The organism is Merdimmobilis hominis, assembly GCF_900104615.1.
GTDB lineage: Bacteria > Bacillota > Clostridia > Oscillospirales > Ruminococcaceae > Merdimmobilis > Merdimmobilis hominis.
In genome coordinates this window covers 2,438,928-2,521,193 of the sequence record NZ_LT629939.1, presented here as the reverse complement: position 1 = coordinate 2,521,193, position 82,266 = coordinate 2,438,928, and the positions used below count along the sequence as shown (strand labels likewise).

Here is an 82,266-nt window from a genome sequence, read left to right as displayed (position 1 = left end):
CCCATAGGGGAAAGGGAGCAGATCCATGTCAAACAGCGGGGGCAGAGGGGTGGATTTTACCCCGTTTTTATCTGTAAAGGTAAATCCCTTTACATTTGAAAAATCGGCATTCTGAGACCATTTAGAGACCAAATCAGCAAAGGAAGCCTCCCCTTCCCCCATCAGCACCCCATCCAAAAAGGGATGGGCTTCCAACAGTTCTTTGGCGTCAAAAGAGACCTCCGGCCCGCCCAGCACGATGGTGGTAGAGGGGGAAACCTTCTTGAAATTCTCCGCGATCTCCAGCACCAGGTCCACGTTCCACAAGTAGGTGGAAAAGCACAGGAGATCCGGTTTTTGGCGGAACAGCTCCTCCAAAATCAGCTCTGGGCGGTGGTTGATGGTAAATTCGGCGATTTGAGTCTTCTGCTGGTTCACTTGGTTGGAATACCCCGCCAGGTACCGCACCGACAAACTTGTGTGAATATATTTGGCGTTGATCGCCACCAAAAGGCAGTTCATATCCACCCTCCCATTTTTGTTTGCGGGCAATCTTCCCAGCCCACATTCTCGAACTATTGTACTATTGTAACATAAAAACCAGCGGATTTCCACTCTCCCCTCGTTGCCATCCCCCTCATTCTGCGGTATAATAGCCACAGCAAAGCTGTGGCATTCGAAGAATTGCTTGCAGGGCGAGGCCCTTTGCGGCAACAGCCGCACCGCAATTCTTACAGTCTGTGCAGACTTTGCGGTACAATAGCCACAGGCAAAGCTGTGGCATTCGAAGAATTGCTTGCAGGGCGAGGCCCTTTGCGGCAACAGCCGCACCGCAATTCTTTCCGTTTGTGCAGACATTGAGGTACAATAGCCACAGGCAAAGCTGTGGCATTCGAAGAATTGCTTGTAGGGCGAAGCCCTTTGCGGCAACAGCCGCATCGCAATTCTTGCCGTTTGTGCAGACTTTGTGGTATAATGAACCACAGAAAAAGTCGAACGGAGGCCGCCCTATGGACATTCGCCGCAAAAACAAAAAACACCAGCAGCTTTCCATTTTGCTGATGCTGGCCATTGTCGCCGTGGCAGCCGGATGCCTGGCGCTGTTTTTGAGAAGCCCTTCTTCTCCAGAGGCGGCTGTCACCGCCCAGCCAGTTACCGACCCCCAGGCCCTCGACCCCAACCAGGTGGAGATGCAAGATCCGGACTCCTTCTCCCCCAACCAGGAGGGGGAATTCGTCTACACCCTCAACGCCACCCCCTACTTTGCCGCTGGGGACAAGGCGGGGAACCTCCTTCTCCTCAACCACGGCTCCAACGAATACGACATGCAGGTGGATATTGTGCTACCTGGCGAGACGGTGTACCAATCCGGGGTGATCCCAGCAGGGTGCCAGGTGAGCGAGGGGCTATTGAACCGGCCTCTCCCCAAGGGGAAATACCCAGCCACCGCTTTGTTGCACATCCTCGACCCCATGGACGGCGAAATCCTGGGGGAACTGGAACAGCCGGTAACCCTTTACATCGCTACAAATGGATAAAAAAAGCATCCTCCGGGGCATTTCCCGAAGGATGCTTTTTCTGTGCGCGCTTCTAATCGACCACCACATACTGGGTGCTGGCAGTCTCTTTGGTGGCGTATTCGCTGACCTCCAGCACCTTTACCTTGAGGGGCTTGGAGCCCAGGTTGATCTCCAGCACATCCCCGACCTTGACATCATAGGAGGCGCGGGCAGGTTTGCCATTGACCGAGATCCGGCCGGCGTCGCAGGCCTCGTTGGCAATGGTGCGCCGCTTGATCAGCCGGGTCACCTTCAAATATTTATCCAAACGCATATTGTTCCTTCTTTCTATTGGAGATAGGGAATGGTGCCTAAAAGGGCGCCCTCCCCGTTGCGGACCAGCAGGTTTCCCTGGCCGTCCAGCTGGATATCCGGGCTGTAGGGGTAGTTTTTGGAAACATAAGGCGTCCGGATATCGGTGGGGATGTCCCGGATCACCTGGCCGGAAAGGTCATACACCACCAATGAGACCGGGACGGTCTCCTCCGGGAAGTCGTAGCCTGCCTCCCGGCAGAGGGCCAGTGCCAATTGGTGTTTGGCATCCCCTATGCAGGCGATTGCCCACCGGGCCTTGCCGCTTTGATCTGACGGGATGGGGATGTTCTTCTCAATGGGTTGTGCGGTGGCGGCATCATACAGGGACAGAGACCCCAGGTTGTTGACAAAAACCCGCTCCTCCCCGGCAAAAAAGGCAGAAGAAGCTCCCAGAGAGGGTGCCAGATACTCCACTGTTCCCTTTGCGCTGTCATAGAGGGCGTAATTGCCCCACATGGCATCTCCCATGCCGCCCGTTGAGGGGAGATATACCGCCCTTGCACCGCTGGGGGAAGAGCAGACCGGGCCGATCCCTTGCAGGTCAGCGGGGGTGTAAGAGTATTCCACCTGGGCGGTTTGGGCTTCGAAGTCAAAGGCCATGGCCATCCGAAGCTCCCCGGCTTCCAGGCGGAGACGGGGGACGGAAAGTTCCGCCGCATAGCCGGTGATCCATTCTTTACCCCCCTCATAAGCCCCCAAGCTGGGGTCGATGGCCGAGCCATCAAAGAAGAAGCCCAACGTCTTTTCCCCGGGCCTCTCCAAAAGGGCGAGAGCTTCCCCTCCCACCTCCCCCCGGCAGAGGCGAAGATGGCACTCCTCCCCTTCCCAGCGGAAGAAGGTTCCAAAGTTTTCCCGCAATTCTTTGGTGGAGGGATCCCACAGGGCTCTATCCTCCAAAAGCCAGGCCGGCTCCTCCATGGAGATATACTGCATCTGCCCTAGGGGGAGGTATTGGCAGTCGTTTGTCCGGGTCATCCGTTCATATGGGCCAAACAGGGCGCTTTGGGAGCTCTCCGGGTTGGGGATGTGGGTTCTGCCTGTCTCTTTGCCGGAAAGATCCAGGTGGATCAGGGTGTTGGAGTTGTCCTCTCCATCCACCGTCAGCACCAGGTACCCTCCCTGGGGATCATAGGCGGCATCCACCACGGAGCCCTCCTCCGGCGGGATGGAATACAGTATCTGGGGCTCTCCCTCCAGATGGTTTGTGGAGATCAGCTTCACCTGGAAGGCATCTGCCAGCAACAGCTTATCCTCCCCTGCCGGCAGAAAGCCGCAGATGGAAATATACAGATTCTCCCCTGGGTCGCCGGGGATGTCCCCCGCCCTATAGATGCCGGAGGTGAGGAGGGTCGCCTTCTCCCCTTCGGCATTTTGAATGGTCACTGGGCAACGGTATTCCCTTTGGTTTACAAACTCCCCCCGGCCAGCCTGGGCTGTGATGCCCAGGGCGGAAAGGGTTTCCCAATCGCTGCCAGTGGGAAGGGCTGAAGCGATGTTCTCATCCAGCGCTGTCTCCAAAGGGGTGCGGGGCCCCTCGGACGCAGAGCTGGAATTTTCTGCCTCAGAAGATGAGGATGATGCAGGGCCGCTTCGATCCTGGCACCCCGCCAGCAGCAGCGCAGCCAACAAAAGGGCCAACAGCCGGTATTTCATACAGATTCCCTCCTTATACTGGATCTTGTTAGAACCAGCATAACAAAAAACCGGGAATGCGTCAACGCACTCCCGATTTTACAGGGTTTTCTCAAATACTATTTGGAAACAGAATCTTTCAGCGCTTTGCCAGCTTTGAAGCAGGGCAGCTTGGAAGCGGCAATGGTGATCTCCTCTTTGGTGCGGGGATTGATGCCTTTTCTCTCACCGCGCTCTTTAACCTCAAAGGTACCAAAGCCAACCAGAGATACTTTATCGCCAGAAGCCAGGGCTTCGGTGATGGCGTCTACAACAGCGGAAACAGCTTTTTCGCTGTCTTTTTTGGAAAGCTCGGTCTTCTGGGCTACAACATTAATCAATTCTGCTTTTGTCATTTTGGATAAACCTCCGTACTTTTTAAATCGATGGATTTGGGGACTTATGCTGTCTCTTGGCTTCCTCCCACAAGGCGATTATCTCTTGGGGGGATGCCTTTTTCATGTCAACCTTGCGGGAGGCGGCTAGCTCTTCCAGCCTCTCAAACCGGGAAATGAATTTGTCGCAGGAGGTGCCGAGGCACTCTTCCGCATCCACATCCAGATACCGGGACAAATTGGCCGCTGAAAGCAACAGGTCGCCCAATTCCTCACTGGCAGCGGATAGGTCGTTCTGCCGCAGCGCCTCCCGAAGTTCCTCCACCTCGCTGGAAAGGGCCTCCATGGCCCAATTCCCGTCGGGGTAAGCAAAGCCGGATTTTGCCGCGCGCTTCTGCACCTTGGCCGCGCGCATGAGAGAAGGGAACACCTTTGGAACACTCTTGAGAGTATCGGTATAGGTCGTCTGCCCTTTGGTTTTCTTTTTGATTTCATCCCAGTTGTCCAGCACCTCGTCTGTGGTGCCGGCGACAACGTCGCCAAAAATATGGGGATGGCGCTGGATCAGCTTCTGGCAGATGCCGTCGGCCACATCCTCAAAGGAAAATCTGCCGGCTTCCCGCTCCATTTCCGCATGGTAGACCACCTGCAACAGCACGTCGCCCAGTTCCTCTTCCAGAAGGACCGGGTCGCTGTTGTCGATGGCCTCCACCGCTTCGTAGGTCTCCTCGATAAAATTGTTGCGGATGGACTGATGGGTCTGTTCCCGATCCCAGGGGCAGCCATTTTCCCCCCGCAGGATGCGCATGATGGCGAGAAGATCTTCGATGGAATATGTTTCTTTAAACGCGAAATCAACAGACAAAGCGGACACCCCAAGTTTTCCAATTATTCCGGGCAAGCACTAATTATATTACCCCAAAAGAGAGTATTTTTCAAGTATTTTCGAAACTTTTTCTCCCCCTGGCAGCATTAAAACGTCTTCTTTGACAAATCCCTTGGAAAACAGCAAAAACATTAGGTAAAATCCCCCTCCAACCGCCACGGCGGCCAGGGTGGAAAGGCGGCTGGAGAACACCCCGCGGGAGAAAAACCCATAGGCGGCCCAGGCGCAGAGGGCGCAGCCAATCCCGGCGAGGAAGGGCTTGCCAAACGTTTTTCCCCACTCCAAAGCGATGCCGGTTTCCCGGCAGAGGATTCTAAGGCTGACCGAAAGGATCAGCCCATAGCACAAAATAGTCCCCACCGGCGCGCCCTTGATGTTGATTTCCGGCACGGCGATGAGCAGGTAGTTGCAGCCCAGCTTCACAAGGCCCCCGGCCAGGATCATCTTCACCGGCACATCGGCCCGGCCCACCGCCTGGAGCATGCTGTTGACCGGGCTGGCCATGGCCACCAAAATCACCGCCAAGCCCATCCACCGCAGCACTGGGGCGGCGATGGCCGCCTCCGCCGCCCGGGAGGAAAACAAAAGGTTTAAAATCGGCCCGGAAAGGGCGAAAATCCCCAGGCCCGCCGGGATGGCCACCAAGGCGGTGATCCGCAAAATGGACTGGATATTCCGTTTGGTGGCCTGGTAGTTCTTCACCGCCCAAGAGGAGGAGACCGCCGGCAGGGCACTGGTGCCGAAGGTGACGGTCAGTGCCGGCACCAGGTTGAACACCGTCACCGCCAAACCGGTGTAAGAACCATACAGGTAGTTGGGGATCTCAGAAAGGGTCATCCCCTCAGGCAGTAGCCCCCCATACATATTCAAAATTGCCTGGGGGTTTTCTTCTAAGGCAGTGGAAAGCCGGTTCATGATGGAACCCAGGTCAATGAGAGAGGTCAGATTGACCGCCGCGGAGGCCAGACAAACCGGCAATGCCACCGTGAGGAGCATCCGCCCCAGCTCCCTCCGGGAACGGGCCCTGGGGGAAGAGGCCAGCTGCTCCCGAGTGATGCCATCCCGGCAGAAGAACTGCCGCAGCAGCAAAAAGAGACTCCCGCAGGCGGTGCTCACCGAGATGCCTGCCACCGCCCCTGCCGAAGCCACCGGCAGCACCAACCGCTGGGCGTCCTCCAGGGAAGCTGCCGCCTGGCCGTACACTGTGCCATAGGAGGCATATTCCGCCATGCCGTGATGCAGCAGATAGGTGGCAAAGGCAATGCCGAACACCAGCCGGGCCACCGCTTCCACCACCTGGGAAAGGGCGGTTGGGGTCATGTTGCGAAGGCCCTCATTGTATCCCCGGAAAGCGGAGGTGAAGCACCCGAAGAAGACCGCCGGGCCCATCACCGCCACCGCCAAGGCAGCACCAGGGTTGCCCACCGCCTGGGAGAAGGACCTTGCCCCCAGCACCATGGCGATGCAGCCCAAGGTACCCGTAGCTAGGAAGAGACACAGGGAAAGCCGGAACACCCGTTTGGCGTCCTGGCAGCGGCCCCGTGCCACGCTCTCCGACACCAGTTTGGACACTGCCACCGGCAGGCCCGCCGTAGCTAGGGCATACAGTGGGTTGAACAGGCTGTATGCCGTCATAAAGTACCCCATTCCCCCGCCGCCTAAAATATTGGCCAAGGGGATTTTAAACAGCGCGCCAATCACCTTGACCACCACAGTGGCGGCCATCAAAATCAGCGCTCCCTCCAAGACCGACTGCCGGTTTTGTTTTTTCAGGGCTTTCTCCCCCTTTGTTCCATTCTTCATCCTATCCTATTGGAAAAGCCGCTGGGATAGTACCGTTTTCCCCGGTGAGGGAGCGCATACCGCTCCCTTTCCCCAGCCGAGAAATTCCATAGAATTTAGTATAAAGGAAAAGGTGGCCTATATGCCACCTTTTCCCAAATAATTCATGGAATTTTTACCAGATGCCCGATTTCTCCCCTAGACGTTGAAGAGGATTTCGCTGTAGGTGGGGATGGGCCAGAACCGGCTGTCTACCATCGACTCCAGGCGGTCGGTGACCACCCGCAGGTCGTTCATGGCGGGCAAGATCTCCCCGGCGCAGAAGGCGGCACAGGCTTCGTGGTCCTTCTTCATACCATCCGCCCGTCCGATCTTGTCGGTGAGCAGGACGATGTCCTCATCCATCGAATCCAGGAGGGAGATGAGGCAGTCCAGCTTATCCTGCTGGGAGCGGGAGGCCTTGCCGATATCCCCCAGGGCCTTCACCGCCTGGGCGGCCTCGGTCAGGTACCGGCTGATGGCTGGGTACAGCTGGGTGCGGGCCATCTCCGCCATGGTGCGGGCCTCAATGAGGATGCGGCGGGTGTAGATGTCCAGCATGATGTCATAACGGGCGGCCATCTCCTGGCGGTCATAGACATCGTATTTGTCAAATAACTCTACCACTTCGGGGCGGATCAGCTCCTTGGCGGCCTCCACAGTGTTTTTCAGGTTGGGCAGGCCCCGGCGGGCCGCCTCCTCCATCCACTCCTGGGAGTAGCCGTTGCCGTTGAAGATTACCCGGCTGTGGTTCTCATATACGTCGGCAATGATCCGCTGAATCTCCCCGTCAAAGTCCTCCGCCCCCTCCAGGCGGGTGGCGAACTCATCCAGGGTCTCGGCCACAATGGTGTTGAGGATGGTGTTGGCCCAGGAGATGGTCTGGGAGGAACCCAGCATCCGGAATTCAAACTTATTGCCGGTGAAGGCAAAGGGGCTGGTGCGGTTGCGGTCGCAGGAGTCGGCGTACATCTGGGGCATGGTGGGAACGCCAAAGTCCAGCATCCGCTTGGATTCCTCCCCGTGTTCCGCCTGGCAGGCGATGTTTTTCAGGATGTCAGACAGCGGCTCGCCCAGGCAGATAGAGATCACCGCAGGAGGGGCCTCGTACCCACCCAGCCGGTGGTCGTTGCTGGCACTGGCAGCGGACACCCGCAGCAGGCCGGCGTGCTTGTCGATGGCCTGGATCACCGCGCAGAGGAACACCACAAATTTAGCGTTGTCATAGGGGTTGTCACCGGGCTCTAACAGGTTTTGGCCGTTGTCGGTGGTGATGGACCAGTTGTTGTGCTTACCCGAGCCGTTGATGTATTCAAAAGGTTTTTCATGGAGAAGGCAGGCCAAGTTGTGTTTGAGGGCCACCCGCTGCAGGGTCTCCATAATTAGCTGGTTCTGGTCAGCGGAGATGTTTTCCACCGAGAAAATGGGGGCCAGCTCATGCTGGCAGGGGGCGGCTTCGTTGTGCTTTGTCTTGGCAGAGACGCCCATCTTCCACAGGGCCTCGTCGATCTCCTTCATAAAGCCGGCCACCTGCTCATTTAAGCCGGCGTAGTAGTGGTCGCTCATCTCCTGGGTCTTGCTGGGCTTGGCGCCGAACAAGGTGCGCCCGGTTAGGACCAAATCCTTGCGCTGGCGGTAGTGGTCCAGGTCGATGAGGAAATACTCCTGCTCCGCGCCCACGGAAGTATGTACCTGTTTGACATCGTGGTCGCCAAACAGCCGGCAGAGGCGCAGCGCATGCTTATTGAGGGCCTTGACCGACCGCAGCAGCGGGGTCTTCTCGTCCAGGGCCTCGCCGCTCCAGGCGCAGAAGGCGGTGGGGATGCACAGGGTTACCCCGGCCCGGTCCTCCTTCAAAAAGGCGGGAGAGGTGGGGTCCCACATGGTATAGCCCCGGGCTTCAAACACCGCCCGCAATCCGCCGGAGGGGAAGCTGGAGGCGTCCGACTCGCCTTTGATCAGCATTTTGCCGGAGAACTCCATAATAGCGCCGCCGTTGTCGATGGGCGAGATAAAGGATTCGTGCTTCTCCGCGGTGAACCCGTTGAGAGGCTGGAACCAATGGGTGTAATGGGTCGCCCCTTTGGAGATGGCCCAATCCTTCATGGCGTTGGCCACCACTTCAGCGATTTTGGCAGTGAGGGGCAGGCCCTCCCCTACGCACTGTTTCAAGGCGCGGTAGGTCTCCTTGGGCAGGCGCTCCCGCATCACCCGGTCGTCAAACACATTTTCGCCGAAATACTCCACAGGGTTTCTGGTTTTTGTCTCAAGACTCATGCTATGCACCTCACAAAAATAGAAAAAAGGGGGCTTTTGCACCCCCTTTTTTTAAAATTACTGGTTGTCCTCCTGGGTACCGGACAGCTCCTCCTCGGTCGCCTTTGCCGGGGAAGCAGACTCTTTTGCAGCTTCCTCCACAGGTGCCTGCACCGTCACCGGCGAGGTGTACTCCACCTGGTTCAGGGCGCTGCCGCATCTGGCGCAGTAGAGTGACCCCTCCGGGTTCTCCGCGCCGCAGCTCATGCATTTGACGGTGTTTTTGGCCTCGTTGATCTTGACGTTAAGGTCGGAAAGCTCGACCAGCAGGCCGTCAATCTCCGAGACGCACAGGGCGATGAGGTCGTTGTTGTCCGCACCGGTTTTCTCCTGTTCATATACCACGCTGCCCAGGCGCTCATAGGCCTTCTGGATGTCGGAATTGATCTGAACAGCTTCCAGTTTCAGCTTGGACACTTCCACCAGCTCGCCGGTTTTTTTGCCAGCCGCGTTGGCGACTGTCTTTGCCTTGAGTAACAGGTCGTCGAATCTGCTCATGGGATGCTCCTTTCCGCCGGTCAGGCCGGCGCGGCCTTATTGTATCCGCGGCCACCGCGGGTGCATTGCTTTAGCCCCCTAGGGGAGCGGGTCGTGCAGCGGGGATTTCTTCTCCAATCATCGCTCTGCGATTATGATACCCCAAAGTCTGCATAAATGGGAAAAATCCTGATGCCGCTTTGCGGCGGGAGGGCCTATGGCCCGAGAAGGATTTCTTCCCCAATAATCGCTCTGCGATTATTGTAGCACGTTTTCCCTCATTTGTAATGGTGGCATTTTGTCAGAAATTCTTAGCCCGCAAACTCGCGGAATAGTGAATCCTGTGGAATCAGGTCGGTATCCAGCTGGGGAAACTGCTCCAACGCCTCACACAGCTCGCTGATGGGCTCGTAGAAGGGGCTGTCGCACCCCACTTCCCGCAAAATGGGAAGCAGGTAGTGGCGGAAAGCAGCAGGTTCATACTCCAGTGCGCTGTCCACAAACCCATCGGCAAACTCCCGATAAGGCTCCAGGCTTTCCCGCTCCTCCGAAAGGACATGGTCCCAGCGGCCCAATGTGTTGAAGATGGAATAGTTGCGGAAGTTCCGGTCCCGCAGCATCCGGCGCATCAGGCGGATGTTCTTTGGAGTCAACAGGGTCTGCCCTTTGTCATCCACAAACTGGGAATCCACATGGACATACAGCCGGAAAAGATTCTCCGATGGCAAGTTGATGGACACCCGGGGATTCATTGTGTGGATGCCCTCCACCACCACGACCCCACCTTCCGGCAAGATGGATTCTTCCTTATTCATTGAGCGGGTTACAGTGACAAAATCGAACTTGGGCAGGCGGGTTTTCCCTTCCCCCAGCAGCTGGGCCATACAATGGTCAAATAGTTCGATATCCAGGGCTTCAAAGGATTCAAAATTCTCGGTTCCGTCGGGGAGCAGCGGGTAATGGCCCAGGTAAAAATCATCCATGGAGACGGTCAGGGCCGGGGTGCCCAGCTCGGTGATCATCTGGGAGAGATCCCGGGCGACAGTAGTCTTGCCAGAGGCCGAGGGACCGGCCAGCAACACTACCCGGCGCTGGGCAGGACGCTGTAAAATGGCCTGGGCCACTGTGCGCAGCTGGTCCTGGTACCGCTGGTGGGTGCGCTCCACCAACTGCTGGGGAGCGGTTTGTGCCAGCTGGTTTACCGAGGCGATGGAGAGGGCTGCCGGTTGATTAGAATGGGTATGTTTCATAGAATTTGGTCACCTCGTCCTTTCTTGCAATGACTTGATCAAAGCGGCTGAGATATTCGTATGGGAATTTAAAATTGAATACCCGCTGGATTTTGGAGCCTCCGGGTTCCCGCAGTTTGGTCACCCCGCCGGCCCCCACCGCAAGGATGGAATGGGTCTCATCCATGATGTAAACGTTGTACAGCCCCTCCTGCCCCGGGCGGCAGTAGCCCACGTTTTCCAGATTGTCCATCGTGTTCTTCTGCCGGTAGAGGTAGTAGGGATGGTAGTCGTGCTGGGCCAGTACCCGCTGGGAGTAGTCCACCATATCGCTGACCAGGCTGCCATGGCGCAAGAACTCGGGGTCCACTTTGGCCAGGTCCGCCGCCCGCTTCACCGAAAGGCTGTGGACGGTGATGTTTTCCGGCCCAAGGGCGATGAGGCCGTCTACACTGCGCCGGAAGCTGTCCAGGGTGTCCCCAGGCAGGCCGGCGATCAAATCCATGTTGATGCAGTCGATGCCCACTTCCCGGGCCATGTGGAATTTGTCGATGACGTCCTTCGCCGTGTGGCGGCGGCCCACTGCCTCCAGCACCTGGTCGTTGAGGGTCTGGGGGTTGATGCTGATGCGGGTGACATCGGAATTCTTGATCACCTGGAGCTTTTCCAGGGTGATGGTGTCCGGCCGGCCCGCTTCGATGGTGTATTCCTCCAGGTGGGAGAAATCGAACTCCTCTTTGATCACGTCGATGAGCAGCTGTAGCTGTTCCGCCGTCAGGGTGGTGGGGGTACCCCCACCGAAATACACCGTCTTGAGCTTGATCCCGATTTGATCCACCAGCTTGGCGGTGTACCGCAGCTCCTCCACCAGGCGGGAGACATATTCGGGCATCAGCTTTTTGGCCCGGTCGATGGAATGGGAGACAAAGGAACAGTAATGGCACCGGCTGGGGCAGAACGGGATGGATATGTACAGGCTGAAGCTGTCCCTGGTGGAGCGGGACAGCACCTTCTGCTCGTTTTTCTGGGTCTGTATGGCAAGGTCCAGCTTGCCGGGGCTCAGGAGCATCTCCTGGGTGAACAGCCGGCGGATCTCCTCCTCGGTCATGCCGTCGGCCACGCACTGGTGGAACAGCTTGATGGGCCGGATCCCGGTTAGGATCCCCCATTTGGGCGCCCGGCCGGTGGCGGCAGACAGGAGGCGGTATACCATCCGCCCAAAGTCCCGTTCGCACTGGCGGTCATAATCCGGGGCATCCAAGGGGATCTCCATCCCTTCCTCCGCCGAGGTCCCCCCCACCGAGGCGCGGACAAACAGCTGCCCTATTCCCTCCCCTTCCCGCAGGCGGGTGTACAGATAATCCCCGTCCTGCTGGGAAAGGTCGGTTGTGGTGGTGATTTTCTCCCCTGGGAAGAACATCATGGTCAGGCACTCCATCTCATAATGGTGCTTGTGCCCATCTACTAGTACGATCAAGGTAAGACCCCCCGTTGATTGATTCAAAAGGCTATTTGCCGATGTAGGGATTGGTTTGGCGCTCCTCTTCCAGAGTGGTCAGCTTGCTGTGGCCAGGAAAGACCGAGTAATCCCCAGGGAGGGAGGCCAGCCGGTTGACCGAATCCACAATAGCTTCGTAACTGCCACCGTACAGGTCGGTGCGGCCCACGGTGCCACAGAAGAGGGTGTCCCCGGTGAAGAGAGCGTCGCCGCACACGAGGGAGATGCCGCCTTTGGTGTGGCCGGGGGTGGCGATCACCTGGAAGGTGAGCTCGTCCAGGGTGATAGTGTCCCCGTCCTTGAGGAGGACATCCGCCGCCAGGCCGTCGTAATTGCCGGACTTGGCATAGCTGGGCGGGGCCATGCACTTTTTAAAGTCGTGGAACATCTCCTCGTCTTCCCCGCTGATGCAGACCTTGGCCTGGGGGAATTTCTCCTTCACCGCCTTGACGGCGCCAGTGTGGTCGTAATGCCCATGGGTGAGGACGATGTACTGGGGGGTGAGGCCGTATTCCTCAATCTCGCCCAAAATCTTCTCCCCGTTTGCGCCGGGGTCGATGACTGCGCAGTTCTTCTTCTCCGATGCGGCTAGGTAACAGTTGGTTTCAATGGTTCCAACGACGACGACATAAACATCCATTGGCTTTCTCTCCATTTCTGCTGTTTTCCAATCTCCCGATGATTTTGTCCCGGGGGAGGGTTACTTTTTCGGCATGATTTCGGCGGTGTCCAGAATCAAGGTGACCGGCCCGTCGTTGACGAGGGCCACCTTCATATCCGCCCCAAACTGGCCGGTGGCCACCTTGGGCACTCCGGCGTCCTGGATGCAACGGACAAAATACTGATACAGCGGGTCGGCGATCTCCGGCCGGGCGGCGTCGGTGTAGGAGGGGCGCCGCCCTTTTTTGCAGTCCCCATATAAGGTGAACTGAGAGACCACCAGCATCTCCCCGCCCACGTCCATGAGGGAGAGGTTCATCTTGTCCTCGTTGTCGGTAAAGATCCGCAGGTTGACCACCTTGTCGGCCAGCCAGGCGGCCTCTTTCTCCCCATCCTGGGGGCAGACCCCCAAAAGGAGCAGGATGCCGTGGCCAATCTCGCCCACAACCTGCCCGTCGATGGTCACCGAGGCCTCGGTGACCCGCTGAATCACTGCTTTCATTGCGTACCTCCTGCTGTTATTGATAGGACCGCTGCACCGAAACTACCCCGTTGATCTTGCACAGGTTCGCCACGATGGTGCGAAGCTGGTCCAGATCGCTGATGCCCAGGGTAATTTGGATGCTGGTCTGGTTGTCTTTCAATTCCTTGGCCATCAAAGCGTGGATGGGCACATGCATGTTGCTCAGAGTGATGCTCACGTCCGCCAAAAGGCTGTTGCGGTCACTGGCCAAGATGTCGATAGTGGACTTAAAGCTCTCCTTGGTGGCGTTCTGGGCCCATTCTGCGCTGACCCAACGCTCCCGCTGGGAGGTGTCCTCCAAGGCCTTCTCCACGTTGATGCAATCCCGCTTGTGGATGGAAACCCCATAGCCCCGGGTGACAAAGCCGATGATCTCGTCCCCGGGCAGAGGGTTGCAGCACTTGGCAAACTTGACCAAGCAGCCGTCCAGCCCCTCCACGATGACCCCGCTGGAAGCCTTCTGCTTTTTGGGCTTCTGAAGGATCTTCTCCGGGCTGACCGGTTCCTGGGGCCGGTACTGCCGGTTGTAATCATCCTTGATGCGGGGCATGATCCGGGAAAGAGAGATCCCCCCATACCCCACCGCCGCCATAAAGTCGTCCAAGGTGTAGAAGTGCTGACGCTTGGCAATGTCAGTGAGGAACTCCTGCATCTTGTCGTCGGGGAGGCTGATGAAATTGCGCTTGAATTCCCGCTCAATCTCCTCACGGCCTTCCAGGATGTTCTCCTCACGCCGCTCTTTTTTAAACCAGCTGCGGATCTTGGTCTTGGCTTCGCTGGTCTTGACCATCTTAAGCCAGTCCCGGCTGGGGCCGTTGCCCTTGGCATTGGAGGTGATGACCTCCACAATCATGCCGGTTTTCACCTCAAAATCCAGGGAGACCATCCGGCCATCCACCTTGGCGCCCACCATCCGGTTGCCCACCTCGCTGTGGATAGCGTAGGCGAAATCGATGACGGTGGAGCCGGTTGGAAGGCGGATGACATCCCCTTTGGGGGTGAAGACAAACACCTCTTCAGGGGCGATGTCGGTCTTGATGGACCGGACAATCTCCTCCACGTCCTCGCTCTCCTTCTGGGCTTCCAGCAGCTGCCGCACCCAGGAGAGGCGCTCCTCCAGCTTATCCTTGCCACTCAGGCCCGCCTTGTACTTCCAGTGGGCTGCGATGCCGTATTCCGCGGTGTGGTGCATATCCCAGGTGCGGATCTGGATTTCAAAGGGGATGCCCTCTTTGTCCAGCACGGTGGTGTGCAACGACTGGTACATGTTGTTTTTAGGGGTGGAGATGTAGTCCTTAAACCGGTTGGGGATGGGCCGGAACATATCGTGCATGATGCCCAAGAGGTTGTAGCACTCAATGACCGTGTCCACAATGAGCCGCACCGCGTAGATGTCGTAGATCTCGTCAAAGGCCCGGCCCTGCATATACACCTTGCGGTAGATGCCGTAGATGCTCTTGACCCGGCCTTCCAAGTGGATGCCCTCCAGCCCTTCCTCCTGTAGGCGCCTGGTGATCTTTTCCTGGATGTGTTCCAAGAACTTCTGCCGCTCATCTTTGCGCAGCTCCAGTTGGTTTTCAATCTCATTGTAAGCCACTGGGTCCAGGAATTTCAGCGCCCGATCCTCCAGCTCCTCCTTGACCGCCTTGATGCCCAGACGGTGGGCCAAGGGAGCGTACACCTCCATGGTCTCCAGGGCCTTATCCCGCTGTTTTTGGGGGCGCATGGCCGAAAGGGTCCGCATATTGTGGAGCCGGTCGGCCAATTTTATGATGATGACCCGCACATCCTGGGCCATAGCCAGCAGCATTTTGCGGACGTTCTCCGCCTGCTGTTCCTCCCGGGAGGAGAAGGGGATCTTGCCCAGCTTGGTGACCCCACCCACCAAAAGGCCGACATCTTTCCCAAACTGCTTTTCAATCTGCTCCATAGGCACCTGGGTGTCCTCCACCACGTCGTGGAGCAGGGCGGCCACGATGCTGTCGGTATCCATGCCCAATTCTACAAGGATGATGGCCACCGCCAGCGGGTGGGTGATGTACGGTTCCCCAGAGACCCGCTTTTGATCGGCGTGGGCTGTATCGGCCAGTTCAAAGGCCGCCGTGATCTTGGGCACATCGTAAGCTTTACCGCTTTCTTTAATTTTTGCGAGCAGATCATCCATGGTATAGATCGTCATGTTATCACCAGCTATCCTTGTAGGTTCTTGAGAATTGCCGAGGAACCAAGGTCCACCTTCCCGCTGGCAGGCGCCAGGGAGAGGGTGCCGTCTCCCCGCCGGTCGACGAGGCCCAGTTCCTCCAATATATCCAAAATAATCCGCATTTTACAGTAGTTGATCTCCTTGGAGACCAACCGGCTGTACAGCAGGTCATAATCCAAAATCAAGTTCCGCTGTCCCCGCACATAGCGGTAGACTACCGCCACATCCTCCCGGGATGGGGTGACATGGCGCTTCTCAATGGGCAGTTCCTCCCCCCGGCGGTAGGCGTCATAAAAGGCCCTGCCGTTGCAGAGTTTCTTCTGGTTGAGGGAGGAGAGCCGGATATCCTTGATCTTCACCGACAAACGGCACTCTCCATTATAGTAGTTTCTGTCAATGGTTGCAACAAAATCCAACACATCCCCCACTTGGTAGGGGAATTTTTCCGGCGCCATGCCAAAGTACACCGCAAACACCCCATTCCCATCCTTGGAGAGCCGCAGGCGCAGGTGTTTGCCGCCCCCCATGGGGATGACCTGCTCCAGCCGCAGACGGGAAAGGGCGAACAGGGGGTACTCGTTGCCCGAACCGAAGGGCTCCAGGCAGGAGAGGCCGGCGAACTCCCCCACTGTTAGACGGGAGGGGTCCAGTACCCGGTCCACATGGAGGGCGTAGGGGGGCATCAAGGGGCACATCTCCCTTGCCTGCTCCTCGATGGCCGCGGCAAAGGCGGGGATGTCCTTTGCCGCCAGGGAAAGGCCCGCCGCCATGGTGTGGCCGCCGTACCGCAATAGGTGTTCCTTACACCCGGCGATGGCGCCGATGAGGGAGAACCCCTCCACGCTGCGGCCGGAGCCCCGTGCCTCCTCCCCTTCCTCAGCGATGAGGATGCAGGGCTTGCCGTGCTTTTCCACCAGCCGGGCGCAGACGATGCCGATCACCCCGTGGTGCCAGCCTTTGCCGCTCAGCACCAGCACCCGTCGGTAGAGAAGCTGGGGATTGCGGGCGAGGAGGCTTTCCGCCTCCCGCAAAATGCCCTGCTCAATTTCCTTGCGGGTGCGGTTGTCTTCCTCCAGCTGCTGGGCCAGGGCCGCTGCCTCTTCCGGGTCGTCAGTGAGCAAAAGGCGCAGAGCCGCTTCGGTCTCCCCCAACCGTCCCGCCGCATTGATGCGGGGCACCAAGCCAAAGGCCACCGAGGTTGCGGTGATGGTCCGGGGGGCGATGCCCGCCACCTCCAGCAGCGCCTGAATCCCGGGGCGCTCGCTCTCCCCCAGCCGGGAAAGCCCTCGTTTTACCAGGGCGCGGCATTGGCCGGTCAGCTCCATCACGTCGCCGATGAGGCCGATGGTCACCAGGTCGCCGTAATAGTCCAGCATCTCGCCGCCGTCGTCCCCTTCCAGGGCGCAGATCAGCTGGAAGGCCACTCCCACCCCGGACAGGTTGTGGGCTCCGCTGGGGCAGTCCGCCCGGTGGGGGTCCACAACGGCAACGGCGGGGGGAAGCTCCTCTGGGGGCTGGTGGTGATCGGTGACCACCACGTCAATGCCCAAAGAGGCGGCGTAGGCGATCTCCTCTTTTGCGGAGATGCCGTTGTCCACCGTGATGATCAGCGAGACATCTTGTTCTGCCAAGCGGTCCACCGCCCCGCAGTTCATGCCGTAGCCCTCCCCTTCCCGGTCGGGGATGTAATAGAGGACATCCGCCCCCACCGTCTCCAAATAGCTGTAGAGAAGGGCGGTGGAGGTGACCCCGTCGCAGTCGTAGTCCCCGTAGACGGCGATCCGCTCAAAGTTTTCGATAGCGGCCGAGACCCGCTCCACCGCTTTGTCCATATCCCGGAAGGAAAAAGGGTCGCCAAAGGCGGCGTCCTCCTGCAAAAATGCCTGGGCTTTTTCCGGGGTGTCATATCCCCGGGCACAGAGCACCTCCCCCGCCAGGGCAGGCAGGCCCAGCTCCTCACACAGCCGCTGGGGAGCCGCCGGATCGATGGTTCGAATGTCCCAGTACTTGATTGCCACAGTTTCCTCCCACGCCCTTGGGGGCGGTTTCTTCTAAATTCGCTCAATCCCAAGTAAAACTTGGTGTTTATCTATTTATTTTACCATTTTTGCCGAAAAAACACAATCTTTCCTAATAGGAAAGATGCAGGGCCTGGAACAGCCAAGGCAAAGCCCCCATTCCCAGGAAGCTCAATAAGAAATACCGCAGCCCCACCACGGCGGCCACATCGGGCAGAAGGAACTTCATGCCAAATTCCACCGCGCCGAGGATGGCCAGGCCCAAAAGGTACCGCGCCCACTTGATGACGGGCCGCCCCTCAGTGGAAAAGCTCACCAGCCGGTCTTCCAGCAGAGAGCCGAAAGCAAACCCGCAGAAAAGGGCCATCCCCTTGATGTAGTCCCGGGAATCCCCCACCAGCACGGTTGGCAGCAAAAGGGCAAAGGTCAAAAGGATAAGCAGCTGTTTATCCCGGGTTTTCAGGTAGATCCGGTGGAGCGCCAGGGGGATGCACACCCCTAAGAGGGCGCCCGCTAGGACATCCTTGGGGTAATGGACCCCCAGATACAGCCGGGAAAGCCCCACCAACAGGATGGCAAAGGGGGTCAGCACCGCCAGTACCCGGCTGGAAAAAGCCAGGGCCAAACTGGTAAACACTGCGGCGGTGTTCTGGGTGTGGCCGCTGGGGAAGGAGTGGCCGGTGGCTGTCTCCACCCGCTGGCTCACAATCCCCTCCTGGCCGATGGGCCGGGGCAGTTTGAAGAAGTCCTTGACCGCGTTGTTGATCACCAGGGAAGTGAATACCCCATAGGCGATAAAACGTCCCCTCCCCTTGTCCACATTCCAATAAATCCAGGTGAGGACGGCCGCTGCAAAGTAGGGCTCCCCCACCATGGTGACCGCAGTGAAAATAGCATCCAGCACTGGGCTCCTGAACTGCTGGATGAATCGGATGAGTTCCAGTTCCATAGCCGCCTCCTTACTCCCACATAGGTTTGTAGACTGCAATGATCTGCTGGGCGACCCGCAGGCCGTCCACCGCTGCCGAGACGATCCCCCCGGCGTAGCCCGCCCCCTCCCCGCAGGGATACAGGCCCAAGATCCCTTCCGCTTCCAAGGATTCCCCTCGGGGAATCCGCACCGGGGAGGAGGTCCGGGTCTCCGGGCCGGTGAGCACCACATCCGCCGCCCCAAAACCGGGGAGTTTGCGCTGGAAGAGGGCGAGCCCTTCCCGCAGCATGGCGGTCACCACCGGGGGGAACAGACGGTCGAAATCTGCCCCCTCCACCCCGATGGCGTAGGAGGGTTCCACCGCCCCCAGTTCCAAACCCGGCTTCCCCGCCAGGAACCGGCCAGCAGTCTGGGCGGGGGCCCGGTAACTGCCGGTTATGGCATAGGCTTTTTGCTCCAGCTCCCGCTGGAACCGGATGCCCGCGTCCCACTCCCGGCCAAAATCCGCCCCGTCCACCGATACAACCAGCGCCGCATTGGCGTTCTGCCGGTCCCGGGCGTATTCGCTCATCCCGTTGGTGACGATACCCCCTTCCTCGGAAGAGGAGGGCACCACCAGGCCGCCGGGGCACATGCAGAAAGTGTACACCCCCCGTTCCCCCCTGCGGTGGGAGAGCTGGTATTCCCCCACCGGCAAAGCGGGATGGCCGGCCAGGTCGCCGTACAGCCCCTGGTCGATCACCGACTGGAGCTGCTCTGCCCGCACCCCCACCGAAAAGGCCTTGGGGATCAGCGTCACCCCTTTTTGATGGAGGGATGCAAAGGTATCCCTGGCGCTGTGACCCAAGGCCAGCACCACAGCCTGGGTCGGGATGGTTTCCCGGGAGGTGACCACCCCTTTGAGGGCACCCTTTTCTAAAATAAAGTCGGTGGCCTGCTCCCGGAAGCGGATCTCCCCGCCCAGCCGGAGGATCTCCTCCCGGATGGACCGGACCACCAGCCGCAGCTTGTCGGTGCCGATGTGGGGCTTGGCCTGTTTTAAAATCTCCTCCGGCGCGCCATGGGCAGCCAGTTCCCGGAGGATAAACTCGCACCGGGGGTCGCCGATGCGGGTGGTCAATTTGCCGTCGGAGAAGGTGCCGGCACCCCCTTCTCCAAACTGGACGTTGCTCACCGGGTCCAAAAGGCCGCCTGCCCAGAATCCCTCCACTGCTGGAACCCGTTCCTCCACGCTGCCGCCCCGCTCCAAGACGATGGGGCGAAAGCCCTCCCGGGCCAGGAGAAGGGCGGCGAACATCCCCGCTGGGCCGAAGCCCACCACCACCGGCCGGGAGAAGAGGGGTTTGTCCCCATGGTGGACCTCCAGCCGGAAGCTCTCCCGGTAGGTGACCTGGGGGTTGTGAAGCCGCTCCACCAGGGATTTTTCCCGGCCTGGATCATAAAGGTCCACCAATACCGAGGAGACAAAGTGGATCTCCCCCCGCTTGCGGGCGTCCACCGACACTTTGTGGATATGGGCTTCGGCCTCCCCCCTGCCCAGCTTCAGTCGGCGCAGGGCCTCCTGTAGGGCGGCGTCCTTGGGGTCGCCGATGCCTGTTTTGATTCCTGTGACAACAATGGCCATACCAATCATCCATTCCGCCGCTCCGCGCCGGCACATATTGAGGTAAGGGTAGGGATCTTATCACGCGAAGCCGAGAAATGATAAGATGATTCCGCCCGTTTAAGGGCTGGGCAAAGCGGGCGGAGCCGCCATCCCCCCACATACAAGGACGAGCCTGCCAAAATTGTTCTGACAGGCTCGCGGATGTTTATTTTTCTTTGATGGTGATGATCGCCTCGTAGCTTCCGCTGGCCCAGACAAGCCCTTTGGTGGGGGCGTAGATGCGCACTGGGACTTTGATCTGCCCGCTGGTGATCTCCCGGTCGGAGACGTCGATCTCCGCCACAATGTCCTGGGCGGACATGGAGCCGAGGACGCTCTTGCGGCCCACCATCTTCACCCCGCTGATGCTGCGGGTGGCGACGGTGATATCGTAGTTGACCGGTTCGTTGATCACGGTGATGTTGCGGATGATAAAGTTCTTGGTGGTCAGGTTGTGGTCCTCAAACTCCACCACCACCGTCTCGATGTTCTCCACATTGATGAACCCGGAGGGCAGCTCCACATCAAAGGGATACGCCCCCGATTCCCCCAGCTCCTTCATATCGATGTACCCCAGGTGGATTTCCGACAGATTGTCGATGTCCTCCTCGGGCCCGGCGATCTCAATGGTCTCCTGGGAATAGGTGTATTGCAGTTCATCCAAGGGGAACTCCGGCGGGACGTTGAGGAATTCCACCTTCACCGGCACTTCCTTCTTTTTCAGCACCGGGATGGTGACCTCCGCCGTGGAGGTGTCCAGGTTGATGTACTTGGATTCCACCACCTTGCCATCCTGGTCCTGGAGCTCGATTTTCGTCCGGATGGTCTCGGTTTTGCTCAGTTCCCGATTTACCTCGGCCTTGACTACGCACCGGTACACCCGGAGCATATCCGCTTCCGGCCCGGTGACGGTGACCTCCCTGGGGTTGACCGATTCGCTTTCCAGCAGGTATCCGTCGGGGATGGATACCCCGGTGAGTTCCACCTGCACCGGCAGTTTTTTAGTGACCAGCCGGTCAAACTGCATCTTGACAGTGTTCGGCTCCACCGATTTGATGGTGAACCCCATGCCGTTGCGGTCCCGGGCCTCTAGGCGGATATCGTAGTTGCCTGGGCCCGATAGGTTGGAGAGGACTGCGTACACCTGGATGTCCTCCGGCTCCACCCCGCCGATGACGTTGCGCTCGCCCCGGATGGTGACATTGGCCTTGTAATCCCGGCCATTGATGGTGTCAAGCCCCATGCTTCCCAGGGCGCTCTCCTCCACATTAACCTCCACTGGGACATTGTGGACCGTCAAGGTAGAGTCAGAATCCACCGCGTTGACGGTGAACATCCACAGAAAAACTGCCACCACCAGGGATAAAATGCGGACAAACTGGTCGTTATCAAACAATTTTTTTAAATTGATGTTTTTGAAGTTGAATTTCATGATTTTTTCACCTTCCAGAAGATGGGCTTGCGGGGAGAGGAATCCTCAGAAGAATCGCGGAGTATCCCATCGCAGAGCACCTTTTCCAGACGGTCAATGGTGAAGTTGCGCTCCAGCCTGCCGTTCTGGGCCACGGTGATGACGCCGGTCTCCTCCGAGACCACAACTACCATTGCATCGGAATTCTCGCTCATGCCAAGGGCCGCCCGGTGGCGGGTGCCCATCTCCCGGCTGATCTCATAATTTTGGGAGAGGGGCAAGAAGCACCCGGCCGCATACACCCTGCCGCCCCGCATCACCACCGCTCCATCGTGGAGGGGGGAATTGGTGAAAAACAGGTTCCCAAAGAGTTCCGCCGATGGGGCGGCATCCACGATGGTGCCGGTTTTGATGATCTCCCCCAAGCGGGTCTCCCGCTCCAGGACGATCAGAGCACCCACCTTCTGGCGGGAAAGGGAGGCACACCCTTCGCAGATGGCCATGATGGCAGTCTTCCACCGGGACTGTTCATCCTCCTGGTCCGACGGGCCGCCGAAGAGGCTCAGGCCGTGGATTTTGGTGCGGCCCACCTGTTCCAGCGCCCGCCGGAGTTCCGGCTGAAACACCACCAAAAGGGCAACCGCACCGATCTGCAGCACGTTGCCCATCAAAAAGCTGAGGGTTTTCAGTTTCAGCTGGCTGGCCACAAAGTACAAAAGGAGCAGCGCCCCCAAACCTTTGATCAACTGGTTGGCCCGGGTCTCCCGCACTAGTTTGATGCCCTGGTATACAAGGAAGGCCACCACCAAAATATCCACCAAGTCCATGGGGGTGGACGCTTTGATAAAATTCGGAACATATTCCCAAAGATTCATTGATCTACTTCCTCTATTGTCCATCCTGCCCCGATTTACGGGCACGGGATGCAGTTTTGTTTTGGATCCGCCGGGAACCCCCTCTAAAAACGCACACAGTCCCCCCACTTCCCGGCGGGCGCGATGGGAGGCTGCTTTTTTACCATGGGCCGGAGGCTTCTTCCCCAATCATCGCCCTGCAAGCAATTCTTCGAATGGCACAGCTTCGCTGTGGCCGGTATACCATAGCTTCTGCACAAACTGGAAAAATCCCGGTGCGGCCCTGCCGCAAAGGGCTTCGCCCTGCAAGCAATTCTTCGAATGCTACAGCTCCGCTGTAGCTATTGTACCATAACTGCGGTTGATTGCAACCGGGAAACGGTAAACTTTTTCTTTCGGTTTCCCATTTCCCGGGTGCAGTACCCATCCCGCTACAGCTTTTTGATCTCACTTGCCAGGCCAGCGGCCTGGGCCAGGTTGTTGAACGCCCCAATGCTGATCCGGGCGGCGCCGGTATCCAGGGTGCCGAACTTCTTGTGGGCCAAGGGAGCGCAGTGGTAGCCGCCCCGCAGGCAGTACCCTTTTTCATCCAGGAGCTGGGCGGTCTCCTCCCCTGCCCGGCCGATGATGTTGAAAGAGATCACCGGCAGGTGGACCCCATCCACTGGGTAAGGGGTGTAGAGCTGTACGTTCTTTTCACAGGCGATGCGGGAGTAAATCTCCCGGGCGATTTTCATCTCATGGTTGTAGATGGCCGGGATGCCCATGGATTTGACAAAGTTGATCCCCGCCTTGAGGCCCACAATGCCGATGGCGTTGAGGGTGCCGCTCTCCAGCTTATCGGGCATAAAGTCCGGCTGGTTGTAGTCCAGGGAGGCGCTGCCGGATCCGCCTTCTATAATGGTGCACAAATCCTCCCCTTTTGCTGCGATCAGGATGCCGGTTCCCATAGGGCCGTAGAGGCTCTTGTGGCCGGCTGCACATAGAAAGTCAATGCCGGTCTTCTCCATGTCGATCTCCACCACGCCGGCGGTCTGGGCGGCGTCCACCAAAAAGTAGCAGCCGTTTTCATGGGCCAGTTTGGCCAGCTTCTCGATGGGGGAGCGGATGCCAAACACATTGCTTCCGTGGGAGACGGCGATCAGCTTGGTGTTCGGCTTGATCAAGCGGCGGAAGTTTTCCACCGTTACGTCGTCGCTTAAATCGATAGGGGCGATGTCGTAGGCGATGGCTCCCCGTTCCTTTAAGGTGTGTATGGGCCGCAGCACCGAGTTGTGCTCAATGTCCGAGATGATGGCGTGGTCCCCCACCCGAAGTATCCCCTTGATGGCCAGGTTGAGGGCGTGGGTGCAGTTCTGGGTGAAAACCACCTGTTCCGGGTTTTTGCAGCCGAAGAAATCCGCCACCAGCTCCCGGCATTCGTAGACCTGGCGGGCGGTGTCCACCGAGAGCTTATGGCCGCTGCGGCCAGGGTTGGCCCCATAATGTACAAAAGCGTTGTTCACCGCCTTGATGACCTCATTGGGTTTGGGGTAGGTGGTGGCGGCGTTATCAAAGTAAACCATGAAATCCCTCCTGTTTGTGTTTGGTGTTGTATGTCTTGGCAGCTGCTTTTGAGGACGGGCAGCCCGGCGGAAAGAATAAAAGAAGGACGTATCAATTTCAAAAAACTGATACGTCCCTTATGACTAAAAGGAGCCTTTCGGCAGTTAATCAATGACAGCCAATACCCTGATGCCGCCTTTGGTCAAAATATCCTTGGCCGTTTGATCGCTTCCGACGCTGACCCGGAGGCCATAGCCGCAGCCATATTTGGCCAGCGCTTTGATATCCCGTTCAATGCTGGATGGAATTCCGTGATTTTCCAAGATTTTTTGACCTCTCATGGCATAGGTAATGGAGCTCACCACTAACATCGGCTTGCCCATATTATTCACCCTTCCTGTTTTTTACCATCCTATGCGGGAAGGGGGCTGTTTGACAGCAACCAGCCTATCCGCCTATTCCAGGAGGCAGACCGCGTGGGCGCTGATTCCCTCCAAAGATCCGGTAAACCCCAGCCCTTCTTCGGTGGTCGCTTTGACATTGACCTGATTTGCAGAAATGTTGCAGGCTGCGGCAAGCCTCTCCGCCATCTGGGGTAGATGGGGGGAGAGCTTGGGCTTTTGGGCGATAAGGGTGGCGTCGATGTTCCCCACCCGGTATCCTTTCCCCTCCAGCAGGCGGATCACTTCCCGGAGGAGGGCCATGCTGTCCGCCCCCAGATAAGCGGGGTCGGTGTCGGGGAAATGCTGGCCAATATCCCCCAAGGCTGCCGCCCCCAGGAGGGCGTCCATCACCGCATGGGTGAGGACGTCAGCATCGGAGTGGCCGTCCAGCCCCCATCCATAGGGGATCTCCACCCCGCCCAAAATCAATTTCCGGCCTTGTTTGAGCCGGTGTACGTCATATCCGTGTCCTATTCTCATGCTATGCGCTTCCTTTCAAAGGGTTACTCCCCAGCGTATTCCAAAAGGGCTTCGGCAACGATCTGGTCCTCCGGCGTGGTCAGTTTGATGTTGGCATAATCCCCTCCCGCCAGGTAGACCCGCCGGCCGATGGCCTCCACCAATTGGCAGTCGTCGGTGTACTCCTTTCCGGCGGCGAGGGCGGCCTCCATGGCCTCCCGGTACAGGGAGGCTTCAAACACCTGAGGGGTTTGTGTCAGGTAAAGGCTGTCCCGGTCTGGGGTGGAAAGGATGAACCCATCGGGCCCCGCGATCTTGATGGTGTCTTTCGCCTTGACGGCGGCAGTGGCGGCCCCTTCCCGCTGGGCGGCTTCCAAAACCCCGGCGATCACCTGGCGGGAGGCCAGCGGCCGCGCCCCGTCGTGGATGCAATAGTAAGCCGCGTCTTCACTGGCGGCCCGAACCCCTGCAAACACCGACTGTTGGCGGGTCTTCCCCCCTACGGCGATAGTCTTGATCTTCTGGATGGAATAATCTTCGGTGAGGGCCAGGTAATCCCCCATGTCCTCCTCCCGGCAGACCAGGATGATTTCATCAATCTCCCGGCAGCCGTCCAAGGTCAAAAGGGTGCGGGCCAGCACCGGGATGCCGTAAAGCTCCATCAGGAGCTTGTTCTCCCCCATCCGCTGGGAGCTCCCTCCCGCCGCCACAATGGCGCTGACCATTCCCCGTTGTTTTTTCCTTTGAAAGAGCATAAACCGATACCTCCGATTGTTTTATTTCACGGGGGTTGTCCCCCCTTTCTCCAGGGAGTTCCCATGGAATCTTGACTTCTCGGGGCTTCCAGACCCCGCACTCCCAGTTCAGGGCAAGATTCCATCTTTCGTTGGCTATGTAGGGCGCTCTCGCCCCTACGACCTCGAGCAAGGCTTTTTCTTCGAAATAAAGCCCTAGCCCAACTCCGTTGGGCTTCAGAGAATTGCTTTGCAATTCTCACGCTGGAAAGCTTTGCTTTCCTTGCGGCCACAAAGCGCATTTAAGGAGGAATGCAACCCTAGCGACACAGGAAAATCCCGAACGGCCAACGCCAGTTGGCTGTGCCCCTTTAAAAATCCCCCTCGGCCTAGGTGAGGTTATTTCGAAAAGTGGGCTTCTTGCAGCCCCGCGAGGGAATCCGCGGCAGCGGAAAAATCTTTTGCTCGAGGTGGGGAAACCTTTAAGAAAGATTTTCCGAGCGCACCCATTGTGGCGCACAAATAGGGGGACCGGGGTCTCCCCGGCGAGCTTTGGTTCCTTTCTCTCGTCAGAAAGGGACCACGGGGGTTTGGGGGTGTGCAGCGCCCCATAAAACCTGCTGTAAAATGCAATCTTGATAAACCGCCTAGCCGGGTGCGGGGGAGCTGGACTTCCCCGCAAGAATGGCTTCTGCCAGTATTGTAGCACAGATTCCCCTGGTGTGGCAGACTTTTCCTGTCGCAGTTGTCCAAAAATCCGGCAGAAAGGAAATTCCAGTTGAATTCGTGAGCCCCCTTCCGTATACTGAGAATTGGTTTCCCCCTTCCATCTCAAAGTGGAATAGACAGTAAAAAAGGAGCGCACTTTCATGAATAAAAAAATCCTATTGATCACCACCGGCGGCACCATTGCCTCCAAACAGACGGAAAACGGCCTCTCCCCGGGTACCAACTGCCAGGAGCTTTTGGAATACATCCCCGGCGTGGCAGCCATCTGCCAGGTGGATGCGGTACAGATTTTGAGTATTGACAGCACCAATATCCAGCCGGAATACTGGCTGTTAATGGCTAAAACCATCCGGGAAAACTACGACCAGTACGATGGGTTTGTCCTCTCCCATGGGACCGACACCATGGCTTATACGGCAGCTGCCCTCTCCTACCTCATCCAGGATGCGGACAAGCCCATCATCCTCACCGGCGCCCAGAAGCCCATCAGCGACCCCATCACCGACGCAGCCAAAAACCTGCTGGACAGCTTCCGTTTTGCCTGTGAAGAAGGGGTGCGGGGGGTGTACCTGGTGTTCTCCGGCCTAGCTATTGTGGGAACCCGGGCCAAAAAGACCAAATCCAAAAGCTACGGTGCTTTTGAGAGCATCAACTTCCCCTCTGCAGCCTTTATCGACGACCGGCGGATTGTCCGCTATGTCCGCCCGGAGGAACAAAAGGGTCCCGTGCGATTTTACGACGCCATCAATCCCCGCGTGTTCCTGCTCAAACTCATCCCCGGCATGGAGCCGGATATTCTGGATTACATCGGTGACCACTACGATGCGGTGGTCATCGAGAGCTATGGAGTAGGCGGCCTCCCCTTTGCCGATCAGCGAAATTTTCTTTCCAAACTGGAGACCTTGACCCAGAAGGGCAGGATTGTGGTGGTGGCAACCCAGGTGGTCTCCGAGGGGAGCGACATGAGCATCTACGAGGTGGGCTTTAAAGCGCTGAACCAGTATAATGTGCTCCAGGCGTATGACATGACAGTGGAGGCAGCAGTGACCAAGTTGATGTGGATTTTGGCCAAGACCAAGGACTATGCCCAGGTCAAGGAGCTTTTGTACACCCGCATCAACGACGATCTTCTACTGTAACCCATTTGGGTATACGGCCATGAAATGCAGGGTGAAATGGCGAAAACCGCTGAAAATCTGGATGCCATCTTTTCAGAAATTATCCAAACAAAAAGAAAGCTGCACCGCCCTAAATTTTATAAAAATGCATCCGATAGCTCTGAAAAAGTGTGGTGCAACCCGTGGTGCAAACCACTCTACAAAAAGAAAAACCCGCATTCTAATGCGGGTTTAAGTGGTGGAGCGTCTGCAACCAACGATGAACTCAAATTGTGGTTGGCCAGGTCCTCGTCCAGCCCCTCCTCAATCTCATCCAGCAGGATGTTATCAATGGAAATCGGCTTGTCACTGCCGTTCAGGATCAGGTTGAATGTCCCGTCGTACAGATAGACCGCCCGGAGGAAAACATTGATGATGCCCCGCTTGACATTCTCATCGTTCTTGTCGCCATGCTTGAGGGCATAGAGATACGCCCTGACATCAGGTGCGCTGAGCATGACCTGTTTGCCCATCTCAATGGCCAGCTGCGCTTGCAGCTCCTCTTTATCTTTCTGGCGTTTCTCGATTCGCTGGGTAATCATGTCAGCCGCCTGTCCTGCCTCCAGTGCTTTCCAGAGGTTTTCGATGGCCGTATCCGCTTCCCGGATGGCGGTCTTGATGCGCTTGATGGCGGCGGTGTCCCGGTCGGCTTCGCAGGCTTCCGATACCGAAGCGGCAATCCGCTCAATGTTGCTGTCAGTCAGCAGCTTCCGGCACTCCAGCACAACCCGGTCCTCGATCTTTTCTTTGCTGACCACTTTCTTCTTGCACTTGCGGCGCTTGAAATTATTGCAGGCATAGTAGTGATATACCTTGCCGGACTTCCCGGTGCCGCCGTAGCCGGTCATCATCTCCCGGCAGTAGCCGCAGAACAGCTTGGTGGTGAGCAGATATTCGTCCCGCCCTCTGGTGCGGGCAGGCGCTTTCTTGTTGCGGTCCAGGATATGCTGTACCCGCTCAAACAGCTCGTCCTCCAAAATCCGGGGCATCCCGTTGGGGGTCTTCACCCCTTTGTAGATATAGTAACCGATATAGCGCCGGTTCCGCAGCAGGCGGTGCAGACTGTTCTTGTTGAACGCTTTTCCCTGAGAGGTTTTGATTTGTCTGGCGTTGAGGGACTGGATGATTTCTGTCACAGTCTTTCCGCTGGCATATTGTTCAAAAATCTCCCGGACGACCGCAGCCCCCTCGGGGTCAACATGGAACCGCCGCTCCTCATCCACCCGGTAGCCCAATCCCGGATTGCTGCCGTTGCTCAGGCACTTCTCGGCATTGATGTCCATACCCCGGCGGATCTTTTGGGACAGTTCCGCCGAGTAGTATTCGGCCATGCTCTCCAGCACACCTTCCACCAGAATACCGCTGGCGTCATCGCTGATATTCTCCCGAGCGGAGATGACCCGGACACCGTTCTTTTTCAGCTTCGCCTTGTTGATGGCGCTGTCATAGCGGTTGCGGGCAAAGCGGTCAAGCTGATAAACCAGAACACCCTCAAAGGTGTGCTTGTCACTGTCGGAGATCATCCGCTGGAACTCAAGGCGGCTGTCGCTGATGCCGCTCTGGGCGCGGTCGATGTATTCCCCAATGACGATGTAGCCGTTGTTTCTGGCGTACTCATAGCAGGTCTGGAGCTGCCCCTCGATGGACTGCTCCGTCTGGCTGTGGCTGGAGTAACGGGCGTAGATGACAACATTCATTTTTTCACCTCCCCGAGCATTTGCAGCAGGGTCTCCTTGAGCCGCGCGTTCATGGGGGATGCGGGGTCAAAGCACATATCCACGAACTTCTTCATCTGGGGATCGCTCTGCTCGATTTTGGGCTTGTACTCGTACAGCTTTCCCTGGGGATGGTCGGTGCGCCCAAAGATATAGTCCATGGAGACATCGAAGTAATCCGCATACCGGGTAAGCGTCTCGAATGTGGGCGAAGCCTGGTTCAGCTCATAGCGGTTCAGACTGGACTGTTTGACGCCGACAATCTCAGCCATCTTTACCTGGGACAGCTTGACGCTTTCCCGCAGATACCGCAATCTTTCAGCTACTTCTTTCAAGAGATACACCCCCTATCTGTCAATCTCATTATATCAGATAAAAGGATAACATTCAACCCTATATAAACATAATATCATGGGGTCAGACCAGAAAGAAACGCAGGTCTATGCGATACTGTCCCAGAAGTCAAACATATAGGCGCAAGCAATGCGTGTGGATAGCCACACACAAGACGGGCAAGCAATGCGAGTGTTAATACACACTCACATTTCCTGCCGTCTGCTTGTTGGGGGCAGCGCCCCCAAGCCCCTTTGAACGCAGAATTTTCATTCTGCGGCTGCGCGTTCTGCGAACGCTTTTTGTGCCCTTGCGCTCTGTCTGAGATCATGTGGGAACCATCAGTTACCAAGCGACTTTTTCTTTATTTTCTTCGTAAAACCGTCCCGGCAACTTACGCAAGTAGGCGTTCAATGCACCAATGGCTCTTTCCATGTAGACTTGAGAAATTAAGTCATATTCGACCGAGCAATAACCACACGCATCCAGCACTTTCTGTGCCTCTGCCATTTGCTCAGTATGCTCTTTCCGTATCTGTGCTGAGATGCTGTCCTGAGACAAGCGATACATATAATAGGTGAACATACTCTGCTTGATTTTCTCCATCACAATTTCAAACTCCATGCTGGTGAGAAAGTCGTTCAACACAGCAGTATCTTTCGTAAAATACATCTGCGGTTCTTGCTCATTACTGGAGTTCTCCTTACACTGGATCAACTCTTTAATTGCTCCGTCGCATAGGCCCAACTGCTCAGAAATGTCATGGTATTCCCGCTTGCGGGAGTCGGACAAGCCCAGCAGATACTCCACTGACACATCATAAAAATCTGCAAAAGCCACCAGATATTCGATGCTCATGCTCCGGGTACGGCCATACAGGGGGTGTAGTGGATCGTTGATCTCATAATTCTTCAAGTTGGTGTGGCTGATGCTGACGCCGCGCTCCGCAAGCTGTTTGGAAAGCTGTTCAAAGGACAGCTTTTTTTCTTTGCGCAAATCTTCCAGCCGCTCTTTGGTCAGCGTCATCCTGCTTTCGTCATATAGCATGAGAAAATCCCTCCGCCGAGGTTAAACTATAATTTATATATATCAAATATTATAAACTAAAATAATTTCTGGTTGATATACCGTTTACAGTCAGTATCTGCGGTATAATTCAATTAGAGTTTATGACACAAGATAATTATAAACTAAAAGACCTGGAAAAGCAATTCAAAGATAAAACAGGGGGAGGCCATGGAGGAAAGATTGTCCCAACCACCGATGTAACCGTGAGAGGAGGTGCAGCTTGTATCTATCACCCCGACAAAGAAGAAAGGTCAACGCGCTGATCCGAACCAGCTGCTGCAATTATGACCGTGGCAACTGCATCGCGCTGGATGACGGCGAGCCTTGCGTGTGCGTTCAGAGCATCTCCTACACACTCTGCTGCACCTGGTTCCGGGATTGGGTGCTGCCGGGAACCCCAATTCTATATTCAGAAATCATGGAGGTGAAGGGAGTCAAGCGGTGTGTGGAATGCGGCGCTCTATTTCAGGCCAAGTCCAATCGAGCCAAATATTGCGCAGAATGTGCCTGTCAGGTTCACCGCCGACAGAAAACAGCAAGTGACAGGAAACGGAGGTCGAGAAACGACAAATAGAGTGCTCCCATGCGGATATATACCCCATTTGAAAACTGGCACCTATGGAGGTGAATACGCGGTATCCTTGACCCCTCAAAATCAGGTTCTAATTGTCCGCAAGGAGGTAAATACACCATGCCAACAAAACCCTTTTACATTCGCCAGAAGCCACCAGCCCAGAGCTTTATCCAGCTGCCCAGCTTTCTGTTCGAGGCTCCAAGTTTTTGCGCTCTGTCCAACGAAGCGAAAATTTTGTATGCGATGATCCTGCGCCGGACAGAGTTATCCCGGAAAAGTGGATGGGCAGATGATTATGGGAAAATTTATCTGTACTACCCCATCAATGAGGTGTGCGGGCTGCTGCACTGTGGCCGCCAGAAGGCGGTAGATACCCTGCGGGAGCTGCAATATGCCGATCTGGTGTCCATCAAAAAACAGGGGTGTGGAAAACCCAACCGGATATACCCAAAACGCTACGAGGCGGTTTCACACACCGACTTCAAGGAATCCGGTTGAAGCACGCCAGAGGTGCGGAAAGTAGGCCCTGTAAGTACGGAAACCAATCCTCTTGAAGTACGGAAATCGGACGGTAGATAAAAAGAAGAAGATAAAATTATTCAGGTAAATTCGATTCATTCCATTCCTATCCGAGATATTTTGTGCGGGATTTTCCGGTGAAACTCCCGGATGGGAAGGGATGGGAAAGGAGTTCTATGAGAAAGTCTGTAAATCCACGAATGGTTTGTCTCCCTGCTGAGCAGCAGGCTGGAGGTCTGTATCTGTGCATGGCTGGAAAGGAGTGTGGACAGAGCTGAGTTGAGCCAGGAAGGTCTTGCCGTGGGAGTAAGTCACCATGGTCGGCCAGAAAAAGCACCGGGAGCAGTATGACATCGAGCTACCACAGTCCATCATTGATTCTTTTGCCCGATTCCTCGTACCCGAGATCCGAAAGCTATATACGAGTGAAGAGGGACAAAAGGAGTTGGAGGAATGGAAAAAGAAGTATCCGGATAAAAGCGAGGAGTGAAGTGAACTTCAAAGATAATATGCAAAGGGATGCCCTGTTTCGGGGCATCCCTTTGTTTGGTGCAGTAATGGGGGAGGAATGGTTTGCTCCATGGGGGTACGTCGCATTTCGCGACATACCAGTTGGGATTGAGGGTGCAGTTATCCTGACGAAGTAAAGGGGTGCGAAATTTGAGCACCCCTTTGGACCCCCTTTTTGGGGAAATTATATCGCCGGATGGGGTGGTATATTGCCACCCCATCTTCCAAGATGAGTCCTTTTCAATGCGCACCACACATGCATAGCCTTCATGATGTAAAATAGGCAAGAGATGCTAATTATACTACTATTTCTATGCTTGGTACAAGCTAACTTGAATATTGAGATATTCAATTATAAATTGAAATTCTTCTTATGTTGTGATAAAATGGTAGATAACAAAATGGTAAAACAAGGAGGAAGATTATGCCTGTTTGTTACAATAAGCTATGGAAAATTCTCATCGACGAAGGGATGAGCAAGACAGATTTAATCAGAGCCTCAAAAATCACTACCAATGCTATGGCAAAGTTGGGAAAAAACGAAGATGTGCGCGTAGAAGTACTGGTTAAAATCTGCCAGGCACTGAACTGTACATTGGATGATATTGTAGATATTTTACCAGATGATTCCGCAAAGTGAAGGGAGGAATGAACTTGAGTCCGATTTTACCCAAGCATCAGATGAGCGAAGAAGATATTAAACTTCAATATATTACCCCGTCCATCACTTCCAAGTGGAGCCGGGAGAAAATCACCATGGAAACCCGGATTACAGACGGAAAGATCAACCTGAAAGGCAATTTTGTATTCCGTGAAAAGCCAAAACGGGCGGACTATATCCTCTACCTCAGCGTAAATAATCCCATTGCCGTTGTGGAAGCCAAAGATAACACCCACAGCGTTTCTCACGGCTTGCAGCAGGCCATGACCTATGCCAAAATGCTGGATGTGCCGTTTGCGTACAGCTCCAACGGGGATGGGTTTGTGGAACATGATTTTTTGACCGGACAGGAGCGGGAATTTGGTCTGGATGAGTTCCCCACAGAGCAGGAACTGGTCGCCCGGTATAAGCAGGAATCCGGCCTGACGCCTCAGCAAGAGACCGTACTGGAGCAGCCCTACTATACCAGCCAGAACACCTACCCGCCCCGATATTATCAGCGTAATGCCATCAACCGTACCGTGGACGCCATTGCACGGGGACAGCAGCGGATTCTGCTGGTTATGGCCACCGGCACCGGCAAGACCTATACTGCCTTCCAGATCGTCTATCGGATGCTGCAAAGCGGTATGAAACGAAAAATCCTTTATCTTGCTGACCGTAATATTCTGGTGGATCAGTCTATCCAGCAGGATTTTGCCCCGCTGGAAAAAGTGACTCATAAAATCAATGTGGCGAAAGACGATAAAAGCACCATTACCTCTCATGAGGTGTACTTCTCCTTGTATCAGCAGTTGGTGGGTGACGATGACCAGGAGCATTTCAGCGAACTGTTTTCCCCCGACTTCTTCGACCTGATTATCGTAGACGAGTGCCATAGAGGTTCTGCGAAAGAAGAAAGCCGCTGGCGCAGAATTCTGGAATATTTCCAGTCTGCCACCCAGATCGGCATGACGGCCACGCCGAAGGAAACCAAGTATATTTCCAACCTCAGTTACTTTGGGGAACCGATTTATACATACAGCCTGAAAGAAGGCATCGAGGATGGCTTCCTGGCCCCCTTCAAGGTCATCAATATTATGACGGATATTGGGGAAGGCTGGCGTCCTCGCAAAGGCCAAAAAGACATCAACGGCATAGAAATCCCGGACCGGATTTACACCAACAGTGATTACGACTACAACATCATCATAGAAGATCGTATCCAGCAGGTAGCCGAGGAAATCACCAAATACCTGAAAAGCACCGACCGCATGGCAAAGACTATCGTGTTCTGTGCCACGGAGGATGCCGCTCTGCGGATGCGGGACGCCTTGGCAAAACTCAACGCCGATATGATGAAGGAAAATCCCGACTATGTGGTGCGCATCACCGGTGGGGATGACTACGGCAAAGGAAAGCTGAAATATTTTATCTCGGTTTCATCGCCCTATCCGGTCATCGCCACGACTTCCAAACTTCTTTCCACCGGTGCAGACTGCAAAATGACCAAGTTGATCGTGCTGGATGAGATGATCGGCTCCATGACCGAGTTCAAGCAGATCATTGGCCGTGGAACCCGTCTGCGGGAAAAAGAGGGCAAGACCCATTTTGTGGTTATGGATTTCCGCAATGTCACCCGCCTGTTTGCTGACCCGGATTGGGATGGCCCCATTGAAATGGATGAGGGCTTTACGCCGGGCGGAAAGCAGGCTGATCCCAAAGACACGCCGGACGGTGATGGAAAAGAAGACCGGGAAACTCCGCCAGAACCGAAACAAAAGCCCATTGTGGACAAGCACGGCTGCAAGGTGCAGATCACTCACAAAACCGTGTCAGTATATGATGCAAACGGCAAGCTGCTGCGCCAGGAGAGTATCGTGGACTACACCAAGGAAAACATCCGGGGCGAATACGCTTCTCTGGACAATTTCATCCGCCAGTGGTCAGCCCAAGAGAAGAAAGAGCAGATCCGCGACCTGCTCCATGACCGTGGGATTGACCTGGAGCTGCTGAAAGCAGACCAGAAGATGACCGATGTGGATGATTTTGATTTCATCTGTCATGTGGCCTTTGATAAAAAGCCGCTGACCCGGAAAGAGCGGGCCAACAATGTGAAAAAGCGAGACTTTTTCAGCAAATACAGCGGCGTTGCCCGGGAAGTGCTGGAGGCTTTGCTGGACAAGTACATGAACACGGGCATTTACGAAATCGAGAAAACCGAGATTTTGAAGCTCGACCCGTTCCTGAAGCTGGGAAAACCAGCTAAAATCGCCGGATATTTCGGCGGAAAAGCCGGGTATCTGAAAGCGGTGCAGGAACTGGAACAGGCGATTTATATGGACGAGGTAATTTAATATGAGCAACTTAACAGGATTTGTAAAACGGCTGCGGGACATCATGCGCAATGACGCTGGCATCAACGGCGACGCCCAGCGCATCGAGCAGATCGCCTGGATGCTGTTTTTGAAAGTATATGACGCCAAGGAGCAGGACTGGGAATGGGATGACGAGGACTATACCTCCATCATTCCGGAAGAATGCCGCTGGCAGAATTGGGCGCACGATGATAAATCCGGCATTGCCATGACCGGCGACAAGCTGCTGGATTTTGTCAACAATACGCTGTTTCCAACCTTGAAAAATCTGCCGGTAGACGCTTCTACCCCCATCAAAAAGGCCATTGTGCAGACCACCTTCGCCGATGCCAACAACTACATGAAAGACGGCGTTCTGCTCCGTCAGGTCATCAACGTCATTGACGAGCTGGATTTCAGCGATTATGAGGAAAGTCACGCCTTTGGCGAAATCTACGAAACGATTTTGAAAGAGCTGCAAAGCGCTGGTTCTGCTGGTGAGTTTTACACGCCCCGGGCTGTCACTGACTTTATGGCGCAGGTCATTCAGCCCCAAATCGGCGAAACCATGGCGGACTTTGCCTGCGGTACCGGCGGCTTTATCGTCAGCTGGCTGAAAGAGCTGAAAAAGCTGGTGAACACCACCGAGGATGAAGAAGCGTACAGCAATTCCATCTACGGCATTGAGAAAAAGCAGTTCCCCTATATGCTCTGCGTGACCAACCTTTTGCTGCATGGGCTGGATGTGCCGCAGGTGTACCACGCCAACACCCTGCTTCACGATGTGCTGGACTATACCGAGGGCGACAAGGTGGACGTGATTCTGATGAATCCCCCCTACGGCGGCAGCGAAAAGGCCGATGTGAAAAATCACTTTCCCACCGATTTGGCCAGCAGCGAAACCGCCGACCTGTTCATGTCGGTGATTATGTACCGACTCAAAAAGAATGGCCGGGCGGCGGTGATTCTGCCCGATGGCTTTCTGTTTGGCACCGACAACGCCAAGGTGAACATTAAAAAGAAGCTGCTGCGGGAGTTCAACCTGCATACCATCGTCCGCCTACCAGGCAGCGTGTTCTCCCCCTATACCTCCATCACCACCAATATCCTGTTCTTTGACAACACCCACCCCACCGAGGAAACCTGGTTTTACCGTCTGGATATGCCGGAGGGCTACAAGCACTTCTCAAAAACCAGGCCCATGAAGCCGGAGCATTTCCAGCCGGTGCTGGACTGGTGGAACGACCGGCAGGAGATTACCGAGGACGGCTTTGATAAGTCCAAAACGTTCACCGTCCAGCAGCTTACCGAGGAGCTGGGCTACAATCTGGACCAGTGCGGCTATCCTCATGAGGAAGAAGAAATCCTGGCCCCCATGGACTTGATTCAGCGATACGAGGAACAGCGGGCCTCCCTCAATGCGGAGATTGACCGGGTGCTGGAACAGATCACCAACTTGCTGGGAGGGAATGCCGAATGACCCCACAGGAACTGAAAAACAGCATTTTGCAGCTGGCCATTCAGGGCAAGCTGGTGGAACAGCGGCCGGAGGAAGGCACAGCCGAGGAACTTTTCCAAAAAATTCAGGAGGAAAAACAGCGGCTGATTGCTGAAAAGAAAATCAAAAAGGAAAAGCCGCTGCCCGAAATTACCGAGGACGAAAAGCCGTTTGATATTCCGGAGAGTTGGAAGTGGGTGAGGCTTGGAAATTGTGGTTCTTGGGGATCAGGTGCAACACCATCCAGAACAAATTCGGAATATTATGGTGGAACAATTCCTTGGTTAAAAACTGGTGATTTGAACGACGGTACTATAACCGAAATTCCAGAGTATATCACGGAACTGGCGCTTGAGAAAACTTCGGTACGATTAAACCCTATAGGTTCTGTGTTAATGGCAATGTATGGAGCAACCATTGGAAAACTTGGAATTTTGGGCATAGAAGCTACCACAAATCAGGCTTGTTGTGCCTGTATCCCCTATGAAGGCATTTATAACAAATTTTTATTTTATTTTTTGATGGCTTCTCGAACAGCTTTTATTAAACTGGGTGAAGGCGGTGCACAGCCTAATATTTCAAAAGAAAAAATTGTAAACGCTTTAATCTCTCTCCCACCTCTTGCCGAGCAAAAGCGGATTGTTGCCAAAATCGAGGAGCTGCTGCCCTATATTGACCGCTACGAACAGGCGTGGAGCAAACTGGAGCAGTTCAACAGCCGATTCCCGGAGGATATGAAAAAATCTCTCTTGCAGTACGCCATCCAGGGCAAACTGGTGGAACAGCGCCCGGAAGAAGGTACCGCAGAGGAACTCTTCCAAAAAATTCAGGCGGAAAAACAGCGGCTGATTGCCGAGAAGAAGATCAAGAAAGAAAAAGGTGAGTATGGAGAATTCAAAGAGGATGAGATTCTCTTTGATATTCCAACGACTTGGAAATGGGTTCGCTTTGGAAGCATTATGATCAACAGAGATTCCGAAAGAATTCCTTTGTCTGTTGCAGAGAGAAGTAAACTCGAAAAAAATTTTGATTACTATGGCGCATCAGGGGTCATTGATAAAGTAGATCGGTATCTGTTTGATAAAACACTTCTGCTTATTGGTGAAGATGGAGCTAATTTATTAACCAGAAGTACGCCTATTGCATTCTTGGCTCAAGGGCAGTATTGGGTAAATAATCACGCACATGTTTTGGACTGTGTTGAAGGTACATTGTCATTAGAGTATATGATGTATTTTGTAAATGCTATCAGTTTGGCAAAATATGTAACAGGGACAGCGCAGCCTAAAATGAACCAAGAAAAAATGAATTCTATTCCAGTTCCCCTCCCACCCCTTGCCGAACAAAAACGCATCGTCGAAAAACTGGAAGAGCTGCTGCCGCTGTGTGAGCAGTTGAAGTGAGGTGAAAATCTTGAGAGGCAAAAAATACTCTTGCCCGAATCAATGTAATCTTCCGCCAAGACGCAAAGAACTTAAAGAGTTTGAAAATGGAACTTACGGATTTGGCTATAGGGATTTCAAATTTTGCCCGTGTTGTGGAAGTTTAATGCCAGAATCTTTGGATAAACTAAAAGGTTTTTTTGACATTTACGATACGCATCCTGCACTTGAGAAAGCAATAAACCTTATGTACAAATCTGAGTTTGAAGCATCCGCACGAGAAGCCTTCGTAGTTTTAGAAAACTATCTTAAGAAAAAATCTGGTTTAGATTCACACGGATTTGATTTGGCAACAAGAGCATTGTCATTTGAGGTAGATAAGAAAACGGGAGAAACAAAAAAAGTTCCTTTAATTGCAATAAATGAACTAAAAACAGAGTCAGATCGAAATGAACAAGATGGCATCAGGTATATGCTTATGGGCCTTTTTCAAGGCCCAAGAAATCTTTATCAACACAATCACATTGGGTCAGGGGTTAGCAATACTATTTCCATAATTATTGAAGTTTCTTTCTTCCTAAATTTATTGGATGGTCATAGTATTACAAAAAATGGGCGGTGGATTCAGTCAAAAGTTGATTATCAAAAAATATACAATAATATGCCCAAACGAATCGATCGCTGGAAACTAATCTGTTTTCTCAAGAAGAACATACGATATTCCAAAAAACAAAAGAAAAGAGATGGTGAAAGTATATGTGGGAAAAAATAGGAGAATTTGTTGGCTCTAATTGGCTTAATATTTTACTTGTTTTAGTAGGTGCATCTGCATTCTTTATCTACTGGGCGCAGGAACGTCGGAAGGTTTCAGAAGCAGCTTCATTGATCATTCTGCAAATTGAGGATTTACAGAAACGCATTAGAGAAATAGGTTCCTATATTACCGAAGGAGTTCTGAATGACTCTGCCTTTTATGAGTCACAAATTCTTTTTAAGACAGACTACTGGGATCAATACAAACACTATTTTATCCGCAAGCTGGATTCATTTAGCTTCAATACCTTTGATGAATTTTATAATTGTGCTACAGAGATTCTTGAACAGCAGGAATTGATGAAAAATTTGCAGAAGAACTTTTTCTTTTATACGCAGCAAACACTTATGCAAATGGAAGGAAATGCTGTCTTGCAATCCTTAAATTTGTGCAGCCAAAATCCGGTCGATGTTAATGAGGCAGTTAAGGGATTAGTTGCAACCATTCCAGATGGTATGAATGGCGAACAAAAGCGGTCGGTAGAAAATATGCTGAAACACTTCAGCACTACAAATCAAAACAGAAATTATGATCAGTTCTGGAGTATTTACAATAAAGAAAAGCAAGATATAATTATGGCGGTCAACCGGGGCGCTCTTGATAGATATACTCCCATGCAAATTAGAATCAGCATAGAAAATGCATTGAAAAAACTAAATTCCATTTCTGTTATTGGATGTGAAGGGTACACAAAGATGAAAAAAATCGCAAGAAGAAAAATTTGATTGATAAATATTCTGCTGCTTATCTTCTGCTCAATAACCACTGTAGAGATACAAAAAACCGAGGGTCAAGGCACATCCGTACCTTGACCCTCAGTTTCTGTTTCGACATCACAGCCACACCCTGACGGCAAAGCCGCCTTTGAAAAAGTAGGTGTTCATGTAATGTCCATTTGGTGGAGGCGGGGGGAATTGAACCCCCGTCCGAAAACCGATTCATGCAAGCATCTCCGAGTGCAGTTTGTCTTTTAAGTTTCCCGCAGCCAATCGCCGGCAAACAGGCTAAAGGCTTTGGTATCCCCTAATACAATCCTGTCTTACGAGGAGCTCAGACGGATCGTTCACCACTCATCGACGCCTTGTTCCCAGCCGTGGTACTCCGGGGCAAGACGGCTGCTTAATTAAGCAGCAAATGCAACGTTATCGTTAGCGTTTATTTTTAAAAAGTCACGTTTTATAGAGGTCGTGCGCCTCTACTCGCTTCTCACACTGCACAATCCTCGTCGAAACCTTTACGCCCCCAAATATGAGGGGAAACCCTTGTCTCCCCGGAATTGAATGTTTGGTCAGCGCCGCTGTTTCAGAGCCCGGTCAATATCCCGTTTGGCATCCCGCTTGGCGGCGTCTTCCCGTTTGTCGTAGAGTTTTTTACCCTTGCACAAGCCCAGCTGCAATTTCACCCGGGAGCCTTTGAAATACAAGGAGAGGGGGATCAAGGTATACCCCTCCTGTTTGAGCAGCCCCAGGAGCCGGTGGATTTCCCGCCGGTGCATCAGCAGTTTGCGGGTGCGCATAGGATCTTTATTGAAAATATTCCCTTTTTCATAAGGGCTGATGTGCATCTGTTTGACAAAGATCTCGCCATTTTCGATATCGCACCAGCTGTCTTTCAGGTTGACCGTGCCGGCCCGCAGGGATTTCACCTCGGTGCCAGCTAAGACAATCCCGGTTTCAAAGCTCTCCTCGACGAAATAGTCGTGGCGGGCTTTTTTGTTGACGGCAATGGTTTTGGTTTCCAATTTGGCCATGAAGCCAGCCACTCCTTTCCAAAGATCGCCTCAAATATGGGGTGGCAATCCCTTTTGTGAGTATACCACAAAGCCCCTTCCCCATGCAAGGGGCCTTTTCAGAGCTTGGGTTTATTTCCCACTGCGGAAGACCCACAGCTTGCTCAAGAGGAAATTGACCACCAAAACAAGGCCGGTGGTCAACAGCTTGGCGGCCATCCCAGAAAGGCCCCAGCCGGTGAACAGGTAAAGCAAGCCGGTGCTCAAAGCGAGCATCAACCCGCCCAAGGCCAAAAACCGGACCATTTGGGCGCTAAAGAACTTCTCCTTGGAGCGGAAGGTCCAGCTGCGGTTGACCACGTAGCTGTTGAGCATCCCCGCCGAATAGCTGCACACCTGGGAGAGATAGATGTTCACCCCCAAATAGGTATAGAGCACCCGAAAAAGGATCAAATCCACTAAGGTGTTTCCCACGCCGGTGAGGGCAAACTTCAAAAACTTTTTCAGATTGTCCCCCTGGAGGAGGGCCTTGATCTGTTCCATGCTGGTATCGCCTCGCCTTCGCCCTTCCCCTGCCCAAAAGCCGAAGGAGAAAGGGCTTTTTTCTTGTAAGAGGCTCTCCTGCCGACCTCAAGATTGCATCTTGGAATTGATTTGTGGGGGCCCGCGCCCCCACACCCGCGCTCCCTTTTTTATGTGAAAGAAAGCCCAGCCCAACAAAGTTGGGCTACCAAAAAGCACATTTAAGAGGGGCCGAACAGCACGCGGCACAGTTGAAGTCAGTACGGTCAGCGTTAGCTGACTGTGCCCCCTTAAAAATCTCCCTGTTCCTGGGTGGGCTACCAAGAAAAATAGACCTTTTGCAGCCCCGCGAGGGAATCCGCGCCAGCGGAAAAATCTTTCGCCCGAGGTGGGGAAACCTCTAAGAAAGATTTTCCGAGCGTTCCCATTGTGGCGCACAAATAGGGGGACCAGGGTCTCCCCGGCGAGCTTTGGTTCCTTTCTCTCGCTAGATAGGGACCACGGGGGTTTGGGGGCGGGCAGCGCCCCATAAAACCTGCCACAAGATGGAATCTTGAATGGGGGGGTTAGGGTCTGAAAGCCTCAGGAAGCCCCTTTTAAATTTCGCTTCTGCCCTCCAAGGCGCGGTACAGGGTCACCTCATCGGCATATTCCAGGTTGCCGCCCACTGGGATGCCATAGGCCAGGCGGGTCACCTTGATACCCAGGGGCTTGAGGAGCCGGGCCACATACATGGCGGTGGCTTCCCCTTCCACCGTGGGGTTGGTGGCCATGACCACCTCCTGCACCTCTCCGGATTGGAGGCGGGCCAGCAGTTCCTTAATGGTCAGCTGTTCAGGGCCGATGCCGTCCATGGGGGAGATGAGCCCGTGGAGCACATGGTACAGGCCGTGATACTCCTTGGTGCGCTCAAAGGCAATGACGTCCCGGGGGTCCTCCACCACGCAGAGGATGGAGCGGTCCCGGTCAGCGCTGCGGCAGATGGGGCAAAGCTCCTCGTCGGTCAGGTTCTGGCAGACCGCGCACCGCTTGATCTTCTCCTTGGCGTCCAGGATGGCGTTGGCGAACTCCTGGGCCTTTTCCTGGGGCAATCCCAGCACATAAAAGGCCAGCCGCTGGGCCGTCTTTTTGCCGATGCCCGGCAGCCGTTCAAACTGTTCGATCAGCCGGGTCAAGGGCAGGACATTGTATGCCATGGGAAGGTTACATCAAGCCGGGGATGTTCAGTCCGCCGGTGATTTTGTCCATCTCCTGGGCTGTTTTTTCCTCGATGGTGCGCAGCGCCTCATTGGTGGCGGCCATAATCAGGTCCTGGAGCATCTCGATGTCGTCGGCGTTGACGATCTCGGGTTTGATGGTCAGGGATTTCATCTCTTTTTTGCCGTTCATCACCACGGTGACAACGCCGCCGCCTGCAGTGGTGGAAAACTCCATCTCATCCAGCTCGGCCTGTTTTTTGGCCAGTTCTTCCTGCATTTTCTGAGCTTGTTTGATCATGCTGTTCATGTTGTTGGCCGGCGCTTTGCCATAGCCCTGGGGCAGTCTTGCTTTCATATCGATAGTCCTCCAATGTTTTACAATATTTCAACCGACTCCTGGGGCAGGGACAGATTGTTTAAAAAGTCCTCCAAAGGATCGGGTTGTGACGGTTTTGTCTGATACTGTTCCGGCTTGTAAGGCCCCAAGCGGAGCTTTCGGCCGGTGACTTCCATCACCGCCTGCCGGATGCTTTTGCGGGAGTAGTCGTTGTCCCGGATGAGGGAGAGGAACATGGGGTTTTTGCAGTCGATGAGCAATACCCCTTCGCACTCATAGGCATTGGAGCCGCAAAGGGCTCCATACAAAGCCCCGTTGAGCTGTTCCAGCCGTTCCAGCACCTGCTGCCAAGGGCCGAATGGGACGGCCACCTTCTCCTCTTTTGGGGTTGGGGGCGGCGGGATTTCCGCCGTCGGGGATGGCAGGTCCTCTCCCCCGCAGCCGGCGGGTTCCTTGGCAAGAGGGGCGGGCGCTTGTCCGGCTTGGGGGAATGCCCCGGCGGTGAGGGCCCGCTCCAACCGCTCCAGCCGGGCGAGAATTCCCTCCGGCAAGGTGGAGAGCTGGGGGCTGCACAGCCGGATGGCCGCCATCTCCAGCTCGGTTTTGCGCAGGGTGGTCTTGGCCATTCGGCCCAGGCAGTCCTGAAGCACGGTGAGGATATACAGGATTTCCCCCATGGGGAAAGCTTTGGCGTGGGTTTTCAGCTGTTCCTGCTCGCTGGGCATACAGGTGAGGAGGGGCCCCGGATCGGCCACGGAAGAGGCTATCATCAAATCCCGGAAGTGGCCGATCAGCTGTTCGCAGAGCCGTTCCGGGTCCACCGACCGCTCCCCCAAGGCCTCGATTTGGGCCAGAGCCTGAGCCGGGTCCCGGGAGGCGATGGCCTCATCCAGGGAGAAGAGATGGTCCTGCCCCACCACACCGGCGGCGTCCGCCACGGTGGAGAGGGTGATGTCGTGGCTGTAGGAGGAGCACAAGTCCAAAAGGGAGATGGCGTCCCGCATGCCCCCATCCGACAGCCGGGCGATGAGCAGCGCCGCGTCCTCTGCCAGGGCAAACCCCTCCTGCTGGGCCACATATTGCAGCCGGCCGGAGAGCTCGTCCCCGCTGATCCGCTTGAAGTCAAACCGCTGGCACCGGGAGAGCACCGTGGCTGGAATCTTGTGGACCTCGGTGGTGGCCAGGATGAAGATGACATGCTCCGGCGGCTCCTCCATGATCTTCAAAAGGGCGTTGAACGCCCCGGTGGAGAGCATGTGGGCCTCGTCGATGATATACACCCGGTACTTTGCCACCGCCGGGGTGAAGTTGGCCTCGTCCCGCAGGTCGCGGATGTTGTCCACCCCGTTGTTGCTGGCGGCGTCAATCTCCACCACATCCAGGATAGAGCCGTCCTCAATCCCCCGGCAGATGTCGCACACCCCACAGGGGTTCCCCCCCGCTTGGTTGGGGCAGTTGACCGCTTTGGCCAGGATTTTGGAACAGGTGGTTTTGCCGGTTCCCCGGCTGCCGGTGAACAGATAGGCATGGGAAGGCTTACCCCCCGCGATCTCGTTTTTGAGGGTGGTGGTGATATGCTCCTGCCCGACGACATCTTCAAAGGTTTTGGGGCGGTATTTTCGATATAACGCTTGATACATGGCCTTCCCCCCTTGCTGTCCACAAAAAAAGAAGGCAGGAACATCCCCCATTAGGGGTATATGCTCGGTCATACGGATACACAGATTTGCCTGGGGCACACACTGCTGACCGCTTAATGCTGCTCGGTTCCCCGCCTGACATGGTTCACGGTGCACTGTCGCACAGGACCCGCATATCCGCATGACCGAGCATACACTCTGTCCTGCCGCCTGTTTTCAACTAGCACGATTTATTATACTATAGGAAAGAAAAAAACTCAACTCTTTTTTTGCAGTTTACAAAAGATTCAAACTTCCCCAGGGCTTCCGGCGCCCAAACCCCGGCTATGCAGGCGCTCCGCCCTGCACCCGGCCCTTATAGATTCCATCTTGGGATTGGGATTTATGGGGCGCTGCACGCCCCCAAACCCCCAGAACAGGGTAAGATTCCATCTTACAATTCGTTATGCAGGGCGTTGCGCCCTGTATCCGATCCCTATTCAAGATTCCATCTTGGGGTGGGGCATTATGGGGCGTTGCACACCCCCAAACCCCCGTGGTTCCTTTCTGGCGAGAGAAAGGAACCAAAGCTCGCCGGGGAGACCCCGGCCCCCCTATCTGTGCGCCACAATAGGCACGCTCGGAAAATCTTTCTTAGAGGCTCTCCACACCTCGAGCGAAAGATTTTTCCGCTGCGCGGATTCCCTCGCGGCGCTGTAAGAAGCCTATTTTTCTTGGTGACTACCCTTGGCACAGGGGGAGTTTTGAGGGGGAATAGGCTTGCACTGTGTCGCGAGCTTTGCCTATTCCCCCTTAAACACGCTTTTGGGTCCAGGGCCTTTTTCGTGCAAAAAGGCCCTGGCCGGGGGTGCGGGGGCTGGAAGCCCCAGGAAACCAGAGTTACAGGGAAACTTCCCTATAGAAAATGGGGCTGGGTGCAGCCCCTGCATAACCTGGGGGTTGGGGGCCAGCAGCGAGGCCCTCCTATTTATTCTGCAAGGAGCACTGTATACCCCAGCCCCTCTACCCGGTCGGAGAGCTCCATGGGGTCCAAATCCCCGCCGGAGACTACAATTTTCCCAGTCTCGGTGAACATCTGCACCAGTTCCACCCCTGGCAGGCTGGATAGTGTATCCACCACTTTGTCCCGGGCCTCCTTGGTGGCTGCACCGGCGACCATCATGACAACGCCGCTTTCCAAAAAACAATCCCTCCATTTCATCAAATCTATGGGATTAGTCTTTCCCAGCAAAAGAGACGCCATACAAAAAAGGGCGAAGACCGCACAAGTCTCCGCCCTTTGGGCTTATTTGGGATTTCCTAAAAACACCAAGCCAATGACGCCGGGGCCAGTGTGAGCTCCAATGGTGGCCCCGATGGAGGTGACCATCACCTGGCCGACGCCGGTTTTTTGATGGACCAGATCCGCCAGGAGGTTGGCGTCCTCCTCGCAATCCCCATGGCAGATATAGGCGATGGGGTTTTGGTAGCCGCCAGTGCGTTTTGCCATCTCCTGGGCCATGGATTGGAGGGCTTTGCGCCGTCCCCGCTCTTTTGCATAGGTGTTCAGCTTCCCTTCCAAATCCATGTGGAGGAGGGGTTTAATCCCCAAGGCGCCGCCTACCACCGCAGTGGCTTTGTTGATCCGGCCGCCCCGGTATAGATGATCCAGGTCGTCCACTAAAATCAGATGGACCACTTGATTTTTATTCTGCTCCAGCCACTGGCGGATTTCCTCCCGGGATTTTCCCTCTTCCTTCATGGCAAAGGCCCGCTGGATGAGGAGGGCCTCCCCCACCGAAGCGCACAGAGAATCCACCACGATCACACTGTCCTCCCCATAGAGCTCATTGAGGATGCCCGCGGCTATCTGGACACTGCCGGCAGTGCCAGAAAGCCCTGAGGAAAAGGAAATATGTAGGATTTGTTTGCCCTCTTTCAAAATGGGTTCAAACAATTCCTGGGCCTGCTGAGGGGTCGCCTGGCTGGTTGTGGCCATTTCCCCCGCCCGAAGCCGGTCAAAAAACCGCTTGAGCACCTGGGGATCGCCTGAGGTAAAATCTTCTCCGCCGATGGTACAGCACACCGGCAGAAGCCGCAGTTCCAACTCTTCCACCACCCGCTGGGGCAGGTCGCAGGTGGTATCCGCTGTGATGACAAAATTTTTATATTCCATAAATCAGTTCCACCTTCCGGTTTGAATCGCACTCTCAAAAGATGTAACAATGATAACATTTTTTTGTCAGCTATTCAATACAAACAAAAAAACTTTTTGTGGAATCTACCTGCAACTCTTTCAAAATCACCATTTTTAACCCCTTTCCTCTGTTAGGTTGCTCTAATGCAACCCTATGGGTTCCGATGCCCTCCATAGCCGACGGGAACGGGGCACAGGCTGGGGGCAATCCCTCCTCATGATTCCCCTTCTTCCGAGGCCGGCGGCTGGGGGAAATCCATCCCCTTGTAATCGGCGATGCCGTCGGCGATCTCCTGGAACACAGGGGCGGCGTAATCCCCGCCGGATTCCATCCCCTCAGCCAACACTACGATGGTGTACCGCGGTTCCTCGGCCGGATAAAAACCGGCAAACCAGGCGTGGACAATCTCTACTCCATCCTCATAGATGCCCGTCTGGGCAGAGGCGGTTTTGCCGCCGGCTCCACCGGCTTTGGGCTTGGCTTTTTGGCCGCTTCCATACTCCACGGTATCCACCATAAATTGAGCGACCCGCTTGGCCGCCGCTGAGGAAATCACTTGGTTTTGGGCGTAGCCCTCCTCCTGATTCTGGATCGAGAGCCCGTCTTCGGTGGTCCCGTAGACCAGCCTGGGATGGACGCTCTTGCCCCCATTGGCCACTGTGGATACCAATTGGGCAATCTGCACCGGGGTGGCGGTCAGTTTGCCCTGCCCAAAGGACAGGTTTGCCACCTCAGCGGGGCTTTCCATCGCCTCCAAGGCGGGGAGGCTCCCGGAGGCTGTGGCGATGCCGGGGGCCAATTGGCTAGGGCTGCCAAACCCGATGGCTTGGGCCTTTTTGAGGATGTTTTCCCCGCCGGCCATTTGACCCAACGTGATGAAATAAGGGTTACAGGACCACTCCATCGCCCCCTGCATATCCAAGACCCCGTGGCCAGAGAGCTTGTGGCAGTGGAAGGTCACGTCCTCCACCTCCACAGCACCGGTGCAGTCGAAGGTGCGAAACCGGCTGATCCCCTGTTCCAAGGCGGTGGATGCAGTGACCAGCTTAAAGGTGGAACCAACGTTGTATTCCCCGTGGAAAGCACGGTTGAAGAAAGGGGAATCCTTTTGGGTCATGCTTTTGGAGAGGTTGTTTGGGTCGAAATCCGGCAGGCTCACCACCGCCAGCAGGTCCCCGGAACGGACGTCCATCACCACCACCGCCCCTTTGTCTATCCAGCGTTTGGCCGCGCTTTGGGCGATGGACTGGATCTCTTTGTCCAAGGTGAGAACCACCCCGCCGGGGCGGCCATAACCCTCCTGCACCTCTTGGGGGAGCTCCCCGCCAATGGGGCTTCCCGCTGCATTGATCTGATACCGCAGGCAAAGGCTCCCGCCGAATTGCTTCAAAAGGGAATCGTAAGCTTTTTCGATGCCAGCCGCCCCGTTTTCCCCATCCAAATACCCGATGACATGGGGGGCCAACTGGCCGCTTTTCCGGTAGCGGAGAATCCGCTCCATAGGGGTGACCCCGGCGGGAAAGGAGCGCAGTTCACCGGGGAGCCGGGTTAAAAACGGCAGCCGCTGGGCCAGTTTTTGGGTGAAGGCCTCCCTCTCCTCCCCGGAGAGTTTGCCCGCTAACGCCGCCGACTCCTCCCCAGGGAGCACCGCTGCCACTGCCTCCACCGTTTCCCCCACCAAAGGCTGGAAATTCCGGTCGTAGATCATCCCCCTAGTGCTGCCCACCTCCAAAAGGTAGCTGCTCTGCCGCAGGGCCGCCTGGGAGAGGCCGTCCCCCTGGATAATCGCCCCCAGGCGAAAGAGAAGCAAGGTCATGGCCAGCACCATAGCGCTGAAGATCCCCACTGTCCGTCTGTGCATCCGCATGGATTCATCCCCCTTTTTCTCTTTAGGAAGTATGGACGGCTTGGGGGGATTCATGCAGCATGGGAAAGACTGTCCCCAAACCCTCACTCCGAGGGCTTTGCCCTTGCACATCTCAGTTTATGGGGCACTGCACACCCCCACGCCCCGCAAGAATGAGGGGCCCTCATGCCGGCCCCTTGTACCCCCGGCACTTCCTTTTATGCGGATAAAAGGAAGCAAAACCCGCCGGGGAGACCCCGGTCCCCCCTATCCGTGCGCCACAATGGGAACGCTCGGAAAATCTTTAGTAGGTGTGCTTGCACACCTGAGGCTCATCCACACCTCGAGCGAAAGATTTTTCCGCTAATGCGGATGCCCTCGCGGCGCTGCAAAGAGCCTATTTTTCTAGGTAGTTGCCCTAAGCAGAGGGGAGTTTTGAGGGGGCACAGCCAACAAGTTGGCCGTTCGGGCTTTTCCTGTGCCGCGTGTAGTTCGGCCCCCCTTAAATGTGCTTTTTGAGAGCACAACGCAGTTGGGCAAGGGTTTCTTTCACACAAAAACCCTTGCGCGAGCGTGTGGGCGCGCGCCCCCACAAGCCCACCCCAAGATGGAATCTTGAATAAGGGCCGGTGCAGGGCGGGACGCTTGCATAACCGGAGGCCTTGGGGCCAGGGAACCATTCCCCCCAAAAATTCTTCCCCGGATGACGGCTATCCAGAAAAAAACTGCAATTTTTTTGAATTAAGGGTTGTAAAACCGGTCAAAGAGGGATATAATAAAGAAAATCTTTCAAATACACGGATAGATACAGCGAGGAAAAAAGCAAAGGGTTCCCAAACCTTGCAGAGAGCCGGTGGCAGGTGCAAACCGGTGGGAATGGGCCTGGTCCACTTTTGGAGCTGCCGGTGAACAGCCGGAGGGTGCGCCCGTTACAGCGCAAACGAGTGGCCGCGGGGTTGATGGACCTCCGGCAATTTGGGTGGCAACGCGGATTCTTCCGTCCCATGCAGTGCGCGTGGGATGGCAGGGTCCTTTTTTTGTACCCGGAACTCCCCCAAACAAAAGGCGCCAAGCCGTCATCTGTCCGATGAAACCAAAAGGAGATAGTTGCTATGCTGGATATCAAACTGGTTCGAGCCAACCCCGACCTTGTAAAGGAGAATATCAAAAAGAAATTCCAGGACGAGAAGCTCCCCCTGGTGGATGAGGTGCTGGAATTTGACGCCAAGCTGCGGGAAGCCAAAACACGGGCCGATTCCCTGCGGGGCCAGCGGAACGCCATCAGCAAAGAGATCGGCGGCTATATGGCCAAGGGGATGAAGGCGGAAGCAGAGGAAGCCAAAGCCAAAGTCTCCGCCATGGCCAAGGAGATGGAAGAGCTGGAGGCTATGGAAGACGACCTCTCCGCCAAGATCCGGGAGCGGATGCTGGTGATCCCCAACATCATCGACCCCTCGGTTCCCATCGGCAAGGATGACAGCGAAAATGTGGAGATTGAAAAGTTCGGCGAGCCGGTGGTCCCGGATTTTGAAGTCCCCTACCACATCGACATTATGGAGCGGCTGAACGGCATCGACCTGGACAGCGCCCGGCGCACCAGCGGCAACGGCTTCTACTACCTGAAAGGGGACATTGCCCGGCTCCATTCGGCCATCCTCTCCTACGCCCGGGATTTCATGATCGACCGGGGCTTCACTTATTATGTGCCCCCCTTCATGATCCGCAGCAACGTGGTCACCGGCGTCATGAGTTTTGCAGAGATGGAAAACATGATGTATAAGATCGAGGGCGAGGACCTCTATCTCATCGGCACCAGCGAGCACTCGATGATCGGCAAATTCATCGACACCATCTTGGAGGAGAGCGAGCTGCCCCAGACCCTGACCAGCTATTCTCCCTGTTTCCGCAAAGAGGTGGGCGCCCACGGCATCGAGGAGCGGGGCGTTTACCGCATCCATCAGTTTGAAAAACAGGAGATGGTGGTGGTCTGCCATCCCGACGAGAGCGCCCAGTGGTTTGTCAAGCTGTGGCAGAACACGGTGGACTTCTTCCGCAGCCTGGACATCCCGGTCCGCACCCTGGAGTGCTGCTCCGGCGACCTGGCTGACCTGAAGGTCAAGAGCCTGGATGTGGAGGCCTGGTCCCCCCGCCAGAAGAAATACTTCGAGGTGGGTTCCTGCTCCAACCTGGGCGACGCCCAGGCCCGCCGTCTGGGTATCCGGGTCCGGAACAAGGAAAAAGGCAACTACTTTGCCCACACCCTCAACAACACGGTGGTGGCTCCGCCCCGTATGCTCATCGCCTTCTTGGAGAACAACCTCCAGGCCGACGGCAGCATCCGCATCCCCGAACCCCTTCGGATGTATATGGGCGGCAAAGAGTTTATCAAATAGCATATCCAAAAGAGGAAGCCTCTCCCCACGGGGAAAGGCTTCCTCTCTTTCTTTTGTCGGCCACTTCATAACAACACCCCCTGGAAGGAGCCTTCGCTCCCCCAAGGGGTGTTGTTGTATCCTAGGACAGCGCCTTGGCGCCGATGTCGGTGCGGAACTGCTTTTTGGGGAAGTCGATCTTCCCCGCCGCGGCATAGGCGGCATCCAAGGCCTCCCGCAGGGTGGGCGCCACCGCCGTGACCCCCAGCACCCGGCCTCCGGCAGTCTTGTATCCCCCGTCCGCCAGGGCGGTGCCCGCGTGGTAGATGGTCACCCCATCCGCCTGGCCATGGGCGTCCAGGCCGGAGATGGGCAGCCCTTTTTCATAGCTCTGGGGATAGCCGCCGCTGGCCAGGATGACACAGGCTGCGGCTGCATCCTCCCACTGGATGTCCAGCTGGGAGAGGGTCCCCTTTTCCACCGCCTCGATGATCTCCACCAGATCGGTTTTCAGGAGGGGAAGGATCACCTGGGTCTCCGGGTCTCCAAAACGGCAGTTGTACTCGATGACATAGGGGCCTTTTTCGGTGAGCATCAGGCCGAAGTACAGCACCCCCCGGAAGGGACGGCCCTCCTTTGCCATGGCGGCAATGGTGGGCTCAAAAATCTCCTTTTGGCAGCGCTGGGCGATCGCAGGCGTATACAGGGGGTTGGGGCAGATGGTGCCCATCCCCCCGGTGTTCAGGCCCTGGTCGCCGTCAAAAGCCCGCTTGTGGTCCATGGAGGAAGGCATGGGGCAGACCGTCTTGGAATCGGTAAAGGCCAGGACCGAAACCTCCACCCCTTCCAAAAACTCCTCCACCACAATGTGGTTGCCGCTTTGGCCAAAGGCTTTATCCTCCATAATGGATTTGACTGCCTCTCTGGCCTCCCCAAAGCTCCCGGCGATGAGCACCCCTTTGCCCAACGCCAGCCCATCCGCCTTGATGACGATGGGATAGCGGTTAAAGTTCTCAATGTAGGCGATGGCCTTCTGGGGGTCGTCAAAGGTTTCGTAGGCGGCGGTGGGGATGCCGTATTTCTTCATCAGGTTTTTGGAAAAGACCTTGCTCCCCTCCAGGATGGCGGCGTTTTTCCGCGGCCCAAAGGCCCGGATTCCCGCCTCCTCCAGGGCGTCCACCATCCCCATCACCAGCGGGTCGTCGGGGGTGACAAACACCAGGTCGATGGCCTTTTCCTTGGCAAAAGCCACCACTCCCTCTATATCCGTTGCCTTGATGGGGATGCAGGTGGCGTCGGCGGCGATGCCACCGTTGCCGGGGCAGCAGTAGAGGGCGTCCACCTTGGGGCTCTTTTTCAGGGCTTTGATGACGGCGTGTTCCCGGCCGCCGGAACCAATTACCAAAATTTGCAAGGGTCACAGCTCCTTCCCTATGTCAGCATATCCGCCCCCATCATCCATCGGACAGGGGCGGATATTGTTGTTGATCTTAGTGTTTGAAATGGCGCATGCCGGTGAACACCATGGCGATGCCAGCCTCATCGCAGGCTTTGATGCTGTCCTCATCCCGCACCGAGCCGCCGGGCTGGATGATGGCGGTGATACCAGCTGCCTGGGCGGCCTTGACGCAGTCGTCAAAGGGGAAGAATGCGTCGGAGGCCATCACCGAGCCTTTGACCTTCTCCCCACCGTATTTGATGGCCAGCTCCAGGGCGGTGATCCGGTTGGTCTGGCCAGGGCCCACCCCAACGGTGGCGTTGTCCTTGGCCAGCACAATGGCGTTGGATTTGGTGTGCTTCACCACCCGCATGGCGAATTTCAGCTGGCGCATCTCCTCTTCGGTGGGGGCCCGCTTGGTGACCACCTTCAGGTTGTCAGCGTCAAAGAGCTGGGTGTCCAGTTCCTGGACCAGCAGACCGCCGGCCACCTTTTTCATATCCAGCATGTCGCCGCCGTTGGCTTTGTACAGGCCGGGCAGCTCCAAGAGGCGGATGTTCTTTTTCTTTTCCAGGATGGCCAGGGCCTCGGCGCTGAAGCTGGGGGCCAGGATAATCTCCAGGAAGATCTTGGAGAGCTCCTCTGCAGTCTCCTTGTCCACCTCCCGGTTGAGGGCGACAATGCCGCCGAAGATGGAGACCGGGTCTGCCTCATAGGCTTTGAGGTACGCCTCGTGGAGGGTCGCCCCTACCCCGACGCCGCAGGGGTTGGCGTGTTTTACCGCCACTGCGCAGGGCAGCTCGTAGCCGAACTCCTTGAGGGTGTCCAGAGCGCCGTTGGCGTCGTTGATGTTGTTGTAGGAGAGCTCCTTGCCATGGAGCTGGCGGGCGTTTGCCAGGACGTTGTCCCCCCGGCCGATCTCTTTGTAGAAAGCCGCGGCCTGGTGGGGGTTCTCGCCGTAGCGCATATCCTGAACCTTCTCATAGGTCACGGTGAACTTCTCCGGGAAGGGATCGGCGCCCATCTGTTTGCGCAGGTAACCCGAGATGAGGGCGTCGTAAGCCGCGGTGGTCTCGAACACCTTGGCCGCCAGGCGGAATTTTGTCTCCCGGGAGACAGCGCCGGTTTTCAGCTCCTCAATGACGGCGCCGTAGTCTGCGGGATCCACGATGACCGCCACATCCTGCCAGTTTTTCGCCGCAGCCCGGATCATGGTGGGGCCGCCGATATCGATGTTCTCAATGGCGTCCTCCAAAGTGACATCCGGCTTCAGGATGGTCTGCTTGAAAGGGTACAGGTTGATGGCCACCACATCGATGAGGGTGACCCCCAGCTCCTCCACCTGGCGCATGTGGTCGGGGTTGCCCCGCATGGCCAAAATGCCCGCATGGACCATGGGATGAAGGGTTTTCACCCGGCCGTCCAAGCACTCCGGGAAGCCGGTGATCTCGCTGATTCCAGTGACCGCCACCCCGTTCTCCTGGAGGGTGCGGGCGGTGCCGCCGGTGGAGACCACCTCATACCCCAGCTCTTCCAGGGCTTTGGCAAACTCCACGATGCCTGTTTTATCGGAAACGCTTAAAATCGCTCTTCTTTTTTTCTCCATGTCGATCTCCTCCGTTTTGCCCTTCTACCGGGCATAGTAAGTAAGACTCCATTTTAAGACTGCCATCTTGCAAGTGGTCTAGCAGGGCGTTGCACACCCTGCACCCCGTGCTCTCTTTTTTGTGTGAAAAAAGAGAGGGAAAAAGCACATTTAAGAGGGGCCGAACTATTCGCGGCACAGTTGAAGTCAGTACGGTCAGAGCCAGCTGACTGTGCCCCCTTAAAAATCCCCCTGCTCCTGAGTAGGGTTACTTTGAAAAGTGGGCCTCTTGCAACCCCGCGAGGGCATCCGCGCCAGCGGAAAGATTTCCCGCTCGAGGCGTTTGGAGCCTCTAAGGGGAATCTTCCGAGCGTTCCCTTTGTGGCGAAGTGGGGGACCGGGGTCTCCCCGACGGGTTTTGCTTCCTTTTATCCGCATAAAAGGAAGTGCCGGGGGTGCAAGGGGCCGGCATGAGGGCCCCTCATTCCTGCGGGGTGCAGGGGGCGTGCAGCGCCCCATATAACCAATTCCAAGATGGAATCTTGCCTAGGCCAGGAGCTTGAGGGCGTGCACCCCCTCTATATCTCCCCTTGGCAGAACATCGCCACCGCCTGGGGCAGCAGCTGCCATTCAGCCTCTTCCATCACCCGGCGCTGAAGGGTTTCCGGGGTGTCCCCCTCCCGGACCTCCACCGCCTTTTGCAGGATGATTTTGCCTGCATCGGGGATTTCGTTGACAAAATGGACGGTGGCCCCGGTGATCTTCACCCCATAGGCGAGGGCCGCCTCATGGACCTTGAGCCCATAGTATCCCGCCCCGCAGAAGGAAGGGATCAGGGATGGGTGAACGTTGATGATCTTCCGGTCATAGGCCCGGACTACCCGCTCGCTCAAAATGCTCAGGTACCCGGCCAGAACGATAAGGCCGATATCATGGGTTTTCAGCACATCCAGCAAGGCGCCGTCCAGCTCCTCCTGGGAAGGGTAATCCCGGCGGCGGAGGATGGCGGTCTCAATGCCGTTTTGCCGGGCCCGCTCCAGGGCGTAAGCGTTCTTGGAGGAGGAGACGCACAGGGTGATCTCCCCCCCGGGGAACTTCCCCGCCCTCTGGGCGTCGATGAGGGCCTGGAAATTGGTCCCCCCGCCGGAGACAAACACTGCGATGTTTAGCATATGACAACCCCTTGGTCGCCGTCCTCCACACGGCCGATGACCTTGGCTTTCTCGCCGCAGGCGGTGAGGACTTCCACCGCTTTGGCGGCATCCTCCTTCTTGACCACTACGCACATGCCGACGCCCATGTTGAAGGTGTTGAACATATCCCGCTCGCTGATGCCGCCTTTTTTGGCGATCAGCTGGAAGATGGGCAGCACATCCACACTGGCCCGGTCGATGACCGCCTGCTTGCCGTCGGGCAGGCAGCGGGGGATGTTCTCATAGAAACCGCCGCCGGTGATGTGGGAGATGGATTTCACCTGCACCGCATCCAGCAGGGCGAGGATGGATTTTACATAGATCCGGGTGGGGGTCAAGAGGCATTCCCCCAGGGTGGAGCCCAGCTCGTCATAGTACTCGCCCAGGTCGGCATTTTCCACATCGAACACCTTGCGCACCAGCGAGAAGCCGTTGGAATGGACGCCGGAGGAGGCAAGGCCGATGATCACATCCCCGGCTTCCACCTTGGCGGGGTCCAGGATCTTATCCTTGTCCACAACGCCCACGGTAAAGCCGGCCAGGTCATATTCATCCTCCGGATAGAAGCCGGGCATCTCCGCAGTCTCGCCGCCGATGAGGGCGCAGCCCGACTGGACGCAGCCTTCCGCCACGCCGGAGACAATGTTGGCCACCTTTTCAGGGATGTTTTTGCCCACCGCCACATAGTCCAGGAAGAAGAGGGGCTTGGCGCCGCAGCAAACCACGTCGTTGACGCACATGGCCACGCAGTCAATGCCCACTGTATCGTGCTTGTCCTGGAGGATGGCCAATTTCAGTTTGGTGCCCACACCGTCGGTGCCGGAGACCAGGACCGGTTTCTGGATCCCCTGGAGGTCCAGTTCAAACAGGCCGCCAAAGCCGCCCAGCCCGCTGACCACGCCGGATGTCATGGTTTTGGCCACATGGGCCTTCATCAACTCCACGGCCTTGTAGCCGGCAGTTACATCTACACCTGCTGCTTTGTAGCTGTCGCTGAAGCTCTTGCTCATATTCATCTTCCATTCCGCCGCTTCGCCCCGGCTGTTTTATTTTTAGAAAGGCTCCTCCCCGCGAAGTTTTGTTGGAAGGAGCCTGAAAAGCAAATCCGTTCCCGTCTGTGTTAGATCTTAAGATCGTATTTGCAGACCGGTTTTTCATAAGGGGTCTCAATGGGGTATTCCCCGGTGAAGCAGCCCACGCAGAAGTCGCAGCCGGTGGTCACCTGGGCGATCTTCTTCATGTCCTCCACCTTCATGTAGGCGAGGCTGTCCACCCCGATCTCCTTGGCGATCTCCTCCACCGAATTGAGGCGGCAGGCGATCAGCTTATCCCGGCTGGCAACATCGGTGCCGAAGAAGCAGGGGTGCATAAAGGGCGGGGAGCTGATCCGCATGTGGACTTCGGTGGCGCCGGCCTCCCGCAGCAGCTTGACAATCCGGGCGCTGGTGGTGCCCCGGACGATGGAATCGTCCACCAAAACCACCCGTTTGCCCTTGACAGTTGCGGAGAGGGCGTTGAGCTTGATCCGCACCGCGTTTTCCCGCATAGCCTGGGTGGGCTGGATGAAAGTACGGCCCACATACCGGTTTTTGATAAAGCCCACGCCGTAGGGGATGCCGGACTGTTTGGAGAAGCCCAAGGCGGCATCCAGGCCGGAATCCGGCACACCGATGACCACGTCCGCCTGGACGGGGCTCTCCAAAGCCAGGAAAGCGCCGGCCCGCTGGCGGGCTTCATGGACGCTGGCCCCCTCGACCACCGAGTCGGGCCGGGCGAAGTACACATATTCAAAGACGCAGACATGGCCTTTCCCCTTGCAGTGGGTGCGGATGGAGCGCATACCGGCCTTATCCACCACCACAATCTCGCCGGGGTCCACTTCCCGCAGGTATTTGGCCCCCAAGCTGTCCAGGGCGCAGGTCTCGGAGGCGAAGATGATGGCGCCCTCCTTCTCGCCGATGCACAGGGGCCGGAACCCTTCGGGATCCCGGACGGCAATCAGCTTGGTGGCGCTCATCATCACCATGGAATAGGCGCCTTTGAGCCGGTCCATGGCCAGCTCGATCCCCTTTTCAATGGAGTCGGTGGCCAAGCGGCCCTCAGTGACCACATGGGCGATAATCTCCGCATCGGAATTGGTGTGGAAGATAGCTCCCTTGAGCTCCAGCTCCTCTTTCAGCTCTTCTGCATTGACCAGGTTGCCGTTGTGGGCCACCACCATGGGGCCCTTGACATGGCGGATCACCAAGGGCTGGGAATCCTCCCGGGTGGGGATGCCGATGGTGGAATACCGCACATGGCCCACGGCGATCTGGCCGGAGCCCACCTTTTCCAGGTGATCCCGGGTGAACACATCCGGCACCAGGCCCACGTCCTTATAGGAGGAGATGACCCCGCAGTCGTTGACCGCGATGCCGCAGCTCTCCTGGCCCCGGTGCTGTAAGGCGTATAGCGCAAAATAGGTGCTGGCCGCCACATCGCCGCCGGTGGTGTCATAGATGCCGAACACGCCGCATTCTTCGTGAAGCTTCTCGATCATTGGATTTGTTCCTGCCTTTCCTGTTTAAAAAAGGGTGGGCCGGCGCACCATCCTGCAGCCGGCTTGGGGGTTCCCCCTGCATCGTCACACAATTGGGAATTAGAATTCTGCGCTTTGGATGGCGGCGTCTTTGGCCAGTACATCCTGGGTCATTTTTTCTTTCATGGCGTCCAGCTGGGCGGCGATCTCCTCGTCAGAGAGGGCCAGCATCTGGGCGGCCAGGATGCCCGCATTGTCCGCGCCGTCGATGGCAACAGTTGCAACCGGGATGCCCTTGGGCATCTGCACCGTGGCGAGCAGGGCATCCAACCCATCCAGGGTGGAGGATTTGATGGGGATACCGATCACCGGCAAGGCGGTGTGGGCCGCCAAAACACCGGCCAGATGGGCTGCCTTCCCCGCGGCCGCAATGATGGCGCCAAAACCGTTTTTCCGGGCATCCCGGGCAAAGGCGCAAGCCTGTTCTGGGGTGCGGTGGGCGCTCATCACATGGACTTCCACCGGAATCCCAAAGGATTTTAAGGTGCCAATGGCCCCCTTGACCACCGGCAGGTCGCTGTCGCTCCCCATGATAACCGCTACTTTTTTCTTCATGATTTTTCCCTCCATGCAACAAATAAAAGAAGCTGCGACACAATTAGGCCACAGCTTATGATTGGTTTACCCGATTCTGTTTTGATGCAGTTCGACCGCGCGCACTGCGGCCCCGAAAGAAATTTTGACGCAATTCGGCTGGTTGCTTTGACCTGCTTCAACATAAACTGAGAAAGTCATTGGCCAGCCCTCCATCCGCGTTCTATCCTCATTTTACCTTATTCCACCACAAAATTCAATCGCCCTTGACAGGCGCTGGCAAAAATTGGTGACTTCCCATAGATACTGGGGAAAAACCGGTCAAGATTTAGATAATTCGATCAAGGGCTGCCCCGGATGCTTGTGCAAAACGCTCTTACCGATGGGGTTTGCAGCGCCCCATAAAACCTGCGGCAAGATGGAATCTTGAATGAGGTTGGGGGCCATCCCCACAAAAAAAGCGGCGCAAACCCTTTGATGGGTCTGCGCCGCCGATTCCCTTCTAGGGGAAATGCGCTACATTTCGGAGGGTTTGTTCCCCTCCAGCTCCACGGCCTGGGGCTCGGTCATGACCTCTTTAAAGGAGGTGGCCAAACCGGCCAGGGACTGGATCTCGCTGGGGATGATGATCTTGGTGGCCTTGCCGTCAGCCGCCTTCTGGAAGGCTTCCAGGCCCTTGATGGTCAGCACCGCCGAAGATGGATTGGCCTCATTGAGCAGCTTAATGCTGTCCGCCAGGGCCTTCTGAACCATCATGATGGCCTCCGCCTCACCTTGGGCCTCCCGGATCTTCTGTTCCCGCACAGCCTCTGCCCGCAGGATTGCCGATTCCTTCTCGCCTTCGGCCACCAGGATCTGGCTGCGCTTCTCACCTTCCGCGCGCAGCACCGATTCTCTCTTTTCCCGCTCGGCTTTCATCTGGCGCTCCATCGCGTCCTGAATCTCCCGGGGCGGGATGATGTTTTTCAGCTCCACCCGGTTGACTTTGATGCCCCATTTGTCGGTGGCCACATCCAAAGTGGCGGTGATCTTGGTGTTGATCACGTCGCGGGAAGTCAAGGTGTTATCCAATTCCAGCTCGCCGATGATATTCCGCAGGGTGGTGGCAGTCAGGTGTTCAATGGCGGCGATGGGGCGCTCCACACCGTAGGCAAACAGCTTGGCGTCGGTGATCTGGTAGAACACCACCGTGTCAATCTGCATGGTGACATTATCCTTGGTGATCACTGGTTGGGGGTTGAAGTCTACCACCTGCTCCTTCAAGGAGACTTTTTTGGCCACCCGGTCCACAAAGGGGATGGTGAAGTGGACGCCGGTCTCCCAAGTGGCCTGATAAGCGCCCATCCGCTCCACAACGAACACGGTGGCTTGGGGGACAATTTTGATGTTGAGCACTACCATGACCATTAAAATCAGGAACAACAGCAATAGTACATACGGCATAAATTGAGTACCTCCTAAAAATTGATCTCTATTGTCACCGGCAGATACCGGAACGGTTTTCGAAAGCCAATGCGTCCCACGCCAGGAGGAGGCGGGCTTTTTCTTCCCGGAAAAGAACCATCCCTCCAAGGGCCAGTCTGCAAAAAGTGTTAAATCCGCTCCACCAATACTTTAACTCCTTCGATGGCTTTTATCAAGACTTTTTCCCCTTTTTCAAGGATTTCTCCCTCTTCGCTGCGGGCGGACCAATCCAACCCGTTGACATAGACCCGGCCTTGGGCCCGATCGTTGTCAATTTCCTCCACCACCACGCCGATCATGCCGACCAAGCTGTCCGCATTGGTGCGGGTGGGGCGCACCCGCAGGAATTTTTTCATCAGCGGGCGGGTCAGCACCAGGCAGAACAGCGATACCGCCAGGAACACCACAACCTGCCAGAAAAAGGAAAGCCCCATCAACGCCGCAGGAACTGCCGCCACGCTGCCAATGGCAAACCAAATTGCCACCAGTTGGATGGTGGCCGCCTCCAGGATCCCAAGCAGAACCGCCATCAGCAGCCAAACAAAGGGCATCCATTGCAATGCATCCATATCCTCATTACTCCTCTCAATCCAAGGCGGCGTTCTATCGGCTGCGCCGCCGGTTTATTGGGCGCCCACCAGTTCCCGTTGGTCGGCAATCCGCGCCAACTGGCGGATTCGTTCGGTTTCCTTTTCCAAGATTGCCTCCCCTACGGGGGTGATTTTATACAGTTTGCGGCGCTCAAAGGTGCGGGTCACCTCGATGAGGCCGTCGTTCTCCATCTTATAAAGGATTGTGTACACTGTGCCAGCGCCCATAGCAACCCTGCCCTCGGTCAACTCCTGCACCTGCTGCATGATGCCATAGCCGTGGTTCTCCTGCTGCAGGCAGAACAGCAGCAAAAAGCTTGCTTCAGACATGGGAAGATAGCTTTTGATCAGCCGCTCTATCTCTGCCATAGTGAATCCCTCCTTCTCGCCTATTCTATATCGTTACTCGATATATTTGTTTTCACTATACCATGTCGCGGGCCCGGTGTCAATCTGTTTTTGACCGGCAGCACAGCCGCACAGGTGCAAGGGGCCTCCATGCAGGCGCTCCGCCCTGCACCCGGCCCTTATTCAAGATTCCGTCTTGGTATTGGGATTTATGGAGCGCTGCACGCCCCCAAATCCCCAAGGTTATGCAGGGCGTTACGCACCCCTGCACCCCGCGCTCCCTTTTTTATGTGAAAGAAAGCCCAGCCCAACAAAGTTGGGCTACGAAAAAGCGCATTTAAGGGGGGCCGAGGTCTCCCCGGCGAGCTTTCGTCCCTTTCTCTCGCCAGAAAGGGACCACGGGGGTTTGGGGGCGGGCAGCGCCCCATAAACTGGGATGTGCACAAAGCCTTTGAAGTGGAAGTTTGCGGCTGGCACAAGGGCCCCTTATCCCTGTGAAGCGCAGGGATGCATAATGCCTATAAAAAAGACCGTGCGCCCACCCCCGAAGGGGTACAGGCGCACGGTCTGCAGCTGGCGGGGAAAATCCCCTAGGAAGCCAATTTTTAATGACACAGCTTTGCTGTGGCTATTAATACATGTTGCCCATGCCGGCAGGAGCTGCGGGAACGGGGTTCTCCTCTTTCTCGTCAGCCACCAGGGACTCGGTGGTCAGCACCATAGCGGCAACCGAAGCGGCGTTTTGCAGGGCGCTGCGGGTGACCTTGGTGGGATCGACGATGCCGGCTTCCATCATATCGCCATAAGTCTCGTTGTAAGCATCGAAGCCATACCCCACTTTGCCTTCCCGGGCGATGGTGTCGATGATGACCGAGCCTTCCAAGCCAGCGTTGAGGGTGATCTGGCGGATGGGCTCCTCCAGGGCTTTCATCACAATGCGCACACCGGTTTTCTCATCGCCTTCGCAGGTATCAAGCAGAGCCTTCACTGCGGGGATGGCGTTGAGGAAGGCCACGCCGCCGCCGGCGACAATGCCCTCATCTACTGCGGCCTTGGTGGCGGACAGAGCATCCTCGATGCGGAGTTTCTTCTCCTTCATCTCGATCTCGGTGGCTGCGCCGACCTTGATTACCGCTACGCCGCCAGCCAGTTTGGCCAGACGCTCCTGGAGCTTCTCTTTATCAAATTCGCTGGTGGTGGTTTCAATCTGGGCGCGGATCTGATTGACCCGGGCCTGGATGTCTTCCTGAGCGCCGGCGCCGCCGACGATGATGGTGTTCTCCTTGGTGACCTTAACCTGGCGGGCGCGGCCCAACTGTGCCAAGGTGGTGTCTTTCAGCTCATAGCCCAGCTCCTCGGAGACGACCACGCCGTCGGTGAGGATGGCGATATCCTGAAGCATCTCTTTGCGGCGGTCGCCAAAGCCGGGAGCTTTGACTGCCACACAGCTGAAGGTGCCCCGCAGGCGGTTGACAATCAGGGTGGAGAGAGCCTCGCCCTCGATGTCCTCGGCGATGATGACCAGCTTCTTGCCGGACTGAACCAGCTGCTCCAGCAGAGGCAGCAGTTCCTGGATGGAGCTGATCTTCTTATCGGTGATCAGGATGTAAGCGTCGTCCATGACCGCTTCCATCTTCTCGGTGTCGGTGACCATGTAAGGGGTGATGTAGCCCCGGTCGAACTGCATGCCCTCCACCACTTCGCTGTAGGTCTCAGCGGTCTTGGATTCCTCAATGGTGATAACCCCATCTTTGGAGACCTTCTCCATGGCTTCGGCGATCAGGGCGCCGACGGTCTCATCGCCAGAGGACACAGTGCCGACCCGGGCGATGTCCGCTGTGCCGGTGACTGCCTTGGAGTTGGCTTTCACAGCCTCCACAGCGGCGTCCACTGCCTTCTGGATGCCCTTGCGCAGCACCATGGGGTTGGCACCGGCTGCCACGTTTTTCATGCCTTCCCGCACCAGGGCCTGGGCCAACAGGGTGGCGGTGGTGGTGCCGTCGCCGGCGGCATCGTTGGTCTTGGTGGCGACCTCTTTGACCAATTGGGCGCCCATGTTCTCAAAGGCGTCAGGCAGCTCGATCTCCTTGGCGATGGTGACGCCGTCGTTGGTGATCAGCGGAGCGCCGAATTTTTTATCCAGAACCACGTTGCGGCCTTTGGGGCCCATGGTGATTTTTACAGTGTCCGCCAGCTTATCAATGCCAGCCTGCAGGGATTTTCTGGCTTCCTCGCCATATGCAATTACTTTAGCCATAGTAGATTACCTCCTACTCAAATCCAAATTGGTCCAATTATTCTACAATTGCAAGGATGTCGCTCTGACGCAGGATGGTGTATTCCTGGCCGTCGACCTTGACTTCGGTGCCGGCGTATTTGCTGATTAGCACCCGGTCGCCCGCTTTCAAGTACATGGTGACTTCCTTGCCGTCCACCAGGCCGCCGGGGCCCACAGCGATCACCTCTGCAACCTGGGGCTTCTCTTTGGCGGAGCCAGTCAGGATGATGCCGCTCTTGGTGGTTTCTTCCACCTCAACCATTTTGATGACAACGCGATCTGCAAGTGGTTTGATGGTCATGTCGATTCCTCCAGTTTATAAAAATATGTTTTGACAAATTTGTTAGCACTCTTTTTCTTTGAGTGCTAACACTATTCTACCCGCTTTTTCAGAAAAATCAAGGGGAAGGCAGTATTTTTTAACAAAATATTCAATTTTTATTGGCAGAATGGGCCGGTTTTCTGGGACGCTGCACGCCATCACACCCCACAAGGTTATGCAGACGCTCCGCCCTGTACCCGGCCTAATTCAGGGAAGGTTTCCCTGTAACCGAAGTTGTGTGGGGCGTTACTCACCCCCACGCCCCCGAGCCATACTTTTTATGCGAAAGAAGTCGCAGTCCAATAAAATTGGACTGGAAAAGCGCATTTAAGGGGGAATAGGCAACCCTCGCGTCACAGGAAAAGCCCAAACAGCCAACTTGTTGGCTGTGCCCCCATGAAAGCTCCCCCTGCTCCTTGGCGGGGTTATTTTGAAAAGTGGGCTTCTTGCAGCCCCGCGGGCATCCGCGAAGCGGAAAAATCCTCTGCCTTGGAGCGAGGGGCGCCCAGGCGTGCAAGCACACCTACTGAGGATTTTCCGAGCGCACCCATTGTGGCGCACCGATAGGGGAGCCGGGGTCTCCCCGGCGGGTTTTGCTTCCTTTTATCCGCATAAAAGGAAGTGCCGGGGGTGTGAAGGGCCGGCAGGAGGGCCCCTCATTCCTGTGGGGTGCAGGGATTCGTACCCCCGCAAGCCCACCCCAAGATGGAATCTTGAATAAAGACCTCCTGTAGCGGGATGCTTTCCCCTCCCTTCCCTTGCCTGTCAATTTATAGTACAATATCCATACAAAATCCTCTCCGCGCAGACTTATCCTACCCCAGCAGCGGGGTCATCGGAGGTCGAATCATCCCGAAGGCGCCAGAGAATCTTATGGAAAAAGGGGTTATCCTATGAAAATTCTCGCAATTGATATCGGCGGCACCGCCCTCAAAGCCGGGCTGGTAGACGAATCCGCCCAGGTCCTGGAATTCCGGGAGGCTCCCACCTTTGCCGGGGAAGGCGCGGACGCGGTGATGGAGCGGGTCGTCCGCCTGGCCAAGGAATTCTGTGGGTATGAGCGCCTGGGCATCAGCACTGCCGGGCAGATCAACCCCCACACCGGGGAGGTGATCCTGTACACCGATTCCATCCCCGGCTACACAGGGTCCAACCTGAAAACCTATTTTGAGGCCGCCCTCGGGATACCGGTGGCTGTGGACAACGACGCCAACTGCATGGCCATGGGGGAATACGCCTACGGTGCTGCCAAAGGCCATCCCGACTTTCTCAGCCTGGTGTATGGGACCGGCATTGGCGGGGCACTGGTGCAGAACGGCCGGATCTATTACGGTTCCCGTTACTCCGCCGGGGAGTTTGGCCACATGGTCACCCATTTTGGAGGTCGGGTCTGCAAATGCGGCAAGCAGGGATGCTATGAAGCTTACGCCTCTGCCTTTGCCCTCACCCGCCTCGTGGAGGAGAGGACCGGGCAGGCCCTTTCTGGCCGGGAGATTACAAAGCGGCTGGATGACCCGGTGGTTGAGGGCCTTTTCTCCCAGTGGATCGACGAGGTGTCCTGCGGCCTTGCCTCCCTCATCCACATCTTTGACCCGCCGCTGGTGGTGCTGGGCGGAGGGATCATGTCCCCGCCGCAGACCATCCGGCGGATCGAAAACCGCCTTCCCCATTTCCTGCGGGAGAGCTACCAGGGGGTACCTATCCTGGGGGCGGCGCTGGGCAACCAGGCGGGGATGCTGGGGGCTGCCCATCTGGCGATGGAGCTCCCAAATTCCCGCTGAGTCCCTGCTACCGGACAGGAATGAGGGGCCCTCCTGCCGGCCCCTTGCCACCCCCGGCACTTCCTTTTATGCGGATAAAAGGAAGCAAAACCCGCCGGGGAGACCCCGGCCCCCTATCGGTGGGTCGCAATGGGTACGCTCGGAAAATCTTTCTTAGAGGTTTCCATACCTCGAGCGAAAGATTTTTCCGCTTTCGCGGATTCCCTCGCGGGGCTGCAAGAAGCCAATTCCCCCAAATATCCCACCTAGCCGGAAGCCTGTGCAAAAATTGCCTAAAATATTACAAATTGCTGTCATTTTTGTATCCGGGGCAGAAATGACAGCTTTTTTCTACACTGTTATAGCATCGAAAAAAAAGCGAGGTGCAGCTATGGAACTGCTTTCCCTCCAAAAGGAATACTTCCAATCTGGAGCTACCCTGCCGGTGGAATTCCGCATCCGGCAGTTAAAAACGTTGTATCAAACCATTCTAGCTATGGAAGAACCCATCCAGGAAGCCCTTTTGGCCGACCTGGGCAAGTCCCAATTTGAAAGCTATGAAACCGAGATCGGTTTTGTCTTGGCGGAGATCACCCACGCCATCCGCCATTTAAAAAGCTGGGCAAGGCCAAAGGGGAGAGTCTCCCCTTTGTTTCTCTTCCCCTCAAAGGGGAGGGTTCAGCAGGTCCCCTATGGCTCGGCCTTGATCCTCTCCCCTTGGAATTACCCCTTCCAGCTGGCTGTGGCGCCTTTGGTGTCCTCCATCGCCGCCGGAAACTGCACGGTGATAAAACCCTCTGAGCTGGCGCCCCGCACCACGGAGGTCCTGGGGGAACTGATTGATTCTTGTTTTGAAAAGCGGTTCTGCGCCGTCCTCCAAGGGGGAGCGGAGACTGCCGCCCGGCTCACTGCGCTCCCCTTTGACTTCATCTTTTTCACTGGGAGCAGCCAGGTGGGCAAAAAAGTGCTGGCCGCAGCCAGTGAGCATCTCACCCCTGTGGTGCTGGAATTGGGGGGCAAAAGCCCCTGTATTGTGGATTCCACCGCCGACATCCCCTTGGCAGCCCGGCGGATCGCCTGGGGCAAGAGCCTTTGCGCCGGCCAAACCTGCGTGGCCCCCGATTACCTCTTTGTGGACCGGAAGGTCAAAGGTCAGCTGGTGGAGGGGATCGAGAGGGAGCTCCACAGCTTTTTCGGCGACCGGCCAGAGCGGAACCCCCAATATCCCAAACTGATCAACGACGCCCATTTTGAACGGATATCCGCCCTGCTCGCCCAGGGGAACCTCCTCTGTGGCGGAGGGGTCAACCAAGAGGAGAGAAAGGTCGCCCCCACCCTCATCGACCAGCTTCCGGAGGATTCCCCTCTCCTCACCGAAGAGGTGTTCGGCCCCATCCTGCCGGTTGTCACCTATGACGACCCGGCACAGATCCTCCCCTATCTGGAGGCCCGGCCCAAGCCCCTCGCCCTCTACCTTTTTACCCGGGATAAAGACCGAGAGCGGGAGATCTTATCCCGGGCCCAGTTCGGCGGCGGGTGTGTCAATGACACTGTCCTCCACCTCTCCTCCCCCGGCCTCCCCTTCGGTGGCGTGGGGGCCAGCGGCATGGGTTCCTGCCATGGCAAAGCCGGGTTTGAGGCGTTCAGCCACCCCAAATCGGTGCTCCACTCCTCCCTCCGGCTGGATCTGCCGGTGCGGTACCCGCCCTATTCCGATCACTCCTTCTCTATCCTCCGCTGCTTTCTGCGGTAGCGGTAGTAAGGGGCCGACAGGAGGGCCCCTTGCACTCCCGGCCAGGTGGTTTAAGCAAGATTCCATCTTGGAATTGGCCTTGCAGGCGCTTCGCCCTGCACCCGGCCAAATTTAGGGAAGGTTTCCCTATAACCTAAGTTGTGTGGGGCGTTACTTACCCCCCACGCCCGCGCAAGTTTTTTCACTAGGGGGAGTTTCCCTGATACCCGGTAGTCTGGGGCCTCCAGCCCCCGTGCCCCCGGCCAGGCGCCTTTTTACACGAAAAAGGCCCTGGACCCCAAAGCGTGTTTAAGGGGGAATAGGCAAACTCGCGACACAGGAAAAGCCTATTCCCCCTCAAAACTCCCCCTCTACAAAAGGCAACTTATTTTGAAAAATAGTAAAGGAAATGACCACACCAAGGGGCAGGGGGATTTTTAAGGGGGGCCGGACTTCAATTGTGTCGCGAGCAGTTCGCCCCCCCTTAAATGTGCCTTTTCCCTCCCTTTTTTCACATAAAAAAGGGAGCGTGGGGTGCAGGGGTGCGTAACGCCCTGCATAACCTCGGGGGTTTGTGGCCGGCAGGAGGGCCCCTCCGCAGGGTTTGGGAACGTGCAACGCCCCACAAAACGAAATTTTGATCGAAAGGAGCTGATTCTATGGGGATAATCCCCGCCCTCTCCCTCCTGGCTGGGGGGTTCTGCCTTCTCTTTGGGCTGATCCCCTTGTTGTTCTACGGCATTTTCCACGTGGGGGTGGCGGCCCTGCTCATCCTGGGGGGATTGCTTGTCCTCCTCCCCCTTCTATGGAAGCGGTTGGCAAAAAGCCGCCCTCTTCTTCTGATGCGGCGGGCCCTATTTTTGGCGGCCGGGGCATCCATCGCGGCGAGTGCTGCCTTTTCCATCCCCATGGCCTATGCGGCTTACGGCAATCCCCCTGGAGATAATGCCACTGTGGTGGTGCTGGGCTGCAAGGTGGAAGGGGATTCCCCTTCCCTGATGCTCCGCCGCCGGCTGGACGCCGCCCTCCCCTACCTGCAAAGTTACCCGGAAGCCCAGTGTGTCGTCGCCGGGGGCCAAGGGGAGAATGAGGATTATACCGAAGCCTATGTGATGCGAAAATACCTGGTGGAACAGGGGATCGACCCCAGCCGCATCCACATGGAGAACCGCTCCACCGACACCCGGGAAAATCTCCTCTACACCTGGGATCTGCTGGGTGGTGAGGACCGGCCCATCGCCATCGCCACCGACGGCTTCCACCAGATGCGGGGCCGGTACTATGGGAAAAGCGCAGGCTTCACCCAGATCTCCGCCCTTCCTTCCCCCACCCCTTGGGGCCTGCTGCCTAGCTATTGGGTGCGGGAATTTTTCGGCCTTTTGGTGGCTTGGCTCTTTTATTAAAAGCTATCCCATCAGCACCACCCCCAGCATCATCACCAAAATGCCCATCAAAGTCCCCCAGAGGGAGAGGCCGGACCGGCCGTAGTTCCGGGAGGTGGGCAGCAGCTCTCCAAAGGCAATGCAGACCATCAGCCCCGCCACAAAAGAGAACAGGGCCGAAAGGGCGAGCCCGCTAAGCAGGGGCCGCAGCAAAAAGTAGGTGAGCAGCGCCCCAAGGGGTTCGCTCATCCCGGAGAGAAAGGCGGCCCGTACCGCTTTCCAGCGGCTTTTGGTGGAATAGTAAATAGGGATGGAGACGCTCATCCCCTCGGGGATGTTGTGCAGGGCGATAGCCGCCATCATCGAAAGCCCCAAAGAAAGGTCGGTGTACCCGGCCATAAAGGTGACCATCCCCTCCGGCAGGTTGTGCAGAAGGATGGCCGCCGCCGAGATCACCCCCAGCCGTCCCAGCTTCCGGCGGTCGATACCCTCCCCGGGCGAAGGGGCGGCCTCAGGGGTGAGGGCGTCAATCAGCTGGGCAAAAAATATCCCCATCACCATGGGGATGAGCAGCATCACCGCCCCTTTCCCCGACCCGTAGCTCCCCACAAAGGCGGCGGCCGCTGTGGGAAGCAGGTCGGCCAGGGAGACCGTCACCATAATCCCGGCGGAAAACGCCAGGGCAAAGGACAGAAAAGCCGTGGAGGCGCCGTCGGAAAAGACCACGATCAGCCCGCCTAACCCGGTGGAAAGCCCGGCGATCAGGGACATGAGGAATGCGGTCACCGCCTGCCGATCCATGGGATCTCCCTCCTTTTTCACCAAAATTTGAAAAAAATTCTTTCTATTCATATGAATGTTTTTGTGATATAATACCCTCATACCTTATGGGGATGTTCCGTTTTTCTGGACTGTCCCCTTTTCCCCTCTGGCGCTGTGGCGCCCTTCCCTTTGCGGAATATCCTATAACCAAGGTGATGAAACGATGGCAAATTTCCAAGGGCAAGCCATTAAGGTGGTTTCCTTCAATGTAAAACGGGATATGGCCTTCAGCATCCACAAGGAAAACCGGTGGGAGCGCCGCCGGCAGCTGGTCTCGGATGTGATCCGGGCTTCCGGCGCGTCGATCATCGGGGTGCAGGAGCTGCTGCCGGAGATGAAGCTGGATGTCCAGCGCCTCCTCTCCCAGGAATACAGCGTCTTTGGCAATGGCCGCTTTTTCGGCGTCCGCCCGGAAGATGATGAGCATTCGGACATCATTGTGAAAAACGATGATGCCCAGGTTCGGTTCTGCAAGACTTTTTGGCTCTCCAAGGACCCGGAGAAGAACGGCAGCCGCGCTTATTTTTCGGTGTTCCCCCGCATCTGCACCGTAGTGGAGGTCACTTTAAAAGACACCGGCCGGCGCATCCGGGTGTTCAACACCCACTTTGACCACATCTGTTCCTTCGCCCGCAACCTGGGCGCCCAAATCATCCTAAAATACATGGATGCCTACAACCAGCGGGAACCCCTCCCCACCATTTTGATGGGGGATCTCAACGCCCGCCCGGGCAGCCGCGCCGTCAAGATCCTCAAGGAGAACCTCCACGACTACAGCACGGTTCATCTCAACGACGTGTACAGCTTCTTTGACCCAGATGCCATTTACAACACTTTCCACAACTTCTCCGGCAAGCAGAAACATGGCCGCGGCCCCATTGATTACATCTTTGTCTCCGATGATTTTGAGGTGGTAGAATCCCACATCTGGGCCGAGGACCGGGATGGCCGCTACCCCTCTGACCATTACCCCCTGGTTGCCACCCTGCGGCTCAAGGACCCTCGCCCCCTCTCCCAAGAACAGGAACAGGAAGTTTTGGGGGAATTCCCTCGGCCGGTTTTTTCCCACAATTAAAGCTGGAGCGGCTGCACCAGCCCATCAAAACCACAAGAATAAAAGATAGAGGCTGTCCCCTTGAATTTGGAGGACAGCCTCTTTCCATTTCCATTCCCGCTTAGAGGGCCTTTGTGCTGGAGGCAGGGAAGATTCCCTGGAACCCAAGTTCTGTGGGGCGCTGCACGCCCCCAAGCCCCCGGCCCTTATTCAAGATTCCATCTTGAGGTTGGCTTGTGGGGGCACGCGCCCCCACACCCGCGCAAGGGTTTTTGTGTGAAAGAAACCCTTGCCCAACTGCGTTGTGCTCTCAAAAAGCACATTTAAGGGGGGCCGAACTGCTCGCGGAATTGGTGAAGTCCGGCCCCCCTCAAAACTCCCCCTGCTCCTGGGTGGGCTACCAAGAAAAATAGACCTTTTGCAGCCCCGCGAGGGCATCCGCGCCAGCGGAAAAATCTTTCGCTCGAGGCGTGGATGAGCCTCAGGTGTGCAAGCACACCTACTAAAGATTTTCCGAGCGTTCCCATTGTGGCGCACCGATAGGGGGACCGGGGTCTCCCCGGCGGGTTTTGCTTCCTTTTATCCGCATAAAAGGAAGTGCCGGGGGTGCAAGGGGCCGGCACGAGGCCCCCTTATATCCCTGCGGGGTGCAGGGGTTCCAGGCACCCTGCATAACCTCGGGGGCGTGGGAGTGAGTAACGCCCCACAGAACTAGGCTTATCAGGGATTTCCCCTGAAAAATATAAAGCCCTGGCTGGGGGCTTGGGGGCGAAATCCCACAAAACTAAAAAGGGAGGGCCCAGGCGAACCTGTTCCCTCCCCTGCTATCCGGGAAATATTTACTTCTTGCGGACGATGGCCTTTTTAGCCTTCTCCACAATGTGCTCCGCGGTGAGGCCGAAGCGTTTGCGCAGGTAATCCTCGGGGCCCACTTCGCCGAAGGATTCCTCCACGCCGACCCGCTCCACCGGGATCAGGCGCTCCGAGACGATCACATCCGCCACCGCAGAATACAGTCCGCCGATGACGTTGTGGTTCTCACAGGTGACGATGGCGCCGGTTTCGTCGGCAGCCTTCAGGACAGCCTCCCGGTCGATGGGCTTGATGGTGAACATATCCAGAACCCGGGCGCTGATCCCCTCAGCCTCCAGCAGGGAGGCGGCTTTCAGGGCCTCCTCTACCATGATGCCACAGGCGATGAGGGTTACATCGCTGCCCTCCCGGGCGGTGACTGCTTTGCCGATGGTGAAGGTGGAGCCTTCCTCATAGACCTTGACGGCGGTTTTCCGTTTCAGGCGGATGTAGAACAGGCCGTCGGTGTCGATGATCTGGTCGATGATGCCGCCAATCATGGTGGTGTCGGTAGGCTCCACCACGGTGCAGCCGGGGATGGCGCGCATCAGTGCCACATCTTCAAAGGGCATGTGAGTGCCGCCGTTGAAGGCCGCGGTGACGCCGGGGTCAGAGCCGATGACCTTCACATTGTTCTTGCCATAAGCGCAGGAGAGGAAGATCTGGTCGTAGCAGCGGCGGGTGGCAAAGGGGCCGAAGGTGTGGGTAAAGGGGATCTTTCCGGTGGCGGAGAGACCGGCGGCAATGCCCACCATATTGGCCTCGGCGATGCCCACGTTGAGGTACCGGTCGGGGTATGCTTTGGCGAAGTTCTTCATGCTCATGGAGCTGGAGAGGTCCGCATCCAGGTACACCAGGTTTTTGTTGTCCTTGGCCCGGGCGATCAGCGCCTCGCTCAGGGCGCCGCGCATCTCTTTTGTATCTTTCACGATCTCTTTTGCAACGATCACTGCCATTATTTCGCCACCGCCTTTGCAAGTTGTTCTTCCAGCACAGCGAGGCCCTCGGCCATCTGCTCCTGGCTGATGTTGATGTGATGGTTGGAAGCGGCATTTTCCGCGAAGGAGCAGCCCTTTCCCTTCACAGTGTCCAAAACGATGCAGGTGGGTTTATCCACGCTCTTTTTGGCCTCTTCAATGGCGGTGTAAATGGCTTCTACATCGTGGCCGTTTACCGTCACGGCGTTCCAGCCGAAGGCCTCAAACCTCTGGGCAACATTGGAGAAGTCGTTGATCTCCACAATGGGGCCATCCAGCTGTTTTTTGTTCCAGTCCACAAAGGCGATCAGGTGGTTCAGTTTCTTCTGGGCGGCAAAGGAAGCTGCCTCCCAGACCTGGCCCTCCTGAATTTCTCCGTCGCCCAGGATCAGGTAGGTGTAGTTATCCCGGCCGTCCATCCGGTTGCCAAGGGCGATGCCAACTGCCATGGAGGAGCCCTGCCCCAGGGAGCCGGTGGTCATGTCGATACCGGGGGTCAGGTTGCGGTCACAGTGGCTGGGCAGGGTGGTGCCCGGCTTGTTGATGGTGAGCAGGTTTTCCATGGGGAAATAGCCCTTCATCGCCAGGGTGGAGTAGAGGATGGGGCCTGCGTGGCCTTTGGAGCACACCAGGTAATCCCGGTCTTTCCAGGCAGGGTTTTTGGGGTCGACCTTCATCACGCCGTTATACAGCACAGCGACTAGGTCGGCGATGGAAAACGCGCCGCCCACATGGCCAAATCCCAGGTGACCAAGTGCCTTTAGGGTCTCGATCCTGGCCTGTATGGCGAAGACTTCCATCTCTTGTTTGAGTTTCAAATCCATTGCTGGGCACACCTCCATAATTTTGGATAAATCAGCCTTACGGAGCCTATTATAACATTAAATCATGGAAAAGAAAGTGAAAATAACTATTTCTTCTTGCCTTTTCGAGCAATCCATACAAAATATGCAATTAACACTGCGCCCAACAGGAGAAATGCGGTCAGAATGACCACAACCCCCTGGCCCATCACGTCCCCGGTGGCGGCGGCCGGCAATGGGGGTACACCAATGTGCATCATGGCAGAAATCCCCTCCTTTCCCCCTTAGTGTGCGCCGTTTGGGGGCGGATTCTCCCCTTTCTGGGAAAAAATCCGCCTTCGCCCGATGGGGGGAAGCCCTTGCCCGGCGCGATTTTACAGTGCCCTAATGTCCACTTTTCTTGACATTCCCAATGGGATATGGTAGAGTGGAATTATTATATCGGAATTCGATATAGCATTGTATAAAACCAGTAAACGTGCATCTATGTGAGATGTCAAGGAGGTTTCCCAGTTGAAAAAATTCAAGCTCGGCGCATGCGCCGCCATTGTGGTCGGCGCCTTGATCTACATGTTTGTCAAAGCGCCCAACATCAACCCCCTCTACCCGGAAGGCGCCTTTTTTTGGTGTGTTCTGATCACCGCCTTCACCCTGGTGTGGGTGATCGCCCGGTTTGGGTCGGTGTTCACCCAGGCGGCGGAGCAGGCCACCTCCCCTTCCCTGCTCATCCCTTTTCTGAAGCTCCCCAAACTGCCGAAGGCCCTGCTGGTCGCCCCTTGGGCCCTCTTTTTCGCCGTGGTAATCGGCTCCTCGGTGTTTTTCCACTGGAAGGCCTACCGGGATCAGCTGGGCGAGCCCATCGTTAAAAAATTCTCCAGTGAGATCCAGGTGGTGGACACCAACCAGATCCCGGTGGTGGACCGCGCCCTGGCCATCAAGCTGGCCGACAAAAAATTGGGTGAAAAACCCAGCCTGGGCAGCCAGGTATACATCGGCGAACCGGTGATTCAGATGGTCAATGACAAGCTGGTATGGGTCGTTCCGCTGCACCACTCCGGTGTGTTTAAATGGCTGACCAACATGAGCGGCACCCCCGGCTATGTGGTGGTGTCGGCTACCAATGTCAACGATGTGCAGTATGTGGAGGATTTTAAGATCAAATACCACCCCAATTCCTACCTGATTCACGACCTGAACCGCCACATCCGCCTGTCAGGCGAGTGGATGGAGGGCATCACCGACGATTCCTTTGAGCTGGATGATAACGGCCAGCCCTACTGGGTGGTCTCCACCTACAAATACACCCGCGGCTTTGCCCTTCCGGAGACCACTGGCGCCATCATTGTCAACGCCACCACTGGCGAGATGGAAAAATACTCCATTGAGGAGATGCCTGAATGGGTGGACCGGGTCCAGCCGGAGGACTTCATCCTGCGGCAGATTACCAACAAAGGCGAGTACGTCAACGGCATCTTCAACTTCTCGGACAAGGACAAATACCGCCCGTCTGAGGGGCACAACATCATCTATAACAATGGCGACTGCTACCTGTTCACCGGCCTGACCAGCGTGGGCAGCGACGAAAGCGCCATCGGTTTTATCATGGTCAACATGGTCACCAAGGAGCCGCACCTGTACCAGATGAACGGCGCCACCGAGGAGGCTGCCCAGAGCTCTGCCCAAGGCAAGGTGCAGCACCTGGGGTATAAGGCGTCCTTCCCCATCATCATCAATGTGGACGGCCAGCCCACCTACTTCATGACCTTGAAGGATGCAGAGGGCTTGATTAAACAGTACGCTTTCGTCAATGTCAGCAACTACTCCTCGGTTGGGGTGGGCGAGACCATCCAAGCCGCCATGCGGGATTACCGGGTGGTGATGTCCGGCGCCGGCATGAACACCGATTTTGAGGATGGCGGAGAGCTGACCGACGTCCAGGGCACTGTGCTCCGCATTGCCAGCGAGTACAACGGCTCTGAGACTGTGTACAAGATCCTTCTCTCCGGCGACCAAGACAAGATTTTCGTTGTCTCCGCCGGTGTCAGCCAAGAGCTGGCCCTCACCCAGCCCGGGGACCATGTGTCTCTCTCCTACTACGATTTGGGCGGCCCCATCTTCCAAGGTGAAAGCTTTGACAACTTCTCCTTTGGGGAGGATGCGGTGGTCCCGGCAGAGCCAGCCGCATAACTTTTACAGGAGCAATCCCCGCCTTTTTCTACGAGAGGCGGGGATTGCTGCGTCTAAGTCTCCCCTCTTCCTCCCAACCAAAGCAACAGGGTCCGGTTCATTTTTACATTTTATCAATTTCGCTAAACTCATGCCAAAATAGCTATTCAAATTGAAAGGAACATCAAAATATGATATACTAAAATTAAGATGTTGATTAATCGGAGGTTACCCCTTATGGACTTAAAACTATTAAAAACATCAGATTTAGTATCTCTCTACTCCTCGGTCATTAAAGAATTAAAAGATAGGTCTGTAATCCGTACAAACAATGTCATTGGTGATTTGGGCAAATATTTGGCCATTGACTACTATAACAATACAGCTGGATTACCGACCTTAGCAGTTGCTCCAGTCGGCACAGAAAATATTGATGCTATTAGCCGCAAAGGAGATCGTTATAGTATTAAGTCCACAAGTGGTAATGTTACAGGTGTATTTTATGGATTGGAACCAAAAGGTTCGACCGAGCCGGACAAGCAGAAATTCGAATATGTCATAATATGTAGGTTTAATACTGACTACGAATTGGAAGAAATACTCGAAATGGACTGGAAAGTATTTTTAAAGCACAAGAGATGGCATAGCAGAATGAATGCATGGAATATACCTCTAACAAAAGAGGTCTGCAATGATTGCAAAGTAATGTTCCAAAAGTGACAGAAAAGTGGGGCAGAATTTATTAAGAAACCATCTAGTAAAATGAACCTTTTTCCCCTATAAATACAAGAGTTTCTATCGTTACGGTAAACTTCTTTCCTTCACCCCCGTTTCTGTAAGGTATGAAAAGAGACCGCCCTTGGTTGCCTTCCCCCTTTGGAACCGGTATAATAGGGGAAGTGGTTCCATATGCCCTATAGGGGAAAGGAGGTCTCTGCTCATGGACATCCCCGCCTACCTGCTGGATCGCCGCGGCATCCCCTTGGATCCCCAGCAGACCGCCGCTTTACTGGCCACCCAGGGGCCCGCCCTCCTGCTGGCAGTGCCCGGCGGCGGCAAGACCACCGTTCTGGTCAGCCGGGTGGCCCACCTGGTTCTCAACGAGGGGGTAGCACCTCAGAATATTCTCATCCTCACCTTCAACCGGGAGTCGGCCAAGGACATGGCTGCCCGGTTCCAGGCCCTGTTTGGGGAACTGATCTCCCAGACGCCCCGGTTTTCCACCATCCACAGCTTCTGTTACACTGTCCTCAAACAATATGCGTCCCTGCGGGGCCAGCCTATGCCCAGCCTGCTGGAATCCGAGCCCGGAGGCAAGGCCCGGGTCCTGCGGGAGATCGTCTCCGCCGCCACCGGGGAGTACGCCGACGAAGAGCAGGTGGAGGAGGCCCAACGGCTCATCGGCCTACTCATCAACACCATGGTCAAGCCCCAGGAGGCGGACGGTGACAAACTGGGTATGCCGGCCATCGGGCGGATTTACGCCGCCTACCAAGCCTATAAAAAAGAAAACCATCTTATGGATTACGACGATATGCTGGACTTTGTCCACATCATCTTCCGCAAGCTGCCGGACCTTCTGGAAGCCTTCCGGCGGCGGTATTCCCATGTGCTGGTGGACGAGGCGCAGGATACCTCCAAATTACAGCACGCCATCCTCTTGCAGCTGTGCACCCAGCAGGGCAACCTCTTTTTGGTGGGGGATGAAGACCAGAGCATCTACTCCTTCCGGGGGGCTTACCCTCAAGCCCTTTTGGAGTTCCCCAAGGTCTACCCCGGAGCTAAGCTTTTGAAGATGGAGCAGAATTTCCGCTGCCCTCCTTCTGTGGTGGAGGCCGCCAACTGCCTCATCGGCCACAACCGCCTGCGCTACGACAAAGGGATGTTCACCCGCCGACCGGATACCGGCCCTGTGAAAATTACCCAAATCCCCTCCTCAGAGGAACTGCCCCGCCATCTCTATGGCGCCCTCTCCCAGCTGCCCGCAGGCAAGACGGCGGCGGTCCTCTACCGCAACAATCCTTCCGCCGTGGGGCTCATCGACCTCTTTGACCGCAAGGGCCTTCCTTTTTACATCAAGGACCACAAAACCACCCTGCGCCGCCAGACCCTAACCCAGGACGTCTTGTGCATCTTGAATCTCTACTTCTCCCCCTGGGATTTGGAGAGTTTCCAGCGGGTGTATTATAAACTGGGAGCTTACATCTCCCGCGCCATGGTTCAATTCGCCATGGACAACCCCCGCACCCGGGATACCATCTTCGACCTGCTGGCGGAGTTCCCCGATTCCCAGAGGGTTAACACCGCCCGGCTGATGTTCGCCAAATACACCATCGGCCGGTTCGGCTCCATGACCCCCTCCAAAATTTTGGACGCCATCTTCTACGACCTGGGGTACTTCTCCTTTCTGGAAAAAAGCGAAAACGGCTTCCTTCTAGAACTGAACCAGCAGCGGCTGATGGCCCTTAAGCATCTGGCCGCCTCCACCTCCACCATCGAAGAATTCCTCGACCGGATCGATGCCATCGATGGGGTGATCTCTGCCGCCTCCCAAAACCGGGACGCCCCGGTGACCCTGTCCACCATCCATTCGGCCAAGGGATTGGAGTTTGACTACGTCTATATCATCGATCCATTGGAGGGGGTGCTACCCTCCACCATGGCCATTGAGCGCCACCTCTCCCGCGACCCGGAACTGCTGGAGGAGGAGACCCGGCTCTTCTATGTGGCCATCACCCGGGCCCGGGAACAACTGGAAATCCTGGTCCCGGCCTCTGCGGGGGGATCATCCCTCTCCCCCTCCCGGTTCCTCTCCATGCTAAAGCCCGACGACAGCGCCGCCCTCTTTGAGCATTACGGATTACAGGCGGGCCGCCGGGTGATGCACCGGTATTTTGGGCTGGGGGTGGTCGCCGCCCTGGATTTTGAGAAGCGGACCTTCACCGCCCGGTTTGCCAAACTGGGGATCAAAACCCTGACGGTGGATATTTTGGAAAACCCCGACACCTGCAAACTGCTGGAAAGTTAACAGGAAAGCCCAGGACTTTCAACCCCCGCACCCGGATATGCAGGGCGCCTAGCACCCCAACAAGATTCCATCTTGAAATTGGTTTGTGGGGGCACGCGCCCCCACGCCCGCGCAAGGGTTTTTGTGTGAAAGAAACCCTTGTCCAACTGCGTTGTGCTCTCGAAAAGCACACTTAAGGGGGGCCGAACTGCTCGCGGCACAGTCGAAGTCAGTACGGTCAGCGTTAGCTGACTGTGCCCCCTCAAAACTCCCCCTCTGCTTAGGTGGGGTTATTTTGAAAAGTGGGCTTCTTGCAGCCCCGCGAGGGCATCCGCGGCAGCGGAAAAATCTTTCGCTCGAGGTGGGGAAACCTCTAAGAAAGATTTTCCGAGCGCACCCATTGCGGCGATGTGGGGGGCCGGGGTCTCCCCGGCGAGCTTTCGTCCCTTTCTCTCGCTAGAAAGGGACCACGGGGGTTTAGGGGCGTGCAGCGCCCCTTGTTTTCACAGGACGTGTGGGTGCGCAGGGATCTGCTTCCACAAAAGAATCCCCTTCCTGACCTGGGTCAGGAAGGGGATTCTTTTTATTATTTTCCAGTATCAATCCACAAGGTCGTGGGCATCTACGGCGTAATCCCTGGTAGCCAAGGGGAGGTTCTTCCGGCGCAGCCGCCGCTCGGCAAAGGCACGGATGTTGGAGTAAATCACCGCGAAGGTGGGCACCCCGATAAACATCCCTACAAACCCGAACAAGCCGCCGAACAGCATGATGGAAAACACCACCCAAAAGGCGGAAAGCCCAGTGGACTGTCCCAGGATTTTGGGGCCCAGGATGTTGCCGTCAAACTGCTGCAGCACCAGGATGAACAAAGCCAAAAACAGCGCCTTGATAGGGCTGACCGTCAGCATGATAAACACCGAGGGGATCGCCCCGATAAACGGGCCGAAATAGGGGATCACGTTGGTGACCCCGACGATGACGCTGATCAGCATGGCATAGGGCATGCGGAAAACGCTCAGGCAGGCAAAACAGATCAGCCCGATGATCAGGGAATCCAGGATTTTGCCGGTGATAAACCCGCTGAAAATCGCGTGGCTGTCCCTGGTCTGGCGGAGGATTTCATCCACCGTATCCTTTTCAAACAAAGCGTACAGCAGTTTTTTGGCCTGGGCGAAAAACCGCTCCTTGCCCATAAACATATACACCGAGATGATGAGGCCAAGCACCCAGTTGAGCACCCCAGCTGAGAATTTTACGGTGAAGTCCATCAGCACTGGCAGGGTTGCCCGCAGGACGGCATACAGGGAATTGAGGGCATCTTCAAAGCTGATTACCAAGCTGTCCACCACATCGGAGGGGAGATCCACCGAGTTGGTTTCCGCCACAATCTGACGGATAATCCCCTCTATGGAACCCAAATAGGAGGGAATGCGGGAGGCCAGGTTGTAGACGCTCTCCACAATCTGGGGGATCACGCTGCTGAAGAACACGCCGATGGTAAAAAAGGCAAACAAATAGGTTAAAAAAATGGACAGTGCCCGCCGCAGTTTATAACTGCCTCGATCCCCAAACAATGGGGGAAAGATCTTCGATTCAATGAAGTGCAGCACCGGGTTCAGGATATAGGCCATAACAAAGCCATAGATAAACGGCATCAACAGGTTGATGATTTTCATCGTCATCCCCATCAGCCATTGGAAATTCAACACCCCTGCCAAAAAGACAATGGAGGCGACCACCACCAAAAAGGCGTAGACCGCTATGGTGTTGTATTTCCGGTTCCATTCAATTTTCAACTTCACGACTCCTTCCCAACAGATTGCCGGTACGGTCTTAGTATACTCGATCTGGGGAAAAAAAGCCAGATGGATTGGAAAAAATTTGCTATTCCTTTACAAACACCGCCGCCTCGCCTTAGTGCACATCGGGAAGCCATCCCATCGGATGCAGCTGCTTAGCCTTCCACCAGTTCGCACCAGGCGTCGGTATCCGCCGCCAACTGGACCCGCTTCTCCTCCAGCAGGGCGCAGTGCTCCTGGAGCTTTTGGTAATCCCCTGCGATCTCCGGGTCGGCAAGGCCCGCCTCCAGGGCGGCAATCTCCTCCTCCGCCGCGGCGATCCGCTCCTCCAGCTGGGCGATCTTCCGCTTGCGGGCGGCGTCCTCGCTGCGCTGGCGCTTGGTGCGGTGATAAGAAGTCTCCGGTTTGTCTTCTTTCTTCTCCACCGGGCGGGAAGCTGCTGCAAAAGCTGCCTGTTCCCGCTTTTTCTCCACATACTCCTCGTACCTGCCGCTGTAGGACACCAGCCGGTCGGGGAACATCTCAATGATCTTTGTGGGGAATTTGTTGAGGAGGTACCGGTCGTGGGAGACCAATATCACCGTGCCTGTGTACTCCCCCAAGGCCTTGTCCAGCACCTCTTTGCTCATCAGATCCAGATGGTTGGTGGGCTCGTCCAGGATCAGCACATTGGCGTGCTGGAGCATCATGATGGCGAATTTCAGCTTGGCTTTCTCCCCGCCGGAGAGGTCAGAGACCAGTTTGTAGCAGTCCTCCCCCCGGATGAGCACATTGCCCAGCACGGTGCGGACCTCCACCTCCAGCATGTGGGGGTAACGGTCCCACAGCTCATCCAGCACCGTTTTTTGGCTGTTGAGGAGGATGTCCTCCTGCTCATAGTAGGCGATTTTGGTGTTTTTGCCCCACTCCACCCGGCCGTGGCGGACGGGGATCAGCCCCTGCACCGCTTTGAGCAGGGAGGACTTGCCCACCCCGTTGGCGCCGATGAGGGCGATTTTCTCCCCCCGCATCACGTCGAGATCGAGGCTTTCAAACAGCACCTTGGCGCTCTCCCCCCAGCCCACGCCGATGGAGAGGTCGGAAACATGGAGCACATCCTTCACCGGCTCCAGCTCATAGGTGAACCGCATTTTAGCCGATTTCACCGGGGGGTTGGGCTTCTCCACCAGCTCCATGTGCTCAATGGCCTTGCGCTTGCTTTTGGCGCTTTTTGCGGTGGTGGCCCGGACGATGTTCTTGTCCACATACTCCTGCAAGCGGGCGATCTCCGCCTGCTGCTGGTCGTATTCCTTCTGCTGGCGCTCCAGCCGCTCGTCCTTGAGGGCCACGTACTTGGTGTAGTTGCCTGGGTAGCGGATGAGCTTGTGGTATTCGATCTCACAGACGCTGGTCACCAGGCTATCCAGGAAGTACCGGTCGTGGGAGACGATCAAAAGGCCGCCTTTGTAGGTTTTCAGGTATTCCTCCAGCCAGATGAGGGTTTTAAAATCCAGATGGTTGGTGGGCTCGTCCAGGATCAGCAGGTCCGGGGCCTCCAGCAGCAGCTTGCACAGAGCCAGGCGGGTTTTTTCCCCGCCGGAGAGGTTGTCGATCAAAGTGTCCCGGTCCCGGCCGGCAAACCCCATGCCGTTGAGGATGGTGTTGATCTTCACGTCGATCTGGTACCCATCCCCCGCCTCAAACTCCGCCTGCATGGCGGCGTACCGCTGGGCGAGGTCATGGTAGGCACCGGTGCTGTGGTCAGAAAGGGAGGCCATCTCCCCCTCCACCCGGCGCATCTCCTCCTCCAAGGCGAGCAGATGGGAAAAGACGCTTCGCAGCTCCTGCCCTATGGTGTTGCCCCGGGAGAGGCCGCTGTTCTGCCGCAGAAAGCCAAAGGTCTTGCCGCCGGTCCGGGCGATGACCCCTTCGTCTGCATCCAGGTCGCCCACGATGATATTGAGCAGGGTGGATTTTCCCGCCCCATTGACGCCGATGAGACCAACCCGATCGGAATCCTCCAATTTTAAATTCACATGGTCGAGAATCAAGGTCCCGCCATAGTATTTTGTCACGTTTTCCAGGGATAACAGCATTGGTATTCTCCTATAGCAAATGTCAGATTAAAACGGATGAAAGAGAGTTTGCCGCGGACGGGGCTCCTCAGCCCCTGGACAAACCGATACGGCCGGACCGATTAGGATTTTCCGGCACTGGCAGGCGATGGGGGCCAGCTTCCCCCAGAATGGAAAAAGAGCCTGTCCTTTTTATTGTAGCCTGTTCCGGGCAAAAAGTCCACTCCCCTGGCGCTTGGGAGCCCGGATTTTCCCTTGTATCCGGCGGTGCAAAGCAAAGATATTGTCGTTCTTCCCTGGCGTTTGGGGTCTAACTATGCTACAATAATCGCAACGCGATTATTGGGGAAGAAATTTCTTTCGGGCGAAGCGCCCTCCTGGGGCAAAGCCCCACCGAAATTTTTCCTGTTTGTGCAGACTTCATGCTGCAATAATCGCAACGTGATTATTGGGAAGAAATTTGCCGCCCAATGTTACAAACAGAGCTTGCGGCACGTTTCACCGGGAGTTTTCTCGGCCATATTACCATTTACATCAAAAGAAGGGGGCTGCCCCTTTTTCCTGGAGGCAACTATGCTGCAAAAAAATCAGATCATCCCCCTGACCATCACCGACATCACCCACGAAGGCCAAGGGGTGGGCCATCACGAGGGGATCGCCGTCTTTGTCCCCATGACCGCCGTGGGGGACCAGTTGAAAGTCCGGGTGGTCAAGGTTTTAAAAAACTACTGCTTTGGCAAGGTGGAAGAGATCCTCTCCCCCTCTCCCAACCGGGTGGAAAACGACTGTCCTGTTTACCGCCGCTGCGGCGGATGCAGTTTCCGCCACCTCTCCTACGAGGAGGAACAGCGGTTTAAAAACAACTGGGTGTTTGAGAACTTCCGGCGGATCGGCGGGG

General features: G+C 56.2%; 70 protein-coding genes and 2 other RNA genes. 20 read left to right on the top strand and 52 right to left on the bottom strand.

All coding sequences use genetic code 11. The features are described 5' to 3' along the window. Positions 1 to 501 (bottom strand): B12-binding domain-containing radical SAM protein (locus BQ5353_RS13125; protein WP_204211315.1); only part of this gene is annotated, 501 nt, incomplete at its 3' end. A gap of 488 nt (positions 502 to 989) precedes the next feature. On the opposite strand from BQ5353_RS13125, the gene BQ5353_RS12050 reads away from it, so the two are divergent. Next, positions 990 to 1,517 (top strand): hypothetical protein, encoded by a 528-nt coding sequence (locus BQ5353_RS12050; protein WP_071428348.1) that lies wholly within the window; start codon positions 990 to 992, stop codon positions 1,515 to 1,517. Between the two features lie 52 nt (positions 1,518 to 1,569). On the opposite strand, the gene BQ5353_RS12045 is transcribed toward BQ5353_RS12050, so the two are convergent. The 21 genes from BQ5353_RS12045 to ispD form a co-directional block, all read right to left on the bottom strand. Continuing rightward, a complete protein-coding gene (locus tag BQ5353_RS12045) occupies positions 1,570 to 1,812 on the bottom strand; it encodes an RNA-binding S4 domain-containing protein (protein ID WP_054332318.1) in 243 nt (80 codons plus the stop codon). Between the two features lie 14 nt (positions 1,813 to 1,826). Continuing rightward, on the bottom strand, positions 1,827 to 3,506 hold the full coding sequence (locus BQ5353_RS12040; RefSeq protein ID WP_054332317.1) for a hypothetical protein: 1,680 nt from the start codon (positions 3,504 to 3,506) through the stop codon (positions 1,827 to 1,829). Between the two features lie 98 nt (positions 3,507 to 3,604). Beyond that, positions 3,605 to 3,880: an HU family DNA-binding protein gene (locus tag BQ5353_RS12035; protein WP_054332316.1), complete on the bottom strand. Its 276-nt coding sequence runs from the start codon at positions 3,878 to 3,880 to the stop codon at positions 3,605 to 3,607. Positions 3,881 to 3,902: 22 nt separating this feature from the next. Continuing rightward, entirely contained in the window at positions 3,903 to 4,724 is an 822-nt protein-coding gene (gene mazG, locus BQ5353_RS12030; RefSeq protein ID WP_267888289.1) for a nucleoside triphosphate pyrophosphohydrolase, read from the bottom strand. 48 nt (positions 4,725 to 4,772) lie between these two features. Then, positions 4,773 to 6,548: a putative polysaccharide biosynthesis protein gene (locus tag BQ5353_RS12025; RefSeq protein ID WP_071428347.1), complete on the bottom strand. Its 1,776-nt coding sequence runs from the start codon at positions 6,546 to 6,548 to the stop codon at positions 4,773 to 4,775. A 177-nt stretch (positions 6,549 to 6,725) separates the two neighbouring features. Continuing rightward, positions 6,726 to 8,843, bottom strand: a complete 2,118-nt coding sequence (locus BQ5353_RS12020; RefSeq protein WP_054332314.1) for a glutamine synthetase III family protein — start codon at positions 8,841 to 8,843, stop codon at positions 6,726 to 6,728. Between the two features lie 57 nt (positions 8,844 to 8,900). After that, positions 8,901 to 9,380 carry a zinc-ribbon domain-containing protein gene (locus BQ5353_RS12015; RefSeq protein ID WP_071428346.1) on the bottom strand — a complete coding sequence of 160 codons (480 nt, stop codon included), beginning with the start codon at positions 9,378 to 9,380 and terminating at the stop codon, positions 8,901 to 8,903. 290 nt (positions 9,381 to 9,670) lie between these two features. Beyond that, positions 9,671 to 10,609, bottom strand: a complete 939-nt coding sequence (locus tag BQ5353_RS12010; protein ID WP_071428345.1) for a uridine kinase family protein — start codon at positions 10,607 to 10,609, stop codon at positions 9,671 to 9,673. After that, positions 10,590 to 12,065, bottom strand: a complete 1,476-nt coding sequence (gene hemZ / locus BQ5353_RS12005; RefSeq protein WP_071428344.1) for a coproporphyrinogen dehydrogenase HemZ — start codon at positions 12,063 to 12,065, stop codon at positions 10,590 to 10,592. Before hemZ ends, BQ5353_RS12010 begins: the two co-directional genes overlap by 20 nt. A gap of 31 nt (positions 12,066 to 12,096) precedes the next feature. Further along, on the bottom strand, positions 12,097 to 12,726 hold the full coding sequence (locus tag BQ5353_RS12000; RefSeq protein ID WP_054332310.1) for an MBL fold metallo-hydrolase: 630 nt from the start codon (positions 12,724 to 12,726) through the stop codon (positions 12,097 to 12,099). Positions 12,727 to 12,786: 60 nt separating this feature from the next. Continuing rightward, positions 12,787 to 13,248, bottom strand: a complete 462-nt coding sequence (gene dtd / locus BQ5353_RS11995) for a D-aminoacyl-tRNA deacylase (RefSeq protein WP_071428343.1) — start codon at positions 13,246 to 13,248, stop codon at positions 12,787 to 12,789. Between the two features lie 16 nt (positions 13,249 to 13,264). Next, complete coding sequence (locus tag BQ5353_RS11990; protein ID WP_071428342.1) at positions 13,265 to 15,448, bottom strand: RelA/SpoT family protein; 2,184 nt, start codon at positions 15,446 to 15,448, stop codon at positions 13,265 to 13,267. Between the two features lie 11 nt (positions 15,449 to 15,459). After that, positions 15,460 to 17,490, bottom strand: coding sequence for a single-stranded-DNA-specific exonuclease RecJ (gene recJ / locus BQ5353_RS11985; protein WP_071428341.1), 2,031 nt, complete (start codon positions 17,488 to 17,490; stop codon positions 15,460 to 15,462). A 112-nt stretch (positions 17,491 to 17,602) separates the two neighbouring features. Further along, positions 17,603 to 18,439, bottom strand: coding sequence for a phosphatase PAP2 family protein (locus BQ5353_RS11980; RefSeq protein ID WP_071428340.1), 837 nt, complete (start codon positions 18,437 to 18,439; stop codon positions 17,603 to 17,605). Positions 18,440 to 18,449: 10 nt separating this feature from the next. Next, complete coding sequence (locus tag BQ5353_RS11975; protein WP_054332306.1) at positions 18,450 to 20,045, bottom strand: NAD(P)/FAD-dependent oxidoreductase; 1,596 nt, start codon at positions 20,043 to 20,045, stop codon at positions 18,450 to 18,452. A 187-nt stretch (positions 20,046 to 20,232) separates the two neighbouring features. Continuing rightward, entirely contained in the window at positions 20,233 to 21,498 is a 1,266-nt protein-coding gene (locus tag BQ5353_RS11970) for a CdaR family protein (RefSeq protein WP_054332305.1), read from the bottom strand. Next, a complete protein-coding gene (cdaA, locus tag BQ5353_RS11965) occupies positions 21,495 to 22,352 on the bottom strand; it encodes a diadenylate cyclase CdaA (RefSeq protein ID WP_054332304.1) in 858 nt (285 codons plus the stop codon). The genes BQ5353_RS11970 and cdaA overlap by 4 nt, the downstream gene beginning before the upstream one ends. Before the next feature lie 410 nt (positions 22,353 to 22,762). Continuing rightward, on the bottom strand, positions 22,763 to 23,896 hold the full coding sequence (locus BQ5353_RS11960; protein ID WP_054332303.1) for an aminotransferase class V-fold PLP-dependent enzyme: 1,134 nt from the start codon (positions 23,894 to 23,896) through the stop codon (positions 22,763 to 22,765). A gap of 144 nt (positions 23,897 to 24,040) precedes the next feature. Beyond that, a complete protein-coding gene (locus BQ5353_RS11955; protein ID WP_054332302.1) occupies positions 24,041 to 24,259 on the bottom strand; it encodes a putative Se/S carrier-like protein in 219 nt (72 codons plus the stop codon). A gap of 72 nt (positions 24,260 to 24,331) precedes the next feature. Further along, on the bottom strand, positions 24,332 to 24,799 hold the full coding sequence (ispF, locus tag BQ5353_RS11950) for a 2-C-methyl-D-erythritol 2,4-cyclodiphosphate synthase (RefSeq protein WP_054332301.1): 468 nt from the start codon (positions 24,797 to 24,799) through the stop codon (positions 24,332 to 24,334). Between the two features lie 23 nt (positions 24,800 to 24,822). After that, entirely contained in the window at positions 24,823 to 25,533 is a 711-nt protein-coding gene (gene ispD, locus BQ5353_RS11945) for a 2-C-methyl-D-erythritol 4-phosphate cytidylyltransferase (RefSeq protein WP_054332300.1), read from the bottom strand. An 848-nt stretch (positions 25,534 to 26,381) separates the two neighbouring features. Here ispD and BQ5353_RS11940 point away from each other — a divergent pair. Next, complete coding sequence (locus BQ5353_RS11940) at positions 26,382 to 27,380, top strand: asparaginase (RefSeq protein ID WP_054332299.1); 999 nt, start codon at positions 26,382 to 26,384, stop codon at positions 27,378 to 27,380. A gap of 176 nt (positions 27,381 to 27,556) precedes the next feature. Here the strand turns inward: BQ5353_RS11940 and BQ5353_RS11935 are convergent, their stop codons facing one another. The 3 genes from BQ5353_RS11935 to BQ5353_RS11925 form a co-directional block, all read right to left on the bottom strand. Further along, positions 27,557 to 29,095: a recombinase family protein gene (locus BQ5353_RS11935; RefSeq protein ID WP_083386493.1), complete on the bottom strand. Its 1,539-nt coding sequence runs from the start codon at positions 29,093 to 29,095 to the stop codon at positions 27,557 to 27,559. After that, positions 29,092 to 29,457: a helix-turn-helix domain-containing protein gene (locus tag BQ5353_RS11930; protein WP_321164301.1), complete on the bottom strand. Its 366-nt coding sequence runs from the start codon at positions 29,455 to 29,457 to the stop codon at positions 29,092 to 29,094. Before BQ5353_RS11930 ends, BQ5353_RS11935 begins: the two co-directional genes overlap by 4 nt. Before the next feature lie 334 nt (positions 29,458 to 29,791). After that, positions 29,792 to 30,493 (bottom strand): helix-turn-helix domain-containing protein, encoded by a 702-nt coding sequence (locus tag BQ5353_RS11925; RefSeq protein ID WP_054332297.1) that lies wholly within the window; start codon positions 30,491 to 30,493, stop codon positions 29,792 to 29,794. Positions 30,494 to 30,734: 241 nt separating this feature from the next. On the opposite strand from BQ5353_RS11925, the gene BQ5353_RS12495 reads away from it, so the two are divergent. From BQ5353_RS12495 to BQ5353_RS11890, 9 genes are all read left to right on the top strand, one after another. Continuing rightward, positions 30,735 to 31,088, top strand: coding sequence for a cysteine-rich VLP domain-containing protein (locus BQ5353_RS12495; protein WP_074026334.1), 354 nt, complete (start codon positions 30,735 to 30,737; stop codon positions 31,086 to 31,088). A 117-nt stretch (positions 31,089 to 31,205) separates the two neighbouring features. Continuing rightward, on the top strand, positions 31,206 to 31,586 hold the full coding sequence (locus BQ5353_RS11920) for a replication initiator protein A (RefSeq protein WP_071428339.1): 381 nt from the start codon (positions 31,206 to 31,208) through the stop codon (positions 31,584 to 31,586). A gap of 337 nt (positions 31,587 to 31,923) precedes the next feature. Beyond that, a complete protein-coding gene (locus BQ5353_RS13215) occupies positions 31,924 to 32,097 on the top strand; it encodes a hypothetical protein (protein WP_162838190.1) in 174 nt (57 codons plus the stop codon). Positions 32,098 to 32,541: 444 nt separating this feature from the next. Next, the gene (locus BQ5353_RS11915) at positions 32,542 to 32,757 is read left to right on the top strand and encodes a helix-turn-helix domain-containing protein (protein ID WP_054332296.1); all 216 of its coding nucleotides are present in this window, start codon (positions 32,542 to 32,544) and stop codon (positions 32,755 to 32,757) included. Between the two features lie 41 nt (positions 32,758 to 32,798). Continuing rightward, positions 32,799 to 35,114 (top strand): EcoAI/FtnUII family type I restriction enzme subunit R, encoded by a 2,316-nt coding sequence (gene hsdR, locus BQ5353_RS11910; protein ID WP_407657180.1) that lies wholly within the window; start codon positions 32,799 to 32,801, stop codon positions 35,112 to 35,114. A 1-nt stretch (position 35,115) separates the two neighbouring features. Continuing rightward, a complete protein-coding gene (locus BQ5353_RS11905) occupies positions 35,116 to 36,594 on the top strand; it encodes a type I restriction-modification system subunit M (RefSeq protein WP_071428337.1) in 1,479 nt (492 codons plus the stop codon). Further along, positions 36,591 to 38,015, top strand: a complete 1,425-nt coding sequence (locus BQ5353_RS11900) for a restriction endonuclease subunit S (protein ID WP_071428336.1) — start codon at positions 36,591 to 36,593, stop codon at positions 38,013 to 38,015. Before BQ5353_RS11905 ends, BQ5353_RS11900 begins: the two co-directional genes overlap by 4 nt. 10 nt (positions 38,016 to 38,025) lie before the next feature. Continuing rightward, positions 38,026 to 38,766 (top strand): TIGR02391 family protein, encoded by a 741-nt coding sequence (locus BQ5353_RS11895; RefSeq protein WP_204211314.1) that lies wholly within the window; start codon positions 38,026 to 38,028, stop codon positions 38,764 to 38,766. Next, positions 38,751 to 39,533: a hypothetical protein gene (locus BQ5353_RS11890; protein ID WP_071428334.1), complete on the top strand. Its 783-nt coding sequence runs from the start codon at positions 38,751 to 38,753 to the stop codon at positions 39,531 to 39,533. Before BQ5353_RS11895 ends, BQ5353_RS11890 begins: the two co-directional genes overlap by 16 nt. A gap of 171 nt (positions 39,534 to 39,704) precedes the next feature. On the opposite strand, the gene ssrA is transcribed toward BQ5353_RS11890, so the two are convergent. The 10 genes from ssrA to BQ5353_RS11840 all read right to left on the bottom strand — a co-directional run bounded on the left by ssrA (position 39,705) and on the right by BQ5353_RS11840 (position 48,279). After that, positions 39,705 to 40,052: a transfer-messenger RNA gene (ssrA, locus tag BQ5353_RS11885) on the bottom strand. Positions 40,053 to 40,096: 44 nt separating this feature from the next. Beyond that, entirely contained in the window at positions 40,097 to 40,558 is a 462-nt protein-coding gene (smpB, locus tag BQ5353_RS11880; RefSeq protein WP_054332292.1) for an SsrA-binding protein SmpB, read from the bottom strand. Positions 40,559 to 40,669: 111 nt separating this feature from the next. Continuing rightward, the gene (locus tag BQ5353_RS11875; RefSeq protein ID WP_054332291.1) at positions 40,670 to 41,080 is read right to left on the bottom strand and encodes a GtrA family protein; all 411 of its coding nucleotides are present in this window, start codon (positions 41,078 to 41,080) and stop codon (positions 40,670 to 40,672) included. Positions 41,081 to 41,655: 575 nt separating this feature from the next. Next, positions 41,656 to 42,255, bottom strand: coding sequence for a recombination mediator RecR (gene recR, locus BQ5353_RS11870; protein WP_054332290.1), 600 nt, complete (start codon positions 42,253 to 42,255; stop codon positions 41,656 to 41,658). A gap of 7 nt (positions 42,256 to 42,262) precedes the next feature. Beyond that, positions 42,263 to 42,613, bottom strand: coding sequence for a YbaB/EbfC family nucleoid-associated protein (locus BQ5353_RS11865; protein WP_054332289.1), 351 nt, complete (start codon positions 42,611 to 42,613; stop codon positions 42,263 to 42,265). Between the two features lie 20 nt (positions 42,614 to 42,633). Next, positions 42,634 to 44,235, bottom strand: coding sequence for a DNA polymerase III subunit gamma/tau (gene dnaX / locus BQ5353_RS11860; protein ID WP_054332288.1), 1,602 nt, complete (start codon positions 44,233 to 44,235; stop codon positions 42,634 to 42,636). 75 nt (positions 44,236 to 44,310) lie between these two features. Then, an RNA gene (gene ffs / locus BQ5353_RS11855) (signal recognition particle sRNA small type) lies at positions 44,311 to 44,410 on the bottom strand. A 792-nt stretch (positions 44,411 to 45,202) separates the two neighbouring features. Next, a complete protein-coding gene (locus BQ5353_RS11850; protein WP_054332287.1) occupies positions 45,203 to 45,415 on the bottom strand; it encodes a hypothetical protein in 213 nt (70 codons plus the stop codon). 105 nt (positions 45,416 to 45,520) lie between these two features. Further along, positions 45,521 to 46,390, bottom strand: coding sequence for a DegV family protein (locus BQ5353_RS11845; RefSeq protein ID WP_054332286.1), 870 nt, complete (start codon positions 46,388 to 46,390; stop codon positions 45,521 to 45,523). A gap of 236 nt (positions 46,391 to 46,626) precedes the next feature. Beyond that, positions 46,627 to 48,279, bottom strand: coding sequence for a peptidoglycan D,D-transpeptidase FtsI family protein (locus tag BQ5353_RS11840; protein WP_143117239.1), 1,653 nt, complete (start codon positions 48,277 to 48,279; stop codon positions 46,627 to 46,629). Positions 48,280 to 49,370: 1,091 nt separating this feature from the next. On the opposite strand from BQ5353_RS11840, the gene serS reads away from it, so the two are divergent. After that, entirely contained in the window at positions 49,371 to 50,651 is a 1,281-nt protein-coding gene (gene serS, locus BQ5353_RS11835) for a serine--tRNA ligase (protein ID WP_054332284.1), read from the top strand. A 121-nt stretch (positions 50,652 to 50,772) separates the two neighbouring features. Here serS and purD read toward each other — a convergent pair whose 3' ends face one another. From purD to BQ5353_RS11780, 11 genes are all read right to left on the bottom strand, one after another. Further along, entirely contained in the window at positions 50,773 to 52,044 is a 1,272-nt protein-coding gene (gene purD / locus BQ5353_RS11830) for a phosphoribosylamine--glycine ligase (protein WP_071428333.1), read from the bottom strand. Positions 52,045 to 52,120: 76 nt separating this feature from the next. Beyond that, positions 52,121 to 53,674 carry a bifunctional phosphoribosylaminoimidazolecarboxamide formyltransferase/IMP cyclohydrolase gene (gene purH, locus BQ5353_RS11825; RefSeq protein ID WP_071428332.1) on the bottom strand — a complete coding sequence of 518 codons (1,554 nt, stop codon included), beginning with the start codon at positions 53,672 to 53,674 and terminating at the stop codon, positions 52,121 to 52,123. A gap of 557 nt (positions 53,675 to 54,231) precedes the next feature. Beyond that, a complete protein-coding gene (gene purN, locus BQ5353_RS11820; protein ID WP_143117238.1) occupies positions 54,232 to 54,825 on the bottom strand; it encodes a phosphoribosylglycinamide formyltransferase in 594 nt (197 codons plus the stop codon). Next, entirely contained in the window at positions 54,819 to 55,856 is a 1,038-nt protein-coding gene (purM, locus tag BQ5353_RS11815) for a phosphoribosylformylglycinamidine cyclo-ligase (RefSeq protein WP_195254536.1), read from the bottom strand. The genes purN and purM overlap by 7 nt, the downstream gene beginning before the upstream one ends. 110 nt (positions 55,857 to 55,966) lie before the next feature. Continuing rightward, complete coding sequence (gene purF / locus BQ5353_RS11810) at positions 55,967 to 57,385, bottom strand: amidophosphoribosyltransferase (protein WP_071428330.1); 1,419 nt, start codon at positions 57,383 to 57,385, stop codon at positions 55,967 to 55,969. 99 nt (positions 57,386 to 57,484) lie between these two features. After that, complete coding sequence (gene purE / locus BQ5353_RS11805) at positions 57,485 to 57,979, bottom strand: 5-(carboxyamino)imidazole ribonucleotide mutase (protein ID WP_071428329.1); 495 nt, start codon at positions 57,977 to 57,979, stop codon at positions 57,485 to 57,487. Between the two features lie 495 nt (positions 57,980 to 58,474). Further along, positions 58,475 to 59,401 carry an SPFH domain-containing protein gene (locus tag BQ5353_RS11800; protein WP_071428328.1) on the bottom strand — a complete coding sequence of 309 codons (927 nt, stop codon included), beginning with the start codon at positions 59,399 to 59,401 and terminating at the stop codon, positions 58,475 to 58,477. Positions 59,402 to 59,550: 149 nt separating this feature from the next. Further along, positions 59,551 to 59,991: an NfeD family protein gene (locus BQ5353_RS11795; protein WP_054332211.1), complete on the bottom strand. Its 441-nt coding sequence runs from the start codon at positions 59,989 to 59,991 to the stop codon at positions 59,551 to 59,553. 54 nt (positions 59,992 to 60,045) lie between these two features. Further along, positions 60,046 to 60,381 (bottom strand): PadR family transcriptional regulator, encoded by a 336-nt coding sequence (locus BQ5353_RS11790; protein ID WP_054332210.1) that lies wholly within the window; start codon positions 60,379 to 60,381, stop codon positions 60,046 to 60,048. 610 nt (positions 60,382 to 60,991) lie between these two features. Then, the gene (gene groL / locus BQ5353_RS11785; RefSeq protein WP_071428327.1) at positions 60,992 to 62,617 is read right to left on the bottom strand and encodes a chaperonin GroEL; all 1,626 of its coding nucleotides are present in this window, start codon (positions 62,615 to 62,617) and stop codon (positions 60,992 to 60,994) included. Positions 62,618 to 62,654: 37 nt separating this feature from the next. Beyond that, a complete protein-coding gene (locus BQ5353_RS11780) occupies positions 62,655 to 62,939 on the bottom strand; it encodes a co-chaperone GroES (protein WP_054332209.1) in 285 nt (94 codons plus the stop codon). A 914-nt stretch (positions 62,940 to 63,853) separates the two neighbouring features. Between BQ5353_RS11780 and BQ5353_RS11775 the strand changes: the two genes are divergently transcribed. From BQ5353_RS11775 to BQ5353_RS11765, 3 genes are all read left to right on the top strand, one after another. Beyond that, positions 63,854 to 64,741: an ROK family protein gene (locus tag BQ5353_RS11775; protein WP_054332208.1), complete on the top strand. Its 888-nt coding sequence runs from the start codon at positions 63,854 to 63,856 to the stop codon at positions 64,739 to 64,741. A 370-nt stretch (positions 64,742 to 65,111) separates the two neighbouring features. Next, entirely contained in the window at positions 65,112 to 66,473 is a 1,362-nt protein-coding gene (locus tag BQ5353_RS11770; protein WP_071428326.1) for an aldehyde dehydrogenase, read from the top strand. A 638-nt stretch (positions 66,474 to 67,111) separates the two neighbouring features. Beyond that, positions 67,112 to 67,855: a YdcF family protein gene (locus BQ5353_RS11765; RefSeq protein ID WP_054332207.1), complete on the top strand. Its 744-nt coding sequence runs from the start codon at positions 67,112 to 67,114 to the stop codon at positions 67,853 to 67,855. 3 nt (positions 67,856 to 67,858) lie between these two features. Here the strand turns inward: BQ5353_RS11765 and zupT are convergent, their stop codons facing one another. After that, positions 67,859 to 68,635, bottom strand: a complete 777-nt coding sequence (gene zupT, locus BQ5353_RS11760; RefSeq protein WP_071428325.1) for a zinc transporter ZupT — start codon at positions 68,633 to 68,635, stop codon at positions 67,859 to 67,861. A 184-nt stretch (positions 68,636 to 68,819) separates the two neighbouring features. Between zupT and BQ5353_RS11755 the strand changes: the two genes are divergently transcribed. Then, positions 68,820 to 69,731 (top strand): endonuclease/exonuclease/phosphatase family protein, encoded by a 912-nt coding sequence (locus BQ5353_RS11755; protein WP_071428324.1) that lies wholly within the window; start codon positions 68,820 to 68,822, stop codon positions 69,729 to 69,731. Between the two features lie 818 nt (positions 69,732 to 70,549). Here the strand turns inward: BQ5353_RS11755 and BQ5353_RS11750 are convergent. From BQ5353_RS11750 to BQ5353_RS12940, 3 genes are all read right to left on the bottom strand, one after another. Beyond that, positions 70,550 to 71,518, bottom strand: a complete 969-nt coding sequence (locus BQ5353_RS11750) for a transketolase family protein (protein WP_054332202.1) — start codon at positions 71,516 to 71,518, stop codon at positions 70,550 to 70,552. After that, complete coding sequence (locus tag BQ5353_RS11745; RefSeq protein ID WP_054332201.1) at positions 71,518 to 72,363, bottom strand: transketolase; 846 nt, start codon at positions 72,361 to 72,363, stop codon at positions 71,518 to 71,520. Before BQ5353_RS11745 ends, BQ5353_RS11750 begins: the two co-directional genes overlap by 1 nt. Positions 72,364 to 72,449: 86 nt before the next feature. Beyond that, the gene (locus BQ5353_RS12940; RefSeq protein ID WP_153801634.1) at positions 72,450 to 72,602 is read right to left on the bottom strand and encodes a hypothetical protein; all 153 of its coding nucleotides are present in this window, start codon (positions 72,600 to 72,602) and stop codon (positions 72,450 to 72,452) included. A 253-nt stretch (positions 72,603 to 72,855) separates the two neighbouring features. Between BQ5353_RS12940 and BQ5353_RS11740 the strand changes: the two genes are divergently transcribed. The 3 genes from BQ5353_RS11740 to BQ5353_RS11730 all read left to right on the top strand — a co-directional run bounded on the left by BQ5353_RS11740 (position 72,856) and on the right by BQ5353_RS11730 (position 77,536). After that, positions 72,856 to 74,529 (top strand): hypothetical protein, encoded by a 1,674-nt coding sequence (locus BQ5353_RS11740; RefSeq protein ID WP_071428323.1) that lies wholly within the window; start codon positions 72,856 to 72,858, stop codon positions 74,527 to 74,529. 216 nt (positions 74,530 to 74,745) lie between these two features. Further along, positions 74,746 to 75,228 carry a hypothetical protein gene (locus BQ5353_RS11735; protein ID WP_054332198.1) on the top strand — a complete coding sequence of 161 codons (483 nt, stop codon included), beginning with the start codon at positions 74,746 to 74,748 and terminating at the stop codon, positions 75,226 to 75,228. A gap of 220 nt (positions 75,229 to 75,448) precedes the next feature. Then, positions 75,449 to 77,536, top strand: a complete 2,088-nt coding sequence (locus BQ5353_RS11730; RefSeq protein WP_071428322.1) for an ATP-dependent helicase — start codon at positions 75,449 to 75,451, stop codon at positions 77,534 to 77,536. A 578-nt stretch (positions 77,537 to 78,114) separates the two neighbouring features. On the opposite strand, the gene BQ5353_RS11725 is transcribed toward BQ5353_RS11730, so the two are convergent. Both BQ5353_RS11725 and BQ5353_RS11720 read right to left on the bottom strand, forming a co-directional pair. Further along, entirely contained in the window at positions 78,115 to 79,311 is a 1,197-nt protein-coding gene (locus tag BQ5353_RS11725; RefSeq protein ID WP_054332196.1) for an AI-2E family transporter, read from the bottom strand. 158 nt (positions 79,312 to 79,469) lie between these two features. Further along, positions 79,470 to 81,389: an ABC-F family ATP-binding cassette domain-containing protein gene (locus tag BQ5353_RS11720; RefSeq protein WP_071428321.1), complete on the bottom strand. Its 1,920-nt coding sequence runs from the start codon at positions 81,387 to 81,389 to the stop codon at positions 79,470 to 79,472. 552 nt (positions 81,390 to 81,941) lie between these two features. Between BQ5353_RS11720 and BQ5353_RS11715 the strand changes: the two genes are divergently transcribed. Continuing rightward, the coding region (locus BQ5353_RS11715; protein WP_143117272.1) for a TRAM domain-containing protein at positions 81,942 to 82,266 on the top strand (325 nt) is incomplete at its 3' end.

Bases quoted from the DNA above. Each gene is read 5' to 3' on its own strand.
- BQ5353_RS12050 (WP_071428348.1), top strand. From the start codon at position 990: ATGGACATTCGCCGCAAAAACAAAAAACACCAGCAGCTTTCCATTTTG.
- BQ5353_RS12045 (WP_054332318.1), bottom strand. From the start codon at position 1,812: ATGCGTTTGGATAAATATTTGAAGGTGACCCGGCTGATCAAGCGGCGC.
- BQ5353_RS12040 (WP_054332317.1), bottom strand. From the start codon at position 3,506: ATGAAATACCGGCTGTTGGCCCTTTTGTTGGCTGCGCTGCTGCTGGCG.
- BQ5353_RS12035 (WP_054332316.1), bottom strand. From the start codon at position 3,880: ATGACAAAAGCAGAATTGATTAATGTTGTAGCCCAGAAGACCGAGCTT.
- BQ5353_RS12025 (WP_071428347.1), bottom strand. From the start codon at position 6,548: ATGAAGAATGGAACAAAGGGGGAGAAAGCCCTGAAAAAACAAAACCGG.
- BQ5353_RS12020 (WP_054332314.1), bottom strand. From the start codon at position 8,843: ATGAGTCTTGAGACAAAAACCAGAAACCCTGTGGAGTATTTCGGCGAA.
- BQ5353_RS12015 (WP_071428346.1), bottom strand. From the start codon at position 9,380: ATGAGCAGATTCGACGACCTGTTACTCAAGGCAAAGACAGTCGCCAAC.
- BQ5353_RS12010 (WP_071428345.1), bottom strand. From the start codon at position 10,609: ATGAAACATACCCATTCTAATCAACCGGCAGCCCTCTCCATCGCCTCG.
- BQ5353_RS12000 (WP_054332310.1), bottom strand. From the start codon at position 12,726: ATGGATGTTTATGTCGTCGTCGTTGGAACCATTGAAACCAACTGTTAC.
- dtd (WP_071428343.1), bottom strand. From the start codon at position 13,248: ATGAAAGCAGTGATTCAGCGGGTCACCGAGGCCTCGGTGACCATCGAC.
- BQ5353_RS11990 (WP_071428342.1), bottom strand. From the start codon at position 15,448: ATGACGATCTATACCATGGATGATCTGCTCGCAAAAATTAAAGAAAGC.
- BQ5353_RS11980 (WP_071428340.1), bottom strand. From the start codon at position 18,439: ATGGAACTGGAACTCATCCGATTCATCCAGCAGTTCAGGAGCCCAGTG.
- BQ5353_RS11975 (WP_054332306.1), bottom strand. From the start codon at position 20,045: ATGGCCATTGTTGTCACAGGAATCAAAACAGGCATCGGCGACCCCAAG.
- BQ5353_RS11970 (WP_054332305.1), bottom strand. From the start codon at position 21,498: ATGAAATTCAACTTCAAAAACATCAATTTAAAAAAATTGTTTGATAAC.
- cdaA (WP_054332304.1), bottom strand. From the start codon at position 22,352: ATGAATCTTTGGGAATATGTTCCGAATTTTATCAAAGCGTCCACCCCC.
- BQ5353_RS11960 (WP_054332303.1), bottom strand. From the start codon at position 23,896: ATGGTTTACTTTGATAACGCCGCCACCACCTACCCCAAACCCAATGAG.
- BQ5353_RS11955 (WP_054332302.1), bottom strand. From the start codon at position 24,259: ATGGGCAAGCCGATGTTAGTGGTGAGCTCCATTACCTATGCCATGAGA.
- ispF (WP_054332301.1), bottom strand. From the start codon at position 24,799: ATGAGAATAGGACACGGATATGACGTACACCGGCTCAAACAAGGCCGG.
- ispD (WP_054332300.1), bottom strand. From the start codon at position 25,533: ATGCTCTTTCAAAGGAAAAAACAACGGGGAATGGTCAGCGCCATTGTG.
- BQ5353_RS11940 (WP_054332299.1), top strand. From the start codon at position 26,382: ATGAATAAAAAAATCCTATTGATCACCACCGGCGGCACCATTGCCTCC.
- BQ5353_RS11935 (WP_083386493.1), bottom strand. From the start codon at position 29,095: ATGAATGTTGTCATCTACGCCCGTTACTCCAGCCACAGCCAGACGGAG.
- BQ5353_RS11925 (WP_054332297.1), bottom strand. From the start codon at position 30,493: ATGCTATATGACGAAAGCAGGATGACGCTGACCAAAGAGCGGCTGGAA.
- BQ5353_RS11920 (WP_071428339.1), top strand. From the start codon at position 31,206: ATGCCAACAAAACCCTTTTACATTCGCCAGAAGCCACCAGCCCAGAGC.
- BQ5353_RS13215 (WP_162838190.1), top strand. From the start codon at position 31,924: ATGGTCGGCCAGAAAAAGCACCGGGAGCAGTATGACATCGAGCTACCA.
- BQ5353_RS11915 (WP_054332296.1), top strand. From the start codon at position 32,542: ATGCCTGTTTGTTACAATAAGCTATGGAAAATTCTCATCGACGAAGGG.
- hsdR (WP_407657180.1), top strand. From the start codon at position 32,799: ATGAGCGAAGAAGATATTAAACTTCAATATATTACCCCGTCCATCACT.
- BQ5353_RS11905 (WP_071428337.1), top strand. From the start codon at position 35,116: ATGAGCAACTTAACAGGATTTGTAAAACGGCTGCGGGACATCATGCGC.
- BQ5353_RS11900 (WP_071428336.1), top strand. From the start codon at position 36,591: ATGACCCCACAGGAACTGAAAAACAGCATTTTGCAGCTGGCCATTCAG.
- BQ5353_RS11890 (WP_071428334.1), top strand. From the start codon at position 38,751: ATGTGGGAAAAAATAGGAGAATTTGTTGGCTCTAATTGGCTTAATATT.
- smpB (WP_054332292.1), bottom strand. From the start codon at position 40,558: ATGGCCAAATTGGAAACCAAAACCATTGCCGTCAACAAAAAAGCCCGC.
- BQ5353_RS11875 (WP_054332291.1), bottom strand. From the start codon at position 41,080: ATGGAACAGATCAAGGCCCTCCTCCAGGGGGACAATCTGAAAAAGTTT.
- recR (WP_054332290.1), bottom strand. From the start codon at position 42,255: ATGGCATACAATGTCCTGCCCTTGACCCGGCTGATCGAACAGTTTGAA.
- BQ5353_RS11865 (WP_054332289.1), bottom strand. From the start codon at position 42,613: ATGAAAGCAAGACTGCCCCAGGGCTATGGCAAAGCGCCGGCCAACAAC.
- dnaX (WP_054332288.1), bottom strand. From the start codon at position 44,235: ATGTATCAAGCGTTATATCGAAAATACCGCCCCAAAACCTTTGAAGAT.
- BQ5353_RS11845 (WP_054332286.1), bottom strand. From the start codon at position 46,390: ATGGAATATAAAAATTTTGTCATCACAGCGGATACCACCTGCGACCTG.
- BQ5353_RS11840 (WP_143117239.1), bottom strand. From the start codon at position 48,279: ATGCGGATGCACAGACGGACAGTGGGGATCTTCAGCGCTATGGTGCTG.
- serS (WP_054332284.1), top strand. From the start codon at position 49,371: ATGCTGGATATCAAACTGGTTCGAGCCAACCCCGACCTTGTAAAGGAG.
- purH (WP_071428332.1), bottom strand. From the start codon at position 53,674: ATGGAGAAAAAAAGAAGAGCGATTTTAAGCGTTTCCGATAAAACAGGC.
- purN (WP_143117238.1), bottom strand. From the start codon at position 54,825: ATGCTAAACATCGCAGTGTTTGTCTCCGGCGGGGGGACCAATTTCCAG.
- purM (WP_195254536.1), bottom strand. From the start codon at position 55,856: ATGAGCAAGAGCTTCAGCGACAGCTACAAAGCAGCAGGTGTAGATGTA.
- purF (WP_071428330.1), bottom strand. From the start codon at position 57,385: ATGATCGAGAAGCTTCACGAAGAATGCGGCGTGTTCGGCATCTATGAC.
- purE (WP_071428329.1), bottom strand. From the start codon at position 57,979: ATGAAGAAAAAAGTAGCGGTTATCATGGGGAGCGACAGCGACCTGCCG.
- BQ5353_RS11800 (WP_071428328.1), bottom strand. From the start codon at position 59,401: ATGCCGTATGTACTATTGCTGTTGTTCCTGATTTTAATGGTCATGGTA.
- BQ5353_RS11795 (WP_054332211.1), bottom strand. From the start codon at position 59,991: ATGGATGCATTGCAATGGATGCCCTTTGTTTGGCTGCTGATGGCGGTT.
- BQ5353_RS11790 (WP_054332210.1), bottom strand. From the start codon at position 60,381: ATGGCAGAGATAGAGCGGCTGATCAAAAGCTATCTTCCCATGTCTGAA.
- groL (WP_071428327.1), bottom strand. From the start codon at position 62,617: ATGGCTAAAGTAATTGCATATGGCGAGGAAGCCAGAAAATCCCTGCAG.
- BQ5353_RS11780 (WP_054332209.1), bottom strand. From the start codon at position 62,939: ATGACCATCAAACCACTTGCAGATCGCGTTGTCATCAAAATGGTTGAG.
- BQ5353_RS11775 (WP_054332208.1), top strand. From the start codon at position 63,854: ATGAAAATTCTCGCAATTGATATCGGCGGCACCGCCCTCAAAGCCGGG.
- BQ5353_RS11770 (WP_071428326.1), top strand. From the start codon at position 65,112: ATGGAACTGCTTTCCCTCCAAAAGGAATACTTCCAATCTGGAGCTACC.
- BQ5353_RS11765 (WP_054332207.1), top strand. From the start codon at position 67,112: ATGGGGATAATCCCCGCCCTCTCCCTCCTGGCTGGGGGGTTCTGCCTT.
- zupT (WP_071428325.1), bottom strand. From the start codon at position 68,635: ATGGATCGGCAGGCGGTGACCGCATTCCTCATGTCCCTGATCGCCGGG.
- BQ5353_RS11755 (WP_071428324.1), top strand. From the start codon at position 68,820: ATGGCAAATTTCCAAGGGCAAGCCATTAAGGTGGTTTCCTTCAATGTA.
- BQ5353_RS11750 (WP_054332202.1), bottom strand. From the start codon at position 71,518: ATGGCAGTGATCGTTGCAAAAGAGATCGTGAAAGATACAAAAGAGATG.
- BQ5353_RS11745 (WP_054332201.1), bottom strand. From the start codon at position 72,363: ATGGATTTGAAACTCAAACAAGAGATGGAAGTCTTCGCCATACAGGCC.
- BQ5353_RS12940 (WP_153801634.1), bottom strand. From the start codon at position 72,602: ATGATGCACATTGGTGTACCCCCATTGCCGGCCGCCGCCACCGGGGAC.
- BQ5353_RS11735 (WP_054332198.1), top strand. From the start codon at position 74,746: ATGGACTTAAAACTATTAAAAACATCAGATTTAGTATCTCTCTACTCC.
- BQ5353_RS11730 (WP_071428322.1), top strand. From the start codon at position 75,449: ATGGACATCCCCGCCTACCTGCTGGATCGCCGCGGCATCCCCTTGGAT.
- BQ5353_RS11720 (WP_071428321.1), bottom strand. From the start codon at position 81,389: ATGCTGTTATCCCTGGAAAACGTGACAAAATACTATGGCGGGACCTTG.